Origin of the sequence: Halorhabdus sp. SVX81 (genome assembly GCF_029207715.1) — an archaeon.
In the GTDB taxonomy this organism is placed as follows: domain Archaea; phylum Halobacteriota; class Halobacteria; order Halobacteriales; family Haloarculaceae; genus Halorhabdus.
The window spans coordinates 1969550-2079486 of record NZ_CP104322.1; the positions used below are offsets into that span (position 1 = coordinate 1969550).

At 64.1% G+C, this 109937-nt stretch carries 121 protein-coding genes, 3 tRNA genes and 1 pseudogene (2 of these 125 running past the window's edge); 62 read left to right on the plus strand and 63 right to left on the minus strand.

The features are described 5' to 3' along the window. The 5 genes from SVXhr_RS09840 to SVXhr_RS09860 form a co-directional block, all read right to left on the minus strand. On the minus strand, positions 1 to 523 hold the start of the coding sequence (locus tag SVXhr_RS09840; RefSeq protein WP_275740922.1) for a 2-isopropylmalate synthase. It extends 695 nt beyond the left edge of the window; 523 of the gene's 1218 nt are visible here — the first part of the coding sequence; its start codon is at positions 521 to 523; its stop codon lies off the left edge, out of view. Between the two features lie 116 nt (positions 524 to 639). Further along, positions 640 to 1188: a hypothetical protein gene (locus SVXhr_RS09845; RefSeq protein WP_275737034.1), complete on the minus strand. Its 549-nt coding sequence runs from the start codon at positions 1186 to 1188 to the stop codon at positions 640 to 642. A 68-nt stretch (positions 1189 to 1256) separates the two neighbouring features. Further along, complete coding sequence (locus SVXhr_RS09850) at positions 1257 to 1925, minus strand: hypothetical protein (protein ID WP_275737035.1); 669 nt, start codon at positions 1923 to 1925, stop codon at positions 1257 to 1259. A gap of 519 nt (positions 1926 to 2444) precedes the next feature. Beyond that, positions 2445 to 3800 (minus strand): metallophosphoesterase family protein, encoded by a 1356-nt coding sequence (locus SVXhr_RS09855; RefSeq protein WP_275740924.1) that lies wholly within the window; start codon positions 3798 to 3800, stop codon positions 2445 to 2447. A gap of 60 nt (positions 3801 to 3860) precedes the next feature. Further along, positions 3861 to 5711 carry an SLC13 family permease gene (locus tag SVXhr_RS09860; protein ID WP_275737036.1) on the minus strand — a complete coding sequence of 617 codons (1851 nt, stop codon included), beginning with the start codon at positions 5709 to 5711 and terminating at the stop codon, positions 3861 to 3863. A gap of 349 nt (positions 5712 to 6060) precedes the next feature. Here SVXhr_RS09860 and SVXhr_RS09865 point away from each other — a divergent pair, with 349 nt between their 5' ends. Continuing rightward, the gene (locus SVXhr_RS09865; RefSeq protein WP_015788402.1) at positions 6061 to 6597 is read left to right on the plus strand and encodes a hypothetical protein; all 537 of its coding nucleotides are present in this window, start codon (positions 6061 to 6063) and stop codon (positions 6595 to 6597) included. A 170-nt stretch (positions 6598 to 6767) separates the two neighbouring features. Continuing rightward, a complete protein-coding gene (purL, locus tag SVXhr_RS09870) occupies positions 6768 to 8918 on the plus strand; it encodes a phosphoribosylformylglycinamidine synthase subunit PurL (RefSeq protein WP_275737037.1) in 2151 nt (716 codons plus the stop codon). A gap of 12 nt (positions 8919 to 8930) precedes the next feature. Here purL and SVXhr_RS09875 read toward each other — a convergent pair whose 3' ends face one another. Next, positions 8931 to 9122, minus strand: coding sequence for a hypothetical protein (locus SVXhr_RS09875; protein WP_275737038.1), 192 nt, complete (start codon positions 9120 to 9122; stop codon positions 8931 to 8933). Positions 9123 to 9269: 147 nt separating this feature from the next. Here SVXhr_RS09875 and hisF point away from each other — a divergent pair, with 147 nt between their 5' ends. Then, the gene (gene hisF / locus SVXhr_RS09880) at positions 9270 to 10085 is read left to right on the plus strand and encodes an imidazole glycerol phosphate synthase subunit HisF (RefSeq protein ID WP_275737039.1); all 816 of its coding nucleotides are present in this window, start codon (positions 9270 to 9272) and stop codon (positions 10083 to 10085) included. A 6-nt stretch (positions 10086 to 10091) separates the two neighbouring features. Here hisF and SVXhr_RS09885 read toward each other — a convergent pair whose 3' ends face one another. The 3 genes from SVXhr_RS09885 to SVXhr_RS09895 form a co-directional block, all read right to left on the minus strand. Further along, entirely contained in the window at positions 10092 to 10268 is a 177-nt protein-coding gene (locus SVXhr_RS09885; RefSeq protein ID WP_275737040.1) for a hypothetical protein, read from the minus strand. Next, the gene (locus SVXhr_RS09890) at positions 10265 to 10483 is read right to left on the minus strand and encodes a zinc ribbon domain-containing protein (protein WP_015788396.1); all 219 of its coding nucleotides are present in this window, start codon (positions 10481 to 10483) and stop codon (positions 10265 to 10267) included. The genes SVXhr_RS09885 and SVXhr_RS09890 overlap by 4 nt, the downstream gene beginning before the upstream one ends. A gap of 99 nt (positions 10484 to 10582) precedes the next feature. Beyond that, positions 10583 to 10870: a DNA-directed RNA polymerase subunit L gene (locus SVXhr_RS09895; protein ID WP_275737041.1), complete on the minus strand. Its 288-nt coding sequence runs from the start codon at positions 10868 to 10870 to the stop codon at positions 10583 to 10585. A 141-nt stretch (positions 10871 to 11011) separates the two neighbouring features. Between SVXhr_RS09895 and SVXhr_RS09900 the strand changes: the two genes are divergently transcribed. The 7 genes from SVXhr_RS09900 (at position 11012) to SVXhr_RS09930 (ending at position 14387) form a co-directional block, all read left to right on the plus strand. Next, complete coding sequence (locus tag SVXhr_RS09900) at positions 11012 to 11191, plus strand: HVO_2753 family zinc finger protein (RefSeq protein WP_275737042.1); 180 nt, start codon at positions 11012 to 11014, stop codon at positions 11189 to 11191. Between the two features lie 58 nt (positions 11192 to 11249). Then, entirely contained in the window at positions 11250 to 11516 is a 267-nt protein-coding gene (locus tag SVXhr_RS09905) for an elongation factor 1-beta (RefSeq protein WP_275737043.1), read from the plus strand. Positions 11517 to 11615: 99 nt separating this feature from the next. After that, entirely contained in the window at positions 11616 to 11912 is a 297-nt protein-coding gene (locus SVXhr_RS09910; protein WP_275737044.1) for a 50S ribosomal protein L21e, read from the plus strand. A gap of 5 nt (positions 11913 to 11917) precedes the next feature. After that, complete coding sequence (locus SVXhr_RS09915) at positions 11918 to 12274, plus strand: RNA polymerase Rpb4 family protein (protein WP_275737045.1); 357 nt, start codon at positions 11918 to 11920, stop codon at positions 12272 to 12274. A 61-nt stretch (positions 12275 to 12335) separates the two neighbouring features. Further along, entirely contained in the window at positions 12336 to 12902 is a 567-nt protein-coding gene (locus tag SVXhr_RS09920; RefSeq protein ID WP_275737046.1) for a DUF655 domain-containing protein, read from the plus strand. After that, the gene (locus tag SVXhr_RS09925; protein ID WP_275737047.1) at positions 12902 to 13780 is read left to right on the plus strand and encodes a 16S ribosomal RNA methyltransferase A; all 879 of its coding nucleotides are present in this window, start codon (positions 12902 to 12904) and stop codon (positions 13778 to 13780) included. The genes SVXhr_RS09920 and SVXhr_RS09925 overlap by 1 nt, the downstream gene beginning before the upstream one ends. Further along, on the plus strand, positions 13773 to 14387 hold the full coding sequence (locus SVXhr_RS09930) for a HemK2/MTQ2 family protein methyltransferase (protein ID WP_275737048.1): 615 nt from the start codon (positions 13773 to 13775) through the stop codon (positions 14385 to 14387). Before SVXhr_RS09925 ends, SVXhr_RS09930 begins: the two co-directional genes overlap by 8 nt. Before the next feature lie 209 nt (positions 14388 to 14596). Here SVXhr_RS09930 and SVXhr_RS09935 read toward each other — a convergent pair whose 3' ends face one another. Beyond that, positions 14597 to 14812: a hypothetical protein gene (locus SVXhr_RS09935; RefSeq protein ID WP_275737049.1), complete on the minus strand. Its 216-nt coding sequence runs from the start codon at positions 14810 to 14812 to the stop codon at positions 14597 to 14599. A gap of 115 nt (positions 14813 to 14927) precedes the next feature. Then, the gene (locus tag SVXhr_RS09940) at positions 14928 to 15653 is read right to left on the minus strand and encodes an alanyl-tRNA editing protein (RefSeq protein ID WP_275737050.1); all 726 of its coding nucleotides are present in this window, start codon (positions 15651 to 15653) and stop codon (positions 14928 to 14930) included. A gap of 115 nt (positions 15654 to 15768) precedes the next feature. Between SVXhr_RS09940 and SVXhr_RS09945 the strand changes: the two genes are divergently transcribed. From SVXhr_RS09945 to SVXhr_RS09985, 9 genes are all read left to right on the plus strand, one after another. After that, positions 15769 to 17088, plus strand: a complete 1320-nt coding sequence (locus SVXhr_RS09945; RefSeq protein WP_275737051.1) for a UbiD family decarboxylase — start codon at positions 15769 to 15771, stop codon at positions 17086 to 17088. 17 nt (positions 17089 to 17105) lie between these two features. After that, a complete protein-coding gene (locus tag SVXhr_RS09950; RefSeq protein ID WP_275737052.1) occupies positions 17106 to 18284 on the plus strand; it encodes an aconitase X catalytic domain-containing protein in 1179 nt (392 codons plus the stop codon). Then, positions 18284 to 18712, plus strand: a complete 429-nt coding sequence (locus SVXhr_RS09955; RefSeq protein ID WP_275737053.1) for a DUF126 domain-containing protein — start codon at positions 18284 to 18286, stop codon at positions 18710 to 18712. Before SVXhr_RS09950 ends, SVXhr_RS09955 begins: the two co-directional genes overlap by 1 nt. Before the next feature lie 2 nt (positions 18713 to 18714). Further along, positions 18715 to 19281, plus strand: a complete 567-nt coding sequence (locus tag SVXhr_RS09960) for a UbiX family flavin prenyltransferase (protein WP_275737054.1) — start codon at positions 18715 to 18717, stop codon at positions 19279 to 19281. 103 nt (positions 19282 to 19384) lie between these two features. Further along, positions 19385 to 20293, plus strand: coding sequence for an AEC family transporter (locus SVXhr_RS09965; RefSeq protein WP_275737055.1), 909 nt, complete (start codon positions 19385 to 19387; stop codon positions 20291 to 20293). A gap of 282 nt (positions 20294 to 20575) precedes the next feature. Further along, a complete protein-coding gene (locus SVXhr_RS09970; protein ID WP_015788379.1) occupies positions 20576 to 21031 on the plus strand; it encodes a GNAT family N-acetyltransferase in 456 nt (151 codons plus the stop codon). A 223-nt stretch (positions 21032 to 21254) separates the two neighbouring features. After that, a complete protein-coding gene (gltB, locus tag SVXhr_RS09975) occupies positions 21255 to 25787 on the plus strand; it encodes a glutamate synthase large subunit (RefSeq protein ID WP_275737056.1) in 4533 nt (1510 codons plus the stop codon). Continuing rightward, complete coding sequence (locus SVXhr_RS09980; protein ID WP_275737057.1) at positions 25787 to 27265, plus strand: glutamate synthase subunit beta; 1479 nt, start codon at positions 25787 to 25789, stop codon at positions 27263 to 27265. Before gltB ends, SVXhr_RS09980 begins: the two co-directional genes overlap by 1 nt. A 108-nt stretch (positions 27266 to 27373) precedes the next feature. Next, positions 27374 to 28129: a dimethylmenaquinone methyltransferase gene (locus SVXhr_RS09985; protein ID WP_275737058.1), complete on the plus strand. Its 756-nt coding sequence runs from the start codon at positions 27374 to 27376 to the stop codon at positions 28127 to 28129. A 139-nt stretch (positions 28130 to 28268) separates the two neighbouring features. Here the strand turns inward: SVXhr_RS09985 and SVXhr_RS09990 are convergent, their stop codons facing one another. The 3 genes from SVXhr_RS09990 to SVXhr_RS10000 all read right to left on the minus strand — a co-directional run bounded on the left by SVXhr_RS09990 (position 28269) and on the right by SVXhr_RS10000 (position 30038). Next, positions 28269 to 28724 carry a hypothetical protein gene (locus tag SVXhr_RS09990; RefSeq protein WP_275737059.1) on the minus strand — a complete coding sequence of 152 codons (456 nt, stop codon included), beginning with the start codon at positions 28722 to 28724 and terminating at the stop codon, positions 28269 to 28271. A gap of 310 nt (positions 28725 to 29034) precedes the next feature. Beyond that, on the minus strand, positions 29035 to 29460 hold the full coding sequence (locus SVXhr_RS09995) for a hypothetical protein (RefSeq protein ID WP_275737060.1): 426 nt from the start codon (positions 29458 to 29460) through the stop codon (positions 29035 to 29037). 125 nt (positions 29461 to 29585) lie between these two features. After that, a complete protein-coding gene (locus SVXhr_RS10000; RefSeq protein ID WP_275737061.1) occupies positions 29586 to 30038 on the minus strand; it encodes a PPC domain-containing DNA-binding protein in 453 nt (150 codons plus the stop codon). A gap of 176 nt (positions 30039 to 30214) precedes the next feature. On the opposite strand from SVXhr_RS10000, the gene SVXhr_RS10005 reads away from it, so the two are divergent. The 3 genes from SVXhr_RS10005 to SVXhr_RS10015 all read left to right on the plus strand — a co-directional run bounded on the left by SVXhr_RS10005 (position 30215) and on the right by SVXhr_RS10015 (position 33718). Further along, positions 30215 to 31192, plus strand: coding sequence for an NAD-dependent epimerase/dehydratase family protein (locus SVXhr_RS10005; RefSeq protein ID WP_275740926.1), 978 nt, complete (start codon positions 30215 to 30217; stop codon positions 31190 to 31192). 69 nt (positions 31193 to 31261) lie between these two features. After that, on the plus strand, positions 31262 to 32632 hold the full coding sequence (locus tag SVXhr_RS10010) for an MATE family efflux transporter (RefSeq protein ID WP_275737062.1): 1371 nt from the start codon (positions 31262 to 31264) through the stop codon (positions 32630 to 32632). Positions 32633 to 32704: 72 nt separating this feature from the next. Then, a complete protein-coding gene (locus tag SVXhr_RS10015; RefSeq protein ID WP_275737063.1) occupies positions 32705 to 33718 on the plus strand; it encodes an aldo/keto reductase in 1014 nt (337 codons plus the stop codon). 37 nt (positions 33719 to 33755) lie between these two features. Here SVXhr_RS10015 and rtcA read toward each other — a convergent pair whose 3' ends face one another. Continuing rightward, on the minus strand, positions 33756 to 34775 hold the full coding sequence (gene rtcA / locus SVXhr_RS10020; protein ID WP_275737064.1) for an RNA 3'-terminal phosphate cyclase: 1020 nt from the start codon (positions 34773 to 34775) through the stop codon (positions 33756 to 33758). A 260-nt stretch (positions 34776 to 35035) separates the two neighbouring features. On the opposite strand from rtcA, the gene SVXhr_RS10025 reads away from it, so the two are divergent. After that, complete coding sequence (locus SVXhr_RS10025) at positions 35036 to 36067, plus strand: NAD(P)-binding protein (protein ID WP_275737065.1); 1032 nt, start codon at positions 35036 to 35038, stop codon at positions 36065 to 36067. 24 nt (positions 36068 to 36091) lie between these two features. Here the strand turns inward: SVXhr_RS10025 and SVXhr_RS10030 are convergent, their stop codons facing one another. Then, positions 36092 to 36382: a hypothetical protein gene (locus SVXhr_RS10030; RefSeq protein ID WP_275737066.1), complete on the minus strand. Its 291-nt coding sequence runs from the start codon at positions 36380 to 36382 to the stop codon at positions 36092 to 36094. A gap of 109 nt (positions 36383 to 36491) precedes the next feature. Continuing rightward, positions 36492 to 36626: pseudogene (locus SVXhr_RS10035) on the minus strand (DUF1328 family protein); the annotation flags it as partial. A 371-nt stretch (positions 36627 to 36997) separates the two neighbouring features. On the opposite strand from SVXhr_RS10035, the gene SVXhr_RS10040 reads away from it, so the two are divergent. The 3 genes from SVXhr_RS10040 to SVXhr_RS10050 all read left to right on the plus strand — a co-directional run bounded on the left by SVXhr_RS10040 (position 36998) and on the right by SVXhr_RS10050 (position 39745). Then, the gene (locus tag SVXhr_RS10040) at positions 36998 to 38017 is read left to right on the plus strand and encodes a DUF4352 domain-containing protein (protein ID WP_275737067.1); all 1020 of its coding nucleotides are present in this window, start codon (positions 36998 to 37000) and stop codon (positions 38015 to 38017) included. A 168-nt stretch (positions 38018 to 38185) separates the two neighbouring features. Further along, a complete protein-coding gene (locus SVXhr_RS10045) occupies positions 38186 to 39283 on the plus strand; it encodes a CapA family protein (RefSeq protein WP_275737068.1) in 1098 nt (365 codons plus the stop codon). Positions 39284 to 39394: 111 nt separating this feature from the next. Continuing rightward, positions 39395 to 39745 carry a helix-turn-helix domain-containing protein gene (locus SVXhr_RS10050; RefSeq protein WP_275737069.1) on the plus strand — a complete coding sequence of 117 codons (351 nt, stop codon included), beginning with the start codon at positions 39395 to 39397 and terminating at the stop codon, positions 39743 to 39745. A gap of 408 nt (positions 39746 to 40153) precedes the next feature. Here the strand turns inward: SVXhr_RS10050 and SVXhr_RS10055 are convergent, their stop codons facing one another. From SVXhr_RS10055 to SVXhr_RS10095, 9 genes are all read right to left on the minus strand, one after another. Continuing rightward, positions 40154 to 40525: an Hsp20/alpha crystallin family protein gene (locus SVXhr_RS10055; protein ID WP_345799484.1), complete on the minus strand. Its 372-nt coding sequence runs from the start codon at positions 40523 to 40525 to the stop codon at positions 40154 to 40156. A gap of 125 nt (positions 40526 to 40650) precedes the next feature. Then, positions 40651 to 41001, minus strand: coding sequence for a CrcB family protein (locus SVXhr_RS10060; protein WP_275737071.1), 351 nt, complete (start codon positions 40999 to 41001; stop codon positions 40651 to 40653). After that, on the minus strand, positions 40998 to 41378 hold the full coding sequence (locus SVXhr_RS10065) for a CrcB family protein (RefSeq protein WP_275737072.1): 381 nt from the start codon (positions 41376 to 41378) through the stop codon (positions 40998 to 41000). The genes SVXhr_RS10060 and SVXhr_RS10065 overlap by 4 nt, the downstream gene beginning before the upstream one ends. Before the next feature lie 72 nt (positions 41379 to 41450). Beyond that, positions 41451 to 42188 (minus strand): protein-L-isoaspartate O-methyltransferase, encoded by a 738-nt coding sequence (locus tag SVXhr_RS10070; protein ID WP_275737073.1) that lies wholly within the window; start codon positions 42186 to 42188, stop codon positions 41451 to 41453. Between the two features lie 79 nt (positions 42189 to 42267). Further along, the gene (locus tag SVXhr_RS10075) at positions 42268 to 42945 is read right to left on the minus strand and encodes a protein-L-isoaspartate(D-aspartate) O-methyltransferase (protein ID WP_275737074.1); all 678 of its coding nucleotides are present in this window, start codon (positions 42943 to 42945) and stop codon (positions 42268 to 42270) included. 4 nt (positions 42946 to 42949) lie between these two features. Next, on the minus strand, positions 42950 to 43597 hold the full coding sequence (locus SVXhr_RS10080; RefSeq protein WP_275737075.1) for an HVO_0476 family zinc finger protein: 648 nt from the start codon (positions 43595 to 43597) through the stop codon (positions 42950 to 42952). Positions 43598 to 43677: 80 nt separating this feature from the next. Further along, on the minus strand, positions 43678 to 44631 hold the full coding sequence (locus SVXhr_RS10085; protein WP_275737076.1) for an aminopeptidase: 954 nt from the start codon (positions 44629 to 44631) through the stop codon (positions 43678 to 43680). Positions 44632 to 44692: 61 nt separating this feature from the next. Further along, positions 44693 to 45184: a metallophosphoesterase gene (locus tag SVXhr_RS10090; RefSeq protein ID WP_275737077.1), complete on the minus strand. Its 492-nt coding sequence runs from the start codon at positions 45182 to 45184 to the stop codon at positions 44693 to 44695. 57 nt (positions 45185 to 45241) lie between these two features. Next, positions 45242 to 47830 (minus strand): MMPL family transporter, encoded by a 2589-nt coding sequence (locus SVXhr_RS10095; protein ID WP_275737078.1) that lies wholly within the window; start codon positions 47828 to 47830, stop codon positions 45242 to 45244. Between the two features lie 195 nt (positions 47831 to 48025). On the opposite strand from SVXhr_RS10095, the gene SVXhr_RS10100 reads away from it, so the two are divergent. The 3 genes from SVXhr_RS10100 (at position 48026) to SVXhr_RS10110 (ending at position 50710) form a co-directional block, all read left to right on the plus strand. Next, positions 48026 to 48778 carry a helix-turn-helix domain-containing protein gene (locus SVXhr_RS10100; protein ID WP_275737079.1) on the plus strand — a complete coding sequence of 251 codons (753 nt, stop codon included), beginning with the start codon at positions 48026 to 48028 and terminating at the stop codon, positions 48776 to 48778. Between the two features lie 260 nt (positions 48779 to 49038). Next, complete coding sequence (locus tag SVXhr_RS10105) at positions 49039 to 49971, plus strand: hypothetical protein (RefSeq protein WP_275737080.1); 933 nt, start codon at positions 49039 to 49041, stop codon at positions 49969 to 49971. Position 49972: 1 nt separating this feature from the next. After that, on the plus strand, positions 49973 to 50710 hold the full coding sequence (locus SVXhr_RS10110; RefSeq protein ID WP_275737081.1) for a hypothetical protein: 738 nt from the start codon (positions 49973 to 49975) through the stop codon (positions 50708 to 50710). 322 nt (positions 50711 to 51032) lie between these two features. Here SVXhr_RS10110 and SVXhr_RS10115 read toward each other — a convergent pair whose 3' ends face one another. Together SVXhr_RS10115 and gap are read right to left on the minus strand one after the other, a co-directional pair. Next, entirely contained in the window at positions 51033 to 52256 is a 1224-nt protein-coding gene (locus SVXhr_RS10115; protein ID WP_275737082.1) for a phosphoglycerate kinase, read from the minus strand. A gap of 65 nt (positions 52257 to 52321) precedes the next feature. Further along, positions 52322 to 53332 (minus strand): type I glyceraldehyde-3-phosphate dehydrogenase, encoded by a 1011-nt coding sequence (gap, locus tag SVXhr_RS10120; RefSeq protein ID WP_275737083.1) that lies wholly within the window; start codon positions 53330 to 53332, stop codon positions 52322 to 52324. Between the two features lie 222 nt (positions 53333 to 53554). Between gap and SVXhr_RS10125 the strand changes: the two genes are divergently transcribed. Further along, a complete protein-coding gene (locus SVXhr_RS10125; protein WP_275737084.1) occupies positions 53555 to 53953 on the plus strand; it encodes an Hsp20/alpha crystallin family protein in 399 nt (132 codons plus the stop codon). A 74-nt stretch (positions 53954 to 54027) separates the two neighbouring features. Here SVXhr_RS10125 and SVXhr_RS10130 read toward each other — a convergent pair whose 3' ends face one another. The 3 genes from SVXhr_RS10130 to SVXhr_RS10140 all read right to left on the minus strand — a co-directional run bounded on the left by SVXhr_RS10130 (position 54028) and on the right by SVXhr_RS10140 (position 55801). Beyond that, positions 54028 to 54165: a hypothetical protein gene (locus SVXhr_RS10130; RefSeq protein WP_275737085.1), complete on the minus strand. Its 138-nt coding sequence runs from the start codon at positions 54163 to 54165 to the stop codon at positions 54028 to 54030. A gap of 191 nt (positions 54166 to 54356) precedes the next feature. Further along, complete coding sequence (locus SVXhr_RS10135; RefSeq protein ID WP_275737086.1) at positions 54357 to 55226, minus strand: RimK family alpha-L-glutamate ligase; 870 nt, start codon at positions 55224 to 55226, stop codon at positions 54357 to 54359. Between the two features lie 44 nt (positions 55227 to 55270). Beyond that, entirely contained in the window at positions 55271 to 55801 is a 531-nt protein-coding gene (locus tag SVXhr_RS10140; protein ID WP_275737087.1) for a 50S ribosomal protein L16, read from the minus strand. A 144-nt stretch (positions 55802 to 55945) separates the two neighbouring features. On the opposite strand from SVXhr_RS10140, the gene SVXhr_RS10145 reads away from it, so the two are divergent. Together SVXhr_RS10145 and hcp are read left to right on the plus strand one after the other, a co-directional pair. Next, entirely contained in the window at positions 55946 to 56935 is a 990-nt protein-coding gene (locus tag SVXhr_RS10145) for a glutathione S-transferase family protein (RefSeq protein WP_275737088.1), read from the plus strand. 193 nt (positions 56936 to 57128) lie between these two features. Continuing rightward, positions 57129 to 58436, plus strand: a complete 1308-nt coding sequence (gene hcp / locus SVXhr_RS10150; protein WP_275737089.1) for a hydroxylamine reductase — start codon at positions 57129 to 57131, stop codon at positions 58434 to 58436. Positions 58437 to 58586: 150 nt separating this feature from the next. Here the strand turns inward: hcp and SVXhr_RS10155 are convergent, their stop codons facing one another. The 3 genes from SVXhr_RS10155 to SVXhr_RS10165 form a co-directional block, all read right to left on the minus strand. Next, the gene (locus SVXhr_RS10155; RefSeq protein ID WP_275737090.1) at positions 58587 to 59705 is read right to left on the minus strand and encodes a hypothetical protein; all 1119 of its coding nucleotides are present in this window, start codon (positions 59703 to 59705) and stop codon (positions 58587 to 58589) included. A 66-nt stretch (positions 59706 to 59771) separates the two neighbouring features. Then, complete coding sequence (locus SVXhr_RS10160; protein ID WP_275737091.1) at positions 59772 to 60599, minus strand: MBL fold metallo-hydrolase; 828 nt, start codon at positions 60597 to 60599, stop codon at positions 59772 to 59774. 128 nt (positions 60600 to 60727) lie between these two features. Next, positions 60728 to 61852, minus strand: coding sequence for a citrate/2-methylcitrate synthase (locus SVXhr_RS10165; RefSeq protein WP_275737092.1), 1125 nt, complete (start codon positions 61850 to 61852; stop codon positions 60728 to 60730). 165 nt (positions 61853 to 62017) lie between these two features. Between SVXhr_RS10165 and SVXhr_RS10170 the strand changes: the two genes are divergently transcribed. The 8 genes from SVXhr_RS10170 to SVXhr_RS10205 all read left to right on the plus strand — a co-directional run bounded on the left by SVXhr_RS10170 (position 62018) and on the right by SVXhr_RS10205 (position 70466). Continuing rightward, positions 62018 to 62662: a helix-turn-helix domain-containing protein gene (locus tag SVXhr_RS10170; RefSeq protein WP_275737093.1), complete on the plus strand. Its 645-nt coding sequence runs from the start codon at positions 62018 to 62020 to the stop codon at positions 62660 to 62662. A gap of 121 nt (positions 62663 to 62783) precedes the next feature. Further along, entirely contained in the window at positions 62784 to 63788 is a 1005-nt protein-coding gene (locus SVXhr_RS10175) for a hypothetical protein (protein ID WP_275737094.1), read from the plus strand. Between the two features lie 93 nt (positions 63789 to 63881). Then, complete coding sequence (locus SVXhr_RS10180) at positions 63882 to 65003, plus strand: aminotransferase class I/II-fold pyridoxal phosphate-dependent enzyme (protein WP_275737095.1); 1122 nt, start codon at positions 63882 to 63884, stop codon at positions 65001 to 65003. A 284-nt stretch (positions 65004 to 65287) separates the two neighbouring features. Continuing rightward, a complete protein-coding gene (locus SVXhr_RS10185) occupies positions 65288 to 66250 on the plus strand; it encodes an AAA family ATPase (RefSeq protein WP_275737096.1) in 963 nt (320 codons plus the stop codon). A 1-nt stretch (position 66251) separates the two neighbouring features. Next, positions 66252 to 67277 carry a DUF58 domain-containing protein gene (locus SVXhr_RS10190; protein WP_275737097.1) on the plus strand — a complete coding sequence of 342 codons (1026 nt, stop codon included), beginning with the start codon at positions 66252 to 66254 and terminating at the stop codon, positions 67275 to 67277. Beyond that, complete coding sequence (locus tag SVXhr_RS10195) at positions 67274 to 69556, plus strand: transglutaminase domain-containing protein (RefSeq protein ID WP_275737098.1); 2283 nt, start codon at positions 67274 to 67276, stop codon at positions 69554 to 69556. Before SVXhr_RS10190 ends, SVXhr_RS10195 begins: the two co-directional genes overlap by 4 nt. A gap of 89 nt (positions 69557 to 69645) precedes the next feature. Continuing rightward, positions 69646 to 69939, plus strand: coding sequence for a stress response translation initiation inhibitor YciH (gene yciH, locus SVXhr_RS10200; protein WP_004516073.1), 294 nt, complete (start codon positions 69646 to 69648; stop codon positions 69937 to 69939). Positions 69940 to 70109: 170 nt separating this feature from the next. Continuing rightward, the gene (locus SVXhr_RS10205) at positions 70110 to 70466 is read left to right on the plus strand and encodes a helix-turn-helix domain-containing protein (RefSeq protein ID WP_275737099.1); all 357 of its coding nucleotides are present in this window, start codon (positions 70110 to 70112) and stop codon (positions 70464 to 70466) included. Positions 70467 to 71243: 777 nt separating this feature from the next. Here SVXhr_RS10205 and SVXhr_RS10210 read toward each other — a convergent pair. From SVXhr_RS10210 to SVXhr_RS10240, 7 genes are all read right to left on the minus strand, one after another. Next, positions 71244 to 71314 (minus strand) — tRNA-Gly (locus SVXhr_RS10210). Between the two features lie 324 nt (positions 71315 to 71638). Next, positions 71639 to 72283, minus strand: a complete 645-nt coding sequence (locus SVXhr_RS10215; protein WP_275737100.1) for a class I SAM-dependent methyltransferase — start codon at positions 72281 to 72283, stop codon at positions 71639 to 71641. Between the two features lie 12 nt (positions 72284 to 72295). Next, positions 72296 to 73333, minus strand: coding sequence for a tyrosine--tRNA ligase (locus SVXhr_RS10220; RefSeq protein WP_275737101.1), 1038 nt, complete (start codon positions 73331 to 73333; stop codon positions 72296 to 72298). Between the two features lie 69 nt (positions 73334 to 73402). Next, the gene (locus SVXhr_RS10225; RefSeq protein ID WP_275737102.1) at positions 73403 to 74449 is read right to left on the minus strand and encodes an Mrp/NBP35 family ATP-binding protein; all 1047 of its coding nucleotides are present in this window, start codon (positions 74447 to 74449) and stop codon (positions 73403 to 73405) included. 90 nt (positions 74450 to 74539) lie between these two features. Beyond that, positions 74540 to 75262 carry an acetoacetate decarboxylase family protein gene (locus SVXhr_RS10230; RefSeq protein WP_275737103.1) on the minus strand — a complete coding sequence of 241 codons (723 nt, stop codon included), beginning with the start codon at positions 75260 to 75262 and terminating at the stop codon, positions 74540 to 74542. Continuing rightward, positions 75259 to 76101, minus strand: coding sequence for an SDR family NAD(P)-dependent oxidoreductase (locus SVXhr_RS10235; RefSeq protein ID WP_275737104.1), 843 nt, complete (start codon positions 76099 to 76101; stop codon positions 75259 to 75261). The genes SVXhr_RS10230 and SVXhr_RS10235 overlap by 4 nt, the downstream gene beginning before the upstream one ends. A 66-nt stretch (positions 76102 to 76167) precedes the next feature. Then, a complete protein-coding gene (locus SVXhr_RS10240; RefSeq protein ID WP_275737105.1) occupies positions 76168 to 77052 on the minus strand; it encodes a hypothetical protein in 885 nt (294 codons plus the stop codon). A gap of 165 nt (positions 77053 to 77217) precedes the next feature. Here SVXhr_RS10240 and SVXhr_RS10245 point away from each other — a divergent pair. The 14 genes from SVXhr_RS10245 to SVXhr_RS10310 all read left to right on the plus strand — a co-directional run bounded on the left by SVXhr_RS10245 (position 77218) and on the right by SVXhr_RS10310 (position 85027). Beyond that, positions 77218 to 77300, plus strand: a tRNA-Ser gene (locus SVXhr_RS10245). A gap of 19 nt (positions 77301 to 77319) precedes the next feature. Continuing rightward, a complete protein-coding gene (locus tag SVXhr_RS10250; RefSeq protein ID WP_275737106.1) occupies positions 77320 to 77847 on the plus strand; it encodes a 30S ribosomal protein S13 in 528 nt (175 codons plus the stop codon). Further along, positions 77847 to 78356 (plus strand): 30S ribosomal protein S4, encoded by a 510-nt coding sequence (locus SVXhr_RS10255; RefSeq protein ID WP_275737107.1) that lies wholly within the window; start codon positions 77847 to 77849, stop codon positions 78354 to 78356. The genes SVXhr_RS10250 and SVXhr_RS10255 overlap by 1 nt, the downstream gene beginning before the upstream one ends. 3 nt (positions 78357 to 78359) lie before the next feature. Next, positions 78360 to 78746 carry a 30S ribosomal protein S11 gene (locus SVXhr_RS10260; RefSeq protein ID WP_275737108.1) on the plus strand — a complete coding sequence of 129 codons (387 nt, stop codon included), beginning with the start codon at positions 78360 to 78362 and terminating at the stop codon, positions 78744 to 78746. A gap of 1 nt (position 78747) precedes the next feature. After that, positions 78748 to 79491 carry a DNA-directed RNA polymerase subunit D gene (locus tag SVXhr_RS10265; protein ID WP_275737110.1) on the plus strand — a complete coding sequence of 248 codons (744 nt, stop codon included), beginning with the start codon at positions 78748 to 78750 and terminating at the stop codon, positions 79489 to 79491. 117 nt (positions 79492 to 79608) lie between these two features. After that, positions 79609 to 79693 (plus strand) — tRNA-Leu (locus tag SVXhr_RS10270). Positions 79694 to 79711: 18 nt separating this feature from the next. Then, the gene (locus SVXhr_RS10275; RefSeq protein ID WP_015790249.1) at positions 79712 to 80062 is read left to right on the plus strand and encodes a 50S ribosomal protein L18e; all 351 of its coding nucleotides are present in this window, start codon (positions 79712 to 79714) and stop codon (positions 80060 to 80062) included. Next, on the plus strand, positions 80059 to 80523 hold the full coding sequence (locus SVXhr_RS10280; protein ID WP_275737111.1) for a 50S ribosomal protein L13: 465 nt from the start codon (positions 80059 to 80061) through the stop codon (positions 80521 to 80523). The genes SVXhr_RS10275 and SVXhr_RS10280 overlap by 4 nt, the downstream gene beginning before the upstream one ends. Then, positions 80517 to 80915 (plus strand): 30S ribosomal protein S9, encoded by a 399-nt coding sequence (locus SVXhr_RS10285; protein WP_275737112.1) that lies wholly within the window; start codon positions 80517 to 80519, stop codon positions 80913 to 80915. The genes SVXhr_RS10280 and SVXhr_RS10285 overlap by 7 nt, the downstream gene beginning before the upstream one ends. Before the next feature lie 14 nt (positions 80916 to 80929). Then, the gene (locus SVXhr_RS10290) at positions 80930 to 81124 is read left to right on the plus strand and encodes a DNA-directed RNA polymerase subunit N (RefSeq protein WP_275737113.1); all 195 of its coding nucleotides are present in this window, start codon (positions 80930 to 80932) and stop codon (positions 81122 to 81124) included. Continuing rightward, entirely contained in the window at positions 81124 to 81300 is a 177-nt protein-coding gene (locus SVXhr_RS10295; protein WP_008523732.1) for a DNA-directed RNA polymerase subunit K, read from the plus strand. The genes SVXhr_RS10290 and SVXhr_RS10295 overlap by 1 nt, the downstream gene beginning before the upstream one ends. 2 nt (positions 81301 to 81302) lie before the next feature. Continuing rightward, on the plus strand, positions 81303 to 82502 hold the full coding sequence (gene eno / locus SVXhr_RS10300; RefSeq protein WP_275737114.1) for a phosphopyruvate hydratase: 1200 nt from the start codon (positions 81303 to 81305) through the stop codon (positions 82500 to 82502). Further along, a complete protein-coding gene (gene rpsB, locus SVXhr_RS10305) occupies positions 82499 to 83302 on the plus strand; it encodes a 30S ribosomal protein S2 (RefSeq protein WP_275737115.1) in 804 nt (267 codons plus the stop codon). The genes eno and rpsB overlap by 4 nt, the downstream gene beginning before the upstream one ends. A 138-nt stretch (positions 83303 to 83440) precedes the next feature. Beyond that, the gene (locus tag SVXhr_RS10310) at positions 83441 to 85027 is read left to right on the plus strand and encodes a molybdopterin-dependent oxidoreductase (RefSeq protein WP_275737116.1); all 1587 of its coding nucleotides are present in this window, start codon (positions 83441 to 83443) and stop codon (positions 85025 to 85027) included. A gap of 27 nt (positions 85028 to 85054) precedes the next feature. On the opposite strand, the gene fen is transcribed toward SVXhr_RS10310, so the two are convergent. The 4 genes from fen to SVXhr_RS10330 all read right to left on the minus strand — a co-directional run bounded on the left by fen (position 85055) and on the right by SVXhr_RS10330 (position 87251). Next, a complete protein-coding gene (fen, locus tag SVXhr_RS10315) occupies positions 85055 to 86035 on the minus strand; it encodes a flap endonuclease-1 (protein ID WP_275737117.1) in 981 nt (326 codons plus the stop codon). Positions 86036 to 86107: 72 nt separating this feature from the next. Next, positions 86108 to 86641, minus strand: a complete 534-nt coding sequence (locus SVXhr_RS10320) for a GNAT family N-acetyltransferase (protein WP_275737118.1) — start codon at positions 86639 to 86641, stop codon at positions 86108 to 86110. Positions 86642 to 86807: 166 nt separating this feature from the next. Then, on the minus strand, positions 86808 to 86975 hold the full coding sequence (locus tag SVXhr_RS10325; protein ID WP_275737119.1) for a hypothetical protein: 168 nt from the start codon (positions 86973 to 86975) through the stop codon (positions 86808 to 86810). 132 nt (positions 86976 to 87107) lie between these two features. Next, positions 87108 to 87251 (minus strand): hypothetical protein, encoded by a 144-nt coding sequence (locus tag SVXhr_RS10330; protein WP_275737120.1) that lies wholly within the window; start codon positions 87249 to 87251, stop codon positions 87108 to 87110. A gap of 117 nt (positions 87252 to 87368) precedes the next feature. On the opposite strand from SVXhr_RS10330, the gene SVXhr_RS10335 reads away from it, so the two are divergent. Both SVXhr_RS10335 and SVXhr_RS10340 read left to right on the plus strand, forming a co-directional pair. Continuing rightward, positions 87369 to 87803, plus strand: a complete 435-nt coding sequence (locus tag SVXhr_RS10335) for a DUF3054 domain-containing protein (RefSeq protein WP_275737121.1) — start codon at positions 87369 to 87371, stop codon at positions 87801 to 87803. A 258-nt stretch (positions 87804 to 88061) separates the two neighbouring features. Beyond that, positions 88062 to 88274, plus strand: a complete 213-nt coding sequence (locus SVXhr_RS10340; protein ID WP_275737122.1) for a hypothetical protein — start codon at positions 88062 to 88064, stop codon at positions 88272 to 88274. A 107-nt stretch (positions 88275 to 88381) separates the two neighbouring features. Here the strand turns inward: SVXhr_RS10340 and SVXhr_RS10345 are convergent, their stop codons facing one another. The 12 genes from SVXhr_RS10345 to SVXhr_RS10400 all read right to left on the minus strand — a co-directional run bounded on the left by SVXhr_RS10345 (position 88382) and on the right by SVXhr_RS10400 (position 99042). Next, positions 88382 to 89440 (minus strand): presenilin family intramembrane aspartyl protease PSH, encoded by a 1059-nt coding sequence (locus tag SVXhr_RS10345; RefSeq protein ID WP_275737123.1) that lies wholly within the window; start codon positions 89438 to 89440, stop codon positions 88382 to 88384. 63 nt (positions 89441 to 89503) lie between these two features. Next, positions 89504 to 89731 (minus strand): Gar1/Naf1 family protein, encoded by a 228-nt coding sequence (locus SVXhr_RS10350; protein ID WP_015790236.1) that lies wholly within the window; start codon positions 89729 to 89731, stop codon positions 89504 to 89506. Beyond that, positions 89731 to 90009, minus strand: coding sequence for a signal recognition particle subunit SRP19 (gene srp19 / locus SVXhr_RS10355; protein WP_275737124.1), 279 nt, complete (start codon positions 90007 to 90009; stop codon positions 89731 to 89733). The genes SVXhr_RS10350 and srp19 overlap by 1 nt, the downstream gene beginning before the upstream one ends. Before the next feature lie 32 nt (positions 90010 to 90041). Then, a complete protein-coding gene (locus SVXhr_RS10360; protein ID WP_275737125.1) occupies positions 90042 to 91604 on the minus strand; it encodes a cobyric acid synthase in 1563 nt (520 codons plus the stop codon). A 440-nt stretch (positions 91605 to 92044) separates the two neighbouring features. Continuing rightward, positions 92045 to 92776 carry a cob(I)yrinic acid a,c-diamide adenosyltransferase gene (locus SVXhr_RS10365; RefSeq protein ID WP_275737126.1) on the minus strand — a complete coding sequence of 244 codons (732 nt, stop codon included), beginning with the start codon at positions 92774 to 92776 and terminating at the stop codon, positions 92045 to 92047. A gap of 40 nt (positions 92777 to 92816) precedes the next feature. Then, entirely contained in the window at positions 92817 to 93548 is a 732-nt protein-coding gene (locus SVXhr_RS10370; protein ID WP_275737127.1) for an adenosylcobinamide amidohydrolase, read from the minus strand. Next, positions 93541 to 94551 carry a threonine-phosphate decarboxylase gene (locus SVXhr_RS10375; RefSeq protein WP_275737128.1) on the minus strand — a complete coding sequence of 337 codons (1011 nt, stop codon included), beginning with the start codon at positions 94549 to 94551 and terminating at the stop codon, positions 93541 to 93543. Before SVXhr_RS10375 ends, SVXhr_RS10370 begins: the two co-directional genes overlap by 8 nt. Beyond that, on the minus strand, positions 94551 to 95552 hold the full coding sequence (locus tag SVXhr_RS10380) for a nicotinate-nucleotide--dimethylbenzimidazole phosphoribosyltransferase (RefSeq protein WP_275737129.1): 1002 nt from the start codon (positions 95550 to 95552) through the stop codon (positions 94551 to 94553). Before SVXhr_RS10380 ends, SVXhr_RS10375 begins: the two co-directional genes overlap by 1 nt. After that, positions 95549 to 96103 (minus strand): NTP transferase domain-containing protein, encoded by a 555-nt coding sequence (locus tag SVXhr_RS10385; protein ID WP_275740930.1) that lies wholly within the window; start codon positions 96101 to 96103, stop codon positions 95549 to 95551. The genes SVXhr_RS10380 and SVXhr_RS10385 overlap by 4 nt, the downstream gene beginning before the upstream one ends. Beyond that, positions 96103 to 96843: an adenosylcobinamide-GDP ribazoletransferase gene (gene cobS / locus SVXhr_RS10390; protein WP_275737130.1), complete on the minus strand. Its 741-nt coding sequence runs from the start codon at positions 96841 to 96843 to the stop codon at positions 96103 to 96105. Before cobS ends, SVXhr_RS10385 begins: the two co-directional genes overlap by 1 nt. Continuing rightward, complete coding sequence (gene cbiB, locus SVXhr_RS10395) at positions 96837 to 97853, minus strand: adenosylcobinamide-phosphate synthase CbiB (protein ID WP_345799485.1); 1017 nt, start codon at positions 97851 to 97853, stop codon at positions 96837 to 96839. The genes cobS and cbiB overlap by 7 nt, the downstream gene beginning before the upstream one ends. Continuing rightward, positions 97825 to 99042: a PGF-CTERM-anchored ABC transporter substrate-binding protein gene (locus SVXhr_RS10400; RefSeq protein WP_275737131.1), complete on the minus strand. Its 1218-nt coding sequence runs from the start codon at positions 99040 to 99042 to the stop codon at positions 97825 to 97827. Before SVXhr_RS10400 ends, cbiB begins: the two co-directional genes overlap by 29 nt. Before the next feature lie 67 nt (positions 99043 to 99109). On the opposite strand from SVXhr_RS10400, the gene btuC reads away from it, so the two are divergent. Continuing rightward, positions 99110 to 100204: a vitamin B12 ABC transporter permease BtuC gene (gene btuC / locus SVXhr_RS10405; protein WP_345799511.1), complete on the plus strand. Its 1095-nt coding sequence runs from the start codon at positions 99110 to 99112 to the stop codon at positions 100202 to 100204. Next, the gene (locus SVXhr_RS10410) at positions 100201 to 101460 is read left to right on the plus strand and encodes an ATP-binding cassette domain-containing protein (protein ID WP_275737133.1); all 1260 of its coding nucleotides are present in this window, start codon (positions 100201 to 100203) and stop codon (positions 101458 to 101460) included. Before btuC ends, SVXhr_RS10410 begins: the two co-directional genes overlap by 4 nt. A 15-nt stretch (positions 101461 to 101475) precedes the next feature. Here SVXhr_RS10410 and SVXhr_RS10415 read toward each other — a convergent pair whose 3' ends face one another. Together SVXhr_RS10415 and coxB are read right to left on the minus strand one after the other, a co-directional pair. Beyond that, a complete protein-coding gene (locus SVXhr_RS10415; RefSeq protein WP_275737134.1) occupies positions 101476 to 101922 on the minus strand; it encodes a MaoC family dehydratase in 447 nt (148 codons plus the stop codon). Positions 101923 to 102024: 102 nt separating this feature from the next. Next, the gene (coxB, locus tag SVXhr_RS10420; protein ID WP_275737135.1) at positions 102025 to 102729 is read right to left on the minus strand and encodes a cytochrome c oxidase subunit II; all 705 of its coding nucleotides are present in this window, start codon (positions 102727 to 102729) and stop codon (positions 102025 to 102027) included. A 176-nt stretch (positions 102730 to 102905) separates the two neighbouring features. On the opposite strand from coxB, the gene SVXhr_RS10425 reads away from it, so the two are divergent. From SVXhr_RS10425 to SVXhr_RS10440, 4 genes are read left to right on the plus strand one after another with little or no spacing between them, the layout of a single operon-like run. Beyond that, positions 102906 to 104333: a heme o synthase gene (locus SVXhr_RS10425; protein WP_275737136.1), complete on the plus strand. Its 1428-nt coding sequence runs from the start codon at positions 102906 to 102908 to the stop codon at positions 104331 to 104333. After that, positions 104330 to 105031 carry a hypothetical protein gene (locus SVXhr_RS10430; RefSeq protein ID WP_275737137.1) on the plus strand — a complete coding sequence of 234 codons (702 nt, stop codon included), beginning with the start codon at positions 104330 to 104332 and terminating at the stop codon, positions 105029 to 105031. The genes SVXhr_RS10425 and SVXhr_RS10430 overlap by 4 nt, the downstream gene beginning before the upstream one ends. Before the next feature lie 7 nt (positions 105032 to 105038). After that, the gene (locus SVXhr_RS10435; protein ID WP_275737138.1) at positions 105039 to 106013 is read left to right on the plus strand and encodes an ABC transporter ATP-binding protein; all 975 of its coding nucleotides are present in this window, start codon (positions 105039 to 105041) and stop codon (positions 106011 to 106013) included. Beyond that, the gene (locus tag SVXhr_RS10440; protein ID WP_275737139.1) at positions 106010 to 106801 is read left to right on the plus strand and encodes an ABC transporter permease; all 792 of its coding nucleotides are present in this window, start codon (positions 106010 to 106012) and stop codon (positions 106799 to 106801) included. Before SVXhr_RS10435 ends, SVXhr_RS10440 begins: the two co-directional genes overlap by 4 nt. A gap of 26 nt (positions 106802 to 106827) precedes the next feature. On the opposite strand, the gene SVXhr_RS10445 is transcribed toward SVXhr_RS10440, so the two are convergent. The 4 genes from SVXhr_RS10445 to pabB all read right to left on the minus strand — a co-directional run. After that, positions 106828 to 107706 (minus strand): aminotransferase class IV, encoded by an 879-nt coding sequence (locus SVXhr_RS10445; RefSeq protein ID WP_275737140.1) that lies wholly within the window; start codon positions 107704 to 107706, stop codon positions 106828 to 106830. A 44-nt stretch (positions 107707 to 107750) separates the two neighbouring features. Then, positions 107751 to 108329, minus strand: coding sequence for a hypothetical protein (locus SVXhr_RS10450; protein WP_275737141.1), 579 nt, complete (start codon positions 108327 to 108329; stop codon positions 107751 to 107753). A 166-nt stretch (positions 108330 to 108495) separates the two neighbouring features. Further along, entirely contained in the window at positions 108496 to 109110 is a 615-nt protein-coding gene (locus SVXhr_RS10455) for an aminodeoxychorismate/anthranilate synthase component II (RefSeq protein ID WP_275737142.1), read from the minus strand. Continuing rightward, positions 109103 to 109937, minus strand: partial view of an aminodeoxychorismate synthase, component I gene (pabB, locus tag SVXhr_RS10460; protein WP_275737143.1) — the 3' portion only. It continues 704 nt past the right edge of the window; only the last 835 of its 1539 coding nucleotides appear in the window; its start codon lies off the right edge, out of view; its stop codon occupies positions 109103 to 109105. The genes SVXhr_RS10455 and pabB overlap by 8 nt, the downstream gene beginning before the upstream one ends.

The following is a 109937-nucleotide window of genomic DNA, read 5'->3' on the forward strand; positions in this document are numbered from 1 at the left end:
CCTCGACGACGTCGATCAGGAAGTCCTCGTCGGTGCGAGTGGCGTCCATCGGCGAGAACATACACTCGACGCCGGCGTCTTTGACGCGCTCGACGGACTCGACGGCCCGTTCGACGGCGTCCTCGCGGGTCGCGTGCATCGAATCCTGGAGCTGGATGTCGCTTGTCGAGACGAACACGTGGATCAACTCGACGCCCGAGTCGATGGCCGCCTCGACGTCCTTCTCGACGACGCGGGCGAGCCCGCAGGTGGTCGTCGTGGTACTTTCGGCGATATCGCGTACCGCCTCGAACTCCGCGTCGGAGTTGACGGGAAACCCCGCTTCGATGACGTGGGTGCCCATCTCGTCGAGCACCGCCGCTATCTCTCGTTTGTCTTCGTAGGAAAACGAGGTTCGCGGCGTCTGTTCCCCGTCGCGAAGCGTGGTGTCGAAAATTCGTGCGTCCGTGATTTCGGACGTACTATCGAGTGTGCCCTGGAAGAACTCGATCCGCCGGGGATCCCGACGTAACCTCGTGCGTATTGGACATTTGCAACCGAATTGACGGCGTGGTCGTATTTAACTTCTTCGAGGTTCCGTCCCCATATTCAAAAGGTTCTTCGAGAATAGAGGCTGGTCGTGATCCCTGAAATCGTCCATCAAGTATCGTTCGTGTCCGAACCATTGGCCGCGTCACCCATATCTAGTTCTCCGCCCTTGTAATTGAGAACGAGATCCGTCAGTGGATCGACACCATCGTGGCGCTTCCACAGGATGAACGTATAGCCGTAGGAATACTTCGGCTCGTCTGGGATCTCCGAATTACCGCAACTAACACATCCAGGTTTGACGTAGAACTGGATCGTGCCGTCCTCGATTTTCGGCTTCCGATAATCTGTCAGTTCGTAATGGACCAGATTCGCGCTAGCGATTACCGTGGCAAACATCTGGTCTGGATCGAATCGGTCTTGCATCTGTCTGATGCTATTCTTGGCCTCGACATGGTCCCATTTGATGTGCTCATCGAACCAGGCGGGCCGGTTCGCCAGCCAGCCGTTTGCGGCCGGCGCAGACTGAAGCGTCGGTTGTCCGTCGACGTATCGATCTTGAGAGGATGTGTCGATATTATGGACTATTCGAGCCTTCTCTCCCGTTATCACCTGCTGTACTGTAGCACAACCGGATACCGAGGCCAGTAGGCTTGCCATCGCTCCTGCGAATGTTCGTCTCGTTATCATTTGGTCATCATACACTGTTTGAGAAGGGGGCTTATGGGCTACACCGGGTCGTCGTCAACATAGCCGTCCGCATCAGCCATTTTCGATTCTTTTGCGTTCGTTTCGGCTTGCCAGAGCCCGGTAGAGTCCTCGAAAGAGACAGACACTCCGCCAGTCCCGGCGGATACGCCTGCAATGTCGACTTCATTCCACCGAGCAATGTAGTCGGCGTATATCTTTCGCTCGCTTCGATCGTTGTTTTCCGGTTTAATCCCTTTATCCATCCATGAGCCGAACCGACTGATCGTATTGTCTGAGTGAGTGGCAGCGTTGTATTTACCCATTCTGTACCCAGGGCCCGTCGCTTCGATTGCGTCAGTGTCTGTTGTATATGGTCCGTAATTTATGTCCTCCCCTGCCCATTCGTAGTCTCCAGTTTCGAACGAGATGCCGACAAAATCTCGCGGCCAATCAACGCCGAATACCCAGGGATCGTCTACAGACCATGAATAATTGATTTTATCTGGATCTCCACTCGTATAAGTTAGTTCCAACGTAGCTGAACTCTCGTCTAGGCGATTTGTACCTATTTTTCTGCTCTGTCGTTCGTCGATCGGAGGCATCTCCTCAACGACGACCGTCGGTTCGCTAACTCCGCTTTGAGACGTGGTTGGATTCGATCGTTTCGGTTTCTTCGATTGTTCGGAGACAGATATGCCGTCTACCACTTTGACACGACTATCTTGATATTTGAAATCGTATCCACGTTTTGCGATTTCAGTTCGCCAGCGGTCAACATTCCAGCCCTTTTGTTTACGCTGACGCAGCAATGACTGGTACTCCTCGGATGAGATTCTATTTCGGTTGTGGCGCCGTTGTGAAGAGCGAGCGGAGACAGCCCCGACGCCGGCAATCGAAGCGACAGCGGCCCCGGTCAATTGTATGAACGATCGTCGTCTTGCCCCTCGGCTGTTACTATCCATTCCAATCACAACAGTAGAGTACATATCATATATATATATATATATTTCGATACCCATTTATTATATACATATCTAAACTGGTTTTGAATCGGATAGTACTTCGATATTTCGGACGACAATACCGGGACCGGAGCGACCAACTAGTGTAACGGGCGTTCGAATCTCGGTCGCACACAGAACACTTCGCGTTCTGAGGGCGTGGTGAGCCGGGATACAGCTGTTACGAGCAGATGTCACTTATGGAAACCGGAATAACAGCGAGGATCACTCGTTCGAAGGGGTGGTCTTCGTCGTCCGCGTGTCCGCCGCAACCACTCGATCCGGGATCGACGGGTCCGGAACCCGACCGACGGTCAGCAACCGTTCGGTGAACGTCAGGTCCGTCCTGGCGGGGTCCGGTTTGTCCATCGTCTCGTACTCGACGGCCACGCCCTCGTCTTCGGCGGCGATCCGGACAATATTCAGCCGGAATGTCGGGTGGAACACCGGCGGGAGGATCCCGGCGATGACCTGCCGTCGGTGAAACCGCTTGAGCCACGTCCCTGTGTTGACGATCAACCGCCCGTCGTGTTCGTCGACCGCCGGCCGGTGGGTGTGCCCGTAGCAGAAGACGGCCGTCTCGGGGTGCTCCTCGAAGAGCTCCGTGGCCGCCTCACGGTAGGGTTTGCTCGGATCGACGGTGAACTCCGTCTCGACGAGGCCGAAGCGATCGATCGTTCGCTTGAAATCCTGGAGGATGAACCGAATCGGAATCCAGACCAGCACGAGGATGCCGACGATCGCCACGTTGATCGCGAGCAGCGAGAACGCGAGCGCCCCGGCGGACCCGAACCGGCCAAAGGCCCCCTCGACAGTCTCGGTCGGCATCGACCAGACGCCAACCAGGTCGAGACCGACGGCGATCGCAGCGATCGCACTCAGGTTGAACACTAACAGAAAGGGGACGATCGCGTACCGCAACAGCGGGTGCATCTCGTTGTAGAAGTACTTCGAGAGGAACCACACCGGGACCCGCTCGGTCGGCGTGACTGCCTGGATGTCCTTCAGCCAGTTGCGCCGGCCGCGAGCCGACACCTGGCCCGCACGACTGGTCACGAGCGTGTTGTAATAGTAGCCAAGCGGCTTCTCGTGGGGATTGCCGAAATCTTCGAAGCGGTTGTTCGGGTCGCGCTGGTTGCCGTGCTCGAAGTGGATCGTCCGGTCGCCGACGGGACGGGTGATCGACTGCTCCTGGACGAGATCCACGTTGTACGCGGCGAAGCGCTCGACGTACGCGTCGTAGGCGGCGAGTTCGTGGTCGTGATTGCCGGGTAGCAGCGTTATCTGAACGTTCTCCCCGGTCGCCCGGAGTTGCTCGAAGAGGGCCGGGTATCGCTCGACCAGCGCGTCGAACTTCTCGATCCCCTCCAGGGTGGTGAACTCCCAGAGGCCGAACGCGTCACCGTTGATGACGAGTTCGGCGTCCTCGTCTAACTGTTCGAGCCGCGTGAGAAACGAAAGCAGCTCATCGAGGAACTCGACGTGTTCGAGTTGCTCGTCGCCGCCGATGTGGAGGTCGCTGATGACATAGTAGACTGGTTCGTCCTCGTCGGCATGGTTCTCGACGTGGGCCTCACCCATCGTCTCTTCGTGCTCGCGCTGGGGCATAATGTCTTCGCCCGCGGTATCGGTCACGACCGATCAGGTAAGCCCCCACATCGCGGCGATGCCGACCGTCGTCACGACCGCAAGCAGCAACTGCAGCGGGCCACCGACCTTCAGGAAGTCCGAGAACCGGTAGCCGCCAGGACCATAGACCATCAGGTTGGTCTGGTAGCCGACCGGCGTCATGAACGACGTCGCCGACGCGAACATCACTGCCAGCAGGAACGCGAAGGGGTCGGCCCCCATCTGGCCCGCCGCGTTGACGGCCACTGGAATCATCAACACGATGGTCGCAACGGGCGTGATGACGTTCGCCAGCAGGCCAGTGAAGACATAAAACAGTAGCATCACCAGGATCAGCGGCAGGAACGCCTCAGTGGCGACCAGTGCGTCCGCCAGCACTTCCGCGCCGCCGGTCTCCGCCATCGCGAACCCGAGCGGGATCACGCCTGCCAGCAGGAAGACGATGTTCCAGGAGACGGCGTCGTAGGCGTCCGAGGGCGAGAGACACCCGGTGACGATCATCGCGAAGACGCCCCCGAGCGCGGCGATCACGATCGGCAGGAGATTCAGCGCCGCCGCGCCGATCACACCGGCCATGATCGCGACCGCGAGTGGCGTCTTCGCCGAAAGCGGTGCGGCTGTCTCCGGCTCCACCGCGTCGATCCGTTCGGAAGCGCTCTCCTCGGTGACGATCAGGTCCCCAGACTCCCCGAAGTACTCGATCGCCGTCGGCGATAGCCGAACCAGCAGGAGGTCTCCCGGCTCGACAGTCACGTCGTCGAGGTCCTGGCGGATGAGACTCCCACCCCGTCGGACTGCAAGAACCGTCGTTCGGTGAAACTCCTCCAAGCGTGCCTCCGCGAGCGTCTCCCCGACGTACGCCGAGTCCTCTGGCACGACTGCGGAGGCAAGCGTGTTCTCGGTCGGGCTCTCGTCGAAGGTCCCGTCGGTAACGTCCTCCCGGACGAGTCGACGCAGGTCGAAGGCGTCACGGAAGCGGGTCGTCGCCTGGCTGGGACCGTTGACCACCAGTATGTCGCCGGCAGCGAGTCGCTGGTCGGTGTCCGGGACGGCGTAGGCCTCGCCGTTTCGTCGCACCTGGAGTACGTCGACCGGGACATCCTCGCGCGCATCCACGTCGGCGGCGCGCTCGCCGACGAGCGACGAGCCCTCGGGGACACGCAACTGCGCGAGGTGATCTTCGAGGTCGAACGCCGAGACCAGATCGGCGTCGACCGGGATCCGGGCCGGGGTGAGTCGACGGCCGATCGTCAGCAAGTACACCAGCCCGACCACGAGGATGACGACGCCAAGCGGCGTGAACTCGAACATCCCGATGCCGCTTCGGCCATCGATGAGTTCCCGGGCGAAGTCGCTGGCGAGGATGTTCGTCGAGGTGCCGACGAGCGTCAGCGTCCCGCCGAGGATCGCGGCGTAGGACAGTGGCAACAGCAGCTTCGACGGCGAGACGTCGCTCCCCTCGGCGAGATCGGTGATCATCGGGATGAACACGGCGACGACCGGCGTGTTGTTGACGAACCCCGCGATCGGGCCGGTCGTGCCGACGGTCGCCAGCAACGCCCGTCCCTCGTCACCGCGGACGAACCCGGCCAGTGAGACGCCGAGGCGCTGGACGAGTCCCGTATTCTGGATCCCGGCACTCAGCATGTACATCGCGACGATGGTGATCGTCGCCGGGTTGGCGAAGCCGGCGATCGCGTCTCTCGGCGTGACGCCGATGGTCGGACCCAGTGCAGCCAGTGCGACGATGACACCGATCGCCGTCACGTCGTTCGGGATCACTTCCGAGACGAACAGAACCAGTGCAATGCCGATCAGCCCGAAGACGAGCGCCGCCTCGAAGGGGATCCCTGCGACAGCCATGCCGGAGTTAACTCGGGGTGTCTCCTTAAGCGCTGTGTGAGCCTGTCATAGAATTCTTTTCATAGCGTGAGCTCCTCTAGACTGGGATCATCTTTCCGATCGTAATCGGTGATTGCAACGACGAGTCGTGGGCACAGCGCAAGGAATATCGAACTCAAGCTGCTTGAACAGGGCACTGTCCCGGTAGCCGCCGCATTCACGAATTCTTCTGCCGAAACTACATCTTATAGGACATGATACTGCTGGACACAATTTCTAAGCTCTGCGGCTTCCCTTGGGAGACCTTCGTTGAGGTGATGACTATGCGACCATACCATTATGCAGGATCAGATGTAAATGAGGAGATAGAATGAAACGGAGAGAATTACTCGGGGCAGGCGCGTTAGCCCTTCTCGGAGGGGGTGCTGCCGCGACAGCCGCCGGCTTCGGCCCGCTGGCCACGAACGACACCGACGAACCGGTGTATTTCGACTCAGCGTTCGATCCGATCACCTACGAGCGCGAATCACTCCGCCTGCAGGCACCGACGGACGCCGTCCCCCGTGGGGAATCCATCACGTTCGAACTCCATCACACTGGCGAATCGGAGGACATCAGTTTGGGCTGTCACGTCCCGTGGGCCATCCAGCGATACGAGGACGGAACGTGGGAACACGTAGTCTGGACGGACGGGAGATGGACCCTCCTGTGCGGGACGACGATCTCGCCCGGTGAGACGCAGACCATAACAGTGCCGCTGTCAGCAACCGCGTTAGCGGGGGAGGAGCATGGTGTCACCGAAGAGGAAGCTGACGGCGTCGCATTCACACCCGGGAAGTACCGGTTCTTCGTTCTAGCCAACAACCCGCCACTAGCAGTCAATTTCCGCGTCCTGCCACGGGAATAGGCAGATCTCATCGAATCAACAACCGCCCGAACACCCAAGGGTCAAACGGCATCTCACAGCTGTGAGTGGGGTTCTATGATGTGGTGCAGTGTCGGACGCCTCTCTCGGTGACATCGAGGCGCGCGCCCGCATGGAAAGCGATAAACGCTGGCGGTGGCGAGAGGCCGGTAATGGCCCTTTCGACCTCGGACCGGGCGGTCGTCGTCGAGAAGATCGACCGTGACCCCACGACGGCGGAGGCGGCGCTGTTCGAGAACCTCTGGAGCGAGCACTGCTCGTATCGCTCCTCGCGTCCACTCCTGGGGCGCTTCGAAAGTGACGGCGAGCACGTCGTCGTCCCGCCGGGTGACGACGCCGGCGTCGTGGCGCTGCCCGAAGACGAGAACACCTACCTGGCGATGGGGATCGAGAGCCACAACCACCCCTCCTACGTCGATCCCTACGACGGCGCGGCCACCGGCGTCGGCGGCATCGTCCGTGACATCCTCTCGATGGGCGGGTTCCCGATCGCGCTGACCGACAGCCTCTACTTCGGCGACTTCGAGCGCGAACACTCCCGCTATCTGCTGGAGGGTGTCGTCGAAGGGATCTCCGACTACGGCAACTCGATCGGCGTGCCGACCGTCGCCGGCAGCGTCGCGTTCCATGAGGACTACGAAGAGAACCCGCTGGTCAACGTCGCCTGCGTGGGGATGCTCTCGGCCGACCGCCTGATCACCGCCGAGGCCCAAGAGGCGGGCAACAACCTCGTCCTCGTCGGGGCCTCGACCGGCCGGGACGGCCTGGGCGGAGCCTCCTTCGCCAGCGAGGACATCGCCGAGGACGCCGAGACTGAGGATCGCAGCGCGGTCCAGGTCGGCAACCCCTATCGGGAGAAACTCCTCATCGAGACCAACGAGGCGCTCATCGAGGAGGACCTGGTCGAGTCGGCCCGCGACCTCGGCGCGGCCGGCCTCGGCGGCGCGTCGAGCGAACTCGTCGCCAAGGGTGGGTTCGGCGCGGCCATCGATCTCGACGACGTCCCGCAACGCGAACCGAACATGAACGCCACGGAGATCCTGCTCTCGGAGTCCCAAGAGCGGATCGTTTACGAGGTCACAGACGAAAACGTCGCCCGCGTCCAGGAACTCGCCGAACGCTACGATCTGGAAGCCGCCGTCATCGGCGAGGTGACCGAAAATCCGAACTACACGTGCACGCACGGCGACGAGGTCGCGGTCGACGTGCCCGCCGAGTTCGTCGGCGAGGGCGCGCCGCTGGCCGATCTTGACACTGTCGAGCCCGAACAGTCCGAAACGGATCGCCCCGACGTCGCCCTCGAAGACGCTTTCGAGACGGTCCTGGCCAGTCCGAACACCGCGAGCAAGCGCTGGGTCTATCGCCAGTACGACCACGAGGTCCAGGTCCGCACGGCGATGCGGCCGGGCGACGACGCCGCCCTGCTCGCGATCCGTGAGGCCGAGACGGACACTGGTCTCGCCATTTCGGCTGGCGCGGATCCCAATTGGACGGACACCGCACCCTACGAGGGCGCGTTCGCGGCCGGCCTGGAGAACGCGACCAACATCGCGGCGAAGGGCGCGACACCGCTGGCGGCCGTCGATTGTCTCAACGCCGGCAACCCCGAGAAGCCCGAGGTCTACGGTGAGTTCTCCGGCATCGTTGACGGGTTGGCCGACGTCTGTAAGGACCTCTCGGTCCCGGTCGTCGGCGGGAACGTCTCGTTGTACAACGACTCTTCGACGGGACCGATCCCGCCGACGCCGACGCTGACGATGATCGGCACCAAGCCCGGCTTTTCCGCCCCGCTGCTGTCGCTGTCGGGCGAGGGGACACTCGTCCTCGTCGGCGACCTGGCAGTCGGCGGCGACGCCGAGCCCCGTCTCGGTGGGTCCGAACTGCTCGCCGAAAAGGGTGGCAGCGACCGCTTCCCGGAACTCCCCGAAGATCCGGCGGGATTCGTGGAGACGCTCGCCGACGTTGCCGACCACGAGGCGACCCTCGCCGTCCACGACGCCAGTCACGGCGGCCTCGCGGTCACGCTCGCGGAGATGATCACCGACGAGACCGGCGCGAACGTGACGATCGACGCGGCCGAACCGGTCGGCGCGCTGTGTCACGAACAGCCGGGCCGGGCCGTCATCGAGACGACTGATCCCGCGGCGATCGAGGACGCCTTCGACGGCGTGGCTTCGGTCGTCGAGATCGGTTCGGCTGACGAGTCGGGGACTCTCGATCTCACCGTCGGTGAAGAATCACTCAGCTACGACGCGTCCGGGATCGGCGATCTGCGGTCAGTTCTCGAAGACGAGTTGGACTGACGCGAGGGCCAATTAGGCCAGAAGGAGCGCGAGTCCGAACGTCGCCAGCAGGCCAACGGCGGTGATGGCGATTCCTGTGCCGACCTGTTCGATGGTGTACTCGCCCTGGGGAGCCGTGCTTCGCAGCGGCGGCTCCCGTGACGGCGGTGCGGGATCGGTTGGGTCGTATTCGGGACGGTCCTCGGTGTCGTGATCGTCGCTCATAGGTGCGTCTTTCGCCGGGTCGCACTTCGAACTGTCGATGCCAGCAGGCGACGAGTCCCACCGCGTTCGAGACGGACGACCCCGGACTGGTCGCTGGAATTTCCGGGTCTCTTTTGACGGCCCGCCTCCGAGAGACACGCACGACTGATGACGCTCACCAAACGCATCATCCCCTGCATCGACGTGGATCTCGACGAGGACGGTAACGCCGCCGTCTACACGGGCGTGAACTTCGAGGATCTCCAGTACACGGGCGATCCCGTCGAGATGGCCAAGGAGTACAACGAGGCCGGCGCGGACGAGTTCGTCTTCCTCGATATCACCGCCAGCGCCGACGGGCGGGAGACGATGCTCGACACCGTCGAGCGCGTCGCCGACGAGGTGTTCATCCCGCTGACCGTCGGCGGCGGGATCCGCACCAAAGCGGACATCAAGGAGACGCTGCGGGCCGGCGCGGACAAGGTGTCGATCAACACCGGCGCGATCGAGAACCCCGATCTCATCGAGGCGGGCGCGACCGCCTTCGGCAACCAGTGCATCGTCATCTCCGTCGACGCACGGCGGCGCTACGACGAGGCCGGCGAGTACTACGAGCAGATCGACGGCGAGTCGGTCTGGTTCGAGGCCACGGTCAAGGGCGGCCGCGAGGGCACCGGCATGGACGTCGTCGAGTGGGTCCGCGAGGCCGAGGATCGGGGCGCGGGCGAGCTGTTCGTCAACTCCATCGACGCCGATGGCACCAAGGACGGCTACGACATCCCGCTGACCCGGGCCGTGACCGAGAACGTGGACACGCCCGTCATCGCCTCTTCGGGGTGCGGTGGTCCCGAGGACATGTACGAGGTGTTCACCGAGGCAGGGGCCGACGCCGGGCTGGCGGCGTCGATCTTCCACTTCGGCGAGTACTCGATCGCCGAGACGAAGGAGTACCTCGACGAACGTGGCGTTCCAGTCAGGCTGTAATCGACGCTAGTCACGTCGCCGATTCTCGGATGTATCCCGTCGCGCGACGCGTTCGGCCTCGTCACGACTCATTTCCTGCCGGCTGTCGTGCTCGGATCGGACGAGCGCATACAGGCCCACGGTGAAGGCGAGGCCAATGATCACGACGATGAGGAGTGCCCCGCCGGCCCCGCCGGCCGTCATCCGAGGAAGACGTCGACGAAGTCGCTGGCACCGCTGGTCGTATCGCGATAGAGTTCCGAGTACCCACAGTTGGTGCACGATACCACGGTGAAGCTATTCGTCTGGATGTCGAACATCTTGCTCAGACCGCCGCCGGTCGTGGAAATCTCACCGACGTCGGTTTCCTCGTGGCCACACTTCGGGCAGCCGCGGTCGGAATGGCTATCGGGGACCATATGCTGCGCTCGAACCTGCCAATCCGTAGGTCTTTTGTTCCCGTTCCGCTCGACCGGAACCTGGACCGGCCGTCACGAGTCTCCAGAAACAGCGAGTATTCAGGCGGCTGCGTCGTCGTAGGCAGCCTCGAACGAATCGGCCTTTTCGATGACGTGCTGTGCGCCCGCTTCGAGGGCGTCGAGCGCGTCGGTCCCGCTCTCCGTTTTGATCGTGAGGATCGGGTCGGTCTGGCCGCCCGACTGCTCGGGGTTCATGTCGTAGGTCGCGGCGTCGACGCCGTCGGTCTCCAAGAGTGCGCCCTTGAGGACGTTCATGAACGTGTGATCCTCGCCGGAGATCTCGATAGACAGCGACGTCTCGTCCTTTTCGATGACCTGTAGTTCCATGGTGAATTGTTCGGCTTCGGGCGCATGAACGTTACGTTCCGAGCGGCGAGTTGCCGCGCCAGCACGTCGGACTCGGGATGTGTCGAGTGCCGACAGCTGAGAGTAATAAGGGTTAAACGTCCCGGTCGGGAACCAGACGGTATGAGCGAGAGTCAACAAAAACGGACGCAGAAGTGTATCTCCTGCGGTGTCAACATCACCGGCACGAACGCCGCAGCCTTCAAATGCCCCGACTGTGGCCACCAGATCTACCGGTGTCCGACCTGCCGCAAGCAGAGCAACCTCTATGAGTGTCCCGACTGTGGCTTTACGGGACCCTGAGTACTGGAGCCTCGGATCGTAACGACAAGCACATAATCCACTATCGTCATCCACACACATGGGAAAAGTAGCAGCCAACATCAAGGTCATGCCGGAGAGTCCTGAGGTCGATCTCGACGATCTCCAGGACCGACTCGAACAGTCCCTCCCCGAGGGCGCAAAGATCAACAGTGTCGAACGCGACGACGTGGCCTTTGGCCTGGTCGCACTCCTGCCGACGGTGATCGTCCCCGACGACGCGGGCGGGACCGAGGCCGTCGAGGACGCGTTCACGGATGTCCAAGACGTCGAGAGCGTCTCCGTCGAAGAAGTCGGCCGTCTGTGATCGTCGCGCCGTTGGGCTGATTTTCCGCAAGTCAGGTACGACCCTGGCAAGCGCGGAACGCACGTTTTATATGGCCCACCGGATTAGCGCACACCAAGAATGCCTAGTTCCAACGGCCCCCTCGAAGGCACGCGTAACAAGCTCAAAAACGACCCGCGCGACCGTGGCACCTCCCCGCCCCAGCGCGCGATTCAGGAGTTCGACATCGGGACGACAGTCCATCTCGACATCGACCCCAGCGTTGCCGACGGCCGGTTCCACCCCCGATTCTCCGGTCACACCGGCGAAGTGATCGGAGAACAGGGGTCGGCCTACAAGGTCCAGATCAACGACGGCGGCAAGGACAAGACGATCATCGTCAAGGCGGCCCACCTGCGCGAACAGACCGGGGAGTAGCGGCTATGACCATCTTCAAGGAAAAACTCGAAGAGGAGTACCTCACCTTCGCGGAAGCGAAGGGGCTGCTCGCCGACATCGAGCGCGAGCGGGCCGCCGACGAGGACCGGGAGATGCCCTACGAACTCACCCGGGCCATCGAACACGCCAACCGCTTTGCGACGCTGGACATCGAGGAGTCGGCGGAGTTCGTCGAGGAACTCCTCGAACTCGAGAAGGTCGACGAGCCGACTGCGTACAAGATCGCCAATCTGGCCCCGGAAGATCGGGACGAACTCCGTTCGATCTACGCCCAGGAACGCTACACGCTATCGGGCGATGAACTCGACGACATTCTCGATGTCGTCGCGAAGTACGTCTGACCCTTGCGACCCGTCGCCGCCCCGCGTGATTTTAAGTAGCCGGTTACCGTACCCGAATGACATGAGCAGTGATGAGTCCCATTCAGACGTGGCGACAGCTGTCGTTCTCGATCATCTCCCCCGTGGCCGGTCGGACGACGATCGCCCACAGTACGAGAAAGAGCCGTTGGCCTACGCCGTGACGACTGCGGACTTTCAGCTCCTCGAGATGACGCTGTCGGACGAAGCCGACATCTCCTTTGGCGACCTGATCGATCTCGACGGCGAGGTGATCGAGACGACGCGCACCGTCGAGTATGGCGATCTCTCGAGCGGTGCGCAGTCCGAACTCGACTACGCGATCGAGGACATCGTCGAGGACAACGAACGGCGCTTCGTGGATTTCTTCAACGACGCCCAGCCGATCACGACCCGACTACACTCTCTCAATCTCCTGCCAGGGATCGGAAAGAAACTCCGCAACGGGATTCTCGACGAGCGAAAGCGCAAGCCCTTCGAGAGCTTCGAGGAACTCACCGAACGGGTCGACGGGCTTCACAATCCGAAGGAAGTCCTCGTCGATCGAATCCTCGAAGAGATCCGCGAGGAGGATCTCAAATACCGGACGTTCGCCCGTAATGACGACTGATGACCGGAGAAGACAGTGCGAACGGTTCAAACGCGGGGAGTCGTGATCCGGATGCCCTCCTGGCCCGCGCTGGCGCGAGAGGCGATCCCGACCAGGATCAGCATTTCCTCGTCGACGACCGCGTCCTCGATCGGATCCCGACGTATGCGACCGAGGCAGGGATCGATCTCGGTCACGTTCTGGAGATCGGGGCGGGCAACGGCGCGCTCACCGATCGGCTGCTCGCGGTCGCCGACCGGGTGACTGCTGTCGAGCGTGATCCCGACCTGGCCGCGTTTCTCCGAACAGAGTTCGCGGATGCGATCGAGGCGGGACGACTCACGGTGATCGAAGGCGACGCCCTCGAGGTGGATCTGCCTGACTACACCGCTTCGATCTCGAACCTGCCGTATGGCGCATCGAGCGAGATCCTCTTCCGGTTGCTCCCCGCGGGGAAGCCACTGATCGCGATGGTCCAGCGGGAGTTCGCCGACCGGATGGCCGCCGATCCGGGGAGCGACGAGTACGGCCGGCTATCGGTGACGGCAGGCCACTACGCCGACGTCGAGGTCGTCGAACCCGTCCCGCCCGAAGCCTTCTCGCCGCCGCCGGCCGTCGAGAGTGCCCTGGTCCGGGGGCTGCCCCGGGAACCCGACTACACTGTGCCCGAGGACGACTTCTTCCTGGGATTCGTCAAAGCCGTCTTCACTCAGCGACGCAAGACCGTCCGGAACGGCATCCGGAACACGGCTCACATTTCGGGACTCGACGATCCGGACGCCGTCGTCGATGCGGCCGACGAAGAGCTGCTTCGCAAGCGCGCAGGCGATCTCTCGCCCACCGACTTCGCCGAACTGGCGAGTCTCGCTCACGAAGTCGGCCTCGATAGCGATGACTGACGCCGAGGAGCCGGCTGACGCCGAAGCGACCGATCGACCGTCCCTGGCCGAGCAGCGCGGGGTCGACGCTGTGTACGGCGCGAGTGAAGACTCCCATCTGCTCGCGGAGGCTGCCGTCGAGGGGGTCACCGAAGGTGAGCGAGCGATCGACGTCGGAACTGGCTCGGGATACGTCGCGAGCGCGCTCGCCGAGGCAGGGGCCGACGTGCTCGGGACGGACCTGAATCCGGCGGCCTGTCGGCAGGCCCGCGAGGCCGGGATTCCGGTCGTTCGTGCTGACTTGCTCGATCCGATCAGCGCCGACGCGGTTGATGTGGTGACGTTCAACCCGCCGTATCTCCCGGCCGATCCGGACACGGAGTGGGGTGACTGGATGCAGGCGGCCCTCTCCGGGGGCGAGGACGGCCGGGCCGTGGTCGATCCGTTCCTCGAAGACGCGGGTCGGGTGCTCCGGGACGGTGGACGGGCGTTCCTGCTGGTCAGCAGTCTGACCGGGATCGACGAGGTGCGTGACTTCGCCGCCGAACGGGGCCTCGAATCGTCGATCGTCGCCGAGGAATCGTTCCCCTTCGAGCGACTAGTCGTTTTGCGGTTGGTACCGTCGTAGCTCCGGGTGGTTCGGTCGGTTTTCGACACCCAGAGGGCCTTCGCGTGAGACACAGATTCGCAAGATGGAGCCAGTAAATCACTCCGGTGACTGATTGTACGGTATCGTGGGGACGCTTTATGTCTGAATGACTTGTTCCGCTTATGGGAAATACGAATCGTCGATGCCGTCCGGAACAGCGGGACAATTCGGCACGGAGAACAGTCGACCTATATATCGAATAGGATGAGAACGCCGAAGAGCGAGACGGCTATTCCGGAAATCCGGAGGAGGGATACTTTCCAGTCAGCAGGTTCAATGTCGGACCACGAGCGCTTACTTCCGATCGCATCGATCTGTTCTTCGAACCGTGCGACTTCGTATGGCCAAACAGCACTGACGAGGCCGATCGTAATCACGACGGTGCCCAATACGGGATTGCTCACACCCTGATTTTCAACCGGTCTGATATATGTGTTGTGCTGATGTATGCATCCCGTACTGGGACGGGACGACAGAATAACGGTTGAACGTATGGCGAGGTGTGGAGTCCAGACACCCTCAACCATCCTGCAGCTCGAACTCGATCCGCTCGACCTCGGCACCCTTCGAAAGCCGGTTCGTGATCTCGATCGGGCCGATCTCGCCCGTCCGGTCGACGTGGGTTCCGCCGCAAGGGCACATGTCGAAGTCATCGATCTCGACGACCCGCAATTCCTCGACGTGATCTGGAAGGAGTGAAAGGTTCGACCGTCCCTCGGCGACGGTCTCCTCGACGGTCTCCCGTGGTCGCTCGTCCTTCGTGACCGGCAGATCGCGCTCGATCACCTTGTTGGTTCGCTCTTCGATCAGTTCCAGATCCGCGTCGTCGAAGTCGGCAGGCTCGAAGTCGATCCGGGAGCAGTCAGCGTGGATCTGGTTGCCCGCCGTGGTGGCGTCGTATTCCTCCAAGACGACTCGCGAGAGAATGTGCTGGGCGGTGTGCATTCGGCGGTGGGCCTCGCGGCGGTTCTCGTCGACTTGTCCGGTGGCGATTTCGCCTTCCGCCGGCAACTCGCCCTCTATGTCGTCGATCTCGTGGTGAATGTCGCCGTGGTCCTTTCGGACGTCGACGACCGCCGCAGCGCCCCCGTCCCACTCGATCGTCCCACGATCGGCCGGCTGACCCCCACCCTCCGGGTAGAAGTAGGTTCCATCGAGAACGAACGACTCCTCGGTCGCTTCGACGACCGTCGCCTCGAAGTCGGTCACGTCGTCGGCGTCCGGCAGGTACAGCAGTTCGGTCATATGGGCTGGTTCACGATCCAGCCCCACAAATGTTCCCGAGATTTCGACGGCCATCTGCCTGACGAGACGCATTCTCACGTTCCGGGAGTGCGCCATGGGACATGAATAGGATGGCGTGCAATCACCGCCAACGATGGGCTTGCGAGACTTTCTGCGGGAGGAAGCACAGACGACGCTCACCGATCCAGTCGATCCCCGATTCGAGCTCCCGGCACTGGCCGTCCAGGACGAATCCCAACCGACCGTCTTCGAGGATGTCGAGGGGCATCCTGACGTTCGCGCGGTGGTCAACACGCTCGGCTCGCGGGAGATGATCGGGCGGGCGCTCGGCGTCGAGGCCGCCTCGATCGTCGATGCGATGGGGTCGGCGATGAACGAGCCGCTGCCCGTCGAAGAGACGGCTGACCCGTCCTTCGAGCACGTCGCGAGCGAGCCGACCATCGACGAGCACGTCCCGATCCCGATCTTCTATGACGAGCACGAACGCCAGTACTTCGCGTCCTCGGTCGTGATCGCCGAGGATCCAGAAACTGGCGTCACCAACTGCTCGTTCCACCGGATGATGTTCGACGAGGGCAATCGACTCGTGATGCGGCTGGTCGAACGCCACCTCCACGATATGTATTCCCGGACGGAAAGTGGGCTGGACGTGGCGATCGTGATGGGCGTCCATCCGGCAGTTGAACTTGCTGCCGCAACCTCGTTTGCGCCGGAGAAGAGCGAACTCGCACTCGCCAATCGCTTGCTCGATGGCGAGCTTGCGACCGCCGACGCCGACGGGATCCAGGTTCCGGCCGACGCGGAGATCGTCATGCGGGCGACGATTACCGACGAACGCGCCGAGGAAGGGCCGTTCGTCGATCTCTCGCGGACGTGGGATCGGACGCGCCAGCAACCCGTCGTCGAGGTCGATGACCTCTACATGCGACCCGATCCCTACGCGCGGATCATCGTCCCCGGTCGCACCGAACACGCCCACCTCATGGGCATCCCCCAGGAGCCCCGGATCTACCGGATCGTCGAGAACACCGTCCCGACGGTCGAAAACGTCGTGTTGACGCCGGGCGGGTGCTCGTGGCTCCACGGCGTCGTCCAGCTCGAGAAACGCTCGGAGGGCGATCCCAAGAACGCCGGGATGGCCGCGCTGGCGGGCCATCCTTCGATGAAGAAAGTCACCGTCGTCGACAGCGACATCGACCCCGCCGATCCCATCGCAGTCGAGTGGGCGACCGCGACGCGGATGCAACCCGACGAGGACATCACCGTCATCGAGAACGCCAAGGGCTCGTCGCTGGACCCCTCCCAGGACTACGGCCGCGGGACGCTCGCGAAGTGGATCGTCGACGCGACCGTGCCGGGCGACCGGGACTGGGCTGACTTCGCGGAAGTGACCGTTCCCGGTGCCGACGAGATAGATCTCGCGGACTATCAGTGACCAATGGAGAGACACACATGCACCTGACACAACACGAAGAAGACTTACTCGAATCGGACAACGACGCTGTCCGGAAGGCGATGGAACTGCTCGTGAAGCTCGGCGATATCTACGGGGCCGAGGAGATGATCGAGATCGAATCGGCCCAGGCCTCCGGCATTTCCTATAAGTCGATCGGCGATCCCGGCGTCGAGTTCCTGGAGGGATTTGCGGAGGAAGGCGCGGAAGCGTCGGTTCCCACCTTCGCCAACCCGGCCGGGATGGACTTCGAGCGCTGGGAGGAACTCGGCATCGACGAGGCGTTCGCCGAGAAACAGAAACGCATCCGGGATGCACTCAAGGAGATGGGGATCGTCCTTTCCTTTACCTGTACGCCGTATCTCGCGGGCAACCTCCCGCGGCGTGGCCAGCACGTCGCCTGGGCCGAATCCTCGGCCGTCTCGTTCGTCAACAGCGTCGTCGGCGCGAAGACCAATCGGGAGGGCGGCCCCTCCGCGCTGGCGGCGGCGATCACGGGCCGGACGCCGAAATACGGCCTCCACCTGGAAGAAAATCGCCAGCCCACGTTCCGGATCGATGTCGAGGCCGACATCGAGAGCCAGGCCGACTTCGCCGCGCTGGGTTCCTGGACGGGTCGCCTCGTCGAGGACGGCAAGCCCTACTTCACTGGAATCGATACGGGCGGGACGGACGACCTGAAAGCCCTCGGCGCGGCGATGGCCGCCACGGGCGCGGTCGCGCTCCACTTCGTCGAGGGTGTCACGACCGAGATGGAGCCGCCCGAGAACGTCGAGACGGCGACCTTCGGCGAGGGCGAGCTCGAAGCGGAATACGACGAACTCACGACCGCCGACGATCCGGAACTCGTGGTCATCGGCTGTCCCCACTGCTCGCCAGAGGAGATCCAGGACGTGGCGGCGACCGTCGAGGGCAAGACGCTCTCCAGCGACCTGTGGGTCTGTACGAGCGCGTCGGTCAAGACCTGGGCCGATCGGAACGGGCTGACTGAAACGATCGAGGCAGCCGGCGGAAAAGTCCTCGCGGACACCTGCAACGTCGTCTCGCCGATCGAGGAGTTGGGATACGAGTCGAGTGCGACCGATTCTGCCAAGGCCGCGACGTATCTCCCCGGCTTTTGCAACCAGGACGTGGCGTTCAACGACAAGGAGACGCTCCTTGCGGAGGTGACCGAGTAATGACGGCGGAGTCGAGTGACTCGGCGGCCGAAGGAGCGATCGACGCCGAGCCGATCACCGAGGGGCAGGGCCGCGGCGAAGTCCTCCGTTCCGACGTGCCGATCAGCTTCTACGGTGCCGTCGAGCCGGACACCGGCGAGTTCATCGAGGACGGTCATCCCCTGGAGGGCGAAAACATTGCGGGCAAGGTCCTGGTCTTCCCGCGGGGGAAGGGCTCGACGGTGGGCTCGTATGTCCTCTACGGGCTGGCGAACAACGATTGTGCTCCCGCCGCGATCATCAACGAGGAGACCGAGACGATCGTGGCCACGGGGGCGATCCTCGGGGAAATCCCCTGCCTTGACTCGCCCGACGCGCCCCTGGAAACGCTCGAAGACGGGGAACGCGTCGCGGTCGACGCCGACGCGGGCACGATCAGGCGGGTGTGAGCATGGAGCGAGTCATCGTCGGGATCACGGGCGCGTCGGGCATCCCGATCGCCGTTCGAACGGTCGAGGCGCTCGCCGAACACGCCGAGGTGGTCACGGTCGTCACCGACGCTGCTGAATCGGTGATGACCCACGAATCCGGCTCCCGCGAGGAGACGATGGATCGGCTTCGGGACGCGTCAGCGGCGATGTACGGCGAGAGCGACATCCATGCGCCGATCGCCTCGGGGTCGGTCGCCGCCGACGGCATGGTGATCGTCCCGGCGTCGATGGCGACCGTCTCCGACGTAGCGACCGGCCGATCGGACGATCTGGTCGCCCGGGCGGCCGATGTCTGTCTCAAGGAACGCCGCCGGCTGGTGGTCGTTCCCCGGGAGACGCCGTTGAGTCAACTACATCTGGAGAATCTGACCAAACTCGCCGAACTTGGCGTCGACGTTGTGCCGCCGATGCTCGGCTTCTACTTCGACCCCGAGGAGCCCGAGGACTTCGTCGATCACGTCGTCGGGAAGATCCTCGAACGCTTCGACCTCGATCACGACCGCTACGACGCGTGGGATCCGTCGTGAGTTAATCGATCCCGAAGACGTGCTGCCGTCTTTCGGTGTGATCTCATCCCAAACCAGTACCGACAGGAAAGACACAAGCGCGCTGACGGATGAGTGAGTGCCGATGGACGTGTTGACGCGGCTGGCCGTGATGATCGGTTTGCTCACCGTGGGGGTTGGGCTCCGGCGGGTCGGCGTCCTCGACGCGACGCGGGTCGAGTGGCTCAACAGTGTCGCCTTCTACGTGGTGTTGCCGGCGCTCGTGTTCAACTCGACGTACGACAAGCCGCTGGCGGAGATCATCACGCCGACGCTGCTGGTTGGGCTGGTCGTCGTCCTGGGAATAACCGCCGGCGTCGGCTGGCTCGTCCACCGCCGGATCACCGACGACGGGGCGCGGGCCGCGGCGACGGTCCAGTCCTATCACACGAACCTGGGCTATATCGGCCTCCCGGTGGTCGCGAGTGCGCTCGGTGAACGCGCGGCCGGGATCGGCAGCGTCATCCTCGGGATGGGCGCGCTCGTCCAGATCCCGCTGACCGTCTCGATCCTGGTCGCGGTGACTGGCAACAGCCGGAATTTCCGTAGCGAAGTCCGGAGACTGGCCACCAACCCCGTCCTCGTCGCGCTCGTCATCGGGCTTGCGGTCTCGCGCTCGCCGGCGACGGTGACCGGCATCCCGGCCGACGTGATCGCGCTGGTCGCCGAGGCGGCGCTGCCGGTCGCGCTGCTGTGTGTCGGGGGCTCCATCCAGCTCCAGTCCATGGAAGCCGATCGCTCGATCGTCGGGTCGGTGCTCGCGATGAAACTCCTCGTGATGCCGGTGGTCGCCTGGGTGGTCTACGCCGCCCTGGGTGCCGACCTCTGGACCCTCCGGACCGCTGTCGTGATGTTCGGCGCTCCCGCGGCCGTCTCGACGTTCGTCTACGTCACCGAGATGGGCGGTGACCGTCGGCTGGCGTCGATCCTCGTCTTTCTCTCGACTGTCGCTTCGGCGTTTACACTGTCGGCCTGGATCGCCATCGTGCCGTGAGCCGTTTCGGGTTGCTGGTGCTACCTGGTTGAGGACTCACGGGGTGCGCTCCGCGACGAAAGTGGGGAGGGAGCGTGTGACATTTCGCGTGCCCCCGTTCGATTCTGGCCCTTGAATACATATAAATGGGCGTCAGACTTGGGTCGGACGATCGGCAGACGGCGGCATATCCTTGGCTATTTACCATCGTAGATTCGACCGAAGTCGGACTCGCCGAGCCGCCGCTATCGGCCGGCGTGGCGGCGATGACATAAATGGGTCGAACGCGTTACGGTATCCAACATGTCCATCACGATACGCGAGGCAGCCAGCGAGGACGTCCCCAGTCTGGAGATACTCCGTCGGCAGGCGATCGAGGCGGCGTGCAGCGATGTCTACGACCGGGAGCGCTTTGCTGACCTGGTCGCGACACCTGACGATCGGCTGCCGATGTGGGTCGAGGGCTCGGGGACGGTGCTGGTGGCGGAGACGTCGATCACGTCTGTCGGCTACGTGGTCGTCGAGGACGGGAACGTTCACGGCATATACACCAGCCCGGACTACCGGCGCGAGGGGTTCGCGAGGTCGCTGCTCGAAGCGGCCCAGCGCCATGCTGGTGACCACAACTGGTCGCACCTCCGAGCCGTCGCGCCCGAGGTATCCGCCGGGTTCTTCGAGGCCTGTGGATTCACCGCTGTCGGTACCGACGACTGGCACGGCCTTCCGGGAACAGTCTTTGAGAAACAGATCGAACCGTAACTGGAAAGTCGAATCCGGACCGCGGCCGAGGGACAGGGACGATCATTATGTATTCAAATCCGACGCGAAAGGAATGGACGATCACGTCGCTTTCCCCTGGGAAGCGTGACGAATACCCACTTCCACAGCGGGAGGGACTCCACACGTCCGGGTGGCAGCGAGGGGTGTGCAATTCCTGCGCGCAACCCCCTGCTTATGCGTGTCCCTGCGAATAGTTCACACGATGACTGAGACATTCGTGAGCGACCGGGAACGGGGTCTCCATGACCGGTCGAGACAGAAGGCAAACTGTGGTGTCGGCGTCCTCGTCGATCTTGACGGCGACGGCGGACACGAACTCGTCGAGGACGGACTCTCGCTGCTCGAGAACTTAGACCATCGAGGGGCGCGCGGTGCCGAAGAGAACACCGGCGACGGCGCGGGCATTCTCATCCAGAAGCCACACGACTTTTTCGTCGACGAAGTCGACGGACTGGGCGGGTTCGATGAATACGGTGTCGGGCAGGTCTTCCTGCCGCGGGATCAGCCGGCCGGCGAACTCCGGGAACTTGTCGAGACTGCCGCAGCCGACGAGGGCTTCGATGTCGTCGCCTGGCGGGACGTTCCGACGAACAACGACGGGCTAGGGGAGACAGCACTGGCGACGGAACCCGACGTCGCCCAGTTCTTCGTCAAACCGCAAGCCGACGTCAGTCCCGAGGAACTCGACACGGGGCTGTACGTCCTCCGGAACGTCATCGAGAGCCGTGTCGAAGCCCAGGAACCGATGGGTAGCGAGCGGTTCTACATCTGCTCGCTCGACCGCCGGAAAGTCGTCTACAAGGGGCTTCTGACAAACGGCCAGGTCCGAACCTATTACGAGGACCTCGGCGACGAACGCGTCGAAACGAGTCTGGTGTTCGTCCACTCGCGATTCTCGACGAACACCCTCGGTGCGTGGGAACTCGCCCATCCCTACCGCAACATGATCCACAACGGCGAGATCAACACCCTCCGGGGCAACCTCAACTGGATGCACGCCCGGGAAGCAGACCTCCAGAGCGATATTTTCAGCAGCGATCTGGAGAAACTCAAGCCGATCACCGAAGAGGGCCAAAGCGACACAGCCGTTGTCGACAACGTCCTCGAACTGCTCGTCGAGGGCGGGCGATCGCTGCCCCACGCGTTGCGGATGCTCGTCCCCGAGGCCTGGGAGGGCAACGACCGACTCGAAGATGCCCGCCGGGAGTTTTACCAATACCACTCGACGATCAACGAACCCTGGGACGGCCCGGCGCTGATCGCCTACACCGACGGCTACGACGTCGGTGCGATCCTCGATCGCAATGGCCTGCGCCCGGCCCGCTACCTCGTCACCGAGGACGACCGGCTGATCATGGCCAGCGAGACCGGCGCGCTCGAAGTCGACGCCGCGAACGTCAAACGAACCGACCGTCTGGAACCGGGCCAGATGTTCTACGTCGACGGCGACGCCGGCCGGATCGTTCCCGACGACGAGATCTTCGACCGTCTCACCGACGAGAAGTACGGCGAATGGCTCGACGAGAACCGGGTGACGCTCAACGCCGTCGAGGAGGCCGTCACCGAGACGCCGACCTACGTCGAGCAGGATATTTCGAAATACCAGCGGGCGTTCGGGTACACCCTCGATCACGTCGAGCGCCTCATCGAACCGATGGCCGACGAGGGGAAAGACCCCATCGGCGCGATGGGTAACGACACGCCGCTGTCGGTCCTGTCGAGCCGGAACAAGACGCTGTTTACCTACTTCAAGCAGCTGTTCGCCCAGGTGTCGAACCCGCCGATCGACTACATTCGCGAGGAGACAGTCACCTCCCTGGAGCAACACCTCGGCCGCCAGAACAACCTCCTCGGGGAGACAGCCGAACACTGCCGACAGCTCGGGTTGGATTCGCCGATCCTCACGCGCGCCCAGCAAGCCAAGATCAGCGCGATCGAGACAAACGGCATCCGCTCGGCGACTGTCGACATCACGTACGATCCCGAAACCACGTCGCTTGCGGCCGCCGTCGAGCGTGTCCGCCGGGAAGCCGTCGACGCCATCGAGGGCGGCGCGGAGATCGTGGTGCTCTCTGACACGGCAACGGGCCCCGACAGGGTACCGATCCCGAGCCTGCTCGCGGTCGGCGGCGTCCACCATCACCTCGTCCGTGAGGGGCTGCGGACCCACGCCGGGATCGTCGTCGAGAGCGGCCAGCCAAACGCCGTCCATCACTTCGCGACACTCGTCGGGTACGGTGCGGACGCGATCACCCCGTATCTCGCCTACGAAACCATCGAAGAGCAGGTCTACGAGGGCGTCATCGACGTCGACCGGGAGGCGGCACTCGCCCAGTACCGCCACGCCGTCGAGGACGGCCTCCAGAAGGTGATGGCCAAGATGGGCATCTCGACCTTAGAGAGTTACAAGGGCGCACAGATCTTCGAGGCCGTCGGCCTCGCCTCGGACTTCGTCGAAGAGTATTTCGAAGGCACGGAAAACCGGACTGAGGGGATCGGCGTCGAACAACTCGAGGCCGACGTCCTCGACCGTCACGAGAACGGCTTCGAGGAGTCGGTCGCGGGCAACCTCGATCTCGATCAGGGTGGGGAGTTCTACTGGCGACGTGACGGCGAGTTCCACCAGTGGAACCCGAGCACCATCGGCAAACTCCAGCACGCCACCAATCACGGCGATTACGAGGCCTACGAGGAGTTCGCCGAGATGATCAACGATCAGACCGAGCGCCTCCAGACTCTCCGGGGACTCCTGGAGTTCGACACCGAGGATCGGGAGTCGATCCCCCTCGAAGACGTCCAGCCCGTCGTGGAGATCACCCAGCGGTTTTTCAGCTCCTCGATGTCCTTCGGGTCGATTTCACCGGAAGCACACGAGACGCTCGCCGAGGGGATGAACCGCGTCGGCGGGTTCGCATCGACGGGCGAAGGCGGCGAACCGACCGAGCGCTTCGGCACCGTCCGGGAATGTGCCGACAAGCAGGTCGCCTCCGCCCGCTTCGGCGTCACGTCGAACTACCTCGCCAACGCCGACCATCTGGAGATCAAGATGGCACAGGGCTCAAAGCCCGGCGAGGGCGGGCACCTGCCCGGCGAGAAGGTCAACGAGTTGATCGCCGAGACGCGCTCGACGACCCCCGGTGTCCCCCTGATCAGCCCGCCGCCCCACCACGACATCTACTCGATCGAGGACCTCGCCCAGCTCATCCACGACCTCAAGTGCTCGAACACGGACGCGGACGTCCACGTCAAGCTTGTCAGCGAGGCCGGCGTCGGCGTCATCGCCGCCGGCGTCTCGAAGGCCAAGGCCGACGCCGTCCTCATCTCGGGCCACGACGGCGGGACCGGCGCGTCGCCGAAGACGTCGATCAAACACGCCGGCCTCCCGTGGGAGCTTGGTATTTCCGAGGCCAATCAGGTCCTGCTCGAAAACGACCTCCGATCGCGCATCCGGGTTCGCGTCGACGGCGGCCTCAAGACCGGTCGTGACGTTGCGATGGCCGCGCTGCTTGGCGCAGAGGAGTACGGCTTCGGGACCGCGCCGCTGATCACCTGTGGCTGTATCATGCTGCGGAAATGCCACTGCAACACCTGTTCGGTCGGCGTCGCGACCCAGGACGAGGAGCTCCGCGAGAAGTTCCCCGGCGACCCCGAATTTGTCGCCAACTACATGCGCTTTATCGCCCGGGAAGTCCGGGAGATCATGGCGGAACTGGGCGTCGAGCGGATGGACGAACTGATCGGCCGGACGGACTTGCTTGCCCAGAAGGACGTCGACCATCCCCGGGCGGAACACATGGATCTCTCGGAACTCCTCTGGCGGCCGGACACCGACGAAGACCCGGTCAAGACCCGCGAGCAGAACCACAAACTCGACGAAAAGGTCGACTACGAGTTCATCGAGGCGGCCGAGCCAGCCATCGAGCGCGGCGAGGACGTCGAGATCGAAGCCCGGGTCGGTAACGAAGCCCGGACCGTCGGGACGATCCTGAGTTCCGATATCTCGAAGGCCCACGGCGAGGACGGACTCGACGACGACACGATCACGCTGGATCTGGAGGGGACGGGCGGCCAGAGTCTCGGTGCCTTCCTCGCCAGCGGCGTGACTCTCACGCTGACCGGCGACACCAACGACTACGCCGGCAAGGGGCTCTCGGGCGGGAAGTTGATCGTCGAGACGCCCGCCGAAGCCGGCTACGAGGCGAGCGAGAACGTCGTCACCGGCAACGTCGCGCTGTACGGCGCGACCGACGGCGAGGCGTACTTCAACGGCCGAGCCGGCGAACGCTTCGCGGTCCGCAACTCCGGCGTCAAGACCGTCGTCGAGGGTGTCGGCGACCACGGGTGTGAGTACATGACCGGCGGCATCGCCGTCATCCTCGGCGAGACGGGCAAGAACTTCGGGGCCGGCATGTCCGGCGGCGAGGCGTACGTCCTCGATGAGTCGGGAGACTTCGAGGAGCGGGTCAACACGGAGATGGTCCACCTCGAAGCCCTCGAGGAGCGCGACCGACGGATGATCCGTCGGCTGGTCGAGAACCACGCTCGCTACACGGACAGCGATCGAGCCGACGAGATCCTCGAGAACTGGGACACCTACGTCGAGCAGTTCGTGAAGGTGATGCCCGATGCCTACGCCGCGGTCGTCGAGCAGCGCCTGGCCGAGGGCGAGGACATCCGCGCGTCGCCGCCGCCACAGCCGAGTACCCCGACGTACCCAACGGAGGGTGACGACTGATGACCGAACGCCACCCCGGCGGCTACCGACAGCACCGTCGTCGCCCGATCGGCAAGCGCGATCCCGACGAGCGCAAGGACGACTACGACGAGGTCTGGGCCGAGAAGTGGGACGACGAGCACCTCGCTGAACAGGGCGAGCGCTGCATGGACTGCGGGACGCCGACCTGCATGGGCGGGTGTCCGATCGGCAACATCATCCCCGACTGGAACGACCTGGTCCACCGTGACGACTGGAAACGCGCACTCGAACGCCTCCACGCGACCAACAACTTCCCCGAGTTTACGGGCTACAACTGTCCCGCACCCTGTGAGAACTCCTGCGTGCTCGCGTACAACGACGACCCGGTGACGATCAAGTCCATCGAACGCGCGATCGCCGACCGCGGCTGGGAGGAGGGCTGGATCCAGCCCGAGCCGCCCGAGCAGCGCACCGACTACGAGGTCGCGATCGTCGGGTCGGGGCCGGCGGGACTGTCCGCGGCCCAGCAGCTGAATCGGGCCGGCCACCACGTAACCGTCTTCGAACGGGCCGACGAGATCGGCGGGCTGATGCGCTATGGCATCCCTGACCAGAAGTTCGCCAAGGATCGCGTCGAGCGGCGGGTCGACCAGCTCCGCGAGGAGGGGATCACCTTCGAGACGAACGCCGAAATCGGCGGGAACGTTCCCGTCGAGCGGATCGAGGACGGATTCGACGCTTCTGTCATCGCCGTCGGGGCACAGAAGCCCATCGACCTCGATCTGCCGGGTCGTGATCTCGACGGTATCCACTTCGCGATGGACTATCTGACCCAGCAAAACCGTCGCAACGCCCGCAAGGACGTCCCCGGCCCCGACATCGATGCCGAAGGGAAAAACGTGGTCGTGCTGGGCGGCGGCGACACCGGCGCGGACTGCGTGGCAACGGCCCACCGGCAAGGGGCCGAGCAGGTCGTCCAGATCGAACTCCTGCCCAAGCCCCCGGTCGAGCGCCCGCCGGGCAACCCCTGGCCCGACCAGCCCCAGACATACAAAAAGACCTACGCTCAGGAGGAAGGAGCGATCGAGGAGTACAACGTCGACACCAACGCCTTCGTTGACACCGACGGCGACGGCGTCGTCGACACCCTGGAAGCGGACCGGGTCATCTGGGAGGAGGGCGGCGAGGGCCCGCCCGAGAAGAAAGTCAGCGAGTCGAACCTGGAGATCCCGGCGGATCTCGTCATCCTCGCGATCGGCTTCGAAGCGCCCGAGTCGAGTCCCTTCGAGCCCCTCGGCGTCAAAGTCGAGGAAGACGGCACGCTTGCGACTGATGAGGACATGATGACGACCGCCGACGGCGTCTTTGCTGCCGGCGACGCCGAACGTGGCCCGTCGCTGATCGTCTGGGCCATCGGCAGCGGTCGCGACGTTGCACGCCACGTCGACCTGCATCTCACCGGCGAGACCGATCTCCCGCCAAGCCTGGAGACGCCCAACGAGCCGCTGGTGCAGTAGGTGACAGCGATCTGACCAAGGCGACGGATTCCACAGGGAGGTCGTCTCGATCTCGAGTCCCACCATCCAGAGCAACATTTAACTCCCGTCTGGTGGTCATGGAGTGCCATGGGAGACGACAACCCCCAGCAGGCGATGACCGACGCCGAGCGCGAGGAGATCCTCGAACTGTACGACGGGCTTCGCGTCGCTGACGTCACCGACGGCCTGGACTATCACGGCTTTCACAATCAGAACCGCGTCTCGAACGACATCGGGCCGCTGTATCGCGACGTCGAGGACTTTTCCCACCAGATCACCGGGTTCGCGTACACGGCCCGGTATCTCCCGACCAACGAGCGCCGCGACCTGCCCCACTACGAGGAACTCGACTTCCAGACCTCTCATCACGAATGGGCTGGCGAGTGGTGGACCGACAAGTCCCCCGACCCCGACACCGACGCGATGCGCGAGGGCGACATCCTCGTCGCCGAGGCCCACGACATGGAAGTCGGCATCTTCGGGTCGTTCAACCTCCTGACGTTCCTCAACGAGGGCGTCCGTGGGCTGGTGACCGACGGCGGCCCCCGGGATACTGACGAGGTCATCAAGGAGGGTATCCCCGTCTACAGCAAGGAAGTCAACAAGACGATCCCACCTGGCCGGGCCGAACTCGCCGAGGAAGGCGTCCCGGTCAACATCAGCGGGTGTCAGATCCGGCCCGGCGACGTCGTGGTCGCCGACGGCGACGGCGTCGTTACGGTGCCGATCGAACACGCCCGCACGGTCGCCGAGACCGCTCACGAGGTCCTCGAAAACGACCAGGACAACCGCCGGGAGTACTACGACAAGGTCGGCCTCGAACACGACTTCACGCTTGAGTGACGTACAAGTCCCAATCCAACCGTCGAGAGAGGTTGCTGTGGCGGCCTGATGGGTAAAAGTGCGACACGATAAACGGATGATAGAGCAATCGACTATCGGTTCTTCCACGTGGGACTGTCCGACGCGAGGGACGGATCACTCAGTGACCGCCATCATCAGTACTCCCAGTCAGGCCCGAACCCTGTCCAGCCACTGCCCCCCCTTTGACCGGATCCTCGTCTGTATTTATACCGGTCCCTGTTATGCTCAAGGTGAGGATCCAGAAGAAATAGACGCCTGTAAGGACCAGCGCCGCGGATGCAGGGGTGATCGCTCCAACTGCCCCTGTCGCGATAGTCCCGAGACCGGCAGCCACAATCAATGCCAGTACCGGTCGGAAATACTGTTTCTCGGACAGTCTGTTGCCGGCATTGATGCTCAACCCTAGGGCGAACGATCCGGCCCCGAACTTCCCGATCGGCAGTCCACCGTAAACTGGATTCAGGAGGGCCGTCAGGATCCCGAAGGTACACCCAGTGAGAAAGAGGATGCGGGGGGCAATCCGGAGGGAAGCGGCAAGCGGCTGATCGGAGGATACGTATTGTTTTAGACTCATCCACAGCAGTGATTGTCTTCTTGTCATTTAATGATTTCTCATCTGCCACGTAACGGGGCCCCGCAGATATCGTTGCGCACTGATATCGACGGACGCTCCCACCGGCGGGCCGAACTCGCCGAAGAAGGCGTCCCGGTCGATAGCAGTGGATGTCAGATCCGGCCCGGCGATGTCGTGTCGATGGCAAAGGCTTCAAATCATTTTTCAGATGGCCATCACGCACTGTAGCTGAAAGTATTGACGTGATCGCATCGTTGACTCGTTGACAATCAAATAGAGGCACGCAGAAATCGACCACCGGTCTGCTACCTTACTTCGGCCACTCCCCCCGTGGACTATCGGCCACAGACGGATCCTCGTCTTGGTGTATACCTACATTTGTGAGATGCGTTATAAATGTCCAGATCAAATAGGCGATCATCGTAAGCTGGGCCACGACAGCGACATCGATTATCGTGACCGCTCCGATCGTGATCGCACCCAGGGCGGCCCCGAGGGCTATCGCGACCATCGGGCGGAGGTACTGACCACTGGCTACCCCCATGCCCGCGACGACAGCGAGCGCCAGTGCAAACGCGCCAGTCCCGAGACGACCGGTCTGAATCCCGCTGACACTGGACACTGGAACGATAGTAAGAACGCCGAGGCTACACCCAGTGAGAAAGAGGATGCGGGGGGCAATCCGGAGGGCAGCGGCAAGCGGTTGATCGGAGGGCAGGTATTGGTTGTTATTCATACAGTTCCGGCGATGGATCCCTCACCATTTAGAAGTTGTTCATCTGCCAAGAACGGGGTGTGGATGGGACCGTCGCTGTGGGACGATATCGTCAGTCGTTCCCAATTGCAGGTCGATCGCGTCACTTATTGTTGCTGCAACATCGGGATGTCCATCCGCTCCGGCCGGCGGGTCAGTTCGAGCCCCTCGATCGGCCGGATGACGATCTCCATCAGCGCGTGGACGATCGAATCGGGTTCGAGGTGGCCCGCCAGCATTTTGTCGCGCTCGGCGTCGAACGCTGTGATGTGGAGATGTGGTTCGCCGTCGGCGATCGCCCCCTGGAGCGAGCCGACTTCCCAGGCCGCCTCTTCTTTGATGTACTCGTCTATTTCCTCGTCCTCGTCGGGGAAGTCCGGGAACGAATCGTACCCCGAGACGTAGTGGATGTGTAACTGCGTCAGCGACCCGATCCCGGAGGCGACGTAGCCGGTGTCGATGTCGTGTTCGTCGATGGCCGTCTCGATCGACTCCAGGGCCTTATCGCCCGGTTCGAGCTGTACGACCACTTCGCCATTGTCGCCTTCGAAGGTGCGCATCAGCCGGCCGTTCGCCGCCACAGATAAAAAGCGATGTGGTGGCGCGTAACGAGGCGCACTCGCCGGACGGCAGTGCCTACCCGGTCGCGCCCACGAAACGGGACGCCGCCGACTCGCGTTCCCAAGCCGACGGTCGCCAGCGACACGCGTTTGTCCACGCCGCCCCAGACGACGCCATGGATCAAGCACTCGTCATCGGCGGGACACGCTTCATCGGCCGACACACCGTCGAGGAATTCCTCGAACACGAGTATGACATCGCGATATTCAATCGGGGGAATCACGACAACCCCTTCGACGCAAACGACCGCGTCGAACACGTCCAGGGCGACCGGATGGACGATGCGGCGCTCGAAGCGGCACGCGAAGCGGTCGACCCAGACGTCGTGATCGACTGCGTGGCGTATCACCCGCGGGACGTCCGGATTGCGACCGACGTGTTCGCCGACGTCAAAGCGTACGTCTCCGTCTCCAGCGGCGCGTCCTACGGTAACGAGGAGGTTCCCAAGCGAGAGGACGAGACGCCCTTAGAGCCCTGGCCGGGGGCGGACAGCGACGAGTCCGCCCAGACCTATGGCAAACGCAAAGCCGAGGGCGACAGAGCAGTGTTTGCCGCCGCCGAGGACGGTGTCAACGCAATGGCCGTCCGGCCGACAGTCGTCTACGGGCCACACGACTACACCGAACGCTTCGATTACTGGCTCGCCCGGATCGACACGTACGACCGAGTCGTCGTGCCGGGCGACGGCCTCAGCCTCTGGCAACTCGCCTACGTCGAGGATGTCGCGAGCGCGCTACGGATCGTCGCCGAGCGTGGCGAGGCCGGGGAGGCGTACAACGTCGGGGATCGGGACGCGCCCACGTTGGGCGAGTGGGTCGAACTGATCGCCGATGCGATGGACCGGCCAGTCCATGCGGTCGGGGCGAGCGCGAACGAACTCGCCGCGGCTGTCCTCGCGCCCGAGGACTTCCCACTGTATCGCGACCAGCCGCATCTCCTCTCGACAGCGAAACTCCACGATCTCGGGTGGGAGTCGACGCCACACGAGGAGGCCCTGGGAGCTACCGTCGAGGAACACCGCACGAGCGACCGCACCGGCACGGACGAGGGACCGGATCGCGAGCGTACGGAAGTTCTCCTCGATCGGATGTGACACGGTCGAAGACGCCACTGAGATCATCGAACCGATATCGTCTTTCCGCAGTGCCCCTGAGTAGGCCTGATGGTCGACCGCGACCGGTTGTTCGAACTCTGGGGCCGGGCCGCATCGCTGTCCTGGCCTGTTTCCGTCCAGCACGCCTTCACAACGCTGATGCGGACGGTCGACATCGTGGTCGCCGGGCTCTTTGCACCCGCCTACGTCACCGCTATTGGACTGGCCGACCTCTACGGTCAGATCCCACTGCGAGTCGGCCTTAGCCTGGGCACAGGCGCGATCGCCATGTCGAGCCAGGACACTGGCCGTGGGGCGAAGCTGACTCGTAACCGGGGGATCACCCAGGCTGTGCTCATCGGCTTCCTGATCGGACTCCCGATGGTCGCGGCCGGGTTGCTGTTGTCGGACGCCGCGATCGAGATTCTCGGTGCGGAACGCGAGGTCGTCCGGCTCGGCGGCACCTACCTCGCGTTGATTTTCGCCGCCGCACCGATGCGGATCGTCGGTCTCGTGGGCTCGCGGTCGTTGCAGGGGACGGGCGACACCGTGACGCCGATGATCGTCAACGGCGGCGCGAGTGTGTTAAACGCCCTTGGGACAGTCGTGCTCGCGCTCGGCGTCGGTCCGGCACCCAGACTCGGCATCGTCGGCATCGGCCTCGCAACGCTGCTCGCCCGGATCGCCGAAGCGGGAACCGTCACCGCAATGATCGCGAGTCGGTGGACCGATCTCGCGTTTGCCCGCCCGCGGTCGCTGACGATCACCGGCCAGTTATTACGGATCAGCGCGCCCAACTTCGCCGAGGGGATGAGCACGTCGCTGGCGAACTTCCCGTTCAACTCGCTGTTGCTGGTCTTCGGGACGGAGGTCAACGCCGCGTTCCACATCGGCCGGCGGATCTACCAGCAGGTTGCCGGGCCCGTCTATCGCGCGATCAATACCGTCACCAGTATCCTGGTCGGCCAGGCGCTGGGTGAGGGTGACGCTGCCGACGCGCGATACACAGGCTTCGCGATGGGGGTGCTCAGCGTCGTTACGATGGGGGTGATGGGCGCGGGACTCGTACTCGGAGCCGGACCGATTGCGGGGGTGTTCACGGACGACGCCCCAACCCTTGGCTACGCGATCGAATTTACCCGGGTGTTCGGCATTTCGATGGTATTCTTCGGGATCTTCTTCCCGTTTGCCGGCGGCCTCCGCGGGGCAGGCGAGACACGAATCCCGTTCTATGCGCGGGCGATCGGCTCGATCGTCTTCATGCTCGGCCTCTCGACGTTGCTGTCGATCGGTCTCGGCTGGGGTGTGACAGGAATCTACGTCGGGCTCGTCGCGAACTACGCCTGCTGGGCGGTCGTCGCCGTTGCCGGCTTTGTCTGGAGTGATTGGGCACAGAAAGCGTCCGGACTGATGGCAGAACGGGCCGGCGTGGCGGAGTGATCTCTCCACGAGGGAGCGGTTCCCACACGGAACGCCCGGAATTTATGCCGATCCCGGCCACAATTCTAGGGGATGTACTATCGACGACTCGGCAAGACAGGACTGGAGGTGTCGCCGATCGCGCTCGGAACCTGGCGCTTCGGGATGGAACACGAGGAGACTGGTGTGGTCGAAACGGATCGGCAAGCAGCCCACGAGCTCTTAGACGCCTACGCCGAGGCGGGCGGGAACTTCATCGACACCGCCAACGGCTACGGCGGCGGTGACAGCGAGCGCTGGATCGGCGAGTGGCTCGCCGAACGGGACCGCGAGGACTACGTCGTCGCCTCGAAGTGTTTCTGGTCGAACGAATCCCGGTTCCAGGAGAACCTTTCACGGAAGAACGTCCGCGCGGAAGTCGAAGGATCGCTCGACAGGCTCGACACGGACTACCTCGATATCCTCTATCTCCACCGCTTCGACGACGAGACGCCCATCGAGAAAACCCTGCGGACAGTCGACGACCTCCTCAGCGAGGGGAAAGTCCACCACGTCGGCCTCTCGACGGCCGACGCCTGGAAGCTCACCAAGGGGCTCTGGAAAGCCGACGTCAATAACTACGAGGCGTTCACCGTCACCCAGCCGCTCTTTCACGCCGCCTACTACGAGGACGTCGCCGAATATCTCGACGTCTGTGCAGACCAGGACCTTGCGGTCGTCCCGTACTCGCCGCTGGCTGGCGGGTTCCTGACGGGGAAGTACGAGCGCGTCGGCGACGGCACCTACGAACTCGACGCCCCCGAGGACACCCGCGCACAACTCGACGAGATGTTTACCGACTGGTACGTCTCCGAGCGTGGCTGGCACGTCCTCGATGCAGTCCGGCATGTGGCCGAGGAGGTCGACGCCACACCCGCGCAGGTCGCCCTGCGGTGGCTGATCGACCAGCCGGACTTCACGTGCGTCCCGATCGTCGGCGCGCGGACAGTCGAGCAGCTTGAGGAGAATCTCGGCGCGCTCGATGTGACAATCTCGAACGAACAGTTCCAGCGCATCTTCGCGGCCCGGTACGACGAGGACGGCAACCTCTATAAGACGAACGCGTGATCGGGACGGGGCGAAACGACGCCTGGTCCCGTTACAGCTAGGGTTCGCCGAGAAGGACCGTCCCGTCGTCGGTCCGTTCGATCCGGACATCGAAGCCGAACGCATCGAAGAGATCGACGTGGGTCTCGACGTGGTCCGTGACCCGGGGGATCCGCACCTCGCCGCCGACGGTGGCCAGCCAGGGGATCAGCTGGTCGGCCAGGTGCCCGTCGACCGCCGCGCCGGTCTCGTGAGCGGTGAGCGCCGCGTCGACAGCGTCGTCGGCGACGTCCTCGGCTGGTTTTCCAGGCTCACCCAGTGCGTCAGCACCGATCACGCCGTTCTCGTATTCCAGGACGACGAGGGCGACTGTCCCCGTCGAGTCAGCGGAAACGTAGCGCGTGGCCCGTTCGGTCACCTCGATGTCGACGTCGGACGCTGCCAATCGTTGGCATGCCTGTTTCGCCTGGCGTTCGGCGACGTCGCTATCTTCGAGATCCGTCGTTGCGGTTGAGTGGATCCGAGCGCGCTCGGGCTGGCCACGGTCGCGAAGGTGGAGGGCTGACGGCGTCGACGGAGCCAGCGACAGCGTCGCCTGGCCGCCACCCGCCGGATAGAGCCCCGTTCGTTCGACGTCGATCGCGGCCTGGAGGGCGCTCCGACGGAGCAAAGGGAGTTTGACCCGGCGATACCAGGGCATCGACGGCGACCACGCGACGCTGGTGCCGCCGGTTGCCGTGAGTGAAAGCGGTCGATCCAGCGCACTCGCGATCGGAAGCACGGCATCGAAAAGCAATGTCACGCTGCCCGCCGTTCCGATGGCCGCCTCGTAGTGGCCACCCGTCGGCTCCACCGGCTCGAAGGTGATAGTCGACTCGTCCACTTCGGCCCCTTCGACGCTCGCGTTAGTGATGTCGGCGACGGTCTGGAGGGCGGTCAGGTGTTGTGGTTTGAGCCCGGGTTCCGGTCGGGAACCACGAATGTTCTCCATCTCGAAATCCGTGGTCGTCAGTGCCGACAGCGTGAGCGCCGACCGGAAGAGTTGCCCCCCACCGTCGCCCCCGTCGAGTTCGAGCATGCCGACTCTTCGGCCGGTCGGGTCCTGAATGTATTGTCGCTGTTGCGGTGAGCAACGGTTTTGCCGACCCCGGACGTAACATCGACCGGCCGATGACGAGCGACTGGGCCGAGCCGGGGTGACTCCCCGGTGATGACGAACCCTATGAGTGCCGAGGCCAGCGTTCTATATCGGGGAGACAACACCGTCTTCGATGCAGAATCACCGCGAGGACGAAGTCCGTCCGAAGGACTATCCGAGCGTCGACCGAATCACCGCCAGTGACACGGATCGGCATCATCGGCGCTGGTGCGGCCGCGGCCGCGGCGGCCTGGGCCATCGATACCCATAGCGATGCGACGATCACCGTCGTCGAGAAGTCGGGCGGGCTCTGTGGGCGTGCGGCGACGCGCCGCCGCGGCGCGGTGACCTACGACTACGGCGCGAACTACCTCACGGCGGCGGACGATCGCGTCGTCGATCTCGTGACCGAGACCCTCGACACCGAGGGACTGGTCGATATCGACCAGCCAGTGTACACCTTCGACAGCGCAAGCAACGTCGCGGAGGGCCGAGACACCGACGAGCACAAGTGGAGCTACGAGCAGGGGTTGACACAGATCGCCAAGCGACTGTTCGGGCGGACCGCGGCGACCGTCCACCGCAACACCAAAGCGACAGCCATCCATCGCAGGGGCGACCGCTGGGAGATCGTCGCTGGCGCGGAGCGGTTCGGCCCCTTCGACAGCCTGCTGGTCAATCCGCCAGCGCCCCAGACTGCCGCGCTGCTCGCCGACAGCACCTGGGACGATCCGCTCCGGGCGGAGTTGATCACCGGGTTGGAGACCGTGGACTTTCGGACAGTCTGGACGGCGATCGTGGGGTATCCGTTCGAGATCGATCGGCCCTACTACGCGCTGGTGAACACCGACAAATCCCACGCCATCGGCTGGATCGCGCGCGAGGAGTGCAAGCCAGGTCACGTCCCCGCCGGCGAGTCGGTGCTGCTCATCCAGGCCAGCCACGACTGGTCGGTCACACACTACGACGACCCGCCGGCCGAGAACGTCACTCGCCTCGCAGAGATGGCCAGCACGATCCTCGATGACGAGCGACTGGCGACGCCGGCGTGGTCGGACTGGCAGGGCTGGCGGTACGCGCAGCCGGAAACTGACGCGCCGACGGAGCTGCTCCGGGCCGCCGAGGGGCACGATCTGTACTGTCTGGGTGACTGGACGGTCGGGACGCCACGACTCCACGGGGCGCTTCGGAGTGGGCTCGAGACCGCCGACCGCATTCGACAGTCGCGCTGAGGGGGCGAGCAGTCGACCGGGAGCTCAGTCCGTCAGCGCGGCGAGATGCTCGCGCGCTTCCGTACGGGTCATGCCCCGGACCCCGCAGGCACACGAAAACAGTTCCGGCTCCTGTGGGTCATCGACCTGCGTGCGATCGACGCGCCTGAGACAGTCATCGTCGGCATCGTACGCGAAGGAATACCGATAGCTCACCTGCGTGATCCCCTCGATCCGGTGGGTTTCCTCGGGGTCGGGATTCGCGATAGCGGCGGCGTGTTCGGCCTGCATCGAGTCTTGCCACGCTTCGAGCGTCCGTTCGGGGTCCTCAGGCATACCTGCGGTTTGGTGGCCACTGCCAACAGGGTGTCGGCGTGAAAAGGAGTTGTGGCCGGCCACGGAACAGGTGGCTGGTGATCGTCCGTTCAACGGACGACGAGCCCGGCTACAGGACGAGCGTGATGATCGCCAGGACGACGAAGATGATGACCAGCCACTTGGCGATGTCCATGCTGACTCCGGCGACTCCCCTGGCGCCGACGACTGCCGCGACGACGGCGAGGAGCAGAAACAGGATCGCCCACCGAACTCGGTCTTGTTCCCATCAAGATCGACGACATGCGAGCGAGGATGGCCGACGAAGTGACAAGTTGATTCCTGAAACGATTTGAGAGCGCGCGGAGCCGTTCGGAACCACTGTCGAACGGGCTGAATCTGGGCTGGCCGTTCCGCTGACTCGGAACTGATCAGGATGGGAGTCATGTGAGCCAAAAAGCCGACCTACTCGAACCCTGCTTCCGGTCACCGGTCCGGGCTCCGGTGTCGAGGGCCGTTTTGGGGTTCTGCGTCTCGCGTTAGGAGACCACGCATTCATCCGGCGGTGCCCACCGGTTCCCCACGCAGCAACTGTCTCATAGCCTTTATTAACACGAATCGAGAGAGTCCACTCGAATGGATATATCGAGACGACGATTGCTGGCAGGGGGTGGGGCGGTACTGGCCGGACTGGCGGGCTGTTCCAGCCTCGCGGGTGAGGACAGCCCCTCCAACGACAGTGCCAACGGCGCAGGTGGCACGGGGTCGGATGGTGACGCACTAGAACTCGATTTCGGCGAGGGTGCGGAGTTCACAAACGACGCTGGAGTGACGTTGCAAGTTGGGATGGCTGACCCACGGCTCGTCGAAACCGTCCCGGTCGTCCGTGACAACGAAATTGCCGTCGACTCGCCGGAGTCGAGGCCGTACTTCCTGTTCGTCCGGGTCCGAGTGGCCAACGAGGGCTCGTCGTCCATCGAACCACCGAGAGGGCTGTTCTTCACCGCCGATGGCCAAGAGGTCAAACGGAGTTTCGTCAGAACACCGGGCCAGAAGTACCGCGATATCGGCGAATTGTCGCCGGGCGAGAGCGCCGAAGCAACCATCGCGTTCCCCTCCCCGGACGGGTCCGGAACGGGGAATGTTGCGCTCCGGTTCCAGACACTACTCAAGTCCCCGCCGGCCCGGTGGACCTTCGACTTCGCTGACTTGCCCCGCGAGTCGACAGACCTCACTAACGACGGGCTCGGCGACCCCTTCACTATCGACACGGGAGGCTACGCCTACGAGTTCACGCCGACCGCGGCGCGTGAGACAGCTACCTACGCCGACGGGGACGGTACCGAATACACCGCCCCCTCGGGATCGAAGTTCGTCCTCGTCGAGGCGAAGGCGGAGAATATCGGCGAAGAGCCCGTGAAACTCCCCACCCCATACGACGTACGGCTGGAAGCCGACGGGTCGATCTCCAGGGGGACGGAGTACGGGATCCCCGAGAAGCGCTACGAGGGACAGGTCAATCCATACCAGCCCGGGGAGAGTCAAGCGGGCGTGTTACTGTTTGAAGTCCCTGAATCGGCTGCAAACTACACCCTCAGGCTCGCAATCGGAAACGAGACGTTCGTCACGTGGCCAGTCGAGACGAGTAGCGACTGAAACCGGCGGTCTTGCTGCCATCATCGACCCTCTATCCGCGAAAGACATCGACGATGGTGTCCTGAGCAAGTCGTTCACCCGCCCCGATCTAGAGATGATGGTGGATGACAACCGGAGTGGGTCGTCCCCCGCAGGGTTGAAACCGACAGCACTCGACAGTCCCGACGGATGACGTGGACGCGTCGAACGCTGCTAGCGGGGCTTGCGGGCCTATCGGGATGTCTCGGCGCACCCCGCCGCCGAGAGCGGAGTCGTCTCGACGCGGGGTCAGCGGACGCCCGGATCGGGTTCGTCGGCGACGTGATGCTCGGGCGAGGCGTGAACGACCGATGGACTGACGACGATCCCGCGGCCGTCTGGGGAACCACGCTCGAACGGCTCCGGACGCTCGACGGCCTCGTCGTGAACCTGGAAGGCTGTATCGCCAGCGCCGAGGAGGGCGAGCGATGGCCGGGCAAGACCTACTACTTCCGGGCCGATCCCGACTTCGCGGTGCCGGCACTCGAAGCAGCGGACGTCTCGGTCGCCGCACTCGCCAACAACCACGTGCTGGATTTCGGCGAGTCGGGACTCAGCGAGACGCTCGCTCACCTCGACGCGGCGGGCGTCACCAGTGCCGGGGCAGGCCCGGACCGCGACGCTGCGCTCGAGCCCGCTGTCTTCGACGCGGGTGGCCTGACCGTGGCAACGATCTCTCTCACCGACCGGTGGGCCGCCTATGCCGCGGGGGAGCACAGCCCTGGCACGGCCTACACACCACTGGATCGGTCAGCGGGTGCAACGCGTGCCCTCGTCCGAACCATCCTCGACCGTGTCGAAGCGGCCGATCCGGACCTCGTCGTCGCGTCGCTGCACTGGGGACCAAACTGGGAGATGTCGCCGAGTGCCACCCAGCAGGCCTTCGCCCGGTGGCTCGTCGATCAGGGCGTGGATGTCGTCCACGGCCACAGTGCCCACGTCCTCCAGGGCGTCGAGGTGTATCAGGGCCGGCCGATCATCTACGACGCTGGCGACTTCGTCGACGACTACATTCACAAGGACGGGCTGGGCAACAAGCGCAGCGCGCTGTTCGAGCTGGTCGTGACCGACGGTCACCTCGACGAGCTCCGGCTCGTCCCGGTCGAGATCGAGAACCGAGCCGTCTCTCTGGCTGATGCCGACATTTCCCGGTGGCTACACGAAACGATGGTCGACCGGTCGGAGCCGTTCGGTACCGCGGTCGAACGGGCCGACGACGGCGCGGTCGTTCCACTGGGATCGTGCTGACGGAGGTGGGTGGGAAAGTAAGTTGATCGCTGTCGAACAGTGGACGTTTGAGAGAACGAAATACATAGATACAAGCATACATTTTTATCTCTTGCCGCCGATTCGTCTAGTATGCCCATCAGTATCGACAAATTCGAATCGCACGAGCCCGAAAGCGAGGCGACGAACGCCGAACGGGTAGTGCGCTTTCTGGCCCGGAACCACGAGACGGCCTACCGAGCCGTCGAGATCGCGGAGGCAACGGACATCAACGAAAACTCGATTCACCCGGTATTGAACCGGCTCGAAGAGCGCGGAATCGTCCGGCACAAGGAACCGTATTGGGCGATCGGTGATCTCGAAACCGTCCGCGAGACGATGGTCTTCAGTTCGACAGCGGCGTTTCTCGACGACGAACTCGGAACGGAGAGCCGTGAAGAGTGGTTGGCTGCCGCCCACGAGGGCGCGGAGCGCGACGAGTGACTCGAACCGGCCCGTCCTTTGATTCACTCAAACGAGGACACGCTGTTTTGGCCCCAGACCCGTTCAAGGCGGATGAGGACGCGACACGACGATGGGTCGTCGTGAATAACAGATCCCATCCGTTCGACAAGGAACAATACATCGTGATGGGTTTGACCACGCAGTCGTGGTACGACGAACGGATCCCACTTGAGGAGAGTGACTTTCGTCATCGCAAAGCTCCCCGGGAGAGTTCTCTTGTTCCCCACGCTGTCGCATCACTCAAGCCGGAACTGATGACTGACTATGTCTGCCGCATTTGCGACGAACCACTCGATCGAGCAGTCGAGACTCTCACAGGATATCTCTGAGGGCTGCAACGGAACGGTGTCGATCGCAAACCGGTACGAGGACGACGGTCCGGCCGGGTCAGGCCTGCACCTCGATCTCCTTCCCGCGGGTGGTCGCACCCGCCATCACCGGCAGCCGGACTTCGAGGATGCCGTTGTCGTAGTCGGCCGCGATCGCCTCGTCGTCGATGGTCTTCGGGAAGCGGAACCGACGGTGGTAGGTCCGACGCTGGTTGCGGCTCTCGTCCTCCTGTTCGGCGGCGATGTTGAGGACGCCGTCGTCCCAGGTGACGGTGATCTCCTCGGGATCGAAGCCCGGCAACTCGACACTGAGGACGAACTCGTCGTCCTCCTCGTACAGTTCGTAGTCGCTACTACCGATTTCGAACAGTCGACTCGGGAAGTCCATGCCCTGCATCCATGAGCTTGCTGGGCTCGTGGGCAGTGCCATGGCTGATCACCTCGAATGCAGTTGATGATTGTCCGCGGTTCATAATAAATTTTGCGTGGATTGTGTATTCATGCCATAGCACCCGAACACCACCAGACAACAGCGCACTGAACCGACGGGAGTGTTCATCCCAGGACGATACCGACCAGCAGCGATCCCAAGCCGACGGCGACCAGTGCGGCGACGAGGTGGACTGACGCGTTGGCGAGGGCGCGACGCTGTTTCCCGGTCTCGTAGAGCCGAACGGTCTCGAACGCGAACGTCGAGAAGGTCGTGAACGCGCCACAGAAGCCGGTCCCGAACGCCAGCGCAACCGGGTCGCCGACCGGCGCGGCCACGATCGACCCCAACAGGAAGCTTCCGATGACGTTGACAGCGAGCGTGTCGGCGTAGTCAGTTTCGACGCGCTGGCCGACCAGATGACGCGCGAGTGCACCGAACGTGCCACCGACCCCGACAAGCACAGCCGAATTCATACGAGCCCCCGGGCGACCGCGCGGCCGGCGAGGACGCCCACCATGCCGAGGCCGTAATTGGCCAAGACGTTCCCGGCGGCGAGTGTCGGCGAGAGTGCAGCCGTCTCGACCGCGAAGGTGCTGTAGGTGGTAAACGACGAGAGAAAGCCGGTGCCGGCGAGCAATCGTGTTTCGGGCGCGATCGCGTTCGCAAGGTGACGCTCGTACAGCAGGACGCCCAGCCCGAAACTCCCCAGTGCGTTGGCAGCGAGCGTGCCGTGGATCGCCGACGGCATCCCCATCGCGAAGGCGTATCGAAGGATCGCACCGGCGAACCCGCCGACGGCGATCAACACCAGCGGTTCGACTCGCGCGAGCGAGTGACTCTCACCTGCCATTGACAGCCGTTCGCCGAGGGGATACACCTGCGTTACGATACGTGTGCGGTCGATCGCTGGGTGCCAGCAGGGTCAGTAGCCGTCCCAGTCGATCCAGTCCTGTTCCCAGCCGGTCCTCGATTGGGCGGCTTGCTGGGCGCGCTCGCGGTCCTCGCGGTGGGTTCGATTGCGCTCGACGGCACCGCTTTGCTCGCCCTCGACGAGCAACGGGGCGAAGGCGACACCACCGTGGCGCTGACAGACTTCGCCGTCCTCGACGGTCACGAGCGTCTGGTCGCGTGTGCCGAGGGGCATGACCAGTCGGCCGTCAGGGGCGAGCTGGTCGAGCAGCGCACGCGGGGGGTTCACCGCCGCGGCTTCGAGCAGAATCCGATCGTACGGCGCGTATTCCGGGAGGCCCTCGCTGCCATCCCGGCAGTCGACGAGCACGGCATCGTAGCCGGTGGTGGCGAGGTTCTCGCGAGCCTCGTACACCACCCGGCGGGTGATGTCGATGGCGTGGACGCGCTCGGGGCCGACGATCTCCGCCGCGAGGGCGGCCGTGTATCCGATTCCTGCGCCGACGATCAGGACCGAATCGTCGGGCTCGGGCGCGAGCGCGTCGAACAGTCGGGCGACGGTACTCGGTGCGAGAACCCGCGTTCCGAGTCGCTCGGTCTCGCGATCGGCATACGCCGTGCGGTCGTCATCGAAGAAGTCGTGGCGCGGGACGGATCCCATCGCACTTGCCACGGCTGCCTCGCTGAGGAGGCTCTCACGCCGGTGGCGGAGCCCGTCGACCATGTCCTCGCGCAACACCGCATGGTCCATACGCGAGATTGCGACCGCACCCTAATGAACGTCGCGCTCGCCGGCGGTTCGAGACGACAATCCTGCTCCGACGACCCGGCTACGTCCCGCCTTGCATCTGAACGAAGCGCACACCGCCGAAGGTCTCGCGTTCGGTCGAGCCATCCGGACGTTTCTGAATCCGGACGAGCGTCTGGCGACGGTCGCCGATCGGCCCGAGGAAGATTCCGCCCGGTCGAAGCTGATCGAGAAGCGCGTCCGGCACTGCACTGGCTGCCGCGGTCAGGTAACTCCGATCGTATGGCGCGTGCTCGGGCCACCCCTCGTGCCCATCCCCGACAGTGATCGAGATGTCCCCATAGCCGAGTTCGGCGAGTCGATCACGCGCACGCTCGGCCAGTGAAGAATGGTACTCGACGCTGTAGACGTTCTCCCCGCCCACGACCTCGGCGGTGACAGCCGCGTGATACCCACAGCCGGTGCCGACCTCCAGCACTTCATGGCCGGGTTCGAGTTCGAGACGGTCGACCATGATGGCCACCATGTGCGGCGCACTGATGGTCTGGCCCTCGCCGATCGGCAGCGGCCGGTCGGCGTAGGCGTGTCGGCGCTTCCTTTCGGGGACGAACTCGTGGCGAGGGACGGCAGCCAGGGCATCGAGCGCACGCTCGCTGACGCGCTCGCGCTCCCGGAGTTGCTCGATCAACTCGTCGCGCTGGCGCTCGAAACCGCTCTCGCCATCACCGGACCCCTCTCCGCCGGAGTCCCACCAGCCCATGCTCTCACCACGCCGACCAGGCGTCGCTGGTCTCGTCGCGGAGATACAGCCGGTTGATGTCCTTTGCGAAGGCTTTGTCGTTGTCGTGATCGAGTTTCTCGTGTTGGTACCCGACAGCGTCGTCCCGGAGGTGGATGCCTTCGACGGTAAAGGAGAAGTCACCGAGGTCGTCGGTCGCGCCGACGACGAACTCGTAGTCGCCGGGGACGTGCAACGTCTCGCTGCGCGTCTCGTCGCGGCCACCCGACTTGGGGTGGACGGTCGCGTTGACGGCGACGTTGCCGACCGCACGCGTCCAGATCGTCTCGACGTCTTCGGTCTGAGCCTCCTCGACGCGACCCTCGTCGAGTTCGAGACTCGTGATCCGGACGGTCATGATCGCCTCCTCGGTCTCTAAGAGGAACTCCTCGCCGACGGCCAGCGTCTCCTCGGCCGGCGGTTCGGTCGTCGATTTGAATGATTCGCCGTCCTGGGAGACGACGACGTCGCGCTGGACCGTCTGCTCCTCGGGGAGGGACGTCTTGTGGACGTGATCGCACTCCGTACATCGGACCGTTGCCTGCCCGCCAGTCGAAAGCACCTCGTGGACCGTCTCCAGATCCGGCGAGCACGCCGGACAGGGGAGCCCCACTCGCTGTGAAGATTCGCTCATGTACGCCGATACTCGGTGGGAACGTAAAAGGTCGCCGTCGCCGCGCTGTGAGAGACGGCTGTCTGGACCGGCACTCGACACTACGGCGTCGGCAAGTCGATCTCCTCGCCGTCGGCGTAGACCGTCGGGTTCCGGAGAATCCCGTCGAGGTGGATCGGCGCGTCGGTATCCCCGCCGATGCCGGCGTCGTCACCGACCGCGAAGTGGACAGTGCCGCCAGCTTTCTCGTCTAAGAGGACCGAGCCCACGAGCTGAGAGACCCCCACGTTCGTGCCGATGCCGAGTTCCGCGAGATTGTAGGCGTCTTCGCCGACCTCCTCGGCGGCGGTTTCGACTTGCTCGCGGATCGTGTCGTCGTCGATATCCGTGACGTAGCCGTCCTCGACTTCGAGACGGATCGAGTGACCCTCCTCAAGCAAGCCGTGGGGAGCCATCGTGCCCGTAACGACGATCGTTCCGTCGGCGGTCTCCGGACTCAGGAAGATCTCGCCGGCCGGCAGGTTCGACATCGCACCTGGGTCGTGGACGATCCCGGTGTCGAGTTGCCACTCCCTGTCGCCCGGCTGGAGCGTGATGTCGGTCCCCTCTGGCGAGGTGACCCGAAGTTCCGTGGCGTGCTCGACGGCTTCGAGCAGACGCTCGCTCGCCGCGCGGATCTCCTCGTAATCGACGGCCAATCCGGTTTTGAAGACCTCCTTGGTGATTCCAGGGAGCGTCGCCACGCGGCCGCCGGCGTCGGTCGTGTCAGTCCGCGCCCGGGTGTGGGTCAGGCTCTTGGTCGTCGGCGCGAGGACGACGTCGGCACTCGCCATCGCCGTCGCCACCGGTTCCGGCGGTTCCTCGCCGTGCTGATCGCCCGGCGGGTACTGGATGATCATCGCCTCGTCGGTCGTCTCACTCGCGACCGCATAGAGCGCCTCGCCGATCGGGCGGCGCTCGTCGTCGGTCACGATCAGACACGACTCCTCGCTGTCGAGGGCCAGACACTGCAACACCGCGGTCTCGGCCGGGCCCCGTAGCCCTGAATCACTCATGGACGCCGGTATGGTGTGGGGAGAATAGTGTGTTTCGTCCGCGGATCGTCACGGCCGGCATTCAATCGAGTTCGAACGCGTCGATATCGCCAGATTCGGTGTCGACGACGACAGCCGCCTGGGAGGCCGGAGCCTGCGGGATCGGCATTCCGCCAGGATTGAGTCGGACCGTGCCGTCGCGTTCCTCCCGCACACGTTCGTGGGTGTGGCCGTGGAGGACGTAGTCGTAGCTCCCTGACTCGACCAGCGCGTCGACGATGGCGTCGCTGGTCCCGTGGTAGACCGCAAAATCAACGCCATCGAACGTCAACTCGCCCATCTCACCGAGATACGTGCCGAACTCCGCGACGGTGTCGGCGAGCGCCCACTCGCCGTCGTTGTTGCCCCGGACGGCATAGAAGTCGAAGTCCGCGTCGAAGGGCGTCGCCGAGAACGGCGCGACGATGTCGCCGCAGTGGACGACCGCCGCGACGTCCTCGGCGGTGAACCGTTCGACTGCTCGTTCGATTACCTCGCTGTCGTCGTGGGTGTCCGCGATGACGCCGAGTTTCATGGCAGTCGGCGATAGGTCAGGAGTCGTGAAAACGGTTGGCGACGCGGTATCCCGACGTCAGTCAGACCGCAACTCGCTCGCCAGGATCTGCTCCCGGAGGACGAGCAGGCCGGGCAGCATTGTGACGACGGCGACGAACGCGAAGATGATCGCCAGCCCGGTCACGATGCCGAAGCGTCGGAGGGGTGGCGACAGCGCAACGGCAAGCACGCCGAAGGCGGCGGCCGTCGTCGCCGCGCTGGCGAGCAAGGTTCCCCCGGTGCCGGTGATCGTCCGCACGAGTGCGTCCGCGACGGTGTCGCGCTCGGCCCGCTCGGCCATGAAGCGTTCACCGGCGTGGATAGAGTAGTCGACGCCGAGCCCGATCGCGAGGCTGGTGATGACGGCCGTCTCGCTGTTGAACGAGATGTCGAGGGCCGCCATCGCGCCGAGCAGCCACGCCAGCGAGACCACGACGGGCGCGAGCACGAGCGCGCCGAGCGACCACGACCCGTAGCGCAGGCCGAATAGCCCGGTGGCGAACACCAGGATCACCACCAGCGTCACCGCGAAGGCTTCGACCAGGGTCTCCAGCAGTGCGTCCTGGATCACGGCGGTCGAGACCGGCGAGCCAGTCGCGACGGCAGTGATACCAGTCGTCTCTTCTTCGATCCCGTCGGCGAATGCACGCGTGTCTTCGGCGATGGTCTGGGCCGATTCGCTGGAGCGGACCGAGAGGACGAGCCGTGCCGACGTGATCTCGCCGTCGGCCGACCGACTCAGAACCTGCGAGGCGGCCGCCTCGTCGGCATCGAACAGCGCGGCGTAGACCGTCTCGACGTTCTCATCGGGCAGGCCGTCGTCGTTCGCGTCGTAGCGCTCAACCAGCGCCCCGAACGTCGCGTTGTCGCTTGCGACTGCACGGATCGCCGTGTGCGGCCCGTCGAGTGCCGCCCGGCCGTCTGGCCGGAGCTGGATGGAACTGTCCGCGGGGACGGGGGCGGTCGCGTCGTCGAGTGCCGACAGCAGCGCGGGGCGCTCCAGTCCGTCCCCACGTATCAACACCTGTGACTGGCCGCCCTCCCCGCGAAGCTGGAAGTTGTCGCTGAGGTACGCGAAGTCATCGGCGATGGTGTAGGTGTCGGGAGCGAGTGGTCCAGGAAGCGACTTGGCCCAGTCCGGCGCGTCGGTCGGCAGGAAGTCGGCCTCGTTGAACTCCGTGTCGATGGTCGTCGCGCCGTAGGCCCCTGCAGTCCCGAGCAGGAGCGCCACGACAACGATCACCACGGGGGCGCGCATGGTGACCGAGCCGAGTTTCTCGAGGACTGCGTTCGCACTCCCGCCCCCGACGCCGAAGGCTGGTTTGGCCCGGCTCCAGCCGAGCCGATGCTCGACGAAGCCGTCGACTTCGATCTTGAGCGCCGGGAGAAAGATACCGAAGGCGACGAACGTCGCGAAGATCCCGCCGGCGCTGAGCACTGCGAAGTCTCGTATCGCCGGCAGTGGACTGACGACGTTCGAAAGGAAGCCGACACCGGTCGAGACAGTCGCCGCCGCGAGCGCCAGGACGACGCTGCCGAGACCGACCGCCATCGCGGTCCGGATGGATCGGTTCCCGGCGTCAGCAGTCTCACTCGACGAACCGCCCTCAAGCGTCCCCGCGCGGGCCTCCCGGTAGCGCATCACGACGTGGAGGGCGTAGTCGATGCTCAACCCGATCAACAGGAAGGGAACGGCGATCAGAATGACGTTCATCGGGATGGCGAGCCAGCCCATCAGCCCCGCCAGCCACGCCATCACGACGCCGATCCCGACGAAGGCAAGCAGGATGTCCAGGACATCGCGGTAGGTGATCCCCAGCACCAGCACGATCAGCGCGAGCGCGAAGGGCGTGATGATGGTGAAGCTGTCCCCCGTCGCCCGCGTGGAGGCATCGTCCTGAATGCCCTGACCGAAGACGAACGCGTCGGCGAAGCGATCCTCGACCAATCCGTCGATCGCCACCTGGGCGTCGTAGGCAGCCTGCGGATCGCTGTTCTCGCCACTCATGTCGACCTGGCTGATCAGCGTCAGCCGGGCCTCGGCCCGCGTCTCGCCCGGTTCGTAGTCCCGGGGCAGGAACGCGTAGGGATCGCGTTCCGTCAGCGACGATCCCTCGGGATCGAGCACCCGGGCGAGCAGCTGTTTGACTTGTGTGTCGGTCCGATCTTCGAGAGCCGCGATCTGTTCGGACAGCGACGGCGGCTTGGCGGGCGGCGGTCCACCGTCGGCGGTCGCGTCGGCGTAGACGGCAGCCGTCCCGACGAGGTTCTCGATGCCGATCAGTCCTGGCTCGGCGAGCGTTTCGCTGATCGAGTCGTCGTCTCTGATGGCCTGCTGCAATCGAAGTCCCGCGAGCAACGACTCCCTCGTGAGAGCGTCCCCGCCCTCGTCGCGGACGACGAGCTGTGCAGCGATCCCCTCACTACCCCCGTAGTTCTCCCGGACGAACGCGGCGGCGTCGGTCTCTGCGGTGTCGACCTGGAACTGGCCGACGCCGGCACTCCCCGTTTCGCCGACCGTCGCCCCAGCCGCGACGAGGATCGTCAGCGCCAGGACGGCGAGGACGACGAGTTTGCTGTGAGTAGCGATCCAATCCGCGTACCGGCGAGATAGCTTCCCTGTCATCGTGGGTGGTTCCGTGTTCGGCTGCGCGCCGGTCGATCCGCGTCGAGCACACCGGCTGGGTCCATAGGATGGGGTATCGGGACCATGGCTTAAGTGTTTGTAGAATCCTACTATATTTACTGATAGAGCGAACGGAGAAGGCAACGGGGATATGACCCCATCGGTTATAGCGAGCACACACGCCGCGCATGAACCATGACTGAACAGGACGTCCTCGACTCCCTGGAGACGCTCGGACTGTCGAACTACGAGGCCCAGGTGTTCCTCGCGTTGCAGCGACTCGGCACCGGGACGGCCCAAGACGTCAGCGACGTCTCGGAGGTGCCGCGGTCGCAGGTCTACGGTGCCGCCGAGGACTTGGCCGAGAAGGGGCTGGTCGAAGTGGTCGAAGCCTCGCCGAAAGCCTATCGCTCGGTCACGCTGGCGACCGCCCAGGACATCCTCACCGAGCGCCTCGAACGGGAGCGATCGCGGGCGTTCGAACACCTCGAGTCGATCCGTACGGAAGACGACGAACGCGATGCGAGCGGGGACGTCTCGACGCTTCGGGGTCGGCAGTCGATCGACGACCGCGTCGTCGCCCTCGTCGAACGCGCGGCGGGGGCGGTCGTCTTCGTCGCCCCCACGGCCGACTCCCTGACCGACGATATCGTGACCGCACTCGCGGAGAAGGCTGCCAGCGGCGTCTCGGTCACCGTCGTCACGGCCGATCCCGCGCTCCGTGCACGGTTCCCGGATGCCGTTTCCGTGTTCGTCATGTCCGAGGACAACCCCGCCGACTTCGCCGGTCGGGCGCTGATGGTCGACGACCGGAGCGTCCTGCTCGCCGTCGAGACCGACGAGGGGCCGCTCGGCGAGGAGGCGATGTGGACCGGCGACTCACGTATCGGCCGCATCCTCGCCGAGTTCATGCGATCCGGGATGGAGTCGGGACGCGAACGGCAGTAGCTCCGTCGCGACGGCTGTGCGATCGGCACAGCGTGTCATAGCAAGTTTCGCGCGCTCTCCCAGGCCTTGTCAAGACTTCCGTGCAAGATACAAGGCGCATATTCAGCAGTGACTCACTGGCATTCGTTGGGCTGCCGAATCGGTCAGTACAGCAGTTGGTCCTATTCATGATGGTTTCTTAGGGGTGGCCAGTCTGAATTCAGGAAGTAATCACAGCGTCAGTTATTTTGTACCCGGATTCTATAGGCCAAATAAGACGAATGTCTGAGTCGCCACCGGCGGATGATGGGTTCGGTGACTTGGGGCCGCCGGAGTATCTTCTGTATCGAGTGGCTACGGAACGTCACGAGCAGGACGGCCGTGAGACGGGGCGGACCCGCATCCACAAACTTTGCTGTTTAGCTGATCGGCTGTTAGCGCAGGAATACGAACGGGAAGTCGGTCTGCCGAAGTACTGGTACAAGTACGGCCGTACCATCTCCGAAACTCATCTGAATTCAGCGGTCACGTACAGGCCCAACGCGAATCACTTCGGTGGACAGGCGTACTATCCGGCCGAGCAAGTCAGTGAATCCGACTTCGACCACCTGTCGGAAGACCTCAAAGACGACATCTACAACGCGGTTCAATCTGTAGTCACTGAACACGGCGACAAAACAGCTGAGGAACTGGAAGAGTATCAGTATCAGAACTTTGCGCCCGACGATTTCGTTATCGCATATGCTGATTTGCGGTGGTACTTAAACACGGTTTCGCAAGACGAAGATCAGCACAGGCTGAGTCAATTCGTCACCCCCGATGAGAAGACCCACATCGAAGAGCTCCTGGATGAGATGCTGGCGAATTTCGACGAGGAGCGTTACTCGGAAATCCACGAAATCTACCTTGATTGGGACGACACGATGCGCCTGTTGGTCGATATCGGGCGAAGCCCGAGAGAACTCCATGACTTCACAGAGGCCTTCATCGAGGGGGCCGCACGAATCATTCTCCGATTCGAGGAGCAGTCGAATATTGATTCAGAGGCGCTCGAAGACTGGCGTGAAGAGAAGGAAAAAGTGCGCAGAGATCTCCAAAGCCGGGTAACACAGAAGCGGAAGAGAGCCCTCTCAGAAAGACAGTCCACCTCGGCTTTGGACAGCGTCGCTGATTCGTACAATATGACAATTTCTGAGGAGCTAGACGAACTATAGAATGGCGGACAACGCCTTCCTCGACAAGGGAGTCATCCTCGGTTTCTGTTTCTTTACTGATCCCCACCACAGAGAATGTAGGAGGTACTTGTTTAATGGCGACACAGAGTATTTCGTTACGGAACAGGTTGAGAATATCTTCCGAAATGCGAAGGACTCAATTATCGAGGAGCACCGGAGCCAGGTTCTCCGGAACATCCAACAGGTGAAGGTCAATTACCAGGGAGAACTAAGTGAGAGTGATATCAAGGAGATTCAGTCGGAAATTGACCGGGATGGAAATTCGGCATGGAGGTATTTAGAGGATTTCTACGACGATAAAGCCGGAAGAGGTGTCTACGAGGTCACTGATGAATTGCGGGAGGTGATTCGTGAGATGGAACAGCGAGCCGAGGCGCGAAAGGAGACGCTCTACTCAACGTTCCAAGGCTGGCTGAGGATTAGTTCGCACGAATCGGTACAGGACGAATTGACTCAGCTCCGGGCTCAAGACGAGGAAGATTTCTGGATTGTGATCGATGCTCACGATGTCGCCGCAAACAGGCCGGGAGAAACAGAGCTAGCGACAACGAATCCAGCAGAGTTCGCTGATGATCAGATCAAAGAGGAAGTTTTGGGAGCAACAGCCATCGATAGTATCCAATTAGTGTTTGTTTCGAGAGGGTATTCGCCATCAGCACTCAGGAGCAATTCCAGTGACGGCAGCGCCCCGGCGAACGTATCTGGAGACGATGCCTGATCACTTCAAGAACCGAGTCCATAACGCGATCCTCGCTGAATTTCGGTGATAGGAGCGAGCTAAGTGCGCAGGCACACAGAGCAGCTGGTTCATCAAGATCGGTGTGATATCAACAATAGTCGACTGCTGACTACATCCTCTATATCTTTCACAGCCTTCTGTAATTATGCCTAAAATGATGTTTTCACGCCTGATGACACCGCAGTCGATCGGGTGTGGCTGTTTCTATGACACGCCACGATCGGCATCCAACGGCGAAAACAAGGCGACAGCCCGCTTCTCGAAATCGCGTTCGAACGCTCGCTCCGTCAGTCGCCGGTCGTCAGTTCGCCTGCTCGATCAGCACTTCGGCGGCTTCGAGTTCCTGGCCGGTCAGGGCGTTCAGGTACGCGCCGCCGGCGATCGAGATGTGATCGTAGTTGTCCTCGCTGAGTCCGTACATCGACAGCGTCCGGGCGGTGTCGCCGCCGCCGACCACCGAGAAGCAATCGGTCCGACCGATGGCCTCGATGAGTTCGACCGTGCCGTCGGCGAAGCGCTCGTCCTCGAAGACGCCGACCGCGCCTTTCACGAAGACGGCCTCGCTCTCCTCGATGATCGGGACGTACGACTCGATGGTGTCGTGGCCGATGTCGAGGTAGCCAGTCTCCTTCTCGTCGATGTCCTCAAGGGCGATCTCGGCGCGTTCGCCGTCATCGTCCTCGTAGGCGAAGTCAGTGGGGAGTTCGAACTCGTCGCGACGGTTCGCGACGAGGTCCTCGAGGGTGTCCTTGGTCTCGTCCCACTGGCCGTCCAGCAGGTCCATGTCGCCGACGTCCATCCCGACCGGGTAGCCCTCCGCGCGGAGGAACAGTTCGCCGGGCAGACCGCCGATGAGGAACGTGTCGATTGCGTCGCCGAGGTTGTTGACGACGCTGATGACGTCCTCGCTTTTGTTGCCGCCAAGGACCATCGTGACCTGACCCTCGGTCTCGCGGGCGCGTTCGGCGACGCCGGTGTTGTACTCGTACTCGGCTTCCATCACGCGGCCCGCGTAGGCCGGGAGTTCCAGCGCGAACCCGACCGTCGAGGCGTGGGCGCGGTGGGCCGCCGAGTAGGCGTCGTTGACGAAGGCGTCGAAGTACGGCGACAGCGTCTGAACGAAGTCGCTCTTTGCGTGTTCTTCGGGGGCCTTCTCGGGCAGTTCGTCGTCGGCCATCCGGGTGTTGTTCAGGAGGAGGATCTCACCCGCTTCGAGGCCTTCGATGGCGTCGATGGCGTCGTCGCCGTAGATGTCGTCGACGAAATTGATCGGCTTGCCGACGTATTCTTCGAGAATCTCGGCGTGCTGGTCGAGCGAAACGAAGTCGTCGCGGCCGGGCCGGCCCTGGTGGGCCATCAGGACAACCTTGTTGTCCCGATCGGCGAGTTCGCGAACCGTTTCGGCGTAGCGGTCGAATCGGTGATTGTCCTGGACGACGCCGTCCTCGACCGGCGAGTTGAGGTCGACGCGGACCAGGACGCGCTGTCCATCTGCGAGGTCATCAAGTGTGTTGAATGCAGCCATGATTGGTGCGTGTTGTATGCTGAAGAAATTGCGGCCCTGTACACGACGGAGGGTGGATCCGGTGATCAGACGATGTCTTCGGCCAGCCGCATCATCTGGGACGTGTAGCCCATCTCGTTGTCGTACCAGGCGAAGATCTTCGCGAGCTTGCCGCCCTGAACGGTCGAGGTCTTCTTGAGGTCGACGACCGAGCCGTACTGCTGGCCAACGATGTCACGCGAGACGATCGGGTCGTCGGTGACACCCATCGAGCCTTCGAGTTCGCCGGCCGCGTATTCCTCGAACGCGGCGTTGATCTCCTCGACATCCGGGTTGCCGGGGAGGTCGACGACGATCTCGGTGATCGAACCGCTCGGGACCGGGACGCGGATCGCCATCGCCTCGAACTTACCCTGCAGTTCGGGCAGGATCTGCGGGGTCGCGGTCGAGGCCCCGGTCGTCGTCGGGACGATGTTCTCGGCGGCCGCGCGACCACGCCGGGTCTTGGACTTGGGGCCGTCGACGATGGCCTGGCTGCCCGTGTAGGCGTGGATCGTGGTCATCTCGGCGGCGTCGACGCCGAACTCCTCAAGCAGGACGTGCATCGGCGGCGAGACGCTGTTAGTAGTACACGACGCGGCGGAGACGACGTCCTCGCCGTCGTACTCGTCGTCGTTGACGCCGTAGACGAACTGCGGGACGGGCTTGTCGCCCTTCGGCGGGGCGGAGATCAGCGCCTTCTCCGCGCCGGCGTCGAGGTGGGCACTGGCCTCGTCCTTCGTTCGGAAGATGCCGGTCGACTCGATCGCGACATCGACATCGAGGTCGTCCCAGGGGAGTTCCTCGGGGTTCTGGATGTTGAGCAGATCGATTTCGTTACCGTCGACGACCAACGAGTCTCCCTCGAGAGAAACATCGTAGGGGAGGGTGCCCAACGCGCTGTCGTATTTCGTGAGATACTCCATCTTCTCGAAGTCCATCACGTCGTTGATCCCGACGATCTGGACGTCGTCGTTCTCCAGGGCTGCACGAAGGGTACAACGGCCGATTCGACCGTAACCGTTGATCCCGATGCGGACCGGATCGCTTGCACTCATAGTTATCTAGCTCCAATCGAAAGATGCGGCAGTATTGAGTAAATGTTTTTCGATATGCGGCTGTGAAGGACGACACTCTCACGATTGTCTGGCGTGAAGGCTGTATATATCACTATATTCGCGAACAAATATACGTACGTGCAGTCGGGTTGGCTCTCGGAGTGTCCGGTCGATATTTCGGTTGTCAGAAGGCTTTTGACGCGCTCTCTCCTACCTATGAGTATGCGACGAGACGATCGTGACGACCCGTTTGATGATTTCTTCGCAGAGTTAGAGCGGATGATGAACGACATGATGAGCGGCGAATTCGACATGCACGTCGAGCGCCGCGATCCGGACGCACCCGCTCAGTCGAATGCGATCCACTTCGATGTCTACGAGGAAGGCGACCGTCTCCGGGTTGTCGCGGACCTGCCCGGGGTGTCCAAGGACGCGATAGATCTCAAGTGCGACGGCGAACAGCTCACGATCGACGCAGCGGGTACCCAGCGGGAATATCACGACCGGGTCGACCTGCCCACCCGCGTCGACGAACACACTGCCGACGCCAGCTACAACAACGGCATCCTCGAAGTCAGCTTCGAGACCAGCGGGGATTCGGCCGATATCGACCTGTCCTGACGGCGTCGCTGTTCGCTTTGTTCACACTCACGATCTGACGAACGAAGGGGGAGCAATGGACTGACGCGGAGTGGCTATTCGCGCCACTCGTGTCCACAGGAGTCACACTCGTAGTATCGCCAGTCCGTGCCGCCGGGTACCGCCCGCTGTTCTACCTTCGTTCGATCCTCGCTCCCACATGCCGGACACCGGTACAGCTGTAACGCTGACATGGTAATGCAGTATTGTGCCCGATTAATAATAGTATTTTTGTATCGATGTGTTACCTGTTGTATGGGACACCAGTTTATCGGAAATAACCAACGTCCCATCATGTTGTGGTTGTCAATGACACACACTGAAATATACGCCGATATGTAATATTTTCAATACAATGGCGGTAGCCCGCCTACCGGCAGACCGATCAGCGTCGACCGCCCTGTCGGGCCGTCCGTCGAATCGTCGCCGCAAGCCGATCCCAGAACCCATCATCGTAGTGTTCGGCGTCGATCGTCGGGCGGGCGTTGGTTTCGGTCACCAGGACTCGGTCATCGGTCACGAGCAGATCGACACCGAGCAGCGGAATGGCCATCACGTCGGCGACGGATTCGGCCACCGCTCGGCATTCGTCGTCCAGATCGACCGGTGTCGGTGTCCCACCATTGTGGACGTTGTGCTTCCATCGGTTCGTCTCGGCCGCTTCGGGAAGCCGTCGCTCGACCGCACCGACGTACTCCCCATCGAGCAACATCACGCGATAATCCCGGGCGTCCGGGATGTACTCCTGAAGGAGAAACGAGCGGTCGTCGGTCGCGCGGTAGTCGTGGACCAGATCGAGGTAGTCGGCGATCCCCAGAAACGAGTCGAGATCGTGTGCCAGGGTGACGCCAGTGCCACGCGACGTCGAGTTCGGCTTGACGACCACGGGCGGATCGAACCGGTCGAACGCCGCGACGAGTTCCTCGCGGTCGACCGGATTCGAGATCATCACCGTCCGGGGGACGGAGATACCGGCGTCGGCCAGTCGTTGTACCGTTCCGGCTTTGTTTCGCGAGCGGAGGACAGCAGCCCGATCGTTGAGCCAGGGGACCGAGAGTGCCGCCGCCGCGACGCCGCCTTCCATAAGTCGTGGCGGAAAGACGTAGCCGACGTCGACGTCCGGGAACGGGTCGCCCCCGAGGGAGACCGTCCGTTCGCTCGTCTGCAGCGCGAGGACCTCGATATCGCGGTCGGCAAGCGGCTCCTGGAGGCGTTCGTAGGATTCGGCCTGGGTCGGGACCGCGAGCCGGAGCATACGCTCACTCGGAGGAGCAACCCGGAAAACTGTTCGGTCCGGCCTCAGGCGATCAGCAACTCTTCGCCGCGCTCGACCTTGATCCGGCAGGGCGGGGTGATCTTGTTGTACGCACGGCGGAACGCTTCCTTGACGGCGTCGGCCTGCTCGACGTCACAGTAGGCGGTGAAGAGTCGCTCGCCGGCCTGGACGCGGGCGGCCGTGCCGACGATCTTCCCGAAGGACTGGCGCATGCCGTCGGACACACGGTCGGCTCCCGCACCGGTCGCCTGTTTGTTCTCCCGGATGACCTGGTGGGGGAACTTCCGGAGGGTCATCGTGTAGTTGCCCTCGCCGAGTTCCTTGATCAGGTGTCGGTTCGCCGAGAGGCGGGAGGCCTCCATCGACCCGTGCCGAAGCTGGACGGTCTCCTCGACGACCAGCGAGATCTGGACGGGGTAGTCATCGGGGTCGGCGTCGGTGTCGCCCATCTGGTGCTGTGCGATCTTCGAGCCGGGGATGCCGGTGATGTACTCGCGCCGGGTATACGACGGCTTGTCGATGTCACGGTACATCGACGCAGGTTTCTCGGACATGAGTTCTCTTGGCCGAAGAGAGGGAAAGCGTTCAAATAAGGGCTTCGAAGCCCGGCGGAGCGTCAGCCACGATCTGCAGGACAACCCGGTAACACCAACGTCACTACGACGTTTTTGTGTCCTGCCCCCGTAGAAATGGGTACCATGAACATGCTCGTCGACGGCGAGTGGCGCACCGACGCCTACCAGACGACCAACGAGGACGGCACGTTCGAACGCGGGACGACCTCGTTTCGCGACCGGATCGAGGACGACCCGGACGCGCGCTTCCAGCCAGAGGCCGGCCGGTATCACCTCTACGTCTGCCGGGCCTGCCCGTGGGCCCACCGGACGCTCGTCACACGGAAGCTCAAGGGGCTCGAAGACGCGATCACGGTCGACTACGTCGATCCCTACCGGGGCGAGGACGGCTGGCAGTTCACCCCCGAGAAGGACGGCTGTACGCCGGACACGGTCAACGGGAGCGACTACCTCCGGGAAGTCTACGTCGAGGCCGACCCCGACATGACCGGGCGCGTGACGGTGCCCGTTCTCTGGGACAAACAGGAGGAAACGATCGTCAACAACGAGTCCGCCGAAATCATGCGGATGCTGGACACCGAGTTCGACGACGTCGCCGAGCACGACGTCGATCTCTATCCCGAGGGCTATCAGGAGGACGTCGACGAAATCATCGAGGCCATCTACGAACCGATCAACAACGGCGTCTACAAGACGGGCTTTGCGGACTCCCAGGCCGCCTACGACGAGGCGGTCGAAGAACTGTTCGACGCCCTCGATCACTGGGACTCGGTGCTCGAAGACCAGCGCTACCTCGCCGGCGATCGGCTGACCGAAGCCGACATCGCGATGTTCACCACGCTCGTCCGGTTCGACGAGGTCTATCACACGCACTTCATGTGCAACCACAAGCTGATCGCCGAATACGACAACCTCTGGCCGTACCTGCGTGATCTCTACCAGACCCCGGGGGTGGCCGAGACCGTCAACATCGACCACATCAAAGAGCACTACTATACGACTCATCCGGACGTCAGCCCCAAGCGGATCGTTCCGAAAGGGCCGGCTCCCGACTTCACAGCCTCGCACAGCCGGGACGAACTTCCCGGCGATCCGCCCGCTGACCTGGTCTAAGTGACTCCGTCCCCCGATACGACAATATTTTACAATACTGTCCACGAGTCTGGACGGATGCTGATTCTCGGGCGGAAATCATCGACAACAGGACCCGTATATGAATGTCCGGTGCGAATATCTTCGACCGCGTTCCCGGCCACCGAGGAGTTGGGAGGTGGTGTTTATACGCAGGACCCACAGTTGCTCGTGCATGATGGACTGCCTGCAGTGCGAGCAGACGTTAGACGGCGGGTGTACGACCGCTGGCGTCTGTGGCAAGGACCCGGACCTGGACAGTTTACAGGAGACGATGCTTCTGGGGGCGAAAGGCGTCTCCGCGTACGCCCACCATGCCCGTGAGATGGGATACGTCGACGAGGGTGTCGACGCCACCGTCCACGAGACGTTGTTCCACACACTGACGAACGTCAACTTCGACATGGACGAGACCATCGGCCAGGCGCTGGACCTGGGGTCGGCCGCGATCGACGCGATGGCGTTGCTCGACGATGCCCACACCGAAACGCTCGGGACCCCCGAACCCGCCGAAGTGCCCGAGAACCAGGTCGAGGGCAAGTCGATCGTCGTCACCGGTCACGACCTCTACGCCCTCAAGGAACTCCTCGAACAGTCCGAGGGCGAGGGCGTCAACGTTTACACCCACTCGGAGATGCTGCCGGCCCACGGCTACCCCGAACTCGCGAAGTACGACCACCTCAAGGGCAACGTCGGGGAAGCGTGGTTCGACCAGCAGGACCTCTTCCGTGAGTTCCCCGGGGCGGTCGTCGGGACCTCGAACTGCCTGATGCCGCCGTCCGGCAGCTACGCCGATCGGTTCTACACGACGACGGTCGCCGGGCTGGAAGGAGCGACCCACCTCGAAGACGGCGACTTCTCGCCGGTCATCGAACACGCCAAGGAACTCCCCGAGCCGGACGCTGGGGAGTGGAACAGCGACGAAACCCTCTCGACGGGCTTCTACCACGAGACCGTCCTCGACATGGCCCCCCAGATCGTCGAGGCCGTCGAGGAGGGCAAGCTCCGGCACTTCTTCGTCATCGCGGGCTGTGACGGCCCGACCGACGGCCGTGAGTACTACCGCGAACTCGCAAAGAGCGTGCCCGAGGACTGCGTCGTGCTCACCACCGGGTGTGGCAAGTTCCGGTTCAACGATCTGGAATACGGCACCGTCCCAGAGACGGAGATTCCTCGCTTTATCGACCTGGGGCAGTGTAACAACTCCATCTCGACGGTCAAGATCGCGGCGGCACTGGCGGAGGCCTTCGACTGTAGCGTCAACGATCTGCCAGTCAGCATCGTCCTCTCGTGGTTCGAGCAGAAGGCCGTCGCGGTCCTGCTCGGGCTGTTCGACCTGGGCATTCAGAACGTCCGGATCGGCCCGACGATCCCCGAGTGGCTCACCGACGACGTGGTCGAACTCCTCAACGACGAGTTCGGCCTGCAAGCGGTCGGCGATCCCGAAGACGACCTCGCCGAGATGCTCGGCGAACCAGTCTAACCGCGTCTGTTCGTCGGGAACGTGCGGTTGACACTCGAAGGAAAGCGGCCTACGGCGGAACGGAAGGAGAGCAGCGGAACGATGATCGCAGGCGGGGCGGTTTCGACGCAGTATCGAGCGGTTCGCGGCGTCAGACTGTTTTCTCGGAACTCACCCGATGACCGAGGACAGCTGTTCGCGCCACTCGTTGAGTTCCTCGATCTCGCTTTCGACGCTTTCGAGTCGATCGGCCAGGTCGCCGTCATCGCCGAGTTGCTCGGACATCGCTTCGACCTCCTCGCGCAACCCATCGACCTCCTCGTCGAGGCTGTCGACCGTCTCGTCGATGGAGTCGACCTCCTCGTCGAGTTCCGTGACTGTCTCCGCGTTGGACGTGACCGTGTCTTCGACCGATTCGACGTCACCGGACATCGACTCGAGTTCGCCCCGAACGTTGTCGAGTTCACCCTGGAACTCGTCGATGAGTTCCTCGCCCTGACCGTTCTCCTCTAGGAACTCTTCGAGTGCGGAGGTATAGGCCGCCAGATCACTCATCTCGTTTTGGAGATGCTGGATCCTGGCATCGACGGCGCTGCCGTCGGTATCGCCGCCGCCCCCGCCGAGATCGAGTTCCTGTTTGAGCACGCGAAGGGCGGCGTCGTCGACGGCATCCTGGCGGATCTCCGCGGCGAGTGTCTTGGCGACGGATCCAGGCTGCACCTGGCCGACTGCGTCGTCGCCGTCCTCGGCGTCAGTCCCGTCCGCATCACCCGTCTCGCCGGAATCGTTCGGATCGGCGAGGTTGAGCGTCTCGATCTCCTCGTCGTCGGTCTCTTCGAGGCCCGGGACGCTATCGCTGTCGCCGGCAATCACGTCACGGACGACGTCGCTGCTGGCGTCGTCGACCAGATCACCCTCGTCGTCCAGTGGCGGATCGACGGACTCGATCACCGGCTCGGTCAGGAACTTCTCGACCTCATCGGTCCCGGTGGCACGAATGCCGTAGACGGTCGTGTATTCCGAGTCGGCGTCGATCTCACGTTCGAACGTGATCTCGTCGTCGTCGATCGTCCAGTACTCGCTGCCGTACTCGGGATGGAACCCGAGGTCCTCGACGGCCACGTCCTCGGGCACGTCGTCGCTCAGCGTCACCGTGACGGGTTCGATGCGCTGGGACTGGATCCGAAACGCGATCGCCGGCACCGGAAACTCGTCGGCCTCGAACTGTTTGACCACCGTGACCCCCTCTCCCGACACCGTCACCGCCTCGTACGCCTGCGTGTTGCTCATACCCATATGTGGGTTAACCATTCGTATTAAAGTTACTTCCGTCCTCCAGGATTGACGCCGCCCGGGTTAGAGATCGATCCGGTCGCCGATCTCGACAATATCCAGTCGCTTCGGATACGGAAACGACCGGACGTGATCGTACAACGCCGTCGGATCCGCCGTCATCCCCTTCCACATGTCCCAGTGGCTCGGCAACAGCGCATCCAATTCGAGTTCGTTAGCCGCTTCGACGATCATGTTCTCGTCGTTGTACCACCGCGTGCGCGTGGGTGTCTCGCCGATGGCGTCGGGTACCATCCCGACGCTGCCGAACGCCAACACGCCCAGATCGATGTCGAATCGCTCGCCGATGGACTCGAAGGCACCCGGTCGAGCGTCCCCGCCGTGGAAGAACGTCCCCGCTTCGTGCTCGATGACGTACGAGACTGGTTCCTCGGCGTCCGGGTCGTTGGCATCCGCAACGTGAAGCGTGAACGCGCCGATCTCGATGGTCTCCCCGATCGAAACCGAGGATAGCTGGCCGTCGGCCACGTCCCACTCGTCGGTCCACCCCGCTTGCTCGGCGACAGCGAGGCTCGCGTCCGGTGCGTAGAAGGTCGCCCCCGTCTCCGCGAGGATCGGGGCCTGGCTCGGCCCGTGGACGTGATCGACGTGGTCATGAGTCACGACGATCGCGTCGGCCGCCGCCACATCCCGTGGATCGAACGGAACGGGGAGCATGCGGACTGTCCGCGGTGGATCGCCCGTCCCGAGATACGGGTCGATGAAGATGGTCGTCCCTGCCCCGTCTTTGAGAACGAATCCATTACAACCCAGATACCAGATTGCGACCCCGTCGGGAGTCGTGTTCTCGATAGCAGCCGGCAGCCACTCGCCCCAGTCTGAGGTGACCATACGCTGGACTCGACGGCCGGCCGACTAAGCGTTTTGGAGCCAGCCGGCCCCGATCGATCCGGCACGACCAGCTGTCGAGCATCACCGGAAGCGACCCGACAGCCGGATAGTGCCACGCAACCGACGCACTATCGATCGCCAAGCGGAACCCACTGGCGGTCGTGCTCGCCGACGAAGGTGCTCCGTGGGCGGATCAGCCGGTTGTCATCGAGTTGTTCCAGACAGTGCGCGCTCCAACCGGCGACCCGCGAGACCGCGAACGTCGGGGTGAACAGTTCCGGCGGGATCCCGACGCCGGACAACAACACGGCGGTGTAGAACTCGACGTTCGTATCGAGATCCAGGTCGGGGCGGTGTTCGGCCAGCACGCCCCTGGCTTCGGCCTCGACAGTTTTGGCGTGCGCGAAGAAGTCGTCTTCGCCCTCGTAGAACGCAGCGGCGGCGTCCTCCAGCACGGCCGCCCGCGGATCGCGCGCGCCGTAAACCCGATGCCCGAAGCCCATCAGTCGTTCGCCGGCCTCGAGTCGTCCCGCGAGTTCGGTCCGGATATCCTCGGTGTCTTCTAGCGCTTCGAGCATCTCCAAGACGAGATCCGGTGCACCGCCGTGGAGGTCCCCCCGGAGGGCACCGATCGCGCCGGTGATCGCCGAGACGAGTTCCGACTCCGTCGACACGATCGTCCGGGCGGTAAAGGTCGAGGCATTGAGGCCGTGATCGACGACCGTAGAGAGGTACGTCTCCAAGCCAGCAACCTGTGCCTCGGTGGGTTCCTCGCCGGTCAGCATGTAAAGGTAGTTGGCCGCGTGGCCGAGATCGAGTCTGGGCTCTAAGGGCTCCTGACCCTGGAGCACCCGCCAGTAGGTCGCCGTAATCGTCGGCAATCGGGCGATCAATCGGAGCGCGTCGGCCTCGGGATCGTTGGGCTCGACGGCCGTGGCAGTCGCCGCGCCCATCCGGAGGGCAGCCATCGGTCCAGCCCCGCGCTCGGCGGCCGCAACGACGGCGTTGTAGCAGGGTTCGGGCAGCGTCCGATACGAGCACAGCTCGTCTTCGAAGTCGGCGAGTTCGTCGGCGTCCGGCAGCCGGTCGTACAGAAGGAGGTAGACCGTCTCGGGGTAAGTCGCGTTCGCCGCGAGTTCCCCGACGGGGTAGCCCGCGATCCACAACTGGCCGGCCTCGCCGTCGATGTGGCTCAGCTGCGTCTCGGTGACTGTCACGTCCGCGAGTCCGCGGTGTATTTCCTCGTCACTCATTGCCCGCTTGTACTGGCTCGGAGGGTAAAACTGTGGGCGACTCGGCACGCCAGGCCAGGTGGCCGCCTGATTCGATCCGGACCCACTCGAAGCTGTCGATCCAGGGGCTAAAATAGCCGTTTGAGCCTCCCGACGTGTTTTACTACGCGAGGAGAAGGCGTGTGTATGACGTCGCTGCTGCCATTGAAGTCTGCCACGCAGTCTAGAGATCGTGATCTCGACCCACAGCTTCTCGGTCTCACAGAGGAGTCCGCGGGCGACATCCTTTCGGCGATTTCGTCACTGACTGCACGACGGATCCTCGACATACTGTACGACGAGCCACGTCCCACATCCGAGATCGCGACGACACTCGACTCATCGGTCCAGAACGTCAGCTACCATCTCGAACGGCTGGAAGACGCCGATCTCGTCGAAGTCGTCGATACGTGGTATTCAGCCCAGGGTCGTGAGATGGATGTCTACGGGCCAACTAATAGCGCCCTCGTCCTCTATACGGGTGCCGAGACGGCACCGCCATCGCTGAAGCGCGCGCTCGGCCGGAGTGTCGGTGGGATCGGTGCTATCGGTGTTATCAGCGCACTCGTCCATTTCCAATGGACAGAAACCGGTCCGTTCGCTCCGTCTCGTCGGGTCGCACCGATTGGGGCTCAACCACCGGAACCGACCATCCAAGAATCGATTATGAATTTCATCACGGGTCCGGGCGGAACACTCCTTACAGCCGGTCTGGTGGTCATTGCGGTGTGCCTCCTCTGGTGGTACTGGCGACGATACCGGCCGGCCCGCGAGCAAGCGCAATCTATCTGAGAGCGCCCCTTCCATACCGTTTGGTTTTGCCATTCATGTGATCAATCAGTGCGTCCCAGGGACTCAAAGGCGTCTTTGAATCTGGGATACCACCATACGTACCCCTCCCGTGTAGTATTGTATGCGACGCAGAACGTTCCTCACAACAGTTGGAGTCGGCATCACAACCGCGGCAGCAGGTTGTAGCTCCCAGGCACAGTCAAACGAACCCTCGACAGAGACTGACGGATCGACTGACGATGCAGATGAACGGAGTACGAAGTTGGGGACAGACGAATCACCAGCCGAAGACACGACGACCACCGACCACGAGCGGAGTCGTATCGAACGCGGTGAAACCACAGAACAGGTACTTGGAAACGACTCACTCACAGAGAAGGGACTCCGCAGACCCCATCACGTCGCGGTGACGAACCAGACCGAGGAAGAGCGAACAATTTCGCTGTCCATTCAGGGGGCCGAGACGGCGTCGCTCGACGAGCAGTACATACTCGAACCGAACGCCACGGTCTCGGTATCGCTGACTGATCTCGATACGTACACTGTCCGCGCGACCGCACTGCATTCAGAGGTCACCGAGTCGATGTCGATTGAACCGTCTCAGTTTACCTGCAACGTGACCCGAACGTCGATCAATCTCACGGCTGCGGGAGCGTTCGAGTCGGTGACCACGTCCACACGCATGGCCTGTCCGGGGGTCAGTACGGAAGACATCGCGGCCGACAGCACCGTTTCGAAAACGCTCGGCGATGGGGAGCCACCGGCGGACGGTGGAGATAACGCTCACAATATCGTGATAACGAACCCGAGCAGCGAGACCTGGACGGTTCGAGTCATCCTCCAATCCGAGACGACATCCCAGCTCGACGGGATCTACACGATCGAACCTGCTGGGAAGAGTCGGTTGACGCTAACCGAAAGCGGTACCTACGATATTGACGTGTGCGTTCTCGAAACCGGTGTCACAGAAACGATCAACCTCACCGCCGAAAACTTCGACTGTAACGTCTCCACAACGCAGGTCGGTGTCGATTCGGAGGGGACCCTCGACAGTACGACCCTCTCGACGCTGATGGCCTGTGTCGGTGACAACGAGACGGACTCCGCGAACAATTCGTCCACATAAACCCCCTCGAGTCGCCCTCCTCTCAGCACGTCCCAGCCTCGATCGTCTCGATCCATAGCAAGGATTATCGCCCCCGCGGCCCCGAAACCGTGTATGACCCACTTTTCCGACCGTGTCGAACAGGTTTCGATTTCCGGCATCCGCGAAGTCTTCGAGGCGGCGGACGAGGACGCGATCAACCTCGGACTCGGCCAGCCTGACTTCCCTGCGCCCGAAAATGCCCGCGAGGCGGCCGTCGAGGCGATCCGCGCCGGCGACGCTGACGGCTACACATCCAACAAGGGCACGCTGGAACTCCGGGAAGCCATCGCCGCAAAACACGCCCGGGACAACGGTCTGGACGTCGATCCCGGCAACGTCATCGCCACCTCGGGCGGCAGCGAAGCCCTCCACATCGCCCTGGAAGCCCACGTAGATGCCAACGAGGAAGTCATCTATCCCGATCCGGGCTTTGTCTCCTACGAGGCACTGACCCACCTCGCCGGCGGGACGCCCAGGCCAGTCGGTCTCCGTGAGGACCTGACACTCGATCCCGCCGCTGTCGAGGACGCGATCACCGACGACACTGCCGCCTTTGTGGTCAACAGCCCCGCCAACCCGACCGGGGCAGTCCAGTCACCCGACGACATGCGCGAGTTCGCCCGGATCGCCGACGAACACGACGTGCTCTGTATCTCCGATGAAGTCTACGAGCACATCGTCTTCGAGGGCGAGCACCGTTCGCCGCTTGAATTCGCCGAAAGCGACAACGTCGTCGTGATCAACGCCGCCTCGAAGGCCTACTCGATGACCGGCTGGCGACTCGGGTGGGTCACGGGCAGCAACGAGCGCATCGAGCGCATGCTGCGGGTCCATCAGTACGCGCAGGCGTGTGCGAGCGCGCCGGCTCAGTACGCGGCCCAAGCGGCCCTCTCGGGGCCACAGGATCGCGTCACGGAGATGGTAGAGGCTTTCGAGGAGCGACGGAACGTCCTGCTCGATGGTCTCGCCGACATGGGGCTGGAGACGCCAACACCGAAAGGTGCGTTCTACGCGATGCCGAACGTGCCCGACGGCTGGGTCGAAGAAGTGATCGACCGCGGTGTCGTCGTGGTGCCCGGCGAGGCCTTTGGCGAGGGCGGGGAGGGGTACGCACGGATTTCATACGCGACGGACATGGAACAGCTGACGGAAGCGATCGACGTGATGGCGGCGGCGACGGCAGCCGTTCGGTAACGACTGGTGGCAGTAACGCCGACGGACCCAGGGTCGGCAGTACTGCCCAAACTATCACAAAGGAATATCATCCAGTCGATACTCCGACCGTGACCCACAAGTACGCAACCCGCATATACAATCACGTACAATCATGGGACGTGCTCACAGCCGTCGAGTGACTGGGATCGGACTCACCACGGGACCATCCCGCCGATGTTCGAACGTCGCCGCGGGCGAACCGAACCACGCCCTATTCGCGAGACAGGACAGAACGGCTCGTGATCGAGTCGCTACCGCAATCAATGACTGACATCGAATCGAGAGCAGCCGGGGCGGAGCGCGAACTCGATATCGACGATGTCGGCGAGATCGCCGACAGTGTTGTCGAGAACGTCGAACGCGTCATCGTGGGGCATCGCGACGCGATCGAACACATTCTCACGGCGCTGTTCGGCCGCGGACACGTCCTCCTCGAAGACGTGCCCGGTGTTGGAAAGACGATGCTGTCACGCGCGATCGCGGAATCGTTCGACTGCTCGTTCAAGCGCGTCCAGTTCACCCCGGATTTGCTCCCCTCCGACGTGACGGGGGCGAACGTCTACAACCAGAAGACCCAGACCTTCGAGTTCCGGTCCGGGCCGATCTTCGCCAACGTGGTCCTGGGCGACGAGATCAACCGCGCGCCACCGAAGACCCAGAGCGCGCTACTCGAAGCCATGGAGGAAGGCCAGGTGACGATCGACGGCGAGACCCACGCCGTTCCCGACCCGTTCGGCGTCATTGCGACCCAGAACACCGTCGAGCGAGATCGTACATACGACCTGCCGATGGCCGAGCTCGACCGGTTCATGAAGAAACTTGAACTGGGCTATCCGACGGCCGACGAGGAGTCCGCGATGCTGGAAAGCGTCGTCGGGACCCATCCGATCGAGACCGTCGAACCCGTCGCGACACTCGAAGATCTGGAACAGATCCGGGCAGTGACCGCAGACGTCACTGTCGAGGACCCGATCCGGACGTACGTGACGCGGTTGGCCCGGTATACGCGCAACCACGCCGAACTCGGTGCGAGTCCACGCGCCTCGGTGCTGTTGCTCCGGGCGGCCCAGGGACGGGCGGTCCTGAACGGCCGGGAGTACGTCGTGCCGGACGACATCCAGGCCGAGGCCAGCGTCGTGTTGCCCCATCGGATCCGGAGCGGGGCCGTCGAGAGAACCGCGGGTGACCTGGTCGCCGACGCAATCGAAAGCATACCCGTCGAGTGAGATGAGACTGACAAACCGCGGTTGGGTGACCGTCGGCGTCGCCGTCGCCGCCTTTCTGATGGCGTGGCTGTTCGGTGCACGATCGCTAAACGCCGTCGCAGTCCCGGCGGTAGTCGCCGTCGTCGCCGCGGCCGCCCAGCTCAAGCTGGCCGATCGGCCCGCAGTCAGCCGGTCGAACCCACACGCTGGCTTCCCCGAAGAAACCAGGGCCGTCACCGTCGAGGTCACCGGTACCCGTGGGACGATCATCCACGCGAACGATACGCTGTCACGGGGGTTGTCTGCCACCGACAACGGATTCTCGGGAAGCGTTCCAGTCACACACACCTACGAGATGGCGCTGACGGAACGAGGACGGCACGCGATCGGTCCGCTTTCGGTTCACCTCCGGGACGTGTTTGGGTTGGTCAGCCACGAGATCGAAATCGGCGAGGCGACGGACGTGATCGTCTATCCCCAGATACACGACGTCACCGGGTCATCTGCCCTCGCTGCCGAGCTCGAACGAAATCGCCGACCGGAGCGCCAAGAGATCGACCAGTTGCGCGAGTACGTCCCGGGCGACCCGTTGCGGGACATCGACTGGAAGTCCTCAGCCAAGCGACTGCCCGATCTCGTCGTCACGGAGTTCATCGGCCGGGAGACCATGGGAACCATCGAGGTCACCATCAGCACTGACCGGGAGACGGCAGACAGGGCGGCCAGTGCGGCCGGCAGCGTCGCCCTGTTTTTTTCCCACGCCGGACTCGAAGTCGGTCTGACCGCGCCGGACGGTAATCTCAAACCATCCCGGGGGGAGACACATCGAAGTGAGCTGTTGCAATTACTGGCCGAAACCGGACCGGGGACACTCAATGACCGGGTCCGGACTGACGCCGACATCCGCGTCGTTGGAGACGACGGGGCGGTCACCGTCGATGTCAACGGCCAGGTGACCACCTACGAGGACATTCGCTCGACAGCGGCCCGGGATCGCACGCCAGTCGATCGTCAGAGAGCCGGGACATCGGGGGTGACGGTCACGTGAGCGTCACTGGTCGTGAGCAGAACCCGGGGAGAGACGGTCAGACGGGCATCACAGGTCGTGTTCGGGACATCCCGCCCGTGCGGCTCCTCGCCCTGGGTGGCGCTCTCCTCGTGATCGGGTCGTTTGTCGGTGTCGTCCACGATGTTGTCGACGTGATCAGCGACCCGGGTCTGTTACAGCTTGTGGTCGCACTGACATTCGTCGGTTCGACGATCGCCGCCCGATATCTTACCGTCCGGAAGGCAGTCGTCCTCGCGGTCGTGTTGCTTGCGGGTAGTCTTCAATGGTATCTGCTCGGATTATCCGGGGCGACGCTGTGGCCGTGGCCACACATCCAGTACACGATTGCCCTCCTGGCCGGCAACTCGGTCCTGGGGATCGTCAATCTGGAGGCATGGGTAATCGCCGTAACACCCGCCCCCATATTCCTGGCGTGGTATCTCGCCGTCCGCCGCCATTACGCCCCAAGCGCAGCCATCGGCGGGACGACGTTGCTGTTTTTCGTCCTCACGGGCGACGCCGGGGCCGATCTGACGCTGCTGGGCGTTGTGGGCGTCGTCACACTCGTCGGCGCGGGCGAGCTTGATCGGCTCGGAGCATCGATCGGCGAGACGGATATCGTCGCGACAGTCGTCGCCATCGCCATCGTCGCCTCGGTGACCATATCGATCGTTCCGGCCGGTGCCGCCTTCTCGTTCTCGCCCGACAGCGGTCTGAGTGATTCGGCTGCAGTCAGTTCCAGCGCTGCCCCCAGCGATGGGACGCTCGAAGGAAGCCTCCTCAGTGCATCCGAGGAGTTATCGATCCAGGGGAGCCTGGAACTCACATCCGAGCTCAGATACGCGGTCACGAGCAACAAGGGGAGTTACTGGCGCGTGGCCGCCTACGATCTGTACACCGGCGACGGCTGGGTTCGGCGTGGCGGGACTGGTTCGACCGACCAACGACTCGGCTCACCGCCGGATCGATCCCGAACCGTCGAGCAAACCTACCGGGCGATCACCGAGATCGGTACGATGCCTGCCGTGTGGCGACCGAGTGAGATCTCGGGCCCCGCAGCCGAGAATGCCCGGGCGACCCGACTCGGCGGCCTCCAGCCGATCCAACCACTCGCGGCCAACGACTCCTATCGGGTCACCAGCGAAGTGCCGATCGCGACCGCCTCGGAACTTCGGGACGCCGGCGAGGCATATCCCGCCTCGGTCAAGAACCAGTATCTCCAGCTCCCCGACAGCACGCCTGATCGCGTCGCCGAACGGACCGAACAGCTGACGGGGAACGCCGACAATCCGTACGACACGGCCCGCGTGATCGAACAATGGCTCGAATCCAACCGTGAGTACTCACTGAACGTCTCGAAGCCGTCCGGGACGACTGCCGATTCGTTCCTCTTCGAGATGGACCAAGGGTACTGTACGTACTACGCGACGACGATGGCGACCATGTTGCGAACCCAGGATATCCCCGCCCGGTTCGTCGTCGGATACACGTCCGGCCAACGCGTCGGGGAAGACGAATGGCTCGTCCGCGGCCACAATTCCCACGCCTGGGTGGAAGTGTACTTCCCCGACGTGGGGTGGATCCGGTTCGATCCGACACCAGCCGGACCGCGCGATTCGACTACCCAACAGGACCTCGAATCAGCACGGGCAGCCAACGAGTCAAACGTCGATACCAACCGAAGTCAGGGCGGCGAGTGGACTCCCACGCCGACCGAAACCGAGACTGAAGCGCCCGAGACGGACGACCAACAGACGGTCCTCGAGGAGAGAGAGCCCTCGGTCCCCGAATACTACGGCCCTGACGCGGAACTCAACGGGAGTGAATTCCCCGGCGGCCAGTTCAACGCAACCGCCACCGACCGGACCGACACTGCCAACGAGAGCGAGGGGCGCAGAGACAATGAGGGAGGCCTCGTTCCCGGACTCGAACAGCTGACGCTGGCTGCCCTCGCCATGTTCGGGTTCGCCGGCGTTGCCCGCCGAAGCGGACTCACGGACCGTGCGTACCGCGCGGTCTGGCTCCGGTGGCAACCCCGCGAGGAGCCGGCGACTGACGTCGAACGTGCCTTCGATCGGCTCGTCTACCTGCTCGAACGCCGCCACCGCAAGCGTCACCCCGGCGAGACCGTCAGACACTACCTCGATGCTGTCGATGCTGACGAACGCGCCAGACGTGTCGCGACGATTCGTGAACGGGCCCGGTATGCCGGCACCGTCGACCGGGACGCCGCCGACGAAGCGGTCGAACTGGTCGACGAACTCGTCGGCGATACGTGATTGAATGTCCGGTCAATCGGAGTTTTGCGGTGATCTGTGGGGTAAATCCCGACAGTGTTTTGTACCAAGATTCCCAACAGCAGATTGTAATGTCGGAAGTCTGCTCGACGTGCGGGTTGCCTGAGGAGCTCTGCGTCTGTGAAGACGTCGCCAAAGAATCCCAGGAAATCAACATCCGCATCGACGAGCGCCGTTACGGGAAAGAGGTAACGATCATCGAAGGGTTCGATCCGAAAGACGTCGACATGGACAGTCTGTCTTCGGACCTCAAATCGAAGTTTGCGTGTGGGGGGACTGTCGAGGACGGCCAGATCGAGCTCCAGGGCAATCACACCGGCCGCGTCGAGGATTTCCTCCGTGATAAGGGCTTCAACGTCGCGTAATTGATCCTCGGTTCTACCGCGTTTCGCCGGTGACCAGTCGCGGCTTTCTTCTCGGATGAAACGTGACGAGCAGCCTCTACTCCGCAGACCCGTAGCCGAGCCCACAGTCGACCGCGTGAGGAGTATGTTTATCACGATTGCGGACATACGCTGACAGTGACGGACATCACATGCCGATTCAGCTCGATCCGGACGACGATACAGAGACACCACGGGTCAAGCCGGGGACGAACGCACAGGCACTCCTGGCCGCCCTTCTCGATCACCCGGACATGGGATTTACCCCGAAGGAACTCTCGGAACTCACGGACGTCCCACACGCAAGCGTCCACAAGACACTTTCGCGGATGCGAGAACGTGGACTCGTCCGGAAGATCGACTCATACTGGGCGGTCGCCGACGACGTGGCAGCTTCGGAAGTTGCCTCCGCCGTTAGTCTCCAGAGTATTCAGGAAACGTACGGCGACGACGCCTACGGTGACGATGAATGGGTAGCGGACGCCCCCGATCTCGGGGACAACGCGTAGCAATGGCCTACGCCCAGGGGAACCATCATTTTTCGTCGTCGGGTGTCCTCGCTCACTGCGTTCGCTACGGGCACCGCGTGGCGACTTCGTCGCCACGGCATTCGGTTGCGGGCCCATGGGCCCGCAACCCTCTCCTTGAAAAACATGGGTGAAAAAGACCGCCTCCGCCGTCTTCGACGGCTCCGGCGGTGAAATCCCTCACTTCGCCCGTCTTTCGAGCCTCGCCTCACTTCGTTCGACAAGACGCCGGCCGGGAGTTTCCCGAACGGAGTGAGGGAAACGTCGATAGACGAGCGAAGTGAGTCTATCGGGAGTGAGCAAACGCGAAGCGTTTGCGATCTACGGGCGGCGTCCCGCCGAGCACACGAGGCGGAACTCGGGAGCTGTGCTCCCGGCGCATCGAATGACGACTGAAAGGAGGAATGAGATGCGCCGAAAGACTCACTTCATTCGTCTTTCGAGCCCTGGTTCACTCGCTTACGCTCGTTCACCAGGACGCCGGCCGGGAGTGAGCGGATTCTCCGAATCCGCGAACGCCGAACGACGCGAGCGTCGTTCGGAAATTGAACCCGATGCCAGACGTGCTCGCTCCGCTGCGCGCGTCTGCCGTGATTCAATTCCCTCAAAACGCATTCGGCGCTCGCGAATTTGCGAGCGTCAGAAGTGCGCCGCCCGGGAATTGAACCCGATGGCAAATCCTCGCTGACGCTCGGATTTGCGTGGTTCAATTTCCTCGTACCGCATACACGGCCCTCACGGATTGTTCGGGCCGAGAGATGCGCCGGCCGGGAATTGAACCCGGGTCGAGAGCTTGGAAGGCTCTTGTCATACCACTAGACCACCGGCGCTCGTTCACTGCGTTCACTCGCGCCGAGCATCGACGGACTCCGTCCGTCTCAACACCGGCGCGCTCGTCACTTCGCTCCTCGCGCGCCGAGGATCGCAAATCCTCCGGATTTGCTCACCACCGGCGCTTCACTCGTTCGCGCGCCGAGCCTTGCCTCACTTCGTTCGGCAAGACACCGGCGCTTTGAACGCCCGTTTCCAGGCCACAGTTCCCACAACGCTGCTCACATTGGGGCGCTCGTGGGACGGAATCCAGCGGACAGTTGTCCCCAGATCCCGCGTTCGCATCCGAATCTATCTCCGCCGCAGTTTAAGGGCGTTTCCTTTCAGCGTGACGCCGGGCTGACGGTCCCATAGCAGTTCCCGTTCGAGAGCTCGAACGCATCGAGCGAAAGCTGACTCGCTTCGACATCCGCCTGGAACTCTGCAGGCGCGTAGATATGATAGAATCGCGGGACGGTCTCGCCACCGGGCAGCGTCCACTCGACAGTCGTATCGAAGCCCATCTCGGCATCTGGCGGTGCGTCGAAATTGTCGTGGGTGATGCTCCAGGCGCTGACGAACGCTTCCCCGTCGGGATCGAGCACCCGCGCGAGTTCGTCTAAGCTTTCGATCCGCGCTTCCCGGGATGGCAGGTGGTGCAGCGTCGCGATGTAGAGAGCCAGATCGACGCGATCGTTCGTGATCGGCAAGGTTGACGCGTCACCGAGCACGAAGCGACCATCCGGGACGCGCTCGGTCGCAACATCGAGCAGCGATCGACTCACGTCCACACCCACGACTCGATCGGCGCGCTGGTGGAGGATCTCGACGTGGCGGCCGTTGCCACAGCCGACGTCGAGACCCAGATCCACCGTCGCGGCGTCGGCGACGAACGCCTCGACTTCCGGCCACGGGTTCACCCGTGTCTTCGAGAAGTGCGTGCCGATGTGGTCGTACGTGTCTCGCACGTCCGCGCGGGAGCGATCCATTTCGATCCTCGATCAATCGTACTTCTCAGGGTAGGCCTCGGCCAGTAGCTCCGGCTGAGATTCGAGACGCTCGCGGATCGGATCGACAATGTCTCCGATGTACTCGCCGGCGGCGTTCTTGAGATCCTGGGGGTGGAGTTCCTCGCTGACGAAGTCGTCTTCCAGTTGGGCGTAGGAGTCGTAGGTGAGGTTCCCGCCGTATTCTTCGGGGCGCTCGACGACGAAGGCCTCCTCGCGCTCATCGAGAATCGGGAACACGAGATAGCGAACGTACTCCAGAACGCCGTTACCTTCGACCTCGCCCATCGGGCAGTAGGCGTCGCCGATCTTCTCGACGACGGTGTCGGGATCGTCCGTGAGCGCGACCTTCGAGGACTCCTCGGAAGCGCTCATCTTCCCGCCCGTCAGTCCGGAGAGTAGCGGCGCGAAGACGCAGGTCGGGGCCTCGCCGCCGTGTTCAGGCAGGATCTCCCGGGAGAGCATGTAGATCCCGCGCTGGTCGATCCCGCCGTAGGCCACGTCGGCGTCGAGGGCGTCGACATCGAGCGTCTGCATGAGCGGATAGACCAATCCACCCAGGTTCGGCGAGTCAGACTCTCGGACGACCTCGCTTGCGGCCCGCTGGGCGCGGGCGATCGTCGTCTCGGCGGTCATCCGCAGGAGTTCCAGTGTGTACTCGGAGTCGAGTTCGAAGTCACGCCCGCGTACAAACGTAATTTTCTCGGGATCGGCCCCGGCGGCCTCGACCATCGCCTCGATCGTCTCCTCGTAGTATGCAGAGCGTGCCTCGAGCAGGTCGAAGGGGCTCTTTGCGTCGTCGAGGTGGGCGTGCAGATCGGCGATCAACACCGTCACGTCCATCCCGGCGTGCAGGAAGTCGGCGAGTTTTCGGATCGTCGTGAAGTGGCCGATGTGCATCTCGCCGGTCGGGGCGTAGCCGATGTAGACCGACGGCTCCTCGCGGTCCTCGAACAGCTCGCGTAACTCGTCCTCGGTGACGACCTCGGCGGTGTTGCGGGTCGCCAGGTCGACTCGCTCGTCCGTGTCCATACGCGTTCGTCCGGAGTCCGTCCCTAAAACGATTCGTTTCCCGGCTCGACCGGACTGTCGCCCGAGCGCTCACTCGCTCTGCTCTGCAACCCGATTCCGGTGGACGATCCCCTGGTTGTTCGCCGTGTTGGCGACGAAGTTCCGGAAGGCATCGCTCACGTCGAGGTCATCAGCCAGCACCGCGGGTCGGCCCTCGTCGCCGCGTTCGCGGATCTCCGGATCAAGCGGGATCTCGCCCAGGAACGGCATCTGGACCTGCTCGGCGAACTCCCGACCGCCGCCCTCGCCGAAGATGGCGTGTTCGCTGCCACAATCGGGGCATTTGAACGAGCTCATGTTTTCGACGATGCCCAGGACGGGCGTGTCGTGCTTGCCGAACATCTCCAGGCCCTTCTTGGCGTCGTCCAGCGCGACACCCTGGGGCGTCGTGACGATCACCGCGCCCGTGACCGGGACGGTCTGGAGGAGTGTGAGCTGGGTGTCGCCGGTGCCCGGCGGGAGGTCGACGACGAGGTAGTCGAGTTCGCCCCACTGAACGTCCTCGAACAGCTGGGTCAGGGTCTGGTGGACCATCGGCCCACGCCAGATCACGGGGTCGTCCTCGCCGAGCAGGAAGTCCATGCTCATGAGCTTCATCCCGTGTTTCTCCGGCGGGATGATCTTGTCGTCGTCCGTGGCTTCGGGGCGTTCGTGAGCGTCGAGCATCCGCGGGACGTTCGGTCCGTAAATGTCGGCGTCGAACAACCCGACACGAGCGCCCCGATCGGCGAGTCCCGCGGCGAGATTGACTGAAGTCGTACTCTTCCCGACGCCGCCCTTCCCGCTCGCGACGGCGATGACGTTCTTGACGCCCGGCAGGATATCGCCCTCGGTGCCACGGTCGATCGTCGCCGAAAGCTCGACGGCCAGATCCGGTGCGGCGTCACCGATCACCTCACGGACGCGATCGGCGATGGTCGTCTCAGTCGGCGAGAACGGCGCACCCAGCGCAAGGTCGATGTGTGCGCTCCCATTCCGCAATTCGATGTCGTTGACCAGGCCCAACGAGACGATGTCGCCGTCGAGATCCGGGTCCTCGACCGATGCCAGCAGTTCCCGCAGCTCGGCTTCGTCCATACCCGCCGTAGGCTCCGAACGAGCGAAAAGACTTGTGACCCTGCCTGGACGCGTGAGTATGACGCGAGCGGAGACCAGTCCGCACTGCGTTCAGTCCGTGACAGGATTGCCGGCACCGATCGTGAACGTACAGTCGGCCGCCAGTCTGAGGATGGCCCGATCGCCCACGTCGACCGCGCCCAGTCGCCGACCGATCGGATGCTCGCCGAACGAGACCGACGCTCGCGAAGTGGCCGGCCAGGCACCCACGCGACCCCGTAATTTCGTCGGCTCCCGGAGCAATCGGTCGTCTTTCAGCGTGAAATTGTACCCGGTGAGTCGGGCAGGCAGCGTCGGCGGCCGCTGGATCGCGGCTGAGAGCAGGGTCTCCCCATCGGCTCTGACAGTCGCGATCCGTGTCTTTCCCTCGTCGGTCACGTCGATATCCGCGACGAGCTTTGGGTAGCCCCAGATGTCGACGCCGAAGGCCCGGGCGGGTTCGGTCGTCACCGGAAGCGTCTCGACATAGCCGCTGACCGCTCGCCGGAGTAGGGAAGCCAGCGGTATCGTTCGCGTTCCCGCCTCGACTGCGGGAAAGAGGACGCCGACCTCGTCATAGGGCGGAATGGTCTCCTCGCCCACGCGGTCGTACCGGACGACGAGGACGGTCATCGCGGCACTGTCGGCCCGCATCCCAACGGGCGCTGTCCCGGCAGGGAGCCGTTGTTCGACGGCCGCCCGGTCGGCGGGGAAGACGGCCCCTGCGATCGTCGCCGAGAGCGAAACGGGGAGTTCGAAGGTGTGGCCGGTCGAAACGGTAATCGACTCGGTCATTTGCCGATCGCCTCCCGAGCGCGTTCGAACGCCGCGAGCGCTCGGATCGCCACTCGTTGGCCCAGGTCCTGAACGGGCCGCGGGAGCCAGCGCGTCGCCAGCACCAGCCTGGCCGGCAGGCCGACGGGATACCGGGCAGCCGGATCATCCGCAGTCGCGGCGTCCTGGATCGCCGCCGCGACGCGTTCGGGCGAGACGGCCAGCGGCCCGCCACCGAGCAGTGCTTGCCCTTCGAGTGCGTCGTAGATGTCCGCGTACCGGTCTGACCGCTCGAACCCGGAGAGGTGACGATCTGATTCGGTGCTGAATTCCGTGTCCACCCAGGCGGGTGCAACCAATGCCACGTCGACGGGCTGATCGGCGACTTCGATCCGGAGGGTGTCGACCATTCCCTCTATTGCATGTTTTGATCCCGCGTACGCGCCCATGCCGGGCGTGACCACGCGGCCGTGCGTGCTCGAAACGACGACGGCCGTCCCGTCTCGCTCCCGTAGCAAGGGCAGTCCAGTGGTGATGGTCCGGAGTGTCCCGTGGACGTTGACGGCGAACTGCCGGTCAAGGCGCTCCGCCGGCAGGTCCTCGAGCGGCCCCGGCTGACAGTACCCGGCGTTGGCGACCACACAATCGAGGCCGCCGGCCTCGGCGCTGATCCGGTCGTAAAGCCGGTCGAATGCGGCACTGTCGGTCACGTCCAGGGTAGCGGTCTCACAGCCGTCGAGTCCCTCGAGCCCGTCGGTGTCAATGTCGACGGCGTAGACTCGCCAGCCGCTGGCCACGAACCGGCAGGCAGTCGCCCGGCCGATCCCGGAGCCTGCGCCGGTAACGAGAACGGTTTGCATCGAGACAGCGATCACAGCCCTGGCCGAAAGTCGTTCCGCTCGAGGCGAGGACAGGGGCTGACAAAATCACGCTCCGTCACTTTGTTGTTGCCACATGCCGTGACGACCCTCCATTTCCCGCGGTATGCCTCCTCCCTGGCTGCCGGATTGACGCTGCTTCTTGGGGGCATGGATGACATATATACGGGTATACGCGAGGGAGACGACAGCGGTCACCACCCCTGCCCACACGGCGAGGACCATCGCAAGGACCGGCTCGGCAAGCGTCGGCGAGAGGAGCACGATCGGCGCATGTCCCAGCGTGAGTACGAGGAGCAACCCGAGTGCAGCGAGTCTCGACTCGGCGAATGCGGTTCGTCCCTGTCTCATCGATCGGTCGAGGACGACAGCGGAAACGACGACGAGAAGCTCAGCCATCAGATACCCACCGAGGACTGCGATGACAAGCTTATACGGCAGGTAGCCGGCCGAAATCAGGAAAGAGATGGCGAAAAGTATCGGGAACCCAAATAGGATAGCCGTGAGCAAAACGGCCGGGAGCGACTCCAAGAAAGCGCCGAGCTGTGCGACGACGGTCCGGTGGCGATCCTCGAAAGCATCCTCGGCCACGACTGCAGCGAGGGCCGCCACCAGTGCAAGGTCGAGAAACAACACACCCCATCGAAGCAGGTCACCACCCACGGCGAACAGTTCCACGGGACTCTGAAGCACGAACAGTTCCACGCTGCTGGCTATGAGAGCTACCGTGACGAGGAATGGCGACTCTCGGAGAACGCTCACTGCCCACCGGAAGGTCGGCAGAACCTGAGGGCCGGGGAGCCGTTGCTGTTCCGTTTCCATCCCGGATTCGTCGGCTGCCCACTCCACGTCGGTCTCGTGGGTTCCCCGCTCCGTTTCGGGCCTGTCGTCGGACCACCCACCGTCCGATTCGTCGGCGGACCAATCACTCATATTAGCAAATCTGGAATTACGACGAGCAAAAGCGTTGTGATACGCGTTCACATCACGCTGACGACCCTTTCGTTGCGTTTATATACCGACGACAGGTACGGAAGAGTACGCATCGTGTAGGGGCATTGGCCCCGAGTCCGAGAGGGCGCGAGTACGTGACCGCGAGTCGTGGTAGCCAAGCGGCCCAAGGCGCATGGTTGCTAACCATGTGGCGTAAAGCCTCCGGGGTTCGAATCCCCGCCACGACGTTTCACGAGATCACCACATATGAGCGCAGAAGACCCAGACGCGGCCGAAGTGGAGGACGACGAGGACCTCCGCTATTTCGTCCGCATCGGACAGACGGACCTTGACGGCACGAAGTCCGTTGAACGTGCCCTGACAGACATGAACGGTATCGGCCAACGCGCGGCCCGCATCATCGCCAACGACGTCGGCATCGACCGACGCGAGACCTTCGGCCGACTCGAAGACGATCAGATCGAAGCGATCGTCGACCGTGTCGAAGGCTTCGCCGACGACGTTCCCGAGTGGCTCGCGAACCACCGCAACGACTTCTTCGACGGCGAGACGACCCACGAGATCGGGACGGACCTGAATCTCACCCGCCGGCAGGACATCAACCGCATGAAGATGATCAACGCCTACAAGGGCGTCCGTCACAAGCGCGGCCAGAAGGTCCGCGGCCAGCGGACCAAATCCACCGGCCGGACCGAGGGGACCATCGGGGTCAACGTCGAGGCGATCAAAGAGGAGCAGGCCGAGGAAGCGGCCGCCGAGGAGGATGAGGAATAATGGCACTCGGTTCAAACACCAAGTTCTACGAGACGCCCAACCACCCCTTCCAGGGCGAACGGATCGCCGACGAGCAGAGCCTCATCGGCCAGTACGGCCTCAAGAACAAGGAGGAGCTCTGGCGCGCACAATCCGAGCTTCGTTCCTACCGGCGTGAGGCCCGGAAGCTGCTGGGTGGCGGTGGCACAGCAGAGGAAAGCGAGGAGTTCATCGCACGACTCAAGCGCTATGGCATCCTCGACGAGGGGGACGCACTTGACGACATCCTTTCGCTGGATGTGACCGACGTTCTGGAGCGCCGTCTCCAGACGGTTGCCTACCGGAAAGGACTGGCAAACACGGCCGAGCAGGCTCGCCAGTTCATCACCCACGGCCACATCACCGTCGACGGTGAGCGTGTCTCGATCCCCTCGAAGACGATCGCCGTCGAGGAAGAGGGGGCCATCGAGTTCGACGAGAACAGCCCGCTCGCCGACGAACTTCATCCCGAGCGCGCGGAGGAACGATAATCCATGTCCGGAGAGCAATCCAAGTGGGGCATCGCCCACGTGCACGCATCGTTCAACAACACGGTCATCACGATCACCGACCAGACCGGTGCCGAGACTCTCGCAAAGAGTTCCGGCGGAACGGTCGTCAAGCAGAACCGGGACGAGGCCTCGCCGTACGCCGCGATGCAGATGGCCGAGACCGTCGCCGAGGACGTCATCCAGCAGGGCGTCGAGGGCGTTCACGTCCGCGTGCGTGGCCCCGGTGGGAATCAGCAGCAGAATCCCGGACCGGGCGCGCAGGCGACCATCCGGGCGCTGGCGCGAGCCGGCCTCGAAATCGGTCGTATCGAGGACGTCACCCCGATCCCACACGACGGCACCCGCAGCCCAAAATCCAGCGGATTCTAACATGGCCGAATACGACGTCACGTTCATCGAGCGCGGGGACACTGAGGCCCGGTTTCTCGTCCGGGGAGTGACACCTGCGTTCGCGAACGGCGTCCGCCGGGCGATGATCGCTGACGTGCCGACGTTCAGCATCGACACCGTCCGCGTCATCGAGAACTCCAGCGTGATGTTCGACGAGCAGATCGGGCTCCGACTCGGGCTGGTGCCGCTGACGACGCCCGTCGGCGAGTTCGAGATCGGTGACGAAGTCACGCTGGCGCTGGACGTCGAAGGCCCGGATACGGCCTATTCGGGCGACCTGGTGGCCAACGACGAGATGGTTGGACCAGCCGAACCCGACGTCCCGATCATCGAACTCAAGGACGATCAGCGACTGGAACTCGAAGCCGATGCGGTCCTCGATACGGGACGGGAACACGCCAAACACCAGGGCGGCGTGGCCGTCTCCTACCGGCACCTCCAGCGCGTCGAGCCACAGGGAGAGCGCGAGGAGTTCGCCGACGACGACGCGGAGATCGTCCGCGGCGTCATCGAGGACGACGGCGACCTGATCCCGACGGCGGAGTTCGATCACGATCTGACGAACCGATACCCCGACACGCAGGTCGAGATCGAAGACGTGACCGATGCCTTCGTCTTCCACGTCGAGACCGACGGTTCATTCGACGTGGACACGCTGGTAAAGGAGGGCGTCGGCACGTTGCGGCGGCGAGCCGAGGAACTGACCGAAACCATCCAGCTATAACGATGACCAGGCCCCGAATCCCCACACCGACGTCGCCTGCCCCTCGTGGTGCGAGCGCGGCGTCCATCGGTTCGACCGAAAGGGGTTTTACGGGCCAGACAGAATCGATTCATGTTCGCAGGGATAGCCAAGTTTGGCCAACGGCGCAGCGTTCAGGGCGCTGTCCCGTAGGGGTCCGCAGGTTCAAATCCTGCTCCCTGCACTTTTCAGGAGGGACGTCATGAGTAAAACAAATCCGAGACTGCGTAGTCTCATTGCCGACTTGAAGTCGGTCGCCCGCGACGGCGGCGGTGACGTCTGGAGCGACGTCGCCGAGCGCTTAGAGAAACCCCGACGGACCCACGCGGAGGTCAACCTGGGTCGCATCGAGCGATACGCCCAGGAGGACGAAACCGTGGTCGTTCCCGGGAAGGTTCTCGGCAGCGGCGTCCTGCAGAAGGACGTTACCGTCGCCGCCGTCGACTTTTCGTCGACGGCCGAGCGGAAGATCGACCAGGTCGGCGAGACACTGAGAGTCGAACAGGCACTCGAAGACAATCCGGACGGTTCGAACGTACGGGTGATCCGATGAGTATCGCAACCATCGACGCGGACGTCGTCGTCGATGCCCGCGATTGTATCATGGGTCGCGTCGCGAGCCAGGTGGCCGAGCGCGCACTCGACGGTGAGACGGTCGCCGTCGTCAACGCCGAGCGAGCGGTCATCACCGGCAGCGACGAGGATGTCTACGAGACGTACAAGACCCGGACCGATCTTACCTCCGACCGTGGGCCAGCCTATCCCACGCGCCCGGACGGCATCTTCAAGCGGTCCATTCGCGGGATGCTTCCCTACAAGAAGCCCCGCGGTCGCGAGGCCTTCGAGAACGTCCGCGTGTACCTGGGCAACCCCTACGAGGGGAGCCAGGACAGAAACGGCGACCCAGTCGAGACGGAGGTCCTCGAGGGCACGTCACTGGATCGGCTGTCGAACATCAAGTTCGTCCAGCTGGGCGAACTGGCAGAAGACCTCGGAGCGAACGTAACATGGTAACGAACACGTCAGGCAAGAAGAAGACGGCAGTCGCCCGCGCGACAGTGTCGGAGGGCGACGGGCGGATTCGGATCGATTCCCGCCCGGTCGAACTCGTCGACCCGGAACTAGCGAAGCTCAAGATGCTCGAACCGTTCCGCATCGCGGAGGACGAACTCCGCGAGAACGTCGACATCGAAATTACCGTCGAGGGTGGCGGCGTCATGGGGCAGGCAGACGCCGCCCGGACGGCCATCGCCCGTGGACTCGTCCAGCATACCAACGACGCGGAACTCCGGGACGCCTACATGGCGTTCGATCGCTCGCTTTTGGTCAACGACGTGCGCCAGAGCGAGCCCAAGAAGTGGGGCGGTCCGGGTGCCCGCGCCCGATACCAAAAATCTTACCGCTGAGGTGATCACACGTTATGATGATACCGGTCCGATGTTTCACCTGTGGCACTGTGATCGGCAGCGAGTGGGAGGAATTCAAAGAACGGGCCCGCGAGGGCGAGGAGGATCCCGAGGCAGTGCTCGACGAACTCGGCGTCGACCGACACTGCTGTCGCCGGATGCTCGTCTCCCACGAGGACCTGGTCGATGTCGTTTCCCCCTACCAATAATGCCGAACGAACAATACAACCGCTACGAAAAGGCCCGGATTCTCGGTGCCAGAGCGCTGCAGGTGGCATACGGAGCACCGGTACTGATCGACACCGATCAGACCCAGCCGATCCTCATCGCGGCCGAGGAGTACGACGCTGGTGTCCTGCCGTTTACGGTCAATCGAGGTAACTAACAATGACGCTAATCACGAACGTAACACTCCGACGCGTACTGGACTCACGAGGCAACCCGACTGTCGAAGCCGACGTCACCACCGAGAGTGGTGGGTTCGGCCGTGCCGCCGCACCGAGCGGCGCGAGCACGGGCGAACACGAAGCGATCGAACTCCCGCCGAGCGAGGCGATCGCGAACGCCCGCGACCTGGCCGTCCCGCGACTCGAGGGCGAGGTCTACGCCGGCGACCAGCGCTCCGTCGACGCGGCACTGCACGCCGCCGACGGGACCGACAACTTCTCGGAAATCGGTGCCAACTCCGCGGTCGCCATTTCGATGGCCGCCGCGAAAGCTGGCGCTGACGTCCTGGGTGCCCCGCTGTATCAGCACCTCGGCGGCACCTTCCGCGGCGATCAGTTCCCGACCCCGCTGGGCAACGTCGTCGGCGGCGGCGAGCACGCCGAAGAGGCGACCAACATCCAGGAGTTCCTCTCGGCACCCGTCGGCGCGCCGAGCGTGACGGAGGCCATCTTCGCCAACGCCGAGGTCCACGCCGAGATCAGTTCGATCCTCGAGGAGCGCGGCGTGCCCGTCAACAAGGGCGACGAGGGCGCGTGGGCCCCGCCGATCGGTGACGACGAGGCCTTCGAGGTCGTCGCCGAGGCGACCGACCGCATCAGCGACGAGCGCGGCTTCGAGATCAGCTTCGGGCTGGACATGGCCGCCGCCGAGATGTACGACGGCGAGGAGTACGTCTACGAGGGCGAACCCAACCGCTCGACCCAAGAGCAGATCGACTACGTCGTCGAGATGGTCGAGGAGTACGACCTCGCGTACGTCGAGGATCCCCTCGACGAGAACGACTTCGAGGCCTTCGCCGAACTGACCGAACGCGTCGGCGATCAGACGCTGATCTGTGGCGACGACCTCTACGTGACCAACGTCGAGCGCCTCCAGGAGGGTATCGACCTGGGCTCGTCGAACTCCATCCTCATCAAGCCCAACCAGATCGGCACGCTGACCGACGCGGTCGACGCGATCGAACTCGGCTCGAAGAACGGCATCGAGTCGGTCGTCTCCCACCGCTCGGGTGAGACCGAGGATACGACGATTGCCCATCTGGCCGTCGGCGCGGCCGCCCCCTACATCAAGACGGGGACGGTGGCCGGCGAGCGGACGGCCAAGCTGAACGAACTCATCAGGATCGAAGAGAACGCATGAGCGACGACGACGCTGACATCGAAGCAGACGAGACCGAGGCCGCCTCGGAACCCGCCGGTGAGGCCGGCGCGGTGGCCGAGGAAAGCGCGCCCGAGGCGGACGGCGAAGAGCCGTCGGGCGACGACGAGGTTGGGGAACAGGACGACGCTGGTACGGACGATGCGGCCGAAGAGAGTCCGGCCCAGCTCGACGAGAACGTCATGCCGGATGAGCAGTCGGAGGCGGACCTGCTGATTCCGGTCGACGATTACCTCTCGGCCGGCGCCCACATCGGGACCCAGCAGAAGACCAGCGACATGGACCGGTTCATCCACCGCGTCCGGACTGACGGGCTGTACGTGCTCGACGTGAGCATGACCGACCAGCGCATCCGCACCGCCGCGGATTTCCTGGCCAACTACGAGCCCGAGCAGATCCTGGTCGCCTCCTCCCGGCAGTACGGCCGCTTCCCGGCCGAGAAGTTCGCCGACGCCGTCGGCGCTCGCGCCCGGACCGGCCGGTTCATCCCGGGGACGCTGACCAACCCCGACTACGACGGTTACATCGAACCCGACGTCGTCGTGGTCACGGACCCGATCGGCGACGCCCAGGCCGTCAAGGAGGCCATCACGGTCGGCATCCCGGTCATCGCGATGTGTGACTCCAACAACACGACCGGCAACGTCGATCTGGTCGTCCCGACCAACAACAAGGGTCGAAAGGCACTGAGCGTCGTCTACTGGCTGCTCGCCAACGAGACGCTCGACCGCCGCGGTGCGGAACCGGCCTACTCGCTCGCCGACTTCGAGAGCGACCTGTAGACGACAGCGCAGTCTCGGATCCGATTCGCGGGCGGAACTCGTTTTGACAGTGCTGAACTCTCCCCGTTGAGAGTCCCTATCAGCCGACGATATCGCCGGTTACCCAAGGTATTCGGTCACCTAGCACAGTGCCAACGTATGGCACGGGACACGACAGGCGAGTTCGCGTGGACTGCCGGAGCCATCGCATGGGTGGTAGCGACACTGGTGGCACGGCCGCTTGTCGGCTCGGACCCGCTGCTCGTCGCCGCCCAGGCGATCATCGAGACGGCCCCGGGCTGGCTCGCGACGTGGGCGATCGAAACCTTCGGAGTGGCTGCCCGGACAGTACTCGTCGCTGGTGTCGCAACCGGACTCGTCATCACCGCGGGCACACTCGGCGCGATCGGCGACCGAGTGACGCTTCGGCGAGCACGACGGAGCCAGGTCCTGTGGCTCACCACGATCGGCGTGGTGATCGGGACCGCTGTCGGCTTCTATTTGGCAGCGGGCGGCGTCTCGTTCCGATGGCTGCTTGCCACGGTCATCGCGCTCACGGGCCCGGGTATCGTCTGGTGGATATACGCTGGAGTGCACGAACCGATCGGGCGACGACGGGCGCTGGGCCGGATCGGCGGCGGGGTCGGCGCGTTGGTCGCGGGCGGCGCGATCGCCCGGATACTGGGACAGCCACCGGCTGCAGACGGTCCACAGCCGGGTGAGGCACTCGACGCCGTGGAGAAAACGGAAGTCGGGACGACCACGCCGACTCCAAGACAGGCGACCGGTGAGGAAACCATCGAACGCCAGCGATCGACCGACGGTGTCGTCGTGTCGGTTGCGAACGACGAGCGGGACTTCACGTTCGATTTCGAGGGGATGCCACCACGGAGACACACGGCCGAGGAGCACTTCGTGGTCGATAAGAACATTACCGCACCGAACGTCGCGGCCGAGGGGTGGTCGCTGTCAATCAGGGGGGCCGTCGATAGCGAGAAGGACATCGCCTACGAGACGCTGCTGGATCATCCCGACCGGCGGGAGATGACGGTCACGACACTCTGTATTTCGAATACGGTTGGCGGAGACCTGATCGGGACCACCGATTGGATTGGAATTCCGGTCCGGACGCTACTTGCGGACGCGGGCGTCACTGACGACGCGGTCGACGTCGTCACACACGCCAGAGACGGCTACTCCGAGGCGATCCCGTGGTCGGTCGTGCGTGATCGTGACGACATCATCCTGGCGATCGGCATGGACGGCAAGACGCTGCCGGCCGAACACGGCTTTCCGGCGCGGTTGCTCGTCCCGGGCCGATATGGGATGAAGTCGACGAAGTGGATCACGGAGATCGAACTCGCGGACAGCGACCACACCGCATACTGGGATCAGCGTGGGTGGGACGAGGAGGCGGTCGTCAACACGCTATCGTACGTCCGCTCGATCCAGCGACGCAACGAGCGGATCGCGGTCGGCGGCATCGCCTACGCCGGCACGCGTGGGGTCGAACGGGTGGAGGTGAGTCTCGACGGCGGCCAGACCTGGAACGAGGCGGCTCTCGAAGACCCTATTTCACCACACGCCAGGCGACGGTGGCAACTAGTGGTCGAGCGGCCGGACACGGGACCACTCGACGTGATCGTGCGGGCGACAGACGGTGCTGGGAACCGCCAGACCAGCAAGAGAGCGCCGCCCCACCCCAGCGGCTCGGCCGGGTGGCATTCGATCACCGTGTCGCTGTGATGCCGGTCCGGCTGTCGACGCCGAAGCCTACGTCCAGTCTTCGAGCCCGGTCTGGACCACGGAGGATTCGATCCGTTCGAACCCGCGGGCAACTTCGTCGGCGTCGACCTCCCATTGGTCAGTGACGAACTCACGGGCGGCTGCCAGATCGGGTTCGATCGCCGTCTCGATGGAATACTCGTCAGTGACCGCCGGGTCGAGAAACAGGTCGCGGATGCGGTCGGCGTTTTCGACGTGGATGTCCTCGGCCTCGCTGACACCCCAGAGATCACCGTGCTCGCGGATGGCTTTCACCGCCGTTTTGGGGCCGTACCCACGGACGCCTTCGTTGAAATCCGTCCCACAGAGCAGGGCGACGTCGACGAGTTGCTCCCAGGAGAGGCCGTGTTCGTCAAGCGTCGCCTCGAAGTCCATCAGTTCGGGGTCGCCCGAACTGGTGAGTTGCCGGAGCGTGTACGGCGCGCCAAAGAGCAAGGCATCATAGTCCTCGGTACCGACGTATCCGACGTCACCCTTTCTGGCCATGTAGGCAGCCTGGCCCTCGCCCTCCGCCGGGGCGTCAACGACCGGGACGTCGAGCAGCGCGAGGAGTTCCCGGGTGGTCTCTACGATGACGTCAGTCAGGCGCTGGGTCCGGGATTCGAGGCGAGCAACCTTGACGGGGTCGTCCTCCTTGCGGGCTTGCGCCAGTTCGTCCTCGTATTGCTCGCGCTGTTCGCGTCGGCGCTTTACTTCGTCGTCTTTGAGGTCGGTAACCGCACCGTCAAAGACGAACACGGGCGTGACGTCGGCCTCGAAGAACTTCGGCAGACCCTGGACGACGCCGACCAGGTTTGCCACCTCCGTGCCGTCGTCAGTGGTATATACCTCATCGTTCGTCCACTTGACCGTCGTCGTGAGGTAGCGATACAGCCAGTTGTGCGCGTCGACAGCAACGACCGAGCCGTCGAGTTCGTCGAAACTAACGTCCTCGATGACGGCGATGTCCCGGAGATCAGCGTTTCCCATTGTCGGCGAATACATCCCAGACGGGTTTGAATCTCCCGCCTCAGCCCGGTCCAACTGGTAGCGATCCCACCGTCAGGACTCGGCCGGGCTATCGACGACCGGCGGCGGATCGCAATCCTCGCAAGCATCGAGGAATGAGCGCAGAGAATCAGTCAGATCGCGCTCGCGAAACGCCCCAAGACCGGCCTGGTAGCGCTCGCGCGTCCGAGTCGAGGCAGTGCTACAGACCAGTTCAGCAAGGCCGGTGGTTTCGCCGGTGTAAGCCAGTCCAGCCCGGTAGAAGGCCTCGTAGGCGAGCGGGTTGTTGACCCCGGCTTTCACTTCGTCGTAGCCCCGGTCGTGGGCCCGATCGACGACGAATCGAAGCAATCGCGATCCGATCCCCTCGTCACGTCGGTCGTCGCGAACAGTCACATACCGGATGCGGAGACAGTCGTCGTCGGTTCGATCGGCGTCGAACGCCGCCGCCGCGACGACGACACCGTCCTCCCGCGCGACAGCCTTGCCGGTACGCGGGATGACGAACTTCCCGGCATAGGCGAAGTGCTCATGATCGAGAGATAGCGTCGGTCCGTCGGAAGGCCAGCCGAGTAGAGAGTACTCCACACCGGACGCTTTGAGATGGAGAGAGAAGTGATTGACCCCCGATCAACGCCGGACTGTGCAGGCCGTCGCCAGCCGTCGATCATCCGTGTGATCTCGAGCGCTGGGCTGTTGGCCATCGAGAGCCGACCGGCACAGGATCGGAGTGTGACAGTGAGAACGCGACGCGTTAGCGAAAGTCCTCGGGGGACACCGTCACAGACGACTGTACCCAGGCTGTGTAATTCTCCCGGTCGTAGATGATGAACTTCTCGTCGCTGAGGATCAGCTGGGCGTAACGGTCATCCGGCTGTCGGTGTTGCCGGTCGGCCATGTCGTCCGTTGGCGGTGCACTCATAGTGGGTCACAGTGGCTTGGATGCCACGTTTTCCTCCTGGGCAAAGTTGGTCACGCCATCGGCATAAACGCTCGTACCGGATTATCATATCGAATAACAACTGACGGGGGCCGGGTGACGGAAAGTAATGCCTCAAAGCGCCACCGAATCGCGGGCGTAGCTCAGGCCAGTGGCGAGTGAACTCGCCAGGACGACGTTGTGATACTCGGCAAGGGCAAAAATACTGGAAGGGATCTCGATCGGCGAGGAAACCGAAAGCGCCCTGCGGCGAGTCAAACACCGCCCCCACGGCGGACGAACAGACATTCAATAGTCGATGGGTTCGTCGCTGGCCCATAGAACCCGGCGGTCGAAACGGGAACGCCCAAGTCCCCGGCCCCGTTCTCCCCGGATATGGGTGCTGTGACCTCCATGCTCCGAAAGCGGGTCGACCTGTCGGCCACGACAGCGATCCTGGCCGCGGGTGACCTGGTCGCGATCGCCGCATTCGTGCTTATCGGCGCGGTATACGGCCACGGCGAATCAGTCTCGAACGTCGGGAGACACGTCGGAACCTTCCTCCCCTTTCTGATCGGCTGGCTGCTCGCGACACTGCTGGGAAGCCTCTATACCACCGACGCACGGCGGTCGATTCTACGGGCGGTCTCCTGGACGATTCCGGCCTGGATCACCGCAGCACTGATCGGCCAGGTACTCCGCGCATCGTCGCTGTTTCACGGCTCGTTCTCGCCGATCTTTCTGCTTATCTCCATACTGGTTGGACTGGCGCTGTTGGTCCCCTGGCGGGCGGCCGTCGCCTACTGGCTCGGCGGCGGCACGCTGACCTGAGGTCACAGACGAATCGCCATCCCGACTACAGTGTCGACTGTTTCAGGTTCTTTCATCGGCCACGATTCGAAGTAGTCTCACAGGCCCGGTACCAGTCCGTCGGCTATTTCGAGCACCGAAATAGCCGACATAAGTTATGTAAATATTTTCCTGAACCATAGGAAATAACTTGAACGGAATCAACATGAGTTATAACGGGTTATACGAATGAATATGAGAAATGTTTTTGTAGCCACAGTTTGTATATTATAATAGACCATGATGGAATACTACGACCTGGTCCTCGGACTCATTCCGCTCGTCCTGGTCAGCGGCGCGGGAGTGCTCACCAGCATCGGCGTTGCCCCCATCGCTGCGATGTCGATCGCCTCGCTGGTGGCAGGTGGCCTCATCGTCCACGGGCTGTTCGTCCGCAATCCGATCGAGACAACGCGAGAGGCCAAGCAGGGGGCATCGCGTTTCGCCGACTGAGTGGCCGCATAGCGCACCGAACGATGTCGTCCCGTGATCTCTGTCGCCTTCCCGTTCCTCCGGTCGCTTCCAGTACTCCTTGTTGATCAACTCCGCACGGCTATCAGTCAGAAGTACGGCCCGAGCCCGAGCGTCTCGACCAGCGACATCCCGGTAGCGAGCGCGCCGACAAGATACCCGGCGATCGCCCCGCCGTTCAAAAGCGGGAGGCCGGCGTGTGCGCGTCCGACGAGAACCATCCGTAACAGCACGGCCAGCCCGAGAAATGTCCCAACCACGGCGGTAGCCGCGGGCACGGCGATCGAGAGTGCGCCGATATCGACGGTCGGAACGGACACGTCTGCGAAAAAGGCGACGGAGGCGACCAGCACCGTCGGAATGATCGCGTCGCCGAGCCCGATGAACAACGCTTCGCGGTCTTCGAGTGGATCGTCGTCTTCGTCCTCGATGTCGTCGGAGTCAGCTTCGACATCCTCGTCGGTCGTCTCTCCCTCGCTCCCGTCGGTTGAGCCGTCGTCGCCACTCTCAGAGCCATCCGCGACCGCCGCTGAATCCGCCCGAAAGGAATAGCCAAGCGACATCGGCGCGACCAGCACGACGGGGACTTTCAAATCCATCACGCCGGAGGCGATTGTCAGCATATGCTCGGTGCCGTACACGCTGATGACATCGTAGACAGCCAGCACGGAGAGCAAGACCAGGGCAGGAAACACGCCGAAGGTGATGCCGAACAGGCCGGCCGCCCCCGCACCCATGACGGCCCCCGTGGCGTCGATGACATACCACTCCGGATAGACGTACAGCGCGATTCCGAGCGCGAGCGCGCCGAGCAACGCGGCACCATGGAGGCCGTCCCCGATCGGCAGCGTCACGACGGGCGGAAGCAGCATCGAGAGGACGATGAAGGCGATGTACGCCCCGGTCGCGACGATCATGCCGCGGATCGCCCACTGGACCTCGTACTTGAACGCGGCGAGCAACACGCCGGTCATCACAAGGACCGCACCGATGTACAACAGGCTATTGACCGGGTTCTGTGGGTCCTCGACCGCCTGGAGTCCCGCCGTTTTGAACGGGTCGACCAGCGCGAGCGCGCCGAGTTGGACGAACAGGAAAATCGAAACGATCACCGAAATCGAAAGCGCGAGTCCACGGTACCGAGCCATACAGTATCCCTCGGGACGGCGTCGGGAAAAGTGATTTCGGTCCGGCGACAACCGGGAGTCGGCTCACCGATAATACAGCGGCTGGCCGACAAGCGCTGGCGGGTGAACACTGTCGACCGGCGAGACCGCGAGATACGGCCGCTCGACCGGCCCGAACACGTCGACGACGCGGCCGACCGTCGCCAGGGAGTCGTCGATCACACTCGTCCCGATGTCAGGATGGGTTTCGTCGGGACACTGTACGACGGCCACACTTTGAGCGATCCCCCGAACCTCCCCGGCCCGACGCATCACTCGCGGAGCGCGGCGACGTAGGCCGCCACGGCTCCCAGGAGGTCACTCTTCGTTGCGTCGTCGGCATCCTTCACGAGGACGCGGCCACGGGTCTCGTACTCCCGCGGATAGGTTTTCTCGCGTTCGATCACTGCATCGTAGCCAACCTGCTGGACCGCCTTGGCGATCTCCTCGACCGTCGGCTCCTCGACAGCAAGATCTTTCGAGACGCGTCGGCCCTCGCTTCGCGTGCGCTCGGCATCGAGGGCCGCCGGCCAGATGACGTTCTCGACCATGTGTCCCGGTCGTCGGCCCAGGGGTAAACCCCTTACTGGTCACGTCCACTCGTCTCCGCGACTGACGGAACCACCGCCGTGAGGTCGATGGGTTCGACCAGCTCGGCAGCGCGATCGAACGGATCGCCCTGGGGTGCCATGCGATCGGGACGCTCCACGCCGGCCTGCTCGAAGACGTTCTCGACGAACGCGTCCCGGAGTCTCCGGTTCTCGAAGCAGCCGTGGAGATACGTCCCGAGTACCTGCTGGTTCGCGACGCTCTCCGAGCCGATAGGTCGGGCCACACCGTCCGGAACTGTCGTCTCGCCCATGTGGATCTCGTACCCGGAGACGTCCCCCGTCGCACCCGCGATCGGGCCGACACCTGTCGCCTCGTAGGTCGCCGCAGTTACACGCTTCTCGGTCGAAAAATGGGTCTCGACGGGAAGCAGCTCAAGGCCAGCGACCGTCCCGGTCGCCGTCGTGCTCTCGACGCCGACGTTCCGGAGCCGCTCGCCGAGTAACTGATAGCCGCCACAGATCCCCACGATCGGCCCGTCGAACGAACCGATCGCGTCACCGAGTCGCGAGTCCCGTACTGCGAGCAGGTCGTCGACGGTATTCTTCGTCCCCGGGAGGACAAGTGCGTCGGCGCTCGCGGCCCCACTGTCGAGTGGCAAGAACTCGACGCGGACGCCCGGTTCACGAGCCAGCGGTGCCAGGTCGGCCACGTTCGAGAGATGCGGGAGTCGCGGGACGCCGACCGTGACGCAGTCGTCCGGCGGGACACCGTCGTCATCGCCCCACGTGCCGCGCTCGCCCGCCGCAGGCAGCGAGAGGCTATCTTCTGCGGGCAATCCGGGATCGTCGTGAGGCAGGACGGCAACGACCGGGACGCCCGTCCGTTCTTTGATCGCCCCAACGCCGGGCTCGAGCAGTGAACGATCGCCCCGGAACTTGTTGATCACGAGCCCGGCCACCCGATCACGGAGGTCCTCGGGGAGCAATTCGAGCGTCCCGTAGAGACTGGCGAAGACGCCACCGCGTTCGATGTCGCCGACCAGCAGGATCGACGCGTCGTCGAAGCGCGCGGTCTCGACGTTCGCCAGATCCCGGTCCTGGAGATTGATCTCGGCGATCGAGCCCGCGCCTTCGGCGACGATCACGTCGTGGCGGGCGGCGAGCCGATTGTAGGCCTCGCGGGCGGCCCGACGGGCGCGGTCCCAGTGGTCCTCGTAGTACGTCCCCGCGGCGAAGTGACCCACGGCCTCGCCGTCGATGACCAGTTGACTCTCGCCGTCCCCTCGCGGTTTGAGCAGGACGGGGTTGTGATCGGTCGTCGGTACCACGCCGGCGGCCCGGGCCTGGACATACTGTGCAATGCCGATCTCGCCGTAGGCGTCAGGATCGCCGTCCGCGAGTTCGCTGTCATCCCCCTCGCCGACGGTCCCGACCGCACCCGGTTTGAATCCCACCCGGGCGTTGTTGGACATGTTCTGGGCCTTGAACGGCGCGACGGAGACGCCTTGGTCGGCCAGCCGCCGGCAGAGCCCGGCGACGATCGTACTCTTCCCGACGTGACTGGCCGTCCCGGCGACCAGAACAGTTCGTCCCATCTGCTGGCCATTTCTGGGAGTCGGGGGGACACGTGTCTTTCGACCGGTCCTGCGGTCAGTGACAGCGTCGAGGGGAGAAGAGAGGTGAGGGGTTCCCGCCACTCGAATCAACCATATATAGTTGAACTCCACGCAAACAACTTTTTTCGGTTGACACCTGGCCAGCAGTCAGCGGCGAAGAGGCGGACACCGGCCGGGCAGTCGGCAAGGTCGAGAACGTTCTCATCCTCACACTGACCCTGCTCTCGGCGTACACCGCCCTCGGCCTCGTCTTCATCGCGAAGTCGATCGTTCGCTGGCAGAATATCACGAGCGGCAACACGACGTACTATCTGACCGGAAGCGTCGCCAATGTCACCTACTCACTCGTCTACGGCGTCGTGATGGCTGCGTTGATACCCGGTCTGTCGGTGTCCCTCTGATGAGTGGTCTCGGCCTCCTTAGTACTCGGTCCCCTTCCGCGCCGGGTGCCCCGTCTCCAGCGGGTGGGCCTGTTTCTCGACGTGGCTGAGCAGATCGGCTTCCCCTTCGAGGTATGCCGGATGCTCGTGGCCGCCGGTCAAAACGAGTTCGAGGCCGTCCGGCTTCACGGCGATCAGGTCGAGCACGTCGTGGGGGTCGATCAGTCCACGGTTGGCCGCGTACAGCACTTCGTCCAGAATCAGCATGTGGACACCGTCAGTCGGCGCACCGTCGAGCGCGAATGGCGTCGTTGGATCACGCTCGCCAGTGGCGTCGACGATCGCCCGGGCACGTTCCAGTGCTGCCCGTGCCCTGGCGGCGTGTTCGTCGTCCGCGGTGTCGTCCATGAAGCCGTGCCAGCCAACGTGGCCAGTGTTCTCGATGGTGTAGCCCGGGACGTGCTCGATCGCGTTGTACTCCCCGCGAACACCTTCGACAGAGGGCGTGCCACCTTTCATGAACTGGAGGACGTGCACGCGATAGCCGTGCCCGGCCGCACGCAAGCCCATCCCGAGGGCAGCCGTCGTCTTGCCCTTGCCATCGCCCCACCACGCCTGGACGAGGCCGAATGCGTCGGGCGCGGCGGGGTCGATCACTTCGACGTCCGGAACGGCCTCGGTCTTCGGCCCGTCGCCGCCCTCGTCGGTCGTCGATGCTGCCTCACGCTCACTCGTCGCTGCCTCACTGTCGTCGGCTGGTTTTCGTGTCATCGTGCCTCTCTGATGGATTCAGCGGTAGGTCTCGTAGGAATCATGGCTCGAACACCGTTGCCCGGCAGGTGGTCGACTCGCCGTGCTCGGCATCGGCGACGCCATCAGGTGGCTCACGCTCTGCGTACCGCGAGCGGTAACTCGCCGTGATCGCCTCCCGGACGCAGGCTCTCGCCGCGCGGCCGACTGGGGTAGCACTGCCAGTATACTGGGACGACTCCCCGCCAGGATCGCTGGCGACGACGATCGCATCGCTGGTCGTCCCGGTGAAGCCGGCGAGTTCGAGCAACGTGGCCGTCCGCGCCTCGGCGACGATCGCAACGAGGTTTGCCATGCCCGCCTCCGTCAGCGACCGTGTCGTGCCGACAAAGAGGTTGACCGTCCCTGGGCCGGGCGGTCCACCCGTCTCCGCACCTGTGGCCGCCCTCGTGTCGGCCGGTTGCTGGGCCGGGTCGACGGGGAGCGTCGCCGGATTCGAGAGCCCGACGGTCCCAAAGACAGTGACGGGACCGAGCCCCGCGCCCCTCGCGTGACGCTGGTCGACGCCGGTCAACAGCACCGGACCGTCTCCCCGATCGAATCCGGCACTGTCGAGACGACGGTGGACGTCCGCCCGGATATCATCCGGGTTCCAGCCCGCCGGAACCGTGCAGTTGTAGGCTGCCCCCGCCCGGGAGAACCCCCCGTTCCACCCTGTCGAGAGCCAGCGAGTGTCCGAGCGTTCGAGCCGGAGTACACCACCCCGTCGCGTCGTCTCGAAGTGCCTAGACATCCGTGAACACCTCCACGGTCCGATCGGTCGCCGCACTGTCCCGCACAGCGACCCTGACGTGATTGTCCAGCCCCCGGAACGTTCGCGCGTCACGGACCGCAACGCTATGGTCGGCCGCCGTCTCCAGTACCCGCTCGACGCCGGAGTCGCCCACCTCGATCAGCACGAACGGCGCGCCCGAAGGCCGAATCGCGAAGCGGTCGTCCAGCCCATGCCGGAGGCGTGCTCGCTCCTCGCGGACGCGGTCTCGAGTCGTCTCCACGAACCCTGTTTGGCGCATGCAGTGTCGCCCGGTCGCGAGCGCCGGCACGCTCACGTTCCACGGGCGGCGAGCGGCGACCATCGCCTCGCGCATCTCGCCAGTCGCCACTGCAAAGCCCGACCGGATACCGGGCAAGCCAAAGAGCTTCGTCAGCGATCGGGCCACGGTCACGCCCGGCGTCCCGGCCAGCGACGCCTGCTCGGTGAACCCGAGAAAGGCCTCGTCCACCAGGAGGTGGGTGTCCGTCTCGCGACAGCGCCTGGCGAACGCGAGCAGTTCCTCGCGCGGGTACAGCGTCCCGGTCGGATTGTTCGGGTTGCAAACGATCGCCAGCGAGTGGGCGGCCGGATCGGCAGTCAGTATCTCCTCATGGGAGACAAACGATGGCTCGGCCCCCTGGAGCCGGACCTCCCGCGCGTAGGAACTGAAACTCGGCGAGGGAATGAGGACGGACTCGCCGGGTTCGACGGCGAGGTCGATCGCCAGTCTGATCGCTGCCAGCCCGCCGGGCGTCGGAACCACGGCTTCCGGATCGCAGTCGACGTACCCGGCGGCCGCCTTCCGGTAGGCGTCCGGCGGTTCGGCCGGGTATCGTCTGGCGTCTTCGAGCGCGTTCCGGTAGACCTCCTCGACCCCCATCGGCGTCCGTGGGTTGATGTTCGCGCTCAGGTCCAGCACGTCGGGATCGTCGCTGCCGCCGTGTTCGACGCGACCGACCTCGCGTGCACGATCACGATCCATCAGGGATCCCCCAGCAGTCGATCATACAGCGTCGTTGTCCGATCCCGAACCGCCGACAGCTCGATCCCGCGGCGTTTCCCTAACGCGAGCGCGCCGCCCATCCCGACGCCCTCCTTGCCCTCACCCGCCCCAAACCGCTCCAGGCCGGCGTGCCCACAGCCCGCGAAGCCCGGATCAGTGATCGTGCGTGATAGATCCAGGGCGTCGGCGGTCACCTCGACGCTCGCCGTCGGATCGTCCGCGACGTAGCTGGTCGTCGCGAGTTCGAACGAAGCCTCGACCCCGGCGTGTCTGACCAGCGCGGCAGCCGCGAGCAATTGCGTCCCGCCGGCGAGCGTCACTGCCCCCCCGGCGGAGAGTGCGCCCTCGACCAGCCCCGCGACGCCGGCCAGGACCGGATCGCCCTGTCGTCGGAGCGCCTGCCGCGGCTCCCCAGCCAGCTCACCCGGCTCGATTCCGCTCGCACTGAATCCCTCTCGAATCGCGGCTCGCTTTCGCTCGATCGGATTGTCGGGCAACGACGACGAGACCGACAGGTCCACACCGAGGGCTTGGGCGACCCCGAGGGCGGTCGTCGTCCCGCCGGGAATCGTCTCGCCGATGTAGACCCGCTCGTCGGACTCTCCTGCCAACTTCTCGCCGATCCCCCTGGCACGCTCCCAGAGTGAAGCGGCGTCCGGAACCGGCGCGTCCGTCCGCACGTCGCCACCCGGATCCGAGGCGACGGGTCGCGTCGTGATCCCCGGCTCGACCGCGAGTCCGGCATCGATGACTTCGACATCGAACCCGCCGAGTTCGCGGACGGCCCGGGTGACGAGCGCCGGCGTGGGACAGCCGGTCGGACTGACGGGAACCGCCGGTGCGTTCACCGGCCGACCCTTCTGGAGGAGCTCCGCGTCGGCCGTCGGGGTCATCGCCATCGCCGCGGGATCGGCCCCCGCGGCGCTGATCCCCTCGATCCGCGCCGTCTCGGTCGTCCCGGCGACCAGGACGAACGTCACCGGACCACCCCCGAGCGAAGGAGCGCCTCAGCGACGAGTGCATCCCGCGGGTAGTTCACGTTCACTGCCAGTCGAGGGTCCTCGAAAACGACCTGGCGATCGCCATCACCCGCCGCAATCACGTTGACGCCCGTCGGCGCGAGTTGCTGCCCGTCACCGGGCATCGTCGTATCGACGCGAACTCCGAGCCGTCGTTTCAGGTCCGCTGGAACACAGGCTGTCATTGAATTACCTTCAAAGGAATCGACTACAGCGTCGATCGTTGCACCCGTCAACAGGGGGAGATCAGCAGTGACTGTCACCACTGGCGAATCGATGCGTTCGAGTGCATACTGGAGGTCGGACACATATCCATCGCCGGGGGCGTCGATCGTCGGGAGGGAAACGTGTTTTCGCGTTTCCGGGGCGTGGGGCGATGTGACGGCGTAGCTCCGGGCGATCGAACTCGCCGCCAGCGCCGCCGCGACGCGATCGACCAGCGGTCGCCCGTCGATCTCGACAAGCGGTTTCTCCCTGTCGAGGCCGAGTCGAGTCCCGCGGCCGCCACACATCAAAAGAGCGTCCACGCGATCACCCCCGCGTGTAGCCCGACGACGCGGGCGAGTTCCGCAGTCGCGCCGAGAACGTCACCGTCGACGCCGCCGAGCGTCCGGCGAGCCCAGACGACCATGCCCACGCCACACATACCCGCCGCGGCGACAGCCACGAGCGCCGAGGGATCAGGCCAGGTCAGGGCGCCGGCGGGCACAGCGGCGACCAGTGGAGCGAGCGCGTGACGGTAGTGAAGCCGGTCCGTGAACTGCGCACCCAGGCCGTCGTGCGTCGCCGTGCCGAGACAGGCCGCGAGTGCGACAGCGGTCTTCGCGCCGACTTCACCCGCGACGACGAGCAAAGCGGCACGTTCCGGCAACTCCGCGAGTGTGTATCCAGCGGTCGCGAGTCCGACAAACACGATGCCGACCGCGGCGACCGCGCCGACGCCGACGGTCGTGTCGGTAAGCACCTCCTGGCGGCGCTCGGAGTCGCCGTGGACGATCGCCGCGTCGCCCAGATCCGCCACGCCATCGAGGTGATTGATGCCAGTGAGAACATACAACCAGGCGAGAAAGCCAACGGCCACCGTGGCGGGCGGGACCGGCGCGAGCAACGGAAGCGCCGCCAGCGCGCCGATCGCGTAGCCGACCAGCGGGAACGCTGCTGGCTGCGATCGGAACGCCTCCCAGGCCGCCTCGTCGTGGCCCACCGGGAGCCGCGTCAGGAATCCCACTGCACCGCGGAGCGCATTCAACATGACCCCACCCCCACGGTGACGAGTCCGAGTGAGCCAGGACTGAACTGAACGGACGCGATGACGAGTGACATCCCGCCGGCGATGGCACCCGCGATCGCGACGGTCCGAATCGCTCGCGTCGCCGTCGCTGCGTCCGGTAGCGTTGCATCCGCGTTGAGTACGTACACGCCGGGCTTCTCGAACCGGGTGTCGAGCACGGCAGCCAGCGTCGCCATCGGCCACCCGGAGTTGGGCGACGGGGGCGCGCCACGCCATCCCCGGGCACGCCGGAGTGCCCCGAAATCCCGTGCCGTCAGCGCGATCAAAACAGCCGTCGTCCGCGCCGGCACCCACATCACCAGATCGTCGAGTCGCGCGCTGGCCCACCCGACCGGCTTCTCACGATAGCCGAGCATCGAGTCCAGCGTGTTGACCGCCTTTACCCAGACTGCAGCGGCGATACCGATCGACAACGAGAGTTGCGATCCCAGGGCGAACGCCAGTAGCGGCGCGACGAACCCGTCTGCCAGGTTCTCCGCCAGGCTCTCGACGCTCGCACTCCGGATCAGCCCCGGCGAGAGTTCGGTCGGATCACGACCCACGAGGGCGGGAAGGCGCTCCCGGGATTTGTCCGGATCGGTTTCGCTGGCGGCGATCACGTCTCGGGCCCGCGTGAGCAGCCGGCGGAGGCTTAGCGTACTGAAAAGAACGAGGCCGGCGACGATCGAGCTGAGGACCGGGACAGTTGTGGCAAACTCGACGAGCCACCCCGCGAGGAAAGCGACGGCGAGTGGAGCAACCAGCGCGATCGACGCGCCCACGGCCCGCGAAAACGGCCACACGCGATCAAGGGGAGCGATCATTCGACCGAACAGCGCGACGGGATGGATCGTTTCGGGCGGTTCACCGACAATCGCGTCCAGCGAAAGGGCGAGTGCGACGCAGATCGCTGACTGGACGCAAAGCGTGAACCCGCCGAGGGCCGCCACGGGGTTGGTCACGTCACCGACGCCGGGCGATGGTTCCCGCACCGAGCAAGGCAACGATCGCCGCCACGATCCCAAAGCCAGGACCGGTCGCGGTCGTGGTCTGGGTGGTCGTATCCGTCGTCTGGTTCGTGTTGAACGTGACCGTCTCAACCGTCGTGGTCGATTCAGTCGTCTCAGTGGCTGAGTCAGTCGTCGTCTCGGTCATGGGTTCGGTCGTCGTCTCCGGTGGTGACTCAGTCGTCGGCTCGGTGGCGGTCGCCGCACAGACCGGGGCCGACACCGTTGAGGAATCGACGGTCACGTCGGCGGCTGCGTCGGGGTGGAACGTCCTCGCCAGCGTCCGCAGTGGTTCGGTCACCCGCGGCCCGGGCTGGCTGATGAAGTTGGCGTCGACGCGGACGGTCTGGTTTTCCTGTATCGCGGTCGTATTCGACAGCGCCGGATCGGACGGGATGGGTGACTCTCCCGAGACGACGATCCAGTCGGGGTTTTCGTTGACGACGACTTCGGTATTGATCGTCCCGTACCCGCTGATGTTGGCGGCGCTGGCGACGTTGTCCCCGCCGGCAGCGTCGATCACGTCGCCGATGAAGGTCTGACGGCCGGCGGTATAGCCGCCGCCCATGGCGTAGAAGACTGTGGGGCGGTCCTCGCCTGCGGTGGCGTTCCGGTAAGCCTCGGTCGTCGCCAGGGTTCGAGCACTCACGTTCCGGGCTGTCTCGGAGGAACCCAGGAGCCGACCGGTGAGTCGGGTCTTCTCGACGACGGCACTGACCGAACTCGCACTTTCGAAGCGATAGACCGTCACGCCTGCGTCCCGCAGTTGCTCGACCGCATCGGCGCTGATGATGTTGGGCGCGAGCACGAGGTCCGGGTTCTGGCTGAGAATGACTTCTACTCGTGGCTGACCCTCCTCGCCGACGACGTTCGTCTTCGTTTCCGACCCGTTTAGGTAGCTCGTGTACTGGTTGACGGGCATCCCGACGACCCTGTCCTGAGCACCGAGTGCCCAGACGACCTGGGAGGCACTCGGTGCGAGGGTGACGATTCGTTCCGGTCGCTCATCCACCGTCACGTTCGCCCCGTTGGCGTCGGTGACGGTGATCGGGAACGAACAGTTGACGGTCGGTTCGTGGTCGGCGACCTGACCGGCGGCGGGCGACAGCGCCACACCGGCCACACCGCTGACGACCAGCAACACGGCAAACACTCCGGCGATGGTCCGTGACATGTACTCCGGGCTGTGGGCTTATCCAATAAATACTTATCTAATGCAACTCAACTTGTCATCGATGCGGATGGGGTTGCGGATCGGCGTCTGGACAGCCGGGTTGACGATGACGTTGGCCGTCATCACAGTTACGAGTGCAGCGATCGGCCCAGTCGCTCTGGACGTGCCGACCGTCGCGAAAGCGTCGCTCAATGCCGTCGGGATCCCGGCTGGCCTCGATGTCGGGATCGGCGAGACGCCGACCCTTGGGCGTTCGATACCGATCCCCACTGTCGACGTACGCTATGCGTACCCGTTCTCGTTTGCGATCCCCGAGACAGCCGAAACTATCGTCCGACAGGTTCGCCTTCCCCGGATCGCGCTCGGTGGAGTCGTGGGTTTCGCGCTGGCGAGTGCCGGTGCGGTCATGCAGGGCTTTTTCAGAAACCCGATGGCCGACCCCTCGATCATCGGCGTCTCCTCGGGCGCGGCGGTCGGTGCTGTGGCGACGATCGCGTTTCCAGTTGCGTTCCCGCTTGGACTCCAGGCGGCCGCGTTCGTCGGCGCGCTGGTCGCGGCCTTCGTGGTCTATGCGATCGCCACCGAGAACGGCCGGACGCCGGTCGCGACGCTGTTGCTCGCCGGTGTCGCCGTCCAGACCTTCCTGGGCGCGGTGATCTCCTATCTCCTCTTGCACGCCGGCGAAAGCCTCGAACGGGCCGTCTTCTGGCTGATGGGACACCTTCACAGTAGCTCCTGGGCCGAAGTCGAGGTGACGCTGCCAGTAGTGGTGGTGACGTTCTTCGGTCTGCTCGCCTACGCTCGGGACCTCAACGCCCTCATGCTCGGCGAGGAGGACGCCCAGACTGTCGGGATCGCCGTCGAGCGGACCAAACGGATCTTGCTCGCGCTTTCGAGTATCGTGACCGCCGCCGCGGTCGCCGTCGCCGGCGTCATCGGCTTCGTCGGGTTGATCGTCCCCCACGTCATGCGATTGCTCGTCGGCCCCGACCACCGGATTCTCCTCCCGACGAGCGCGCTGGCCGGGGCGGCCTTCCTCGTCGCGACCGACACCGTCGCCCGCTCCAACCCCGCCACGTTGCCCGTCGGGATCGTCACGTCCGCGCTCGGGGCCCCCTTCTTCCTCTATCTGCTGCGTCGCCGGGAGGTGCACGAATTATGAACCACCACACGATCGAACTGGACGACGTCTCGGTCTCGCTCGGCGAGGTCGACGCACTACGTGACGTCTCACTGTCGGTCGATGCCGGCGAGTTCCTGGGCCTCGTCGGCCCGAACGGGGCCGGCAAAACGACGCTCCTGCGGACGGTAAACGGCGTCATCACACCGGACAGCGGAGCCGTCCGTCTCGACGGCACGGCGGTAACTGAACTCGGACCGCGGGGCGTGAGTCGACACGTCGCCACGGTGCCCCAGGATACGTCTGTCTCGTTCGCGTTCAGCGTCGAGGACGTCGTCAGGATGGGCCGGACGCCTTACCGGGCGCGGACGGACCTCACGGCCGACGAGGCCGACCGGGACGCCGTCGATGAAGCGCTCGAACGGACGGAGATGACCGCGCTCCAGGACCGACCGATCACGGCCGTCAGCGGCGGCGAGCGCCAGCGGGCGTTCGTGGCCCGCGCGCTCGCTCAGGACACGCCAGCGCTCGTCCTGGACGAACCGACTGCCAGCCTCGACATCAACCACCAGGTCGGCGTCCTGGAACTGGTGGGTAACCTGGTCGCCGACGGGAGAGGGGCAGTCGCAGCGATCCACGACCTGGATCTGGCGGCCCGCTACTGCGATCGACTCGCGTTGCTCGCCGACGGGGAGCTCCAGGCCGTCGGCGATCCGGAGACGGTCTTATCGGACGAACACCTCCGGCCAGCCTTCGATACCCGGACGGCCGTCACGCCCGATGCCGTCACCGGGACGCCGAGTGTGACGGCCATCGCCGAACCGCGACGGGATCGGGACGCGCACGTCCACGTGCTGGGCAGCGGCGCGACCGCCGCCCGCGTCCTGACGACGCTCTGGCAGGCCGGCTTCGAGGTGACTGCCGGCCCGTTACCCAGCGGGGACGCCGCGCTGTCGGTCGCCGACGAACTCGACGCCGAGGCGATCACTGCGCCGCCACTTTCCGGCCCCGACGAGGCAGCGCTCCGGAAGGCACGCGAGTACTGCCGGACAGCCACAGCGACGGTGCTGGCCGATCCGGAGATCGGCCCGGCTGCTACCGTCCTCGATCTGGCCGAGTCGAGCGGGCGGCCGATTCTAGTCGAAACGCGTCCGCTTGCGGAGCGAAACCACGCGAGCGACGGGGCAGAAGCACGCTACCGGAAATTCGAATCGCGGGCGCTCACGGCGTCGATCCACGGACTCGTCCCGGCGATCACCGAGGCGACAACTGCCAAGACCGTGCCGGCCGACGACTGACCGGCAGTGCAATTGTTACTGCTGGTCGTCCCGCCGCGCGAACAATCCCTTGACGACCATCGAGAGCACTTCCTGGTCGTCCTGAGTCGTCGTTCGGACGGCGAAGTCGATCTGCCCACGATCGTCGTCGAACGCGCTCGTCTCGATCACCTCGACGTCGACGGTGAGTTCGTCGCCCGGTCGAAGCGGCGTCCGCCACTCCAGGTCGTCGACGCCCAGGCCGCCACGGCCGGCCGCGTCCTCAAAGAGTCCATCGACGAGGAGCCGCATCGAGAGGGCGGCAGTGTGCCACCCGCTGCCGATCAGCCCGTCGAAAGGGCCCTCGGCGGCGGCCTCGCTGTCGACGTGCATCGGCTGTGGATCGTATTCGCGAGCGAATTCCTGGATCTCGTCGGCGGTGACTTCTCGTGTTCCGAACGTCCAGGACTCACCGACGGCAAAGTCCTCGTAGTACCGAACCATCACCGGAGCGTAGCGGCCGAGCGGACAAAACAATCGCGTGTCGAGCCCGAAAAGAGAGGGCGTCAATCCCCGCCGAGATCAAGGTCGCCGCCAACCGGCTATTTACTCGGATTGGCTATCGAGCCAGTCCTGAAAGCCGTCCTGACTCATGACCTCGACCGTCCCGAGCATGCTCGAATGACCCACGCCACAGTACTCCGCACAGTACAGTTGGTAGGAGCCAGTTCTGGTCGGCTCCGTGGTCAGGTAGTTCGACTTCCCGGGGAAGGCGTCCTGCTTCAGCCCGAGCCCGGAAACGTGAAAGGAGTGAATCCAGTCCGTGGAGGTGACGTTCAATCGCACCTCCTGGTCGACCGGGAGAACCAGCGTCCCGCCCGTGGTGACGTTCTGTTCGGGATAGTTGAACGTCCAGGCATATCGTTCAGCAACCACGTCGACTTCCAGGGCGTCTTCGGACGGGCCCGTATCCGTGATGGGTTCCTGTCCGAGGACCCCGTAAGAGGCGATGCCGACGAACAGCAGGACGATAGCCGTAGTGATTGTCCAGGTAACCTCAAGTCGTCGGTTCTCCTGTGTGGGCTTGGCCTCCTCGGTCTTGCTAGCACGAAATCGCCAGACAGTGTAGAGCAGGATCGCCTCGACGAGCAGCGTGATCGGGATCGCGACCGCCAGCAACTCGTTCATCAGCTCCCAGATCAGGTCGTACGTCGTCGAGGTACCCCCGGACTGGGCAGCCACGGTGGCGACGAGCGTCGCCAGCCCGCCCACCGTGAACATCGCCACCAGGCCGTTTCGCGTCTTCGTCATGGGCGAGACTTTGAGACAGGCAGTCATAAAGAGCGTTCATCCGGCGAATTTCGGCGATTCTTTGGGCATAGTCGAGCAAGTCAACTGGAGACACAGCCCCCAGACGACAAACGCGACAAGTGTTGCATGGTGGGGAAGCCTAAGTATCGCCCGTCCCGGAGATACAGCGAGAAACAGTGTTAGAGAATCGAATCGACGACGTTCCATTGCGGTTCTCGACGCTTCTGGCCGGGACGATCGTCGGCGTCTATCTGCTGGTGATCGCCGGGGCGACGGCCGCGATCACCGACGCGGCTGCCGCGTGTTCGACCTGGCCGACCTGTCGACTGCCGACCGCCGGCTCACCGGATCTGGTAATCGCCTGGGGCCACCGCCTGCTGGCGGCCATCGTCGGGCTGGCGGTTCTCGTGACCGCGGCGGTCGGGATGGCGCGAGTCGCTGATCGCCGCGTCCGGGCGGCATTGGCGTTCGCCGTCGTCCTCTTCGCGGTCCAGGTCGGACTCGGGGCCGTCGTGACAGTCTCCGGCGCGGCCGGCATCGCGCCGACCGTCCATCTGGGCGTGGCGATGGCACTCTTTACGACCCTCATACTGGCGCTCGCCTGGACCCTCGAAACGGAATACGGCGACCCAACCGAGGAGCCGAATACGGGCGTCACCACGCCGGCCGAGCCGGTCGAACCGGCCGCCGATGGCGAACAGCCGCCGACACGGCGTGACCGAGGACCGGCGGGAGAGATGCTGGCGACGCTGCAAGCCTACGTCCGGTTGACCAAGCCACGCCTGATGTGGCTGCTGTGTCTCGTCGCCTCGGCTGGCATGGCCCTGGCGACGACGGGCGGACGGACGCTGACGGTCGAGACGATCCTGGCAACGCTGTCCGGCGGTGTGCTGGCGATCGGTGCCAGCGGCACGTTCAATCACGTCCTCGAACGTGACGTCGACAAGCGGATGCAGCGCACGTCCGACCGACCGGTGGTGACTGACCGCATCCCGATCCGGAACGCGGTCGCGTTCGGACTCGTCCTGTCGGCGCTCTCGCTTGCCATCTTCGCCACGGTCAACGTGCTAGCTGCCGCGCTAGGTCTCTCGGCGATCCTCTTCTACAGCGTCGTCTACACCCTGTTGCTCAAGCCAAACACCGTCCAGAACACCGTCATCGGCGGGTTCGCCGGCGCGCTGCCGGCACTCATCGGCTGGGTCGCCGTCACGGGCACGTTCGGCGTCCCGGGTCTGGCGCTGGCGGGAATCGTCTTCCTGTGGACGCCGGCGCACTTCTACAACCTGGCGCTGGCCTACCAGGACGATTACGCCCGCGGCGGCTTCCCGATGATGCCGGTCGTCCGCGGCGAGACGGTGACGCGCAAGCACATCCTGTTGTACCTCGGTGCGACGCTGTTGGCCGCAAGCGGGCTGGCGACGCTGGCGAACCTGGGCGTCCTCTATGGAGCCACGGTCGCGATTGTCGGGGCCATCTTCCTGTGGGCCGTTCTGGTACTGCACCGTGAGCGAACGACCGACGCGGCCTTCCGGGCCTTCCACGCCTCGAACGCCTTCCTCGGGGCCCTGCTGGTCGCGGTCGTGATCGACGCGATGGCCGTATGAGCACCGCGAGACGCTTCGGACCGATCCCGACGCCGTCGAAAAGTCACCTCCTCTGGGGCGCGTTACTGGTCAACACTGAAGTACTCCTCCTCTTCGGGTATCTTTCGGTCAGCGATTCACAGCTGTTCGATCTGGCGTCGCTCAGACTGTACGTCTACCCCTTCGTCTGGATCAACGTCTCACTGTGGGCGCTCGCGACGGTCCGACCGCCGGCTGCCCCGCGCCGCCGGAAGCTGTTCGGGGGCGCGGTCGCTACCGGCTACGCCCTCGTCCTCGCATATCTCGGTGGCCTGGTCTCGACGGCCATGACCGACGGCATCGGCCTCTCGATCCGACCGCTGGTGTTTCCGCCAGGCTGGGCTCCAGTGGTCTCGGCCGATATCGCCGGACTCTCGCTGACACTGCTTCCGTACAAGGTTCTGGGATATATTACGTTGTCATACCTCGTATACGCGCTGGTCGTCGAGGCCGCTGGCGTGCTGCCGGCGATCCTGGGGCTGTTCTCGTGTGTGTCCTGTGTCTGGGCCGCCGTGGTCGTCCCGCTGGCCGGGACAGTCGGCGGCTCGACGGCACTCGCGAGCCTCGTCTTCGGCGGCGGCTACGACCTCTCGACGGCGATCTTCGTCGTCTCGGTCGTCCTGCTGGCGTGGCGACCGACCGTCGGAAACCGAATCGACTTAGGTGGAGGTCGGCGGTGATCGAAGCGTGACTGCCATCGCCATCGAGGACGTCCGGCGAACCTACGGCGACACTGTCGCGCTCGATTCCGTCTCGTTATCGGTCGACCCCGGCGAAATCTTCGGGCTGGTCGGACCCAACGGCGCGGGCAAGACCACACTCGCTCGGGCGATCACCGGGACGACCGACTACGATGGGACGGTCGCGCTGTTCGGCGAGCAGCCGCGGGCGATCGACCGCTCCCGGCTCGGCTCGCTCCCCCAGTCCTTCTCGCCCCACGAGCGATTGACCGCCCGTGAGCTACTCGAGTACTACGCGGGCCTGTACGACGACGCCCTCACGCCAGGGCACGTGCTCGACGACGTCGGCCTGATCGACAGCGCCGACACGTACTACGAGAACCTCTCGGGCGGCCAGCAACGCCGGGTCTGTGTCGGGAGCGCGCTCGTCAACGATCCCGATCTGCTCGTCCTCGACGAGCCGACGACGGGAATCGACCCCGCCGGCCGTCGACAGCTCTGGGACCTCCTCGAAGGGCTGGCCGCAGACGGCACGACGATCTTTCTGACGACTCACGACATGCACGAGGCCGAACGACTGGCCGACCGCGTGGGACTGCTCGCCGACGGCGAGTTGGTCGCCGTGGACACGCCCCGTGCCCTGATCGACACCCACGGTGGCGAGAGCCGACTGACCGTCGAGACGGCGTCGCCACTCGCCGAAGGAGACGCGACCGGCCTCGACTACCGAACCGCTATCGTCGACAATGACCTGCGGGTGTTCGACGTCGCGCCGACGGCGATCGGCAGCGTCGTCGACAGTCTCACAGATGCGGGCGTCCAGGTCGAATCGCTGAGTTGGGCCGAGCCGACGCTCGAAGATGTCTACCTGGAACTGACGGGGACCGCCGTCGGACGCGGCGGGCAGCGGCTCGACGACGGGGCCGCGAGCGCGGCCGAGGAACCGAACGCGCCGACACCCCCCACGGAGGGATCGTCGTGAGCCGACTGGGCCGAATCACGAGCGAGACGCGCGCCGCGACGCGAGCGTTCCTTCGTCGCCGGACCGCGGTCTTCTTCACGTTCCTGTTTCCGCTCCTGATCGTTCTCATCTTCGGCGCGCTCGTCCAGACCCAGCCCACCGGCGGCGGTCTCTTTACGGAGCCGCCGGCGTACTACGTCCCGGGCTATCTCGCGGTCGTCGTCCTCTTTACGCCGCTCTCTCGCGTCGGCAGCGGGGTCGCGCGCCACCGCGATGATCGTCGATTCGAGAAGCTGGCGACGACGCCCTTGTCCCGAGCAGAGTGGCTGCTGTCCCAGACGCTCGTCAACGTCGCCATCATCGGCGTCGCGGCCGTGCTGGTGCTCGCGGTGATGGTGGCCGTCACCGGGGCGACGATCGCCCCGTCACCGTGGCTGGTTCCGTTCCTCGCGATCGGCGTCGCACTGTTCTGTGGGATCGGCGCGCTACTCGGGAGTTTCACGGACTCCCAGGACGGCGTGATCGCCGCCTCGAACACGCTTGCCCTCCCGCTGCTGTTCCTCTCGGAGACGTTCGTCCCGCCTGAACTCCTCCCGGAATGGTTCCGCCCGCTGATCGAGCTCTCGCCGCTGACATACTTCTCGCGGGGCGTCCGAGCGGTCGTGACCGATCCCGGCGCGGGCGTCGAGGGGACAGTCGTCGCCGTCTGGCCCGCCGGCCCCGATCCGGCCGCCAACCTCGCGATCCTGTCGATGCTGGCGCTCGTCACGTTCGGACTCGGAGCACTCACGTTACCCCGGACGGACTGAGGGGAGACTGTCGGCCGACCCGCTGGTCACTCGTAACAGGATCGCTCGACGCGCCGATCGTAGAGTCGGGAGAGCAGCCGCGTGATCGGGCCGCCGCCGATCGACTCGCCGTCGACGGCCCCGACCGGGCGGAGCTCCCAGGTCGTGTTCGTGAGGAAGGCCTCGTCGGCAGCCAGTAGCTCCTCGCGCTCGTAGCGACCCGTCTCGACGGGGAGCCCTTCCTCGCGAGCGAGATCCAGCACGATCGAGCGAGTCACGCCGGGCAGGATCGACTGGTCGGTCGTCGGCGTGTAGACGACACCGTCCGTGACGAAGAAGAGATTGCTCGTCGCCCCTTCCGCGAGATACCCGTCGGTGTCGAGCAGGAGTGCTTCGTCTGCCGGGTCGCCACTGGCCCCCCGCTGGAGTTCGAGCCGGGCGAGAATCCCGTTGAGGTAGTTGTGCGTCTTGACATCGGCCGGCAGCGCGGCGTCGGGGATCCGTCGGGTCTGGGCCGTCCGAACAGCTGCCGGGTCGTTCCAGACGGGGTCGCCGTCGGTGCCGCCCCGGGGAAGCGAGTCGACCATCACGACGATCGTCGGGTCGACAGCGGGATCCGGGGTGAGCTTTCCGGCCTGGACGCCACGTGAGATCGAAAGCTTGACGTAGGCGTCGGTGAGGTCGTTGGCCGCGAGCGTCTCCGCGATTCGCTCGCGGAGGTCCGCACGCGGCGGGATCGCCTTGGCGAACCCCAGGGTCTCACAGGTACGTTCGAGCCGGTCGGCGTGGGCGTCCCAGGCGAAGACCTCGCCGCCGTAGGCCCGGAGCGTCTCGAAGGCCGCGTCGCCGTACATGAAGCCGCGATCCCGCACGTTGACGGTTGCCTCCGCGGCAGCCACGAGTTTGCCGTCGACGTGATACTCCATCGCGTCGGCCAACGGGGGCCCGGGGCTTGTGTGTTGGCGTTCGATCACTCGGCCAGGGCGGGGTACTCGAGTCGGAGTTCGCCGTCGAGTTCGTAATCGGTTCCCGGCATCCCGCCGCCGGCAAGTGCCATCGTCACGTCGAAGGCGACCGTCGTGGCCGTCTCCGACCACGGGCGGACGATGCACTCGAGCGTGCTGATGGTCTCGTCGGCCAGGTCGTCGAGGTCGGACAGTTCGATCACCGTTCCGGGTCTCCAGTCGGGCGAATACAGCCTGACCTCGGGCGGCGGCGAGCTGTCGCCCTCGACCGGCGAGACGACCGCCACGTCCGCCGGCGTCTCGGCGTCGGGCATCCAGACGCGCAGCCGGACGGACTCGACAGTCGTCCCCTCGCGGTGCCAGATCTCGGTCGACATCGGGACCACGCCGTCGGCAACGCCGCCGTTGACGCCGAAGTGGCCGACCTCCGTCCCGCCCTCGCTGAAGTGGATGCTAGCTACCCCCTGGGCGTCGGAGTGACGGGTCGGGTCCGAAAGCGTCGTCTCGGATCTGAGCGCACCACAGCCCGCGCTCGCGCCGGCAGCGGCAACACCCGCCGCCGCGAGAAAGCGCCGTCTACGCATCTCGACACCCGACCTGTTGATCGGGTCGACTGTTGGGTGGAAGGGCGGGCGATATAGCCGAACGCGCGAGAGACGTGTCCCTGAGCATATCCATGCCGATGTACCCGGAGCCGAAAAGCCCTGCTCACGGTCAAACGTCCATTTGACCGGGGGCACGTCGCCTGCATCAAACGACGTGCTGCTCGAGGAACGCGGCGATCATGGCCTTGCCGTGCTCGGTCAGGATACTCTCGGGATGGAACTGGACGCCGACGTGGGGCTTCGAGCGGTGGCGCACCCCCATGACGACCGACCGTTCGTCGTCGGTGTGGGCCGTCTCTTCCAGACAGTCGGGCAGGGCGTCGCGTTCGACAGCCAGGGAGTGATACCGGCCGACCGGAAACTCCTGTGGGAGGGCGGCGAAGACGCCCCGCCCGTCGTGGGTGATCGCCGAGGACTTGCCGTGGACCACCGCCGGGGCGTGGCCGACTGACGCGCCGTGTGCGGCACACAGCGCCTGGTGACCGAGGCAGACCCCCAGTGCGGGTGTCGACAGTGACTCGAAAACGGGCATCGAGACGCCGGCAGCCTGCGGGGTGCCCGGGCCGGGCGAGACGACGATCGCGTCCGGGTCCAGCGTCCGAATGTCCGCGAGGTCGACCGCGTCGTTGCGCCGGACCAGGACCTCGCCGTCGACGCCGGGGAGCCACGCGTCCGTCGTGACCACCTCACCCACGTACTGCACGAGATTGTAGGCGAACGAATCGTAGTTGTCGACGACGAGGACCGTCGGCTCAGCCATCCTCGCCCTCCTCCGGCCGCCCGGACGCCCCCTCTTCGCCCGCGTCCAGTCGCCCGGCATCTCTCGCGCGGGAGGGCTCGACGACCGAGAGGTCCGTCCCGTCCGCGAGCGCGTCGTCGACGGCGGTCACCAGTGCCCGGGCCTTGTCGAGGGTCTCGTCGTACTCCCGGTCGGGCACCGAGTCCTCGACGATCCCCGCGCCGACGCGAAGGTGGTACTGCTCGCCGTGCCGGACGAGCGTCCGGATGACGATGTTCATCGTCGCCCGGTCGTCGAAGCCGAAGATCCCGATGCTGCCCGTGTAGGGCCCTCTTCGAGTGGCCTCGAGTTCGTCGATGATCGCCATCGTCCGTGGCTTGGGCGCGCCAGTGATCGTCCCGCCCGGGAACACCGCGCGGATCGCGTCGGCCAGGTCCTGATCGTCCCTGAGTTGCCCCTCGACCAGCGAGACGAGATGCATCACCTCGGAGTAGCGATCCACCCGCCGGTACTCTTCGACGTCGACGCTCCCGTACTCGCTGACCTTCCCCAGGTCGTTGCGTTCGAGGTCGACCAGCATCGCGTGTTCGGCGCGTTCCTTCTCGTCGTCCCGGAGTTCCCTCTCCAGCCCGGCATCGGCGTCGGCCGTTCGGCCCCGCGGCCGCGTCCCCGCGATCGGTTCGGTGACCAGCCGGTCGGCCTCGCGATGGAGGAGGAGTTCGGGACTGGCACTCACCAGGTCGGCGGCCGGGAATTCCAGCAGCGCCGAGTACGGGGCCGGGTTGCCGATCCGGAGCGACTGGAAGGCCTCGACCGGGTGGACCGCCGCCGGCGCGGCCAACCGGTGG

Excerpts from the sequence above, each read along its gene's own strand:
- SVXhr_RS09885 (WP_275737040.1), bottom strand. The coding sequence starts at position 10,268 with ATGACGGCCGGCGGGGCCGGCGGGGCACTCCTCATCGTCGTGATCATT.
- SVXhr_RS10385 (WP_275740930.1), bottom strand. The coding sequence starts at position 96,103 with ATGTGTGGCGGCCGCGGGACTCGACTCGGCCTCGACAGGGAGAAACCG.
- SVXhr_RS10350 (WP_015790236.1), bottom strand. The coding sequence starts at position 89,731 with ATGCGTCGGGCCGGGGAGGTTCGGGGGATCGCTCAAAGTGTGGCCGTC.
- SVXhr_RS10155 (WP_275737090.1), bottom strand. The coding sequence starts at position 59,705 with ATGAGCAACACGCAGGCGTACGAGGCGGTGACGGTGTCGGGAGAGGGG.
- SVXhr_RS10370 (WP_275737127.1), bottom strand. The coding sequence starts at position 93,548 with ATGTCTAGGCACTTCGAGACGACGCGACGGGGTGGTGTACTCCGGCTC.
- SVXhr_RS10060 (WP_275737071.1), bottom strand. The coding sequence starts at position 41,001 with ATGAATTCGGCTGTGCTTGTCGGGGTCGGTGGCACGTTCGGTGCACTC.
- SVXhr_RS10130 (WP_275737085.1), bottom strand. The coding sequence starts at position 54,165 with ATGTCAGCGTTACAGCTGTACCGGTGTCCGGCATGTGGGAGCGAGGAT.
- SVXhr_RS09940 (WP_275737050.1), bottom strand. The coding sequence starts at position 15,653 with ATGACCGAACTGCTGTACCTGCCGGACGCCGACGACGTGACCGACTTC.
- SVXhr_RS10250 (WP_275737106.1), top strand. The coding sequence starts at position 77,320 with ATGAGCGCAGAAGACCCAGACGCGGCCGAAGTGGAGGACGACGAGGAC.
- purL (WP_275737037.1), top strand. The coding sequence starts at position 6,768 with ATGGCCCTTTCGACCTCGGACCGGGCGGTCGTCGTCGAGAAGATCGAC.
- SVXhr_RS10360 (WP_275737125.1), bottom strand. The coding sequence starts at position 91,604 with ATGGGACGAACTGTTCTGGTCGCCGGGACGGCCAGTCACGTCGGGAAG.
- SVXhr_RS10310 (WP_275737116.1), top strand. The coding sequence starts at position 83,441 with ATGGCACGGGACACGACAGGCGAGTTCGCGTGGACTGCCGGAGCCATC.
- SVXhr_RS10180 (WP_275737095.1), top strand. The coding sequence starts at position 63,882 with ATGACCCACTTTTCCGACCGTGTCGAACAGGTTTCGATTTCCGGCATC.
- SVXhr_RS09965 (WP_275737055.1), top strand. The coding sequence starts at position 19,385 with ATGGACGTGTTGACGCGGCTGGCCGTGATGATCGGTTTGCTCACCGTG.
- SVXhr_RS10400 (WP_275737131.1), bottom strand. The coding sequence starts at position 99,042 with ATGTCACGGACCATCGCCGGAGTGTTTGCCGTGTTGCTGGTCGTCAGC.
- SVXhr_RS10055 (WP_345799484.1), bottom strand. The coding sequence starts at position 40,525 with ATGGCACTGCCCACGAGCCCAGCAAGCTCATGGATGCAGGGCATGGAC.
- hcp (WP_275737089.1), top strand. The coding sequence starts at position 57,129 with ATGATGGACTGCCTGCAGTGCGAGCAGACGTTAGACGGCGGGTGTACG.
- SVXhr_RS10445 (WP_275737140.1), bottom strand. The coding sequence starts at position 107,706 with ATGGAGTATCACGTCGACGGCAAACTCGTGGCTGCCGCGGAGGCAACC.
- SVXhr_RS10455 (WP_275737142.1), bottom strand. The coding sequence starts at position 109,110 with ATGGCTGAGCCGACGGTCCTCGTCGTCGACAACTACGATTCGTTCGCC.
- SVXhr_RS10165 (WP_275737092.1), bottom strand. The coding sequence starts at position 61,852 with ATGAGTGACGAGGAAATACACCGCGGACTCGCGGACGTGACAGTCACC.
- SVXhr_RS09905 (WP_275737043.1), top strand. The coding sequence starts at position 11,250 with ATGGGAAAAGTAGCAGCCAACATCAAGGTCATGCCGGAGAGTCCTGAG.
- SVXhr_RS10240 (WP_275737105.1), bottom strand. The coding sequence starts at position 77,052 with ATGAGTGATTGGTCCGCCGACGAATCGGACGGTGGGTGGTCCGACGAC.
- SVXhr_RS10140 (WP_275737087.1), bottom strand. The coding sequence starts at position 55,801 with ATGTCCGAGAAACCTGCGTCGATGTACCGTGACATCGACAAGCCGTCG.
- hisF (WP_275737039.1), top strand. The coding sequence starts at position 9,270 with ATGACGCTCACCAAACGCATCATCCCCTGCATCGACGTGGATCTCGAC.
- SVXhr_RS10335 (WP_275737121.1), top strand. The coding sequence starts at position 87,369 with ATGGGTGCTGTGACCTCCATGCTCCGAAAGCGGGTCGACCTGTCGGCC.
- SVXhr_RS10265 (WP_275737110.1), top strand. The coding sequence starts at position 78,748 with ATGGCCGAATACGACGTCACGTTCATCGAGCGCGGGGACACTGAGGCC.
- SVXhr_RS10285 (WP_275737112.1), top strand. The coding sequence starts at position 80,517 with ATGGTAACGAACACGTCAGGCAAGAAGAAGACGGCAGTCGCCCGCGCG.
- SVXhr_RS10375 (WP_275737128.1), bottom strand. The coding sequence starts at position 94,551 with ATGGATCGTGATCGTGCACGCGAGGTCGGTCGCGTCGAACACGGCGGC.
- SVXhr_RS09855 (WP_275740924.1), bottom strand. The coding sequence starts at position 3,800 with ATGGGTGAGGCCCACGTCGAGAACCATGCCGACGAGGACGAACCAGTC.
- SVXhr_RS09995 (WP_275737060.1), bottom strand. The coding sequence starts at position 29,460 with ATGAATAACAACCAATACCTGCCCTCCGATCAACCGCTTGCCGCTGCC.
- SVXhr_RS10275 (WP_015790249.1), top strand. The coding sequence starts at position 79,712 with ATGAGTAAAACAAATCCGAGACTGCGTAGTCTCATTGCCGACTTGAAG.
- SVXhr_RS10340 (WP_275737122.1), top strand. The coding sequence starts at position 88,062 with ATGATGGAATACTACGACCTGGTCCTCGGACTCATTCCGCTCGTCCTG.
- SVXhr_RS10160 (WP_275737091.1), bottom strand. The coding sequence starts at position 60,599 with ATGGTCACCTCAGACTGGGGCGAGTGGCTGCCGGCTGCTATCGAGAAC.
- SVXhr_RS09960 (WP_275737054.1), top strand. The coding sequence starts at position 18,715 with ATGGAGCGAGTCATCGTCGGGATCACGGGCGCGTCGGGCATCCCGATC.
- btuC (WP_345799511.1), top strand. The coding sequence starts at position 99,110 with ATGGGGTTGCGGATCGGCGTCTGGACAGCCGGGTTGACGATGACGTTG.
- SVXhr_RS10205 (WP_275737099.1), top strand. The coding sequence starts at position 70,110 with ATGCCGATTCAGCTCGATCCGGACGACGATACAGAGACACCACGGGTC.
- SVXhr_RS10100 (WP_275737079.1), top strand. The coding sequence starts at position 48,026 with ATGACTGAACAGGACGTCCTCGACTCCCTGGAGACGCTCGGACTGTCG.
- cobS (WP_275737130.1), bottom strand. The coding sequence starts at position 96,843 with ATGTTGAATGCGCTCCGCGGTGCAGTGGGATTCCTGACGCGGCTCCCG.
- SVXhr_RS10045 (WP_275737068.1), top strand. The coding sequence starts at position 38,186 with ATGACGTGGACGCGTCGAACGCTGCTAGCGGGGCTTGCGGGCCTATCG.
- SVXhr_RS09915 (WP_275737045.1), top strand. The coding sequence starts at position 11,918 with ATGACCATCTTCAAGGAAAAACTCGAAGAGGAGTACCTCACCTTCGCG.
- SVXhr_RS10415 (WP_275737134.1), bottom strand. The coding sequence starts at position 101,922 with ATGGTTCGGTACTACGAGGACTTTGCCGTCGGTGAGTCCTGGACGTTC.
- srp19 (WP_275737124.1), bottom strand. The coding sequence starts at position 90,009 with ATGGTCGAGAACGTCATCTGGCCGGCGGCCCTCGATGCCGAGCGCACG.
- SVXhr_RS10000 (WP_275737061.1), bottom strand. The coding sequence starts at position 30,038 with ATGCGCACCTTCGAAGGCGACAATGGCGAAGTGGTCGTACAGCTCGAA.
- SVXhr_RS09980 (WP_275737057.1), top strand. The coding sequence starts at position 25,787 with ATGACCGAACGCCACCCCGGCGGCTACCGACAGCACCGTCGTCGCCCG.
- SVXhr_RS10260 (WP_275737108.1), top strand. The coding sequence starts at position 78,360 with ATGTCCGGAGAGCAATCCAAGTGGGGCATCGCCCACGTGCACGCATCG.
- SVXhr_RS09955 (WP_275737053.1), top strand. The coding sequence starts at position 18,284 with ATGACGGCGGAGTCGAGTGACTCGGCGGCCGAAGGAGCGATCGACGCC.
- gltB (WP_275737056.1), top strand. The coding sequence starts at position 21,255 with ATGACTGAGACATTCGTGAGCGACCGGGAACGGGGTCTCCATGACCGG.
- SVXhr_RS10290 (WP_275737113.1), top strand. The coding sequence starts at position 80,930 with ATGATGATACCGGTCCGATGTTTCACCTGTGGCACTGTGATCGGCAGC.
- SVXhr_RS10095 (WP_275737078.1), bottom strand. The coding sequence starts at position 47,830 with ATGACAGGGAAGCTATCTCGCCGGTACGCGGATTGGATCGCTACTCAC.
- SVXhr_RS10175 (WP_275737094.1), top strand. The coding sequence starts at position 62,784 with ATGCGACGCAGAACGTTCCTCACAACAGTTGGAGTCGGCATCACAACC.
- eno (WP_275737114.1), top strand. The coding sequence starts at position 81,303 with ATGACGCTAATCACGAACGTAACACTCCGACGCGTACTGGACTCACGA.
- SVXhr_RS10220 (WP_275737101.1), bottom strand. The coding sequence starts at position 73,333 with ATGGACACGGACGAGCGAGTCGACCTGGCGACCCGCAACACCGCCGAG.
- SVXhr_RS10170 (WP_275737093.1), top strand. The coding sequence starts at position 62,018 with ATGACGTCGCTGCTGCCATTGAAGTCTGCCACGCAGTCTAGAGATCGT.
- fen (WP_275737117.1), bottom strand. The coding sequence starts at position 86,035 with ATGGGAAACGCTGATCTCCGGGACATCGCCGTCATCGAGGACGTTAGT.
- SVXhr_RS09845 (WP_275737034.1), bottom strand. The coding sequence starts at position 1,188 with ATGGCAAGCCTACTGGCCTCGGTATCCGGTTGTGCTACAGTACAGCAG.
- SVXhr_RS10255 (WP_275737107.1), top strand. The coding sequence starts at position 77,847 with ATGGCACTCGGTTCAAACACCAAGTTCTACGAGACGCCCAACCACCCC.
- SVXhr_RS10410 (WP_275737133.1), top strand. The coding sequence starts at position 100,201 with ATGAACCACCACACGATCGAACTGGACGACGTCTCGGTCTCGCTCGGC.
- SVXhr_RS09925 (WP_275737047.1), top strand. The coding sequence starts at position 12,902 with ATGACCGGAGAAGACAGTGCGAACGGTTCAAACGCGGGGAGTCGTGAT.
- rpsB (WP_275737115.1), top strand. The coding sequence starts at position 82,499 with ATGAGCGACGACGACGCTGACATCGAAGCAGACGAGACCGAGGCCGCC.
- SVXhr_RS10280 (WP_275737111.1), top strand. The coding sequence starts at position 80,059 with ATGAGTATCGCAACCATCGACGCGGACGTCGTCGTCGATGCCCGCGAT.
- SVXhr_RS09900 (WP_275737042.1), top strand. The coding sequence starts at position 11,012 with ATGAGCGAGAGTCAACAAAAACGGACGCAGAAGTGTATCTCCTGCGGT.
- SVXhr_RS09865 (WP_015788402.1), top strand. The coding sequence starts at position 6,061 with ATGAAACGGAGAGAATTACTCGGGGCAGGCGCGTTAGCCCTTCTCGGA.
- SVXhr_RS10345 (WP_275737123.1), bottom strand. The coding sequence starts at position 89,440 with ATGGCTCGGTACCGTGGACTCGCGCTTTCGATTTCGGTGATCGTTTCG.
- gap (WP_275737083.1), bottom strand. The coding sequence starts at position 53,332 with ATGAGTGCAAGCGATCCGGTCCGCATCGGGATCAACGGTTACGGTCGA.
- SVXhr_RS10225 (WP_275737102.1), bottom strand. The coding sequence starts at position 74,449 with ATGGACGAAGCCGAGCTGCGGGAACTGCTGGCATCGGTCGAGGACCCG.
- SVXhr_RS10115 (WP_275737082.1), bottom strand. The coding sequence starts at position 52,256 with ATGGCTGCATTCAACACACTTGATGACCTCGCAGATGGACAGCGCGTC.
- SVXhr_RS10085 (WP_275737076.1), bottom strand. The coding sequence starts at position 44,631 with ATGAGTGATTCAGGGCTACGGGGCCCGGCCGAGACCGCGGTGTTGCAG.
- SVXhr_RS09930 (WP_275737048.1), top strand. The coding sequence starts at position 13,773 with ATGACTGACGCCGAGGAGCCGGCTGACGCCGAAGCGACCGATCGACCG.
- SVXhr_RS10030 (WP_275737066.1), bottom strand. The coding sequence starts at position 36,382 with ATGCCTGAGGACCCCGAACGGACGCTCGAAGCGTGGCAAGACTCGATG.
- SVXhr_RS10090 (WP_275737077.1), bottom strand. The coding sequence starts at position 45,184 with ATGAAACTCGGCGTCATCGCGGACACCCACGACGACAGCGAGGTAATC.
- SVXhr_RS09970 (WP_015788379.1), top strand. The coding sequence starts at position 20,576 with ATGTCCATCACGATACGCGAGGCAGCCAGCGAGGACGTCCCCAGTCTG.
- rtcA (WP_275737064.1), bottom strand. The coding sequence starts at position 34,775 with ATGCTCGAACTCGACGGGGGCGACGGTGGGGGGCAACTCTTCCGGTCG.
- SVXhr_RS10075 (WP_275737074.1), bottom strand. The coding sequence starts at position 42,945 with ATGGGCTGGTGGGACTCCGGCGGAGAGGGGTCCGGTGATGGCGAGAGC.
- SVXhr_RS09985 (WP_275737058.1), top strand. The coding sequence starts at position 27,374 with ATGGGAGACGACAACCCCCAGCAGGCGATGACCGACGCCGAGCGCGAG.
- SVXhr_RS09950 (WP_275737052.1), top strand. The coding sequence starts at position 17,106 with ATGCACCTGACACAACACGAAGAAGACTTACTCGAATCGGACAACGAC.
- SVXhr_RS09860 (WP_275737036.1), bottom strand. The coding sequence starts at position 5,711 with ATGGCTGTCGCAGGGATCCCCTTCGAGGCGGCGCTCGTCTTCGGGCTG.
- SVXhr_RS09875 (WP_275737038.1), bottom strand. The coding sequence starts at position 9,122 with ATGAGCGACGATCACGACACCGAGGACCGTCCCGAATACGACCCAACC.
- SVXhr_RS10080 (WP_275737075.1), bottom strand. The coding sequence starts at position 43,597 with ATGAGCGAATCTTCACAGCGAGTGGGGCTCCCCTGTCCGGCGTGCTCG.
- SVXhr_RS10065 (WP_275737072.1), bottom strand. The coding sequence starts at position 41,378 with ATGGCAGGTGAGAGTCACTCGCTCGCGCGAGTCGAACCGCTGGTGTTG.
- SVXhr_RS10215 (WP_275737100.1), bottom strand. The coding sequence starts at position 72,283 with ATGGATCGCTCCCGCGCGGACGTGCGAGACACGTACGACCACATCGGC.
- SVXhr_RS10365 (WP_275737126.1), bottom strand. The coding sequence starts at position 92,776 with ATGACACGAAAACCAGCCGACGACAGTGAGGCAGCGACGAGTGAGCGT.
- SVXhr_RS10185 (WP_275737096.1), top strand. The coding sequence starts at position 65,288 with ATGACTGACATCGAATCGAGAGCAGCCGGGGCGGAGCGCGAACTCGAT.
- SVXhr_RS09895 (WP_275737041.1), bottom strand. The coding sequence starts at position 10,870 with ATGGAACTACAGGTCATCGAAAAGGACGAGACGTCGCTGTCTATCGAG.
- SVXhr_RS10295 (WP_008523732.1), top strand. The coding sequence starts at position 81,124 with ATGCCGAACGAACAATACAACCGCTACGAAAAGGCCCGGATTCTCGGT.
- SVXhr_RS09990 (WP_275737059.1), bottom strand. The coding sequence starts at position 28,724 with ATGAGTCTAAAACAATACGTATCCTCCGATCAGCCGCTTGCCGCTTCC.
- SVXhr_RS10235 (WP_275737104.1), bottom strand. The coding sequence starts at position 76,101 with ATGCAAACCGTTCTCGTTACCGGCGCAGGCTCCGGGATCGGCCGGGCG.
- SVXhr_RS10145 (WP_275737088.1), top strand. The coding sequence starts at position 55,946 with ATGAACATGCTCGTCGACGGCGAGTGGCGCACCGACGCCTACCAGACG.
- SVXhr_RS09910 (WP_275737044.1), top strand. The coding sequence starts at position 11,616 with ATGCCTAGTTCCAACGGCCCCCTCGAAGGCACGCGTAACAAGCTCAAA.
- SVXhr_RS10005 (WP_275740926.1), top strand. The coding sequence starts at position 30,215 with ATGGATCAAGCACTCGTCATCGGCGGGACACGCTTCATCGGCCGACAC.
- SVXhr_RS10015 (WP_275737063.1), top strand. The coding sequence starts at position 32,705 with ATGTACTATCGACGACTCGGCAAGACAGGACTGGAGGTGTCGCCGATC.
- SVXhr_RS10135 (WP_275737086.1), bottom strand. The coding sequence starts at position 55,226 with ATGCTCCGGCTCGCGGTCCCGACCCAGGCCGAATCCTACGAACGCCTC.
- SVXhr_RS10190 (WP_275737097.1), top strand. The coding sequence starts at position 66,252 with ATGAGACTGACAAACCGCGGTTGGGTGACCGTCGGCGTCGCCGTCGCC.
- SVXhr_RS10430 (WP_275737137.1), top strand. The coding sequence starts at position 104,330 with ATGAGCACCGCGAGACGCTTCGGACCGATCCCGACGCCGTCGAAAAGT.
- SVXhr_RS10050 (WP_275737069.1), top strand. The coding sequence starts at position 39,395 with ATGCCCATCAGTATCGACAAATTCGAATCGCACGAGCCCGAAAGCGAG.
- SVXhr_RS09890 (WP_015788396.1), bottom strand. The coding sequence starts at position 10,483 with ATGGTCCCCGATAGCCATTCCGACCGCGGCTGCCCGAAGTGTGGCCAC.
- coxB (WP_275737135.1), bottom strand. The coding sequence starts at position 102,729 with ATGACGAAGACGCGAAACGGCCTGGTGGCGATGTTCACGGTGGGCGGG.
- SVXhr_RS10450 (WP_275737141.1), bottom strand. The coding sequence starts at position 108,329 with ATGCGTAGACGGCGCTTTCTCGCGGCGGCGGGTGTTGCCGCTGCCGGC.
- SVXhr_RS10105 (WP_275737080.1), top strand. The coding sequence starts at position 49,039 with ATGTCTGAGTCGCCACCGGCGGATGATGGGTTCGGTGACTTGGGGCCG.
- SVXhr_RS10110 (WP_275737081.1), top strand. The coding sequence starts at position 49,973 with ATGGCGGACAACGCCTTCCTCGACAAGGGAGTCATCCTCGGTTTCTGT.
- SVXhr_RS09920 (WP_275737046.1), top strand. The coding sequence starts at position 12,336 with ATGAGCAGTGATGAGTCCCATTCAGACGTGGCGACAGCTGTCGTTCTC.
- yciH (WP_004516073.1), top strand. The coding sequence starts at position 69,646 with ATGTCGGAAGTCTGCTCGACGTGCGGGTTGCCTGAGGAGCTCTGCGTC.
- SVXhr_RS10070 (WP_275737073.1), bottom strand. The coding sequence starts at position 42,188 with ATGGACCATGCGGTGTTGCGCGAGGACATGGTCGACGGGCTCCGCCAC.
- SVXhr_RS10125 (WP_275737084.1), top strand. The coding sequence starts at position 53,555 with ATGCGACGAGACGATCGTGACGACCCGTTTGATGATTTCTTCGCAGAG.
- SVXhr_RS10325 (WP_275737119.1), bottom strand. The coding sequence starts at position 86,975 with ATGAGTGCACCGCCAACGGACGACATGGCCGACCGGCAACACCGACAG.
- SVXhr_RS10040 (WP_275737067.1), top strand. The coding sequence starts at position 36,998 with ATGGATATATCGAGACGACGATTGCTGGCAGGGGGTGGGGCGGTACTG.
- SVXhr_RS10010 (WP_275737062.1), top strand. The coding sequence starts at position 31,262 with ATGGTCGACCGCGACCGGTTGTTCGAACTCTGGGGCCGGGCCGCATCG.
- SVXhr_RS10230 (WP_275737103.1), bottom strand. The coding sequence starts at position 75,262 with ATGACCGAGTCGATTACCGTTTCGACCGGCCACACCTTCGAACTCCCC.